Below are 111,475 nucleotides of genomic sequence, written 5' to 3'. Positions count from 1 at the left end.
GAAGAGTGGGAAGACGTCGAGGAGCAGGAAGCCGGCGGCAACCGCTTCACCCGCGGCTTGCTGCTGTCCGACGAAACCGACTCGGGCATCCTGTTCCTCGACCCCGGCGACGTGGACGGCTCCGGTGAGTGGGCCGCGTACAGCCTGTTCTGCTGGCGCGCCGAACCACCCACCCGGTTCGCCTCCTTCACCGCGTTGATGGAGCACCTCTACGCCGAGTTCCACCAGATGCGCAAGCCGGCCGGCGAGACGCGCGACGCGTGGGACGCGGAGGTCGAACGAGCGCGGGTCGCCGCCCTCGCCGGTGACGTCGATGCCGCCGACGAGGTGCTGGAGCGAGCCGAAGACTTCGGCCGTGAGCGGGCCACCGTGCTGCGCGCGCAGATCCTGCTGTTGTCGCGCAACTGGTACGAAGCCGGCACGCTGCTCGGCCGGCTGCTGCACCCGTCCTTCCTGCCGACGGGTTTCCTCACGGACCCGCTCTTCACCGAGGAACTGCTGCCGTACCTCTTCGACGACCACCTCCGCGGCGCGCGGCAGGCCGGATGTCCGTGCTCCAAGGCGCGATGATCGGCGAACGGCCGGAGATCATGGCCCTGGTCGCCGAAAACGAACCCCGGTTCTCGAGACCCGGGGAAGGCTTCTCCTACGGCAACGCGGAGTTCGACCGGCCGGTGCGCGACGCCCGGGCCGCGTACCCGGACGACCCCGGCGCGCTGTGGACCGCGGTCCGGGCCGCGCTGCCGCACTGGCGGCCGCGCACGCCGGACCACATCGCCCCGGTCGCCCTGCTCGCCGATCCCGTCCTGGCCGCCGCGATCACCCCGGAGCGCGGCCGCGAACTCCTCACGACGCCTCGGCTCCCGTGAACATGGCCACCATGCTGTGCGGTGCGTCCGCGCCCAGCATGACGTCGTAGATGTCGTCCTCCCCCGCTTCGGCCGCCGCGCGGGGGGAACATCGCCGTTTCGTGCTCCGCAAGCGCCTTCTCCGCGTCCTCCGGGTGCGCGGCGATCGCCTGCGCGAGTGACGCACCGTCCAGCATGGCCAGGTTGGCGCCTTCGCCGTTCGGCGGCATCAGGTGGGCCGCGTCGCCGATCAGGGTCACACCCGGTACCCGGTCCCAGCGGTGCTCGGCCGGCAGGGTGAACAGGCGGCGCAAGACCGGCGGCACGTGGCTGTCGGTGAGCAACGCCGTCAGCTCCGGGGCCCAGCCGTCGAACTCCCCGGCGACGTCGACGGCGCGCCAGTCCTGCGGCTTGCGCAGCTGCGCGTAAGTGTGCAGCGTGCCACCGCTTTCCCGGTGCGCCAGGATTCCCTTGCCCGGCGCCAGCGCGAACATCGATCCCGCGCCGACGGCCTTCGCGGCGGCGGGATGGCGGGTGTCGGCGTCGAACAGGAACGTCTCGACCACCGAAACGCCGACGTAAGAGGGAATCGCGTCCGACACCAGCGGACGCACGCGCGACCACGCGCCGTCCGCACCGACGAGCAGCTCCGAAACGACGGAAGTGCCGTCCGCGAAGGTCACCTCGTGGCGGCCTTCGCCGAGGGCCCGGACGCCGGTGACCTTCCGTCCCCAGTGGACGGTCCCGGGCGGCAGCGAATCGAGCAGCAGCTGCCGCAGTTCGCCGCGCTGGACTTCGGGACGCTCGCCGGTGCCGTCGTCGGGCCGGTCGAGCAGGACCGTCCCCGCCCGGTCGAGGACGCGGTAGGACTCGCGGCCGGCCAGGACGAGCCGGCGAAATCCCGCCGTCAGGCCGGCCGCTTCGAGCGCCGGCTGGCCGTTCCACGGGTGGATGTCGAGCATTCCGCCCTGCCGGCGGGCCTCCGGTGAGGCTTCCGCTTCGTAGACCGTCGCCGGGATGCCGTGGACGTGCAGGACGCGGGCCAGCACCAGGCCGCCGAGTCCGGCTCCGATGATCGTGATGGTTCGTTGGATCGTCACTCCAATGACGCTACCACGACTTTGGATCGCCGATCCAACCATGCGATAATGCCGTCATGACGAAGCGACGCACCGACGGGCTGTCGAAGGAGCTGATCGTCAAGGCCGCGAAGAAGCTCCTCGACGACGGCGGCGAGGCCGCGCTCACCTTCCGGGCGCTCACCACCCACCTGGCCACCGGCTACGGCGCGATCTACCACCACGTCGCGAACAAGAGCGACCTGCTCGCCGCGGCCACCGACGACGTCATCGCGGACGTCATGACCGGCGCGGTCGTCGACGCGGAGCCGCGGGAAGCGCTGCGCACCGTCGCGCTGGGCCTGTTCGACGCGATCGACGCCCACCCCTGGGTCGGCGCGCAGCTCTCGCGGGAGCCGTGGCGCCCCGCGCTCCTGGAGGTCTACGAGCGCATCGGCGGGCTCCTCGACGCACTCGGCGTCCCCGGGCAAGCGCTCTTCGACGCCGCGGGCGCGCTGGTGAACTACGTCCTGGGCGTCGCCGGGCAGAACGCCGCGAACGCCCGGCTCCTCACCTCCGGCGAGGAGGACCGCACGGCTTTCCTGGGCAAGGTCGCCGCGCAGTGGGCGGACCTCGATCCGGAGAAGTACCCGTTCGTGCACAAGGCGTCGGCGCAGCTGCGCGAGCACGACGACCGCGAACAGTTCCTCGCCGGCGTCGACATCTTCCTGGCCGGGATCGCCACCCTCCGGTAGCGGCGGCCCGGGGGCCGGGCCACCGCTACCGGGGAGGTCACCAGCCGACCGCGACCACCAGCCACTGCGGGTCCCCGTGGGAGACGAACGACGACTGGGCCGCCACGTCGTCGTACGGGAAGCCGTACGCCAGGTGGTTGATGCCGTGGTCGTGCCAGAACTTCGCGTAGTAGTTCGCCGGCGCGGCCTGGTAGTAGTTCGCCGGGTCCTGCTGCTGCGACGCCGGGAGCTGCGCCGTGTGCCGGTTCAGCGCCGCGCACATGTTCGGGTTGCCGGCCAGCGAGCCGGCGCACCCGGTGATGTTCGACGTCGGCTCGTTGACGCCCACCGACTGCGCGTACGCGGTGAAGTAGTTCGCGTACCGGCCGCCCGCGCGGAAGTCCGGGGCGCTGCCCGGGGCCGGGATCCGGTACGGCGCGTTCACCGTCGCCAGCCCCTTGAACTCCGTGGGCACCTCGGCCTGGAACTTGGCGAAGGTGGCCGACCGGTCCTCCTGGAAGGTCCCGTAGTCGTCACCCACCTGGACGTCGTAGCCGTCGTGCGCGTGCAGCCGCATGGCCAGCTTCAGCGCGAACGCGTCCACCCGGGTGGTGTTGCCGTTGAAGACGTCCGGCCCGACGGTGAACTCGATGAAGTCGGCGTACTGGCCGTTCGGGGTGCCGAGGTAAAAGTACATCCGCCCGGCGGAGTTGGCCGGCATGTCGATGTAGGGCTGCTCGGCGATCGAGTGGGTCTGGCCGCCGAAGTTCCAGTACACCTGACTGTCCGGGTACTTGCCGTTGGTCCGGTTGAGCACCTTCACGGTGAGCACGTTGCGCGCGGCCGGGATACTCGCGGTGTCGCCCCAGAACGAGTCGGGCGGGGTGCCCGCGCCGGGTTGCGTCGTCCCGCCGCCGGTGCCGAACACCTGGAACTCCCACAGGGAGACGCCGTACGGGGTGGCTCGCGCGGTCGTCGACAGGCGCACGTACCGCCCGGACCCGGTCACGTTCAGCGTCTGCGTCCCGCCCGTGCCGGTGGTCGTCTGGTACACAGTGGACCACGTGGAACCGTTGGCGGACAACTGAATCTGGTACGCCGTCGCATAGGCGGCCTCCCAGCGCAGCACGACCTGGCTGACGGTCGCCGCGCCGCCGAGGTCGATCTGGATCCACTGTGGATCGCTGAACTGCGACGACCAGCGGGTGGCGGTGTTGCCGTCCACCGCGGCGGACGCGGGGGTGCCGGCGTTCTCCACCGACGACGCCGTGGCGGGTTTGCCTTGGGAGATCAAGGGGTCCGCAGCGGACGCCGACGGGGCGGCGAGACCGAGGACGGCGACGGCGAGGGCCGCCGCCAGCGTCGCCAAGCGGATACCGGGGCCGCGGCGACGGCGCCGCGGCAGGACGTTCGAGGGCATGGTTCCTCCCTGGCCGGGGAAGTGGGCGGACCCGCCGCCGGTCAGGGGACGGCGTCGTCCGGTTCGCCCCCTGATCGCCGGGCGGATGCCCTCGAGGGCCGGCGGGGGACGACTGGTGAAAAGGTTCATACCACCACGCCCGGCCTGTCAACCCTTGACAGTTCCGCGCCGCGGAGCGATCCTCGGAACCGGTTCCACCTCGAACCTCTGCGTGGCGCCGCCACCCGCCCAGGGGCCTCATCCCCCGGAGTCGGTCATGCCTTCGAACACCCGCCGCGGCGCCGTCGCCGCGACCCCGGACGCCGTCAGGCCGCGCGCTCGTCCGGGAATCCACTGTGGACTCCCGGGGCCCTCACGCCACGAGGTCGGCCAGCACCGCCGAGGCCGCCCGCTGACCGGACACCAGCGCGCCCTGCACCGACGGCGTGTCCCGGTGGTCACCGCAGACGTACCGGCCGGGCCTGACCCGGACCGGACGCCGCAGCGGGGCGCCGGGGCCGAACACCGGCAGCGCCTTCGGGACCGCGTACGTCTTCAGCAGTTCCCAGCCCCGGGTGTCCGTGTCGTACATGCGCGCCAGCCGCTGCCGCACGCGCGGCTCGAGACCGGGGTCGGCGCGGTCGGGCACCGAAGCGGTGATCAGCGCCGACCCGGGCGGGGCGTACCCGGGCGCCACCTCGCTGAGCACCGCCGTGTTCACCAGCAGGTCGTCGAGGCCGTCGACGAGCAGGGTCGGGGACCGCAGCGGCGACGCCCCGGCGCGGTAGTAGAAGGTCGTCACCGCGTGCCAGCCCGGCGCCTCGACCCCGGGCAGCAGGCGGGCGGCGGTGTCGCCGTCGGTCGCGACGACCACGGCGCGCGCGGAGATGTCTTCGCCGTCGCGGGTCCGGACGCCGTCCTCGGTGATCGAGCCGACCTCGACGCCCGTGCGGACCGGCAGCCCGGCGGCCAGCTGACGCGGCAGAGCCTGCATGCCCTCGGCCGGCAGCACGCCCCCGCCGCGCAGGAAACTGCGCCAGATCAGGTGGAACAGCCGGCTCGAGGTCGCCAGCTCCCGGTCGAGGAACACCCCGGCCAGGAACGGCCGCAGCACCTCCTCGACCGTCGACCGCGTCAGCCCCCAGCGGCGCAGTTCCTCGGCGGTGCTGCGCCCGGTGTCGGCGCGGTCGGCCTTCAGCACGTCCCGGGCCGCGAGCGCCGCCATCCGCGCGCCGTCGGCGGGACGGCCCGCGACGAACCCGGCGGCGCCGCGAACCGCGGGCAGGCCGTGCCACGGACCGGCGAGCCAGCGGCGCCCGGAACCGGTCATCGCGATCGTGCCGCGCGTGAACGGGCGCGGCCGCAACGCGCCGACGTCGGCCAGCCGCCGCAGCGCCGGGTACGCCGGCAGCAGCACCTGGAACCCGCGGTCGAGGCGGAAGCCGTCGACGACGTCGGTGCGCACCCGGCCGCCGACGTCGTCGCCCGCCTCCAGCACCACGACCTCCGCCCCGGCCCGGCGCAGCCGCCGCGCCGCGCTCAACCCCGCCAGCCCGCCACCCACCACGACGACGTCCATGCCGCACTCCCTCCGTCCCCGGCAGAATGCCCGGATCGCCCGTGGTCAACCACCGGGGCGCCGGATCTGGCACGATCGGGCCGTGGTCGGGACGCGGCGGGGACGAGCGCTCGCGATGGCGGCCGCCCTGCTCCTGGTGCTCGCCTCCTGCAGCGCCGGCTTCGGTGAGCTCAGGCTGCGGATCGCCGCGGGCAACCCCGGCGGGGTCTACGACAAGCTCGCCCAGACCCTCGCCACCGCGTGGGCCGCCGGCCTGGACATCGACCGGCCCACGGTGCTGCAGACCCAGGGCTCGCCCGACAACCTCGACCGGGTGCTCGCGGGCAAGGCCGACGTCGCGTTCGTCGCCGCCGACGTCGCCGCCGACCGGTACAAGCACGACCCGCGGCTGGCCACCCTGGCCCGGATCCACGACGACTACCTGCACATCATCGTGCGCACCGACTCCGACATCCGCACCGTCGAGCAGCTGCGGGGGCGGAAGATCGCGACCGGCTCGCCGTCCTCGGGCGTGGAGTACATCGCCAGCAGGCTGCTGGAGGCGACCGGGCTCGCCGGGTCGGTCACCACCAGCGCGCGCGGGCTCGACGACTCGGTCAAGGCGCTGCTCAACGGCGACATCGACGCGTTCTTCTGGTCCGGCGGCCTCCCGACGCCGGTGCTGGCCGGCTACAACGACAAGCAGTCCCTGCGCCTGCTCGACATCGCCGACGTGATGCCGAAGATGCAGGAGGTCAACCAGGTCTACGGCACCGCGTCCATCCCGGCCACCACCTACAACCAGCCGGGCCCGGTGACCACGCTGCTGGTGCCGAACTTCCTCGTCGTCCCGAAGTCGATGAGCGACGACGTCGCCGAAGCGCTGGTCCGCGGCCTGTTCGACGCCCGTCAGCAGCTGGCGGTGGCCAACCCGGCGGCGCTGTCGATCGACGTGCACCCGGGCATCGAGACGCAGCCGATCCCGCTGCACCCCGGTGCACTGCGTTATTACCGCGCCAAGAAGATCTAAGCCGCCGGGAACGTCATCGCGATCCGCAGGCCGCCACCCTCGGGCAGGTCCAGCGTCAGCTCGCCGTCAGAGTGCGCGGTCAGCTCGCTGACGATCGCCAGGCCCAGCCCCGAGCCCGGCACGTTCTGGTGCGCGGGGCTGCGCCAGAACCGGTCCAGCGCGCGGTCCAGCTCTTCCGGCGGCAGCCCCGGCCCGTGGTCGCGCACCGACAGGCGCACCCGGTCGCCGTCGCGCTCGACGGCGACCCGGATCTCGGTGCCCGACGCGGTGAACTTCAGCGCGTTGTCGAGCAGCGCGTCCAGGATGGTCTCGGCGCCGCGCGGCGGCACGCGGACCCGCGCGCCGTCGCCCGCGGCGTCGACGACCAGCCGCACGTCCCGCGCCTCGCCGACCACCGACCAGTCGGCGACCCGCTCGGCGACGACCTCGTCCAGCACCACCGGGTCCAGCTCGCCGCCGGAGGCCTCGGCGCGGGCCATCGAGAGGAGGCCGTCCAGGATCTGGTGCAGCCGCCCGGCGTCGACGCGCGCGGCTTCCAGGTCGGCGGCGGACTGGTCGTCGACGACGTGGCCGTCGAGGTTGCCGAGCCGGATCTTCAACGCGGTCAGCGGGTTGCGCAGCTGGTGCGAAGCGTCCGCGACGAAGGCGCGCTGCGCGGCCAGCGCCCCCGACACGCTCTCGGCCATCCGGTCGAAGGAGCGGCCGAGCTGCCGCAGCTCCGGCGGGCCGCCGCCCTCCCCCACCGGCTCGGCCTCCCGCCCGCTGACCACCGAAGCCACCAGCGCGCCGGTCGCGTCGTCGAGCCGCTTCACCGGTTTAAGGATCCACCGGACCACCGGGATCGCCACGCCCAGCGCGACCACGAAGGCGAGGATCCCGCCCGCGGCGAGCAGCAGCCACCACCACAGCACGGCGGCGCGTTCGGAATCGGTGGCGGACACGGTGAGCACCGCCCCGCGCACCTCCCCGTCGGCGAGCACCGGCTCGGCGAGCACCAGCGGCGTCGAGTCCCACGGCATCAGCACGCCGGCCGGCTGCGACCGGCGCCCGGCCAGCGCCTCGTGGACGGGGTCGCTGATCCGCTCGTTCTGGAGGTCGATCCGCGCGGCGGCCGGGCCGAGCGAGGTGACGACCGGCTTGCCGTCCTGGTCGACGACCACCACCTGGACGCCGTACACCTCGGTGTAGCGGCGCACGTCCGGCTCGATCAGGTACGGCTTGTTGTCCAGCAGCGGCCGCTGGGCCAGCGACGCGAACCGGGCGGTGTCGGTGAGCCGGTCGAGGAACAGGTCCTGCTGCGCGCCGGCGGCGATCGAGATGGCCAGCGGGATGCCGAGGCCGAACACCAGCAGCGCGACCAGCGTCAGCACGATGCCCTGCAGCCGGACGCGCACGTCGTCAGCTCCGGGCGGTCTGGCCGCCGAGCCGGTAGCCGACCCCGCGCACCGTCTCGATCAGCGCCGGGCGGCCCAGCTTCGTCCGCAGTGTCGCGACGTGGACGTCGAGCGAGCGGCTCTCCGCGGGACCCCGGTGCCCCCACACCTCGGTGAGCACGTGCTCACGCGAGCAGACCGCGCCGCGCGCGCCCGCCACGAGGGCGAGCACCTGGAACTCCTTGCGGGACAACGCGATCGCGTGCCCGTCGACCAGCACCTCGTGCCGGGCCAGGTCGACGCTGACGTCCCCCACCTTGATGACGACCGGCTCGGCGACGGCGTGCTCCGGGCGCCGCCGGCGCACTGCCTCGACCCGGGCGAGCAGCTCCTCGACGTCGTAGGGCTTGACCAGGTAGTCGTCGGCGCCGGCGCGCAGGCCCCGGATCCGGTCGTCGACCTCGCCGCGGGCCGACACCACGATGATCGCGACGTCGCTGACCGCGCGGATCTGGGTGCAGAGGGTGACGCCGTCGATGTCCGGCAGGCCGAGGTCGAGCAGGATGACGTCGACCTCGTGGACGCGTTCGAGGACACCGGCGCCGGTGGCCAGCCGGGCGATCGCCAGGCCGCGGCGGGCCAGCGCCGGGATGAGCGCACCCGCGACCCGGTCGTCGTCCTCCACCAGCAGCACCCGCACCCGTCCGCCTCCCATGGTGACCTGCTCCACCGGCCGGTAGCGCCGAACTCTAGGACCTCGCGGAATCCACCGCACGAGCCACCCGAGCGGTCACTCTTGGTGACCAGGGGGCTACGGTACCCCCGATACCCCCAAAATGGACATCGATACGCAGTTGAAACCCTAAGTATTGCTCAAGCGGCCTTGCCAGCCGGTAAAGCAACGGTAGGTTCTCGCCATCGCGGGTGACCGACGCCGCATTCGAACGACCCTGGAGGCCAGATGACCGCGGAGGTGGCGGCGCCGATGATCAAGGCGTCCGCCGTGAACAAGTACTTCGGCGACCTGCACGTGCTCAGGGAGATCACGCTCGAGGTACCTCGCGGCCAGGTCGTGGTGGTGCTGGGTCCGTCGGGGTCGGGCAAGTCGACCCTGTGCCGGGCGATCAACCGGCTCGAGCCGATCAACTCCGGCGAGATCGGCGTCGACGGCGTCCCGCTGCCCGCGGAAGGCAAGGCCCTCGCGGCCCTGCGCGCCGACGTCGGCATGGTGTTCCAGTCCTTCAACCTGTTCGCGCACAAGACGATCGTCGAGAACGTCATGCTGGCCCCGATGAAGGTCCGCAAGGCGTCCAAGGACGAGGCGCGCAAGACGGCGATGGAGCTGCTGGAGCGCGTCGGCATCGCCAACCAGGCCGACAAGTACCCGGCGCAGCTTTCGGGCGGCCAGCAGCAGCGCGTCGCGATCGCGCGGGCGCTGGCGATGCGGCCCAAGGTCATGCTGTTCGACGAGCCGACCTCGGCGCTGGACCCGGAGATGGTCCAGGAGGTCCTCGACGTCATGACCGGCCTGGCCAAGGACGGCATGACGATGCTGGTCGTCACCCACGAGATGGGCTTCGCCCGCCGGGCAGCCGATCGGGTGATCTTCATGGCCGACGGCGAGATCGTCGAGGACACGACGCCCGAAGAGTTCTTCACCGCGCCGAAGAGCGAGCGCGCGAAGGACTTCCTCGGCAAGATCCTGACCCACTGAGCACTTTTTTCCCGGCCCCCGCGGCCGGGCGAGATTCGGAAGGAACCTGAGAGACGATGCGGTTGAACCGAGTTCTGCAGGTCGGCGCGGTCGTGATGGCCGCCGGGCTGGCCCTGACGGCCTGCGGCGGCGGCTCCGGCAGCGGCGCGAGCGGCGACAAGAACCTGGTCCAGCGGGCCAAGGACAACAAGAAGCTGACCATCGGCATCAAGTTCGACCAGCCGGGCCTCGGCCTGAAGAAGCCGGACGGCACCTACGCCGGCTTCGACGTCGACGTCGCGAAGTACATCGCGAAGCAGCTCGGCGTCGAAGAGTCGGGGATCACCTGGAAGGAAGCGCAGTCGGCGCAGCGCGAGGACCTGATCAAGAAGGGTGAGGTCGACTTCATCGTCGCCACCTACTCGATCACCGACAAGCGCAAGAACGACGTCTCCTTCGGCGGCCCCTACTTCGTCGCGCACCAGGACTTGCTGGTGCGGTCGGACAACACCGACATCACCGGCCCAGAGTCGCTGACCGGCAACAAGAAGCTCTGCTCGGTCAAGGGCTCGACCCCGGCGCAGAACGTCAAGACGAAGTACGCGAAGGACGTGCAGCTGCAGGAGGTCGGCAAGTACACCGACTGCGTGACCGCGCTCCTCAACGGCACCGTCGACGCGATGACCACGGACGACGTCATCCTCGCCGGCTACGCCGCGCAGCAGCCCGGCAAGCTGAAGCTGGTCGGCAAGGGCTTCTCCGACGAGAACTACGGCGTCGGCCTGAAGAAGGACGACGCCGACGGCAAGGCCGCCGTCAACAAGGCGATCCAGGCGATGGAGCAGGACGGCTCCTGGGAGAAGGCGCTGCAGACCAATGTCGGCCCGTCGGGCTACAAGATCCCGGCCGCGCCGGCGATCGCTCCCTGATATCCGGTTCTGAAGTCGAACGGTGCGCCGTGCAAGCGGCGCACCGTTCCCGTACCGAGGCCAGGTTGGACAACCCGTGTTCGATTTCCTCAACAACCCCGACTACGACCTCGTCGGGGCCTTCTGGACGACGATCCAGCTGACGTTCTTCTCGGCGATCGGGGCGCTCGTCTGGGGCACCGTCCTCGTCGCGATGCGGGTCAGTCCCGTGCCGATCATGCGCGGCTTCGCGACGGTCTACGTCAACATCTTCCGGAACACCCCGCTGACGGTGATCATCATCTTCACGTCGCTGGGTCTTTCGTCCACGCTCGGCATCAACCTGGCCGCGACGGACTCGCCCACCTCGTTGGCGGACAACGCGTTCCGGCTCGCGGTGCTGGGCTTCGTCGTCTACACGGCGACGTTCGTGTGCGAGTCGCTGCGGTCGGGCATCAACACCGTCCCGGTCGGGCAGGCGGAGGCGGCACGGGCCCTGGGCCTCAACTTCCTGCAGGTGCTCGGCCTGATCATCCTGCCGCAGGCGTTCCGCGCGGTGATCGCGCCGCTGGCGAACGTCCTGATCGCGCTGCTGAAGAACACCACCGTGGCCTCGGTCATCGGTGTCGCCGAGGCCTCGCTGCTGATGTCGTCGATGGTGGAGAACGAGTCCGACTCGTTGTTCCTGGTCTTCCTCCTCTTCGCCGCGGTGTTCGTCGCCCTGGTGCTGCCGCTCGGCCTGCTGCTCGGCTGGGTCGCCAAGAAAGCCGAGGTCAAGCGATGAGCACGCAGACCGTCCTCTACGACGCACCCGGCCCGAAGGCCCGCGCCCGCAACTGGATCTACACCGTGCTGTTCGGGCTGGTGCTGCTCCTGGTGGCGTGGTTCGTCTACAACGGCTTCGACGAGAAGGGCCAGTGGGCCGGCGCGCTCTGGAAGCCCTTCATCGAGGGGTCGACCTGGACGCAGTTCCTGCTGCCGGGCCTGCTGAACACGCTGAAGGCCGCGGCGCTGTCCATCGTGATCGCGCTGCCGATCGGCGCGTTGCTGGGCATCGGCCGGCTGTCCCAGCACAAGTGGGTCCGGATCCCGGTCGGCGCCGTGGTCGAGTTCTTCCGCGCCATCCCGGTGCTGCTGCTGATGGTGTTCGGCGCGGCGCTGTACGCGTACTACACCCCGATCGAGGCGGACACCCGCCCGCTGTTCGCCGCCGTCACGGGCCTCGTGCTCTACAACGGCTCGGTGATGGCGGAGGTGTTCCGGGCGGGCATCCTGTCCCTCCCGAAGGGACAGACCGAAGCCGCGTCGGCGCTCGGCCTGCGCAAGACCCAGACGATGGTCAGCATCCTGCTGCCCCAGGCGGTCACGCTGATGCTGCCCGCGCTGGTCAGCCAGCTGGTGGTCATCCTGAAGGACACCGCGCTCGCGGGTCAGCTGACCATCGGCTACGACGAGCTGATCCGCGGTTCCGGGCCGATCACCGGCAACTTCAACAACACGATCCCGACGCTGATCGTCATCGCGATCATCTTCATCACGCTCAACCTGATCCTGTCGTGGTTCGCCTCGTACCTGGAGCGCAAGCTGTCGCGGCGGAAGAAGGCCCCTCGGGGCGCGAAGCCGCTGGAAGGGCCGCCGGCGGCGGTGACGGCGGCGACCGACTTCAACACCGGGAACAGCTCGGCCTGATCCCCCGGTCATCGGAAGCGGGTGAGTGCGCATATCGCACTCACCCGCTTTTCTTTTGCCCGATCGGGGGTCGCCGGGGTTGTCGTACCCGGGGGTCTCCCCTAGCGTCGGACGCATGGGTGTCGCACTGGTGACCGGCAGTTCCCGCGGCCTCGGCCGGGCGGTCGCGCGCAGACTGGCGCGCGACGGGTTCGCCGTCGCGGTCAACGGCCACCACGACGACGCCGACCTCAAGACGTCCGCCGAGGGCATCCTCGCCGAAGGCGGCCGGGCGGCGGCGTTCGCCGCGGACGTCACCGACCGGCGCCAGGTCGGCGAGCTGGTCGACGCGGTCACGGCGTTGCTGGGCCCGATCACGGTGCTGGTGTTCAACGCGACCGGACCGCAGCCCGAGGCACCGGTGTCCCAAGTGGATTGGCCGGACCACCTGGCCCAGCTCGACTTCTTCGTGCGCTCGCCGGTCCTGCTCGGCCACGCGGTGCTGCCGGGGATGCGGGCCCGCCGCTACGGCCGCATCGTCCACCTCGACTCGGAGGTGGCGGACCGCCCGCCACCCGGCCGTTCGGCGTACGCGACGGCCAAGAGCGCCCAGATCGGCCTGGCCCGGGCGTGGGCCCGCGAGCTGGCCCCGGACGGCATCACGGTGAACACGGTGGCACCGGGGTTCATCCCGGTCGAGCGCCACGCGGAGGTCCCGGCAGCGGAGCGCGAGGAGTACCGGGCCTCGGTCCCGGCGGCCCGCTTGGGCACGCCCGACGACGTCGCGGCGGCGGTGAGCTTCTTCGCATCGGAGGAGGCGGGCTTCCTGACGGGCCAGCGCCTCCTCGTCGACGGCGGCCGTTCCCTCGGCTGACCTGTACCTACGCCGCCGGGGTCGCCACACTCTGGCTCTGGCGGTACTCGAACGCCTCGGGTTCGTCCCGGTAGTCGAGGAGGTTCCCGGCGAGGTCGTGCAGGAGCGCCTTGACCTCCGCCGGAGTGCACCGGAAGTACTCGCGCCGGCGGTTGACCCGGTTGAGCCGCCGCGCCTCCAGCTTCGTGTGGAGCTGGTGTTCGATCCCGACCGCGTCCTGCGAGAAGAACAGGGCGTGCACGTCGAACCGGAAGGGCACCGACGCGTCGCCGAGCTCGCGCACCCGGTCCATCGGCTCGAGCCGCCGGGTCATCCCGATCTTGACGACCTCCGGCCCGAAGGAGCCGATGTTGCTGATCACGTAGACGTAGCCGGCCCGGATGTTGGCCTGCCGTTCCTCGAGCCCGTTCAGCGCGGCTTCGATCTCGGCCAGCTTCCGCTCGAGGTCGGTCGCGCCTTCCCAGTCGCCCTTGGCCCGCAGGGCCGCGATGGCGTTCCGGTAGTGGCCTTGTTCCTTGAGCAGGCGTTCCTGCTCCCGCCGGTACTCCTGCAGTGCCTTCTGCTCCTCGCGGAGGACCGCGCGCCGCTCCCGTTCGTCCTCTTTCTCCTGCTGCTTCTTCGCCAGGTAGTCGGCGGTGAGCTCGAGTTCGCGGATGCGCATCGCGTGGTAGGCCGGGCTGATCCGGATCGACGCCATGGTTCCCAGCTTTTCGATCGTCCGGACCGCGGTCTCCAGCCGTTTGACCGCCGACGCGAGATTGCCCGCCTTGAGCACGCGGACGCAGTTCTCGGCCTCCGCGTTGTAAGCCCGGAGCATCAGCTTCGACAGTTCGCCGACGAACTTGCGCCCCTGGGCGAGGGAGTTGTTGTAGTGGAAGCTGCTGGACGCTTCGACGGCCGACTTCGCCCGGGTCATGTCCTTCATGGTGGCCTTGAGCCGTTCGAGCTCGGCCTTGTAGGCCTCGGCGTCGGCCAGCACGTGCCGGTACTGGTAGACCCCGACCTCCTGCATCAGCCTGGCGTCGTCGGTCTCCACCACCTCCGCCCGCAAGGTGGCCAGCTGCGCCCGCAGCCGGGTGGACTCGGCGTTCATGGCCGAAGTCTCCTGCTGATAGCGAGCCTGGTCCGCGTGGAACCGCTGCGTCAGAGCGGCGATCTCCTGCTGCACCCCGACCGAGCCGAGCGCGCCCAGTCGCTGCAGTTCCCCGCGCAGGAACAGGTTTTCCCGTTGCGCGGCTTCGAGCTCTTCCTGCCGTTTCCGCCCACCGAACATCGACGCCTCCCCGAGATCACCTGACGTCAGGCGGAGTCGCTTCCGGTCGCCGGCTTGTTACGGCCCCGGCCGACCTGCAGCACGGCCAGCACCCCGAGGACGAGCGCCAGGGCCAGCGCGAGCGCGGTCCACATGGCGACGTGCAGCTGCAGCAGCCCGCCCGCGAAGGCGCCCACCAGCATCGCGCCCACCGCGGCGACCTTCCGGACCGGGTGCGACCCCGCGCCGCCGGCCGCCTTCGAATCGGCCGCGAAGCCTGTCAGCGTCATGGTCAAGACCGTCGTCGTCAGGTCGGGCGCGCCGATCCGGCGGACCGCCGCGTTCTGCAGGCCCATCGCCACGCCCAGGACGACGATCAGCAGCTCGCTGCCCAGCCGGGTGCCGTTGCCGAGGGTCGCCGACAGCCCGACCGCCACGGCGATCAGCGCCGCCTGGACCGCGGTCGCCTGGCGGAGGGCGTCGTAGTCGTCCTCGCGCCGGGCCAGCCGCCCGCCGGCGAGCGCGCCCGCCAGGAACGCGAGCACCGCGGTCAGCGACGCGAGCACCGACAGCGTCGACTCCCCCGCCGCCGCGAACCCGAGGAAGACGACGTTCCCGGTCATGTTGGCCACGAACACCCGGCCCAGCCCGAGGAAGCTGACGGCGTCGACGACCCCGGTCACGACGGTCAGCGTCAGCAGCAGGGCGGCGAGGTCCCGCGGTTTCGGTTCAGTCATGCGCGCAGTCAACCACCGCGCGGGTGAGGTCGCGGTGCCCGACGGCCGATCCGCTGCCGCCGGCAGGAAGACGGCACCCTCGTTGAACTTGGCGTCCAGTCCGCGAGCGGCGAGACGGCACCGCCGGCTCAGTTCGATTCCGGGAATGAACGTCGTGAACGCCAGCGTGGCTTACTATTGGTGCGAAGCGCGCTTCATTTTGCGAAGCTGCTTCGCAGCGCTTCGCGAGCGGAATCCGTTGTCGCACAGGCAGAACAGCAACATCCGTTCCGGTGAACCCCTGCGCGGCAGAGGACATTTTGTCGGTGGTTGCCTTTAGCGTGCGGGCATGACCGAAAAGAGCACGGTGCGCACCCGGGAGATGGGCGTCGAACTGAAGTCCCAGCGCGAGGCGAAGCAGATGTCGCTGCGTGAGGTCGCCCGGCGAGCCCACTGGTCGGCGTCGAAGGTGTCCGGCTGGGAGAACGGCCGCCGGATCTCGCCGATCGACGCGGCGATCTACCTCGCGCACTGCGGAACCGAGGCCGCGGAACGCGAGCGGCTGCTGCACCTGACCCGGCCGCCGAGCGAGCTGTACTGGGTGCGGCCGTACTTCGACCCGCTCGTCGACCCGGCGAAGTCCCTCATCATCCAGGAAAACCTGGCGACCGCAGTGATCTCCAACAGCCCGCTGGCCCTGCCCGGCATGCTCCAGACCGAAGACTACGTCCGCACCGTCTACGAAATGTCCGGGCGGTACACCACGGACCGGCTGAAGCTGCTCATGCAGGCCAGGATCGATCGGCAACAGCTGCTGCAGCGCCGGAACCCACCGCAGTGCCTCTACTTCGTCTACGAGCACACCTTGCGATCGATCCTGCGCGACCCCGCGCTGATGCACGAACAGCTGCAGTACCTGGTGCTGGCCACCAACCTTCCGCACTGCACGATCCGGGTCGTCCCCGCGTCCGCGCCGCCGTACCACCTGGTCGGCAGCCGGTTCACGATCCTCGAGTTCGCCGAACACCCGCCGGTGGCCTACGAAGAGACCTTCGCCGCCGGGTTGTTCATCGACGAACGCATGGCTGTCGAAGCGTTCTACGTCCTGCGCACGCGTCTGGAACAAGTCGCCCTGCCCGAACGAGAGTCGCGGGAGTTCCTGGTCCGGCTGGCCGAGGAGTTCGATCTCATGGCGAAGTGAGCGCACCGGCCCGTTCGCCATCGTGCCAGACGGCCCGGACCCGGCCGGGCAGATCCGTCACGTCCAGGTCTGTGCCGTCGAGCAGCACGAGGTCCGCGCGCAGGCCCGACTCGATGCGACCCCGGTCGCCGTCGAGCCGGAGCAGGCGGGCGGCCTCGGACGTGGCTGCCTTCAGGGCCGCCGCGTCACCGAGGACCGCGGCCAGCAGGCGCAGCTCGGTCGTCAAGTCGACATGGGGACGCGGGGCGAGGTCGGACCCGGCGGCGATCCGGACGCCCGCCTCCACCGCGAGGCGCAGCGAACGCCGGTGCGTGCCGGCGAACTCGGTGTCGCTCATCGGCGAGAGCGTCGGCACGTACCAGGCGTTCGCGAGGGCCGCGACGGCGTCGTCCTCGAGGAACGTGCCGTGCTCGATGCTGCGCGCGCCGGCGCGGGCCGCCGACACCACCGCCGCCGACGTGTGCGCGTGGGCCAGGACATCGCGGCCGCAGCGGCCGGCCTCGTCGACCACGGCGGCAAGCTCGGCATCGGTCGGGCGGACGTCCACGCCCGCGCGGACCGCCCGCATCGAGCCACTCGCGCCGACCTTGATCCAGTCGGCGCCCGCGCGCACCATCCGGCGGACGGCCGCGCGGGCGGCGTCCGGCCCGTCGAACAGCGGGTCCGGCAGCGACGGGTCGCCGTAGTTGTCGACGGCGCCCGCGGCCGGGTCCCACGTGTCGCCGAGCCCACCGGTCGGCCCCAGCTGGCGCAGGCTGACCAGCAGGTCCGGCCCGGAAATCCACCCCTGGGCCAGCGCGTGCTTGAACCCGGCGTCGGCGCCCCACGCGTCCCGCACGGTCGTGATCCCCCGCGCCAGCAACCCCCGCAACACCGGCACGGCCTCGAGAATCCGGGCGCTGCGCGGCAACGGCTCGGGCCGCCGGAACGCGACGTGCACGTGGCAGTCGATGAGCCCGGGGATCAGCAGGCCGCCGGAACAGTCGACACGCTGGTCGCCGTCGAGACCGGGCCCGACTTCGGCGATCCGTTCGCCGTCGAGCCGGACGTCGGCACGAGTCGTCTCACCGGTTTCGGGATCGAACACGCGCGCCCCGGCGAGCAGCGTCACGCGAGTTCCTTGCAGTAGCTGAGGAAAGACGCTCGCGAACCGCCTCTAGCGCGGTTCGCGAGCGTCTGAAGAAAACCCGTCACTTGTCCCGGCGGAAGAGCTTGTTGCCCAGCCACACGATCGGGTCGTACTTGCGGTCGGCGACGCGCTCCTTCATCGGGATGAGCGCGTTGTCGGTGATGTGGATGCCTTCCGGGCACACCTCGCTGCAGCACTTGGTGATGTTGCAGTAGCCGAGGCCGTGCTCCTCCTGCGCCGCGTCACGCCGGTCCGCGACGTCGAGCGGGTGCATCTCCAGCTCGGCGATGCGCATCAGGTACCGCGGCCCCGCGAAGGCTTCCTTGTTCTCCTCGTGGTCGCGGACCACGTGGCAGGTGTTCTGGCACAGGAAGCACTCGATGCACTTCCGGAACTCCTGCGACCGCTCGACGTCCACCTGCTGCATCCGGTACTCACCGGGCTTCAAGTCCGCGGGCGGGGTGAACGACGGGATCTCCCGCGCCTTCGTGTAGTTGAAGGACACGTCGGTCACCAGGTCGCGGATCACCGGGAACGTCCGCATCGGCGTCACCGTGATCACCTCTTCCTCGGTGAACGTCGACATCCGCGTCATGCACAGCAGCCGCGGCTTGCCGTTGATCTCCGCCGAGCACGAGCCGCACTTGCCCGCCTTGCAGTTCCAGCGCACCGCGAGGTCCGACGCCTGGGTGGCCTGCAGCCGGTGGATGATGTCGAGGACGACCTCGCCCTCGTTCACCTCCACCGTGAAGTCCTGCAGCTCGCCGCCCGTGTCGTCGCCGCGCCAGACGCGGAAACTCGCCTTGTAACTCATGCGCACACCTCGCCAGCGCTCGGTGCCGCCTGAGCCGGAAACGCTGTGTTGAATGATTCACTCGCAAGCTCGCTCATGCCTTGCTCCCGGGGTGCGCCTCGAGCTCGTGGTCGGTGTAGTACTTCCCGAGCTCGCCGAACTCGAACAGCTCCAGCAGGTCCTGCCGCAGCGGCACCTGCTCCTTCACCACGACGTCGACGTTCGGGACGACGGGGTTGTCCCCCTCCGACGCCGAGCACACCAGCAGCTTGTGCCGCCACTCGGCGTCCATGCCCGGGAAGTCGTCGCGCGTGTGGCCGCCGCGGCTCTCGGTGCGCGTCAACGCGGCCTTCGCGACGCACTCGCTGACCATCAGCATGTTGCGCAGGTCGATCGCGAGGTGCCAGCCGGGGTTGAACTGCCGGTGCCCCTCCACGGTGACGCGCAGGATCCGCTCCCGCAGCTCGGACAGCTTGACCAGCGCCTGCTCGATTTCGCCGGCCTTGCGGATGATGCCGACGAGGTCGTTCATCGACTGCTGCAGCTCGGTGTGGAGGGTGTACGGGTTCTCGGCCGTGGTGCCCTCGGGCGGGTCGAACGGCGCGAGCGCCATCTTCGCCGCCGCGTCCACATCGGACTGCGCGACCGCGGGCCGGTCGGCCAGGCCACTGACGTACTCGGCGGCGCCGAGCCCCGCGCGGCGGCCGAACACCAGCAGGTCGGACAGCGAGTTGCCGCCGAGCCGGTTGGACCCGTGCATGCCGCCCGAGCACTCGCCGGCCGCGAACAGGCCGGGCACGCTCGCCGCCGCCGTGTCCGGGTCGACCTCGATGCCGCCCATGACGTAGTGGCAGGTCGGGCCGACCTCCATCGGCTCCGCCGTGATGTCGACGTCCGCCAGCTCCTTGAACTGGTGGTACATCGACGGCAGCCGCTTCTTGATCTCCTCGGTCGGCAGCCGGCTGGCGATGTCGAGGAAGACGCCGCCGTGCGGGGAGCCGCGCCCCTCCTTGACCTCGGAGTTGATCGCGCGGGCCACCTCGTCGCGCGGCAGCAGGTCCGGCGTGCGCCGGTTGTTGTCCGCGTCGGCGTACCAGCGGTCGGCTTCCTCTTCGCTTTCGGCGTACTGGCCCTTGAAGACCTCGGGCACGTACTCGAACATGAACCGCTTGCCCTCGGAGTTCTTGAGCACGCCGCCGTCGCCGCGCACACCCTCGGTGACGAGGATGCCCTTGACGCTCGGCGGCCAGACCATCCCGGTCGGGTGGAACTGGACGAACTCCATGTTGATCAGGTTCGCGCCGGCCCGCATGGCCAGCGCGTGGCCGTCCCCGGTGTACTCCCACGAGTTCGACGTCACCTTGAACGACTTGCCGATGCCCCCGGTCGCGAGCACGACCGCGGGCGCGTCGAACAGGATGAACCGGCCGCTCTCGCGCCAGTAGCCGAACGCGCCGGCGATGGCGCCGTCGGTGGTGAGCAGCTCGGTGATCGTGCACTCGGCGAAGACCTTGATCTTGGCTTCGTAGTCCCCGGTCTCGGCGAAGTCCTCCTGCTGCAGCGAAACGATCTTCTGCTGCATCGTGCGGATCAGCTCGAGGCCGGTGCGGTCACCGACGTGGGCCAGCCGCGGGTAGGTGTGCCCGCCGAAGTTGCGCTGGCTGATCCGGCCGTCGGCGGTGCGGTCGAACAGCGCGCCGTAGGTCTCCAGCTCCCAGACGCGGTCGGGCGCCTCCTTGGCGTGCAGCTCGGCCATCCGCCAGTTGTTGAGGAACTTGCCGCCGCGCATGGTGTCGCGGAAGTGGACCTGCCAGTTGTCGTTCGAGTTGGCGTTGCCCATCGACGCCGCGCAGCCGCCCTCGGCCATCACGGTGTGCGCCTTGCCGAACAGGGACTTGCACACGACCGCTACGCGGAAGCCACGTTCCCTGGCCTCGATCACCGCGCGCAGACCGGCGCCACCGGCACCGATCACCACCACGTCGTAGCTGTGCCGTTCGACCTCGGTCATGTAGGAATTCCACCTCGGAAATGGGGACGTCGTTGTCGGGAAGGGCGGAGGCTAGTTCACGAATCTCAGGTCCGAGATCGCCCCGCTGGCCACGAGCATGACGTAGAAGTCGGTCAGCACCAGCGTGCCGAGCGTCGTCCAGGCCAGCGCCATGTGGCGGGTGTTGAGCTTCGTCACCTGGGTCCAGATCCAGTACCGCACCGGGTGCTTGGAGAAGTGCTTCAGCCTGCCCCCGGTGACGTGCCGGCACGAGTGGCAGGAAAGCGTGTAGGCCCAGAGCAGGATGACGTTGGCGAGCAGGACGATGTTGCCCAGCCCGAAGCCGAAGCCGCCGGTCTTCCCGTGGAACGCGGTGATCGCGTCGTAGGTGTTGATCAGCGAAACGACCAGCGCGACGTAGAAGAAGTAGCGGTGGACGTTCTGGATGATCAGCGGCAGGCGCGTCTCGCCGGTGTACTTCGCCTTCGGTTCCGCGACGGCGCACGCGGGCGGGGAGAACCACACCGCCCGGTAGTAGGCCTTGCGGTAGTAGTAACAGGTCAGGCGGAACCCGAGCAGGAACGGCAGCACGACGAAGCCGAGCGGGATGAACCCCGGCAGGTCGCCGAACCAGTGGCCGAAGTGGCTCGAGCCCTCGACGCACGACGTGGACAGGCAGGGAGAGTAGAACGGCGTCAGGTAGTGGTAGTCGGGCACCCAGTACGCGGTGCGCACGAACGACCGGACCGTCGCGTAGATGATGAACGCCGACAGTCCGAGCACGGTCAGCAGCGGCTGGAGCCACCACCGGTCCGTGCGGAGGGTGCGCTCGGCGATCCGGGCCCGCTTCGGGGACCGGACGCCGGTGCCGACGCCGTTGTCAGCCGGAGCGCTCACCGCTGGTCGCGCTTGTAGCCGCCGACGCCTTCGTCATCGGCGCCGTGCCAGAGCGCCGGGTCGTAGGGGGTGTCGGGCACCGGGACGCGCTCGGCGGCCTTCGCCTGCGCCGGCACCGCCAGCGGCGTGCCGTCGAGGTCCGCGGTGTCGATGTCGAGGCGCTCCACGTCGTTGGCGAGCCGGCGGACCGCCGAAGCGTCGCCGTAACGAGAGCGCAGTGCGCCGACGCACTGCCGGAGCTGGCCGATGGTTCGCCGCAGCTCGGCGATCTCGGAGGTGGACATCATGCCTCCCGTGTGGTGGGGCTGGCAGGGAACCGGCTACGGCTGTGCCACGCGTCGTGCAGTGTGACAACTAGCACACTAACGGTTCCGAGGGTGATCGGGGTCACGCGGGTCGATCTTCTGAATCGATTTTGATTCGGCGTTTTCCCGAGGTAGTGTGGCCAGTGTCACGACCCTGAGGCGTCAGCGCTGCCGTCCCGCGGACCACCACACACCAGTGATCCGGAGCCGGACATGAGCCCCACTCCCACCCCGCTGCACCCGACCGTCGCCGAAGTCACCGCCCGCATCACCGCGCGCAGTGCCGCGACGCGCACCGCGTACCTCGACCGCATGGCCGCCGCGCACGCCGAAGGCCCGGTCCGCCGCGGCCTCGCGTGCAGCAACCTCGCCCACGGCTTCGCGGCCATGGACGGCGTCGACAAGGAGGCGCTGCGAGCCGCGCGCGCTCCCGGCGTCGCGATCGTCTCGTCCTACAACGACCTGCTCTCGGCTCACCAGCCGATGCAGGAGTACCCGGCCTGGCTGAAGAAGTCCGTGCGCTCCGCCGGGGGTGTCGCCCAGTTCGCCGGCGGCGTCCCGGCCATGTGCGACGGCATCACCCAGGGCCGCGCGGGCATGGAGCTGTCCCTGTTCAGCCGCGAGGTCATCGCGATGTCGACGGCGATCGCGCTCTCGCACGACATGTTCGACGCGGCCCTGCTGCTGGGCGTCTGCGACAAGATCGTGCCCGGCCTGCTGATCGGTGCTCTGTCGTTCGGGCACCTGCCGGCCGTGCTGGTCCCGGCCGGGCCGATGAACTCCGGGCTGCCGAACAAGGAGAAGGCGCGCGTCCGGCAGCTGTACGCCGAGGGCCTCGCGACGCGCGAAGACCTGCTCGACGCCGAAGCGGCGTCGTACCACTCGGCCGGCACCTGCACCTTCTACGGCACGGCCAACTCCAACCAGATGGTCGTCGAGGTGATGGGCCTGCACCTGCCGGGCGCCAGCTTCGTCCAGCCCGGTTCGGCGTTGCGTCAGGCGCTGACCGAGGAAGCCGGGCGCCGGGTCGTCGCGATCTCGCGCGGCGAGGAGTACACGCCGGTCTCGCGGATCCTCGACGAGAAGGCGTTCGTCAACGGCGTCATCGCGCTGCTCGCCACGGGCGGGTCGACCAACCACACGATGCACCTGGTCGCGATCGCCGCGGCCGCGGGCATTCAGCTGACGTGGGACGACTTCTCCGACCTCTCGGCCGTCGTGCCGCTGCTGGCGCGGGTCTACCCGAACGGCAGCGCCGACATCAACCACTTCCACGCCGCCGGCGGCCTCCAGTTCCTGGTCGGCACGCTGCTCGACGCCGGATTCCTGCACGAAGACGTCCACACGGTGGCCGGGTTCGGGCTGCACCGCTACCGGGCCGAGCCGATCCTGTCCGACGGCGAGCTCGTCTGGCGCGACGTGCCCACCCGCAGCCTCGACGAAGAGGTGCTGCGCCCGGCGTGGCGCCCCTTCGCCGCGGACGGCGGGCTGCGGATGGTCGAGGGCAACCTCGGCCGCGCGGTGGTCAAGGTGTCCGCGGTGGCGCCCGAGCACCGGGTCGTCCAGGCGCCGGCGCGGGTGTTCACCACCCAGGAGGCGTTCACGGCCGCGTTCCAGGCCGGCGAGCTCGACCGCGACGTCGTCGTGGTGATCCGGCAGCAGGGCCCGCAGGCCAACGGCATGCCGGAGCTGCACGGCCTCACCCCGGCGCTGGGCGTGCTGATGGACCGCGGGCACGCGGTGGCGTTGCTCACCGACGGCCGGATGTCGGGCGCGTCGGGCAAGATCCCGGCCGCCATCCAGGTGACGCCGGAAGCCGCGGTGGGCGGCCCGATCGCCCGCGTCGCGGACGGCGACGTCATCCGGCTCGACGCGTCTTCGGGCTCGCTCGACGTGCTGGTCGGTGACGAAGAACTCGCCCGCCGTGAGCTTGTGGACGGACCGCCGTCCGAAGCATCCTGGACCGGCACCGGCCGAGAGCTGTTCGCCGCGTTGCGCCGTGCCGTCGGCCCCGCTGACCAGGGCGCTTCCGTGTTCGGCGGCTTGACGCCGGAGCACTTCGGAACGCCCGCTTTCACAATCCAGGAGGTCGGTCAGTGACCACCGGTCAGGACCTGCTCGAGCTGTCCCCCGTGATGCCCGTCGTGGTGATCGACGACGCCGAAGACGCGGTGCCGGTCGCCCGGGCCCTGCTCGCCGGCGGGATCGGGGTCATCGAGCTGACCCTGCGCACTGCGGCCGCGTTGTCGGCGATCGAACGCGTCGCCAGCGAGGTGCCGGACATCGTCGTCGGCGCCGGCACCGTCACCGCGGCGGACCACGCGAAGCAGGCGGCGGACGCGGGGGCGAAGTTCCTCGTGACGCCGGGCTGCACCGACGCGGTCGTCGACGCGTGCTTCGAGACCGGGCTGCCGTTCCTGCCCGGCGCGAGCACCGTGTCGGAGGCGATGCGGCTGGCCGAACGCGGGCTGACGGCGCTGAAGTTCTTCCCGGCGGAGGCGTCCGGCGGGGTCGCGTTCCTGAAGTCGATCGCGGGCCCGTTGCCGTCCCTGAAATTCTGCCCGACGGGCGGCATCACGGTGCCGTCGGCGCCTTCTTACCTGGCGCTGGCGAACGTCGGCTGCATCGGCGGCTCGTGGCTGACGTCCTCGCTCGATTTCGCGACGATCGAGAAACTGGCCGCCGAAGCCGCGAAGCTGTAGCCGAGATCACCCCACGGAATTACGGACCCGAACGGCGGAATCGGCGTCCGGATTCCGGGAGCACCGTTCCCAAGCGCTGGAACGGTGCTCCTAACGGGTGTGGCGGCGGTCATGCGTTGGCCCATTTGTGCCAGTGAGCGGGGCATTTGCGCCACGGTCGGTGATTCACCCCCTGTTATCGTTCCTCCTCGCTGTTTCGAGCGAGGAGATCCGTTGTCCCTGACCGATGTGGTCGCGCCCAGTCCTGCCCCCGAGAACGTCGCCGCCCTCATCGGCGAACGGCTTTCCCTGTCCGCCCTCCACCAGCTGGGCGGCACCCTCGGCGGCTATTCCTTCGTCAAGGTCGTGGTGGACCGCGAAAACGAGGTCATCCACTTCCTGAACGACGCGCGCCATTCCTTTCACGCGATCTATATCGGGGAAGAGATCCTCGGCGTCCCCGAAGAACGGGTGCGCGCGGACATCGACTCCTACAACCAGGACTTCTACCACGCGCCGGACCGCCGGTTCCTGCTCGGCATCCTCGCCCGGCACCCGCAGATGCTTTCGCTGGAGACGGTCGAGGTCGACACGATGCCGGCCGAGCTGATCCGCGAGTTCCACGCCTTCGTCGCCCGGTACGTCGACCCCGCGCTGCCGCTGGTGTTCAAGCCGGCCAACCAGCTGCAGGAACGGATCGTCCGGGAGATCCCGCCGAGCGAACTGCCCCGGGTGTTCGCGCACGAGCTGTTCTCGACGGCGCCGTTCGTCGCGCTGAACCCCGGCACGGCCACCGGGCGGCTGCGCGCGTTCCGCACCGAGGCCGAGTACCGGGCCGCGACGCTGGACTGGTCGGACATCATCGTGATGGACCGCGTGCCCGAAGACATCCCGCGGCTGTCCGGCATCGTCAACGCCCGGCACACGACGCCGTTGTCGCACACCAACGTCCTGGCCACCGGCTGGCAGATCCCGAACGCCGTCCAGGTCGGCGCGCTGGCCGACGTCGAGCGCCGCGAGCTCGACGGCAAGTGGGTCGAGTACACAGTGGACGCTCAAGCGCTCTCGCTGCGGGAGATCGCCGAGCCGGCCACGGCGGCGCCGCCGAGCTGGTACGCCCAGCGCGTCACGCTGGAGGAGCCGGAGTCCGAGCGCAGCCCGATCGTGAACCTCGCCCGGCTGCGCGCGGCCGACCGCTACCGCTACGGCACCAAGGCGGCGAACCTCGGCGAGCTGCACCACGTGCTGGCGCACGGTTCGCAGCGCCTGCTCGGCTTCTACCAGGTGCCGCGGCCGCCGCGGGAGAACCTGCTGCCGTACCTGGCCCGGCTGCTGGACGTCCCCGCCGGGGCCTCGGTTCCCGACCTGGCCGCCGCGGCCCGCCGGCTGCTCGACGACCACGTCCGCGTGCCGCGCGGCATCGCACTGCCGTTCTCGCTGCAGCGGCGGTTCCTGGAGTCGTCACCGCGGATCCAGCAGGCCATCGGCAAGCTGAAGATGGCCTTGGAGTTGGACGCGCGGGAGATCGAGCCGCTGTGCGTCGAGCTGCAGGGCCTGATCCGGTCGGCCCGGATGCCGGGTGCGCTGGCCGGGGAGATCGACTCCGCGCTGGTGTCGCAGCTGGCCGGCGTGCGGACGTTCGTCGTGCGCAGCTCGTCGAACGCCGAAGACCTGGCCGGGTTCTCGGCCGCCGGGATCTACGAGTCGCTCAACCACGTCACCACGGCCGAGCGGATCTTCGCCAGCGTCAAGGAAGTCTGGGCTTCGCTGGTGTCGGTGCGCAGCGTCCGGCTGCGGCGGCAGGCGGGGATCTCCCTCGACGAGTGCTACATGGGCGTGGTGATCCAGGAGCAGGTCACGGCCGACTTCGGCGGCGTGCTGGTGACGACGAACCCGATGAACCGCGCGGACTTCCGCACGGTGTACGTCAACGTGTCGCCGCGCGTGACCGACGTCGTCGACGGTTCGGCCCTGCCCATGCAGTACCTGTACTCGACGGTCGAGGGCGGCGGCCGCACGGTGTCGCTCGGCGACGCGACGGCGGACCTCGACTCGCGGGCCCACGACCAGCTGCAGCGGCTCGCGATCGCCGGCCGCCTGCTGCAGGGCCACTTCTCGCCCGACTACACGTTCGGCTCGCCGGTGGACGTCGAGTGGCTCGCCGACGGCGACCACCTCCACCTCGTGCAGCTGCGTCCTTATTCTGTTTGACCTTCCGGGAGACACGACCATGCTGGGCCTTCGCCTGCCCGCGAACCCCGCCGTCCGCCGCACCGTCCGGCTGACCTACGGGTTCCAGTTCTTCTTCGGCCTGCTGCTGTGGGTGCCGATCTTCTACCAGTACCAGAAGCTCGCCGGCTTGTCCGACGGCGAGATCTTCGGCATCCAGAGCATCTACTACATCGTGTTCTGCCTGCTGGAGATCCCGACCGGGATGATCGCCGACCGGTTCGACTACCGCACGTCGCTGGCGGCCGGCGCCGGCGTGCTCGTGGCGGCGAATCTGGTGCCGGTGTTCCTGGGCTCGTACACCGGGTTCCTGCTGCACTTCGTCCTGATCGCACTGGCGCGGTCGCTGGTGTCCGGCGCGCAGAGCGCGTACCTGTACGAGTACCTGCACGCTTCCGGTGCCGGGGAGCACTACCTGCGCGTCGAAGGGGTCGGCCGCGCGTACAGCCTGATCGGCAAGATCGTGTACTGGCCGGTGATCGGCCTGCTGATGACGTGGAACCTCCCTTCCCCGTACTGGCTGACGGCGATCAACGCGGGTATCGCGCTCGTGTTCGCGCTGAAGCTTCCCGCGATCCCGGGCGGCCGCGTCGTCAGGGACAAGACGGCGTCTCTGCTCGCCGGAGTGGGCGGCGCGCTGTCGGCGCTGCGCTCGTCACGCTGGCTGATGGTGTTGATGGTCCAAGGCATCGCGATGTTCACGCTGGTCCGCATCTGCCAGGTCAACCTGTTCCAGCCGATCCTGGAGTCGAAGTCCCTGTCGGTGAACTGGTACGGCGCGGTGCTGGCCGCGATGACGGTCTTCGAGGCACTGGGCGCGGCCCGCCCGCACCGCCTCCGCCGCGCGATCGGCCCGGTGGGATCGGTGTTCACGCTGACGATCGTGATGGCCCTCTGCCTCGGCGCGGTCGTGTTCGTGGGTTCCTTCCCGACGGTGCTGGTGTTGTGCGTCTTCGCGGTGGCGACGGGGATTTCGTTCCCGGTCCAGAAGCAGCTGCTGAACGACTCGATCCCGGACTCCCGCTACCGCGCGACGCTCCTGTCGATGGAATCCATTGTGGACCGAGCGGTGTGCGCCGTGGTGGCGGTGGCACTGGGCGCGTACCTGGCGGCCGGGCAGCTGAACGAGTTCCTGGTGCTGTCGGCGGTGGTCACGTGCGTGGTGATGGGGCTGCTCGCGGTGCTGTTGCTGGTGGTCCGCAAGCACCGCTCGGACCGCCGGGTGCCGGCCGGCCGGGAGCCGGTCTCGGCGTGACGTGCGCACCGGGCCCGCCGCCCGCGCGCCGTCACCGGCGCCGTGGCTCCCGGTGGTAGTACACCGTCATCCGCAGCGCGTCTTCGCCCGCGGTGACCTCACTGGCGAAGGTGATGTCTTGCACTTGGACGTCACCGAGTTCGTCGAGCGTGTCGGCGACCCGGCGCAGCAACGCCGCCACGTCACCCTGCCCGGAGCCCTCCGCGTTGCTCTGGGAGAAGTGCGCGACGGTCCACTCCGCGCCGGGACCAGCCGCCGTCACTCGATGTAGGCGTCGTCGAGAAGGGTGGACTCCGCGCCGTACTCGCGGAGTTCCTCCTTGATGACCGTGTACGCCAGCCCCTGCGGGTAGCCCTTGCGGGCCAGGAAGCCGAGCAGCCGCCGCAGCGCCGTCTGCTCGTCGACGTTGCCCAGCGACCCGAGGCGCTTGCGGACCAGTTCCCTGGCCATCTGCTCTTCGGACTCGCGGTCGACCTCGCCCGCCGCCTGCGCGGCGACCTCGTCGTCGACGCCCTTGCGTCGCAGCTCGGCCAGCAGCGCGGTGCGGGACAAGCCCTGGGTCTCGTGCCGGGACTTCACCCACAGCTCCGCGAACTCCGCGTCGTTCACCAACCCTGCCCGGTCGAGCTTGCCGAGCAGGGTTTCGCTGGTTTCCTCGTCGAACCCCTTGCGGCGCAAGGCCTGCCGGAGCTCCTCCTGAGTCCGCGCGCGCACGGCCAGGAGGTCGTAACAGATCTCCTTGGCCTTCTTGTAGCGCTCCTCGGGAGGAAGCTCGGCCGGCGGGATCTTCGGCGCCCTCGCCACCTGGATCACTCCTCGATCTTCACAAGCCCAAGCCACGTGTCACCACGCAACGCGACCACGCGGGGGTCCAGGGGGCTTGCCCCCTGGCGGGGGTCCGGGGGTTCGACCCCCGGAGAACACGGCGGAGGGATCAGGGCGAGCGAACTCCGCGAGCACACCCCACCCAATCCCGCAGCCCCCTCCCCCGATCAGAAGTCGACCGGCGCCGGCACGGCTTCGACGGCCTCGGCGTCGACCTGCGCGCCGATGCCCAGCTTCTCCTTGATCCGCTTCTCGATCTCGTTGGCGATGTCCGGGTTGTCGCGCAGGAACTTCCGCGCGTTCTCCTTGCCCTGGCCGAGCTGGTCGCCTTCGTAGGTGTACCAGGCTCCGGACTTGCGCAGGATCGCCTGGTCGACACCCATGTCGATGAGCGAACCCTCGCGGGAGACGCCGTGGCCGTACAGGATGTCGAACTCGGCCTGCTTGAAGGGCGGGGCCATCTTGTTCTTCACGACCTTGACGCGGGTGCGGTTGCCGACCGGCTCGCCGCCGTCCTTGAGCGTCTCGATGCGGCGCACGTCCAGGCGGATCGACGCGTAGAACTTCAGCGCCTTGCCACCGGTCGTCGTCTCCGGGGAGCCGAACATGACGCCGATCTTCTCGCGCAGCTGGTTGATGAAGATCGCGGTGGTGCCGGAGTTGTTCATCGCACCGGTCATCTTGCGCAGCGCCTGGCTCATCAGGCGGGCCTGGAGGCCGACGTGCGAGTCACCCATCTCGCCCTCGATCTCGGCGCGCGGCACGAGCGCGGCCACGGAGTCGATGACCAGGATGTCGAGCGCGCCGGAGCGGATCAGCATGTCCGCGATCTCGAGCGCCTGCTCACCGGTGTCCGGCTGGGACACGAGCAGCGCGTCGGTGTCCACGCCCAGCTTCTTGGCGTACTCGGGGTCCAGCGCGTGCTCGGCGTCGATGAACGCCGCGATGCCGCCGTTCTTCTGCGCGTTCGCCACCGCGTGCAGGGCGACCGTGGTCTTACCGGAGGACTCCGGGCCGTAGATCTCGATGACCCGGCCCCGGGGCAGCCCGCCGATGCCGAGCGCGACGTCGAGGGCGATCGCGCCGGTCGGGATCACGGAGACGGGCGCGCGGCCGTCCTGGCCGAGCCGCATGACCGAGCCCTTGCCGTACTGCTTGTCGATCTGCGCGAGCGCGAGCTCGAGCGCCTTGTCCTTGTCGGGTGCTGCAGGCATGGAAGTCCACCTCGCTGGTCGAAGCCCCCGTCTCGAGGGCGCTGTGTCGGTTCTTCAGCTGTCCGGTCCGACGCTAGCGGCGGGGACCGACAATTCCAGGCGCGGCGCCCGATCTGTGGATCGCTGGACCCGATGTGGACAACACCTTAGACGAACACCTGTTCGAGGTCCGCAGCGACACACCCTTGCGCTAGGGTTTTCGCCCGCCCGGGTCAGGGCAGCGTGCATCCGCCCAGGTCAGCGCCGTTCACGCGGAACGTCGAAGGCGTCACAGACCTCGCGCCAGACGTCCTTGGCCGGGATTCCGGCGGTCAGCGCCTGGTCGACCGTGCGGCCGCCGAGCGCGCTGAGCACGTGGTCCCTGGCCAGCACCTGGGCCCGCCCGGGCCCGAACTCGTCGGCCATCAGCCGCCGGAAAACCGTGATCCGCATCGGGACCACTCTAACCGGAGGGCGCGAACGGTCCGTTCGCTACCCGCCCGGCTGGACGCTCGCTTCGAAGTAGTTGGCTAGCGTGTCCGGCGTGGTCGCCTCGGCCTGGTCGCTCGAGTTCAGCTGGTAGATGAACCCCACCAGCGGCCGGTCCGACACCGTGAACACGAGCACCGCCGCCGTCCGGCCCGCGGCCGACGAGTAGTGGCCCTTCAGCCCGTTGCCGCCCCAGTCGGCCTCGGTGCGGTCGCCGCCCGCCGAGGAGAGCAAGCCGTCGGTGTACTGCTTGAGCGTGTCGGCACTGTCGCCTTGGACGTAGGTGACCTGCGTGCCCGCCCGGCCCGGCGCCGAGCAGGTCGAGGCCACCCCGAGGTTCTCCGCCGGCGCCGCCGGGCCGTTGCCCATGCCCGGCTTGCAGTCGCCGGTGTCGGCGATCTTCCCGGCGAGCTGGCGGAGGCAGCCGGTGAGGCCCTTGTCGTCGGCCTGGCCGGGTGTCTTGCACTGGTCGGCGGTGTAGGTGGCCGTCGAGGACGACGACGTCAGGACGAACGTCAGCCCGGCCGCGAGCACCACGACGACCGCGACCGCGATGCCGATGAGCAGCTTCTTCTTCCCGCGCGGCTTCGCCTCGGCTCGCTCCGGCGCGGGCGAGTAGCTGGGGAAGTTCGACGGCGCCGGGTTCTGCACCTGCTGCGGGCCGCTGGGCGGGAAGTTCGCCGGAGCGTAGCCCGGGTACCGCGGCGGCGGCGCGTACTGCGGGCGGTGCGGGGCGCCCGCCGCCACGGCTCCTTCGACGTTCTGGGTGCGCATGCCCAGCCCGTCCCGGGCGACGTGCTGGGCCCCGAGCGCGACGGCGGTCTCCGGCTGGTCGAGGCTGCCCGGCACGACACCGAGCTTCTCCGCGATCATCGTGCCGACCAGCGGCAGCCGGCTCGACCCGCCGACGAGGTAGATGCCGGCCAGCCGGTCCGGGGTCAGCCCGGACGAGCGCAGCGTCCGCGAAAGCAGTTCGACGCTGCGCAGCATCGCCGGCCGCACCAGGCCTTCGAGCTCACCGCGCGTGACGAGGACGTCCTTGAACGGCTCGGGCATCGGGACTTCGGTCTGCGGGTGCCGCGACAGTGCCTCTTTGGCCGCTTTGACGTCTTCCTGCAGCGCGCGCCGGGTGCGCCGGTCGCCGGTGGACTCGGGACGCAGGAGCCGCTGCCAGCGCTGCGGGTCCGAGTGCGAGACCTCGCGCCCGACGTGCACCATCAGCGCCTGGTCGACGTCGAGGCCGCCGAGGTCGGGCAGGCCGTCCTCGGCGAGCACGGTGAACCCGTTCTGCGTGGCGCCGACGACGGCGACGTCGAAGGTGCCCGCGCCGAGGTCGTAGACCGCGAGCGCCTGGCCGGGCGCGAGGGACTTGCCGGGGAACGACGCGAAGTGCGCGGCCGCGGCGACGGGTTCGGGCACCAGCAGGATGTTCTGCCCCATCCCGGCGAGCCGGGCGGCGGACATCAGGACGTTGCGGCGGGTCTGGCCCCACTGCGCGGGGTGGGTCAGCCGGACCTCGTCGGGCTGTTCGCCGCCGAGCTGGCGGGAGGTTTCCTCGAGCACGCGGCGCAGGACGGCGGCCAGCGCGTCGGTCACCGGGACGACGTCGGTGCCGAGCAGCAGGGTCTGCTCGTCGATGCGGCGCTTGGGGTTCGGCTCGAAGCGCGTCGGGTCGAGGCGGGCGCGGCGCTCGGCGTCGCGGCCGACCATGATCGTGCCGTCCTCGGAGGCGAACACCGCCGACGGCATGGTGGCCGAGCCGTCCACCTCGACGACCCGGGGCGGCATGCCGTGCGCCGAAAGGACGGCGACGGTGTTGGACGTCCCGAGGTCCACCGACAGGATCCGCACTGCACTCCCCTTCACGAAAACCCGCCTCGACGGCGTTCGCCGTGATGCTGCCATGCGCGCGGTCACCGTGCGTGCGGACCCGCGAAAGTCGCTGCTCCTTGACTTCGGCGGTGATCACGGTGCACGATAGTTGCGCAGTTCGATCAATCGAGTTGCACAGATCGCGCAGAAGGGAGCGTGAGGTGCCGAAGCTGCTCGTCATCGGGGACGACCTGACCGGCAGCAACGCGACCGGAGCGCTGTACGCCCGCTTCGGGCTGCGCGCGGTTTCCGTCACCGCGCCGCTCGAACCGGACGCGCCCTGCTTCCGCGCGGAGAGCGGGATCGACGCTCTGGTGGTGAACCTGAGTACCCGGCACGCTTCCCCCTCACACGCCGCGCGAGCGGTGCGTGAGGTGGTGGCGCAAGTGGGTCCCGTCGAACTGACGGTGAAGCGCGTCGACACCACGTTGCGCGGCAACGTCGGTGTGGAGACCGAGGCCGTCCTGGCCACGGCACCGGACGCGCGGGCCCTGGTCGTGCCCGCGTTCCCGGACGCCGGCCGGGTCACCCTCGGCGGCCTGCACCTGGTCGACGGCGTGCCGCTGGCCGAAAGCCCCGCGGCGCGCGACCCGCTGGCGCCGGTGAAGACGTCCCGGATCCGCACGCTGCTCCAGCCCACGCGCCGCGAGATCGCCGAACTCCCGCTGGACGTCGTCGAAGAAGGCGTGGACGCGATCGAGGCGGCGCTGCGGTGCACCGCCGGGATCGTGGTCTGCGACGCCACGACGAACCGGCACCTCACCACCGTCGCCAAGGCCGCGGCCCGGCTGGCGGCCGAAGGCACGCGGTGGATCTCGGTGGACTCCGGGCCCTTCGGTGTCCGGCTGGCGGCCGCGCTCGGGCTCGCGCCCGGCCACGGCACCGTCCCGCCGGTGCTCGCAGTGGTCGGCAGCATCACCGGGCAGACCCACGACCAGCTGCTGGAAACCGAGCTGGTGCTGGACGCGCGGTACGTCGACGTCGACGCGAGTCACCCCGACCCGTCCGCCATCGCCGCCGCGGCCGGGAAGCTGCTCGACGCCGGGCACCGCGTGGTCGGCATCCGGACCCGGGCGCCCGCGCCGGGCACCCCGGTCGACCCGGCGGTGGCGGCCCGGATCCCGCCGGCGCTCGGCGAAGCCGCCCGGCTGGTCCTCGGCACCCACCGGATCGGCGGGCTCTACGCCACCGGCGGCGACATCGCCGTCGAGGTCACGAAAGCACTCGGGGCCGAAGGCTTCGAGATCGACACCGAAGTACTGCCACTGGCGGTCGCGGGGCGGCTCTCCGGCGGCCCGCACGCGGGGCTGCCCTTCGCCACGAAAGGCGGGCTGATCGGCGGGCGCGACGCCGCCGTCGCTTGCCTGGAACACCTGAACCACGTGCTGGCCACCGGAAGGAAGAACCCGTGAGCGACCTCCCCATCCTCGCCGTCACCCTCGGCGACCCCGTGGGCATCGGCCCCGAGATCACCCTCAAGACCCTCGCCGAGCCGGAGTCGCTGCAGCTGGCGCGCGGGGTCGCGGTCGGCGACGCGATCGTGCTGGAACGCCTGGTCCGGCACCTCGGCCTGAACCTGGAGATCAACCCCATCGCCACGGTCGCCGACGCGCGGTTCACCACCGGCGTGATCGACATCCTCAACCTCGGCGTGGTCCGGGAAGACCTGCCGTGGGGCGAGGTGAACGCGACCGCGGGTGCCGCCGCCGTGGGCGCGATCGAAGTGGCCACCCGGCTCGCGCTGGCCGGCGAGGTCGACGCGGTCGTGACCGCGCCGATCAACAAGGAGGCGATCTGGGCGGCGGGCTCGCAGCACCTCGGGCACACCGAGATGCTCGGCGAGCTGACCGGCTCGACCCGGTTCAACACCATGTTCTGGGTGTCGGGGCTGAAGATCTTCTTCGCCACCCGGCACCTTTCGCTGCGCGAGGCGATCGGCCAGATCACGCGGGAAAACATCGAGCACGCCATCCGCGAGGCGTACACCGCGCTCGAAGTGTTCGGCACCGAGAAACCGAGACTCGCCGTGGCGGCGCTGAACCCGCACGGCGGGGAGAACGGCAAGTTCGGCGACGAGGAGATCATCGCGATCGCCCCCGCGGTGGCCGCCGCCCGGGTCGCGGGGCTCGACGTCGTCGGCCCGATTCCCGCGGATTCCGTTTTCCACCAAGGGATCCAAGGCCGGTTCGACGGCGTGCTCTCGCTGTACCACGACCAGGGGCACATCGCGTCGAAGACGTACGACTTCGACGGCACGGTGTCGGTGACCGTCGGCTTGCCGATCCTGCGCACCTCGGTCGACCACGGCACGGCGTTCGACATCGCCGGCACCGGCCGGGCCTCGCACGGCACGATGGTCGCCGCGTTCAAGGCCGCGGCGACGCTGGCGCCGTACGCGCGGAAGCTGCCCTCGATCTACCCACCGGGCGTCCGGTGATCCCCCGCAAGCGCTGGGCGTACGTCATCCCGGTCGCGGTGGTCATGTACATGCTGGCCTACCTCGACCGCACGAACGTCGCGGTGATCCTGCCCTACATCGGCGAAGACTTCCCGTTGTCGGCCAGCGCGAAGGGGCTGGCGAGCGGCATCTTCTTCATCGGCTACCTCGTGCTGCAGATCCCGGCGGCGGTACTGGCCGTGAAGTGGAGCGCCCGCAAGACGGTGCTGGTGCTGATGATCGCGTGGGCGTTCGCGGCCGTCCTGTGCGGCCTCGTGCGGAACGAGACCCAGCTGCACCTCGCCCGGCTGCTGCTCGGGCTGTTCGAGGGCGGTGTCTGGCCGGCGGTGCTGATCCTGCTCGCGTCCTGGTTCCCGCAGGCCGAACGGGCCCGCGCGAACGCGCTGTGGATGACGTGCCTGCCGATCTCGGCGATCGTCATGTCCCCGCTGTCCGGGCTCATGCTCGACCACATGTCCTGGCGCTGGGTGTTCGTGCTCCAGGGCCTGCCGCCGCTGCTGTGGGCGGTCGTCTGGTGGTTCGCGGTGGCGGATCGGCCGGCGAAGGCCCGCTGGATCTCCGCCGAAGAGCGGGAGTACCTCGAAACCACCCTGAAGGCCGAAGAAGAGGCGAAGCCCGCGTTCGCGAAGCAGGGCTACCGGCAAGCGCTGGCGAACCGGCAGGTGCTGCTGCTGATCGGCATCTACTTCTTCTGGATCACCGGGTTCTACGGCTTTTCGCTCTGGCTGCCGTCGGTGGTGAAGACGATGACCGGGGGTTCGGCGACCGCCGTCGGGTTCCTGTCGGCCGTGCCGTACGTCCTGGCGCTGGCCGGGATGGTCGCGTGCGCGCACTGGTCGGACCGGACCGGCAACCGGCGGCTCGCCGTCACCGTCCCGCTGGTCGTCGCGATCGCCGGGCTGCTGCTCGGCAACCTCGTGCACTGGCCGGCTGCGGTGCAGCTGGTGCTGCTCTGCGTCGTCGCGACCGGCGTCTACATGCCGTACGGGCCGTTCTGGGCCATCCCCAGCCGGATCCTCGGCATCGAGGTCGTCGCCGTGGCGATGGGCCTGATCAACGCGCTGGGCAACCTCGGCGGGTTCGCCGGGCCCTACCTGGTCGGCTGGCTCACCGACGTCACGGGCAGCGCGACCACCGGGTTCGTCGTGCTGGCCGCGTTCCTCGCCGTGGCCGCCGGGCTGGCGTTCTTCGGGCTGAAACCGGTCCCTGTGGAAGGCTTGGCGCATGTCCCAGCCGCGACCAGGAACACGTGACCGGCGCGCGATGCTGCTCGAAGCCGTCCGCGACGGCTCGGGCGCCATCGCGGAACTGGCCGAGGAGTTCGGCGTCTCGGAGTCGACCATCCGGCGCGACCTCGCCTCGCTCGCCGGGGCCGGGCACGTCGTCCGCACCTACGGCGGCGCGCTCGACACCGAACGCAGCCCGCACGAGAAGGACCGGGAGCACGCGGCGGCGAAGGACGCCATCGCCCGGGAAGCCGCCGCGCTGGTGCGTGACGGCGAGGTCGTGCTGCTCGACGCCGGCACGACGACCGGCAGGCTCGCCCGGCACCTCGCCCACCGCGAGGGGCTGACCGTCGTCACGAACGGCGTCACCGCCATCCGCGAGCTCGCCGGCTTCGCCGGGATCGACCTCATCGTCCTCGGCGGGCGGCTGCGGCACCCCAACGAAGCGATCCTGGGCGAGAGCGTGCTGGCCCAGCTGCGGCACATCTCACCCGATCGGGTGTTCCTGGGCGCGGACGGCCTGGTGGCCGAGCGGGGCCTGTGCTGCCCGTCACTGGAGCAGTCGGTGGTCAAGCACGCGATGCTGCACGCGGGCGGCGAGGCGTACGTGCTGGCCGACCGCTCCAAGCTGGGCCAGGCCCCTTTTTCGTACTGGGCGCCGCTCGACCGCGACTACCGGCTGATCACCGACGAACCCCGGGTCGACGTCACGTACCCGCAGTTCGCCCAGAGCGTGATCCTGGCGAGCGGGTCCGAAACTGTCGGTGGTGCCGCGCATGATGGACGACGTGGCAGTTGACGTGCTCGACCTCTTCTCCCCCGCGACCCGGGACTGGTTCGCGGGGGCCTTCGCGGCGCCCACCGCGGCGCAGGAAGGGGCCTGGCGGGCGGCGCACGCGGGCGAACACGCTCTCGTCGTCGCGCCGACGGGCTCCGGCAAGACGCTGTCCGCGTTCCTGTGGGCGCTGGACCGGCTGTCGGTGGAGCCGCCACCGGCGGAGGCCACGAAACGCTGCCGGATCCTCTACGTCTCGCCGCTGAAGGCGCTCGCCGTCGACGTCCAGCGGAACCTGCGCGCGCCACTCGCCGGCATCTCGCAGGCGTCGCGGCGGCTCGGGCTCCCGGTGCCGGAGATCGAGGTCGGCATGCGCACCGGCGACACCACCGCGGCCGAGCGGCGATCGTTCACCAAGACCCCGCCGGACGTGCTGGTGACCACGCCCGAGTCGCTCTTCTTGATCCTCACGTCGTCGGCCCGGGAGTCGCTGCGCGGCGTCGAGACCGTGATCGTCGACGAGGTGCACGCGGTCGCGGGCGGCAAGCGCGGCGCGCACCTCGCGCTGTCACTGGAGCGGCTGGACTCGCTGCTCCCGAAGCCGGCGCAGCGGATCGGCCTGTCGGCGACGGTCCGCCCGGTCGACGAGGTGAGCGCGTTCCTCGCCGGCGGCCGTCCGGTGCGGGTGGTCCAGCCGAAGCTCGCGAAGACCATCGAAGTCCGCGTCGAGGTCCCGGTCGAGGACATGAGCAACCTCGACGCGCCGCGCGGCGGACCGGCGCCGAGCCCGCTCGACGCGCTCGAGTCGCTGGAGTCGCTGACCGAGGCGTTCCCGCCCGGCGACATCGCGCCGGGCGGCCTGGGCACCCTGGAGGAGATCGCCGGCAATCCCGTGCAGCGGCCGTCGATCTGGCCGGCCGTCGAAGAGCGCGTGCTGAGCCTGATCCGGTCCCACCGGTCGACCATCGTGTTCGCCAACTCGCGGCGGCTCACCGAGCGGATGACAGCGAGGCTCAACGAGCTGGCCGCGGAACAGACGGAGCTGACGCCAGAGGACTCGTTCCCGGCCGAGGCCGTCGGGCAGTCCGGGGTCAGCACCGGCGCGCCGCCGGTGATCGCCCGGGCGCACCACGGGTCGATGTCGCGGGAACAGCGCACGCGCGTCGAGGAGGACCTCAAGTCCGGCCGGCTGCCGTGCGTGGTGGCGACGTCGTCGCTGGAGCTGGGCATCGACATGGGCGCGGTCGACCTGGTGGTGCAGATCGAGGCGCCGCCGACGGTCGCGTCCGGGCTGCAGCGCGTCGGCCGGGCCGGGCACCAGGTCGGCGCGGTGTCGTCCGGCGTCATGTTCCCCAAGTTCCGCGGCGATCTCGTCTCGTGCGCCGTGGTCGCCGAACGGATGGCGACCGGCGCGATCGAGGCGGTCCGCTACCCGCGCAACCCCCTGGACGTCTTGGCGCAGCACGTGGTCGCGATGGTGGCGCTGGAGCCGTGGACGGTGACGGACCTCGCTTCGCTGGTGCGGCGGGCGGCGCCGTTCGCGTCGCTGCCGGACGACGCACTGCACGCGGTGCTCGACATGCTCGCCGGCCGGTACCCGAGCGAGGAGTTCGGCGAGCTGCGGGCCCGGATCACCTGGGACCGCATCGCCGGCGAGCTGCGCGGGCGGCCCGGCTCGCAGCGGCTGGCCGTCACCTCCGGCGGCACCATCCCGGATCGCGGCCTGTTCACCGTGATGACGCCGGGCGGGGACGACAAACCCGGTTCCCGCGTCGGCGAGTTCGACGAGGAGATGGTGTACGAGTCGCGCGTCGGCGACACCATCCTGCTCGGCACGTCGTCGTGGCGGATCACCGACATCACGCACGACCGGGTCATCGTGGTGCCCGCGCCGGGCGAACCGGCACGGATGCCGTTCTGGAAGGGCGACGCGCCGGGTCGTCCGCTGGAACTCGGCCGGGCGCTGGGGAAGTTCGTCCGCGAACTGTCCACATCGGATGATGTGAAGGCGCGCGAGCGAGCCGCCGCGGCGGGGCTGGACGAGCGCGCGTGCGACAACCTCCTCGCCTACCTGACCGAACAGAAGGCCGCCACCCGGCACGTGCCGAACGACCGGACGCTCCTGCTGGAGCGCTACCGGGACGAGCTGGGCGACTGGCGGATCATCGTGCACTCGCCGTTCGGCGCGCAGGTGAACGCGCCGTGGGCCCTGGCGATCGCCGCGCGGCTGCGGGAAAACCGCGGGGTCGACGCGCAGGTCGCGCACTCCGACGACGGCATCGTGCTGCGCCTGCCGGACGCGCTCGACGCCGAGGGCGGCGACGTCACGATCGGCGCCGACGACATCCTGCTCGATCCCGAGGAGGTCGAGCAGCTGATCGTCGCGGAGGTCGGCGGCTCGGCCGTGTTCGCGGCCCGGTTCCGGGAGTGCGCGGCGAGGTCGCTGCTGCTGCCGCGCCGGGACCCGCGGCGCCGCACTCCGCTGTGGCAGCAACGGCAACGCGCGTCGCAGCTGCTGTCGGTCGCGTCGAAGTACGAACGGTTCCCGGTCGTCCTCGAAGCGATGCGGGAGGTCCTGCAGGACGTCTACGACGTGAGCGGGCTGCGCGAACTGATGGCCGACGTCCGGGCCCGGAAGGTCCGGCTGGTGGAGGTCGAGACGCCGGCCGCGTCGCCGTTCGCGCGCAGCCTGCTGTTCGGCTACGTCGGGATGTTCCTGTACGAGACCGACGCGCCGCTGGCCGAGCGGCGGGCGGCGGCCTTGTCACTGGACTCGGCGCTGCTGGCCGAGCTGCTGGGCACGGAGGCGATCCGGGAGCTGCTCGACCCGGAGGCCGTGCGCGAGGTGGAACGGTCGCTGCAGCGGCTCGACCCCGATCGGCACGCCCGCTCCGCGGAGGACGCCGCCGACCTGCTGCGGTTCCTCGGCGACCTGACCGTCGAAGAGGCGGCCGAACGCGGGATCCAGCCGGAGTGGCTCACCGAGCTGGAGGCGGCGCGGCGGGCGATCCGGGTCCGGATCGGCGGCACGGAACGGTTCCTGGCGATCGAAGACTCCGGCCGGGTCCGCGACGCACTGGGCACCGCGCTGCCGGTCGGTGTGCCCGAGGCGTTCACCGAACCGGTCGCGGATCCGCTCGGCGATCTGCTGTCGCGCTACGCGCGCAGCCGCGGGCCGTTCGCGGCGGCGACCGTGGCCGAGCGGTTCGGACTGGGCATGGCGGTCGTCACCGGCGTCCTCGACCGGATGACCGGCGAAGGCCGCTTGGTGCGTGGCGAGCTGAGCCCGATCGGGCATCCGGACACGCACGGTGTAGGTGTCGAGTACTGCGATTCCGCGGTACTCCGCCGGCTGCGGCGGGCGTCGCTGGCGAAACTGCGGGCCGAGGTGGAGCCGGTCGAACCGGCGGCGCTGGGCCGGTTCCTGCCGTCGTGGCACGGGTTCGGTGGCCGCGTCCGGGCGGCGCCGACTGCGGACGACGTGCTGTCGGTGGTCGAGCAGCTCGCCGGGGCGCCGTTGCCGGCGAGCGCGGTCGAGTCGCTGATCCTGCCCGGCCGGCTGCCGGGTTACTCGCCCGCGCTGCTGGACGAGCTGACGACCGCGGGCGAGGTCACGTGGGCGGGCTGCGGCGCGCTGTCCGGCGGGGACGGCTGGATCGCCCTCGCCCCCACGGACGTCGCCGACCTGCTGCTGCCGGAAGTCGTCGAGGACATCCCGACCGGTCCGCTGCACGACGCGCTCGTGTCCACTTTGGAGGGTGGGGCGCTGTTCTTCCGCCAGCTGGTGGACCGCGCGAGCGTGCTGGTGGACAAGGCGCCGAACGACGCCGAAGTCGTGGCGGCGCTGTGGGACCTGGTGTGGGCGGGGCTGGTGACGGGCGACACGCTGGGGCCGTTGCGGGCCCAGGTGGCCGGGCACGGCGCGCACAAGCCGCGGCGCCAGGCACCTCGCGGCCGGTACGCGCGGTTGCGGGCGGGGCGGCCGCAGATGCCGTCACGGTCGGGGCCGCCGACGGTCGCCGGCCGCTGGGCGCTGACCCCGACCCGCGAAACCGACGCGACCCGGCGCGCCCACGCGCGGACGGAGGCGTTCCTGGAGCGCCACGGCGTCCTGACCCGCGGCGCGCTCGACACCGAACGCGTCACCGGCGGGTTCTCGGGGATCTACAAGGTGCTCCGCGGCATGGAGGACACCGGCCAGGTGATCCGCGGCTACGTCGTCGAAGGCCTCGGCGCGGCCCAGTTCGCGGCGAAGGGGGCGGTGGACCGGCTGCGCGCGCTGTCGGGCCCGGGCCGCCCGGAGCCCGGCCGCGCGGTGGTGCTGGCGGCCGCGGACCCGGCCCAGCCATACGGCGCGGCGCTCCCCTGGCCGGCCGCGACGGGCGACACGAAACACCGTCCGGCGCGCAAGGCCGGGGCGCTGGCGGTGCTGGTGGACGGAGTTCCGGCGTTGTACGTCGAGCGAGGAGGCAGGTCGCTGCTGAGTTTCACGGAGGAACGGCAACCGTTGTCGGACGCGGCGCAGGCGCTGTCGGCCGCGGTCCGGGAAGGCTGGCTGGGTCAGCTGTCGGTCCAGCGAGCGGACGGCGAGCAAGCACTGACCTCGGAGCTGGCGGACGTTCTACGGGACGCCGGTTTCCGGGCCACGCCTTCCGGCCTGCGGCTGCGGGCCTAAGCTGCCAGTCCGACACGCACGAAGGATGTTCTGCTCATGGCCATGCGCGAACTGCGCTATTTCGGGGACCCGATCCTCAAGTCCGTCTGCGACCCGGTCACCGTGTTCGACGAGAAGCTCGAGGCGCTCGTGCGAGACCTGATGGACTCGGTGAAGCCGGCGGGGCGCGCCGGTCTGGCCGCACCGCAGATCGGTGTCGGGCTGCGCATCTTCAGCTACGACGTCGCCGGGCTGGCCGGGTACGTCGTCAACCCGGAGATCGTCGAGCTGTCCGAGGAGACGCACGAGATCGACGAGGGCTGCCTGTCGGTGCCGGAACTGTGGTTCCCCACGAAGCGCGCGAAACACGCGAAGGTCCGAGGCGTCGACATCCGCAACGAACCGATCGAGGTGGAGGGCGAGGACGTGCTGGCCCAGTGCCTCCAGCACGAAACCGACCACCTGGACGGCGTGCTGTACTTGGACCGCCTCACCGCCGAGCGCAAGAAGGCGGCCCTGCGCGAAGCCCGCGACAAGGACTGGTTCTGGAAGCGCTGACCAGCCGAGACGGGCGAAAGACCCGGCAACCACCGGCCGGGAAGCGCGCAAGCCGCCGCACCGAGCCGTCCTCACGGCAGCCGAACCCCTTCGGCCAGCGCCATGGCCAGCCGTTAGCTGCCAGCCGCTAGCCACCAGCCGCGGAACCCCTGCGAGCCGCCGCCGCAGTCGGCCGCAGGCCGCGGCGCAGCCGCGGGCCTTCTACGCAGCCGACCGGGCGCGCAAGTTGCCGCACCGAGCCGTCCTCACGGCAGCCGAACCCCTTCGGGCGAGCGCCATGGCCAGCCGTTAGCCGCCAGCCGCCAATAGGGGAACCGCCGCGGGCCGCCACCGCAATCGGCCGCCAGCCGCTAGCCACCAGCCGCGGAACCCCTGCGAGCCGCCGCCGCAGTCGGCCGCAGGCCGCGGCGCGGCCGCGGGCCTTCTATGCAGCCGACCGGGCGCGCAAGTTGCCGCACCGAGCCGTCCTCCTGGCAGCCGAACCGCTTCGGGCGAGCTGCCGTCGGCCGCCACTGCAGCCGGCCGCTGCTCGAGTGCGGCCGAACCGCCGCCGGCTTCCGGCGAGCCTCGACCGCCCGCCCGCCATCCCGCTCAAGCCAGCGGGAACATCCGCAGCTGGGTGCCGTCCTCGGTGGGGCGTTCCGTCCGCAAGCCCGCTCGGGCCGCCGTGCGGGCCAGCACCTCGTCGCCGGGGAGGCAATCCGCTCGCAGCTCCGTGATGCCCTCGGCCTCCGCGAGCGCCGCCACTCTGGCCAGCAGGGCCGTGCCGATGCCCTGGCGCTGCCAGTCGTCCTCCACCAGCAGGGAGATCTCGGCGCCGCCCGTCGAGGAGGGGATCAGCTGGGCCAGCCCGATCACCTCGCGGCCGAAGACCGCGAGCACGCTCGTGCCGCGCGGTGGCACCAGCAGCCGGTGCAGCCAGCGGCGCGGGACCGTGCGGACTCCCGTGTGGTAACGCCGGAAGAGCGTCGCCGTCGAGCAGCGGCGGTGCAGTTCGGATACCGCTTCGGCGTCGGCGGGGAGGCCCTTGCGCAGGACGATCGCCGCGCCGTCCGGGCGGTTCAGCACCGCCGGGCCCGCGACGTTCCGGGCCGTCGCGGCCAGCAGCGTCACCAGCGCTTCGGCGCGGGTGAGCTCCAGCTGCACGAACGGCGCCCACTGGCGCCGCGCCACCAGCGCGTCGCCGCCGCCCAGCGCGAACACCGCCCGGTGCCCGCTCTCGGTGCGGGCCGGGTTCGCCTCGGCCGTCGGGACGCGCGTGACCACGTCCGCGGCCAGCACGTCCTTCAGCACCTCCGCGAGACGAGCCGGGTCGTCGACCGCCCGGCGGGCCGCGAGCAGCGTCGACGATGCCGGGTCGACCAGCTCGTGGACGTCGGCGTCGATGATCGCCGTGCACTCGCACCCCTCGGCGCGGATGGCCTCGGCCAGGTGCCGCCGGGGCAGGCCGGTCGCCGGGCGCACGACGATCTCGTCGAGCACGCCGCCGGGCACCGGCAGCACGGTCAGGCCGAGGATGTTGCACTCGAGGTCGGCGAGCCGGATCGCGATGCGGGCCAGGGTGCCGGGGTGGTCGTGCATCCGGATCCGCACCCGCCACGCGGTCGGCGTGCTCGGCACGTCGACCGCGGCCGCCGGATCGAGCTGGGGCACCGCACGGGAAGTTTCCATGCCCCCACGGTCCCCCGCGGTTGTTGCCGCTCCGGGACGTGAGTGTTTCGCGCAGGTCAGCGTTCACCGCGGCTCGGCAACGCGGCCGCAACGGTCAGCGGGGAGTCAGCACGCAGAATTCGTTGCCTTCCGGGTCCATCAGCACGCGCCACGGCAGGTCCGGGCCGCCGAGGTCCGCGGGCGCCGCACCCGCCGCGACGACCTCCGATACCGCCGCCGCGTGGTCGGCCCCCGACGGCGGCGCGACATCGAGGTGCACGCGGTTCTTGACCCGCTTCACGTCGTCGTTGCGGAGGAACTCCAGCCACGGTCCACGCCCCGACGGCGCGCGCAGCCCCACCAGGACGTCGCCCTCGCGAGCGCCGACCGGCCGGCCGGTGAGCCGCGCCCAGAACGCCGCCAGCCGCTCCGGATCGTGGGCGTCGACCACGATGGCAGCCACCGCACCTGCCTGCGCGTACCGGTCACGAGGCTCGAGAACGCAGAACTCGTTGCCCTCCGGGTCCGCCAGCACGACCCACGGCACGGCGCCCTGCCCGAGGTCGACCCGGCTGCCACCCAGCTCCAAGGCGCGCGACACCAGCTCCTCCTGGTGCGCGAGCGTCGTGCTCGCCAGATCCAGGTGGATCCGGTTCTTCACTTCCTTGGCCTCGGGCACGGGAACGAAAACGAGGTCCAGGTCCCAGCCGTCGGCCTCCGGGGCGCGCACGTCGACCTCGTCCGCCTCCTCGAGCGCGACACGCCAGCCGAGCAGCGCGGCCCAGAAGTCCGCCAGGACCCTCGGCCGCGCCGCGTCGATCACCACGTTCACCAGGCGCGTGTTCATGCGGCGCAGGCTAGCCGCCACCACCGACAGTTCCGGTTCGGCTTCCCCACCGGCCGGATCATCGGGTCGCGAGCCGCATCAGCGCCCAGAGCTGGGCGGCCTGGTCGTGCACTCCCCGCACGGTCACCGAGGTCAGGGACGACCGGCCCCACAACCACAGGTAGATCCGCCCGGGTTCGGCGGCCGTGACAACGTCGTCCGCGGCCTCGGCCTCCTCGGCCGAACAGCGCCAGGCCTCCGTCGACTCGGGCCCGGCCCGTGCGATCCAGCTGTGCGCGCCGCTGCGCACGCCGACCGAGCCCGCTTTCGTGCCGGTCAGCCCCAGCATCGGCAGCTTCTGGCCGAACCAGAGGGTCAGCGCCTCGTCGATGCCGTCGAGCGCGAGGTCTTCGGCGATGCCGCCCTCCGGAGTGCCCGCCGCTTGTTCGACGTCGACGCGGTGGACCAGCGTCTCGTGCAGCATCCGCCGTCGCCAGAACCCGTACGTCGGGTCCGCCGGCCACCAGGTGTCGGCGTGCTCCTCCGGGTCGTGCGCGGCCAGCTCGTCGAGCAGCTCGGCCAGGCCGGTCTCCAGGTAGGCCGCCAGGCTCTGGCCCGGTTCGGGGTCGCGCTGCCAGTCTTCGGGGTTGCGGCCGTCGGCCAGCCGGTGCCGGACCATGCGGTAGAGGCTGCCGACGTGCCGGGCCACCTCGCCGAGCGACCAGCCCGGGCAGGCGGGCACCGGCGCTTCGACGGGCGCCGCGTGGACGGCTTCGGCCAGCACCCGGCCTTCGATCCCCAGCGCTGTGAGCAGCCGCCCGCGGTCGACCGGGCCGTGCTCACGCGACATGGGCTTCCCCGGTGATCGGGAGGCCGTGCACCAGGCGACGGACGAGTTCGAGGAACGACGTGGCGGCGCGCACCAGCCCCTCGGCCGATTCGGCGGTGACCTTGCCGGTGATCCCGGCCTGCGCGGCGGCGCGCGCGGCCGAGTTTCCGGCGAAGAAGGCCGACCATTCCCGCAGCTCGGGGGCGACGGAGTCGAGCAGCACCCAGGTACTGGCCGGCCGCGCACGCCCCCGGTGCGGCCGCCCCCGGGCGGCGAGCACGGCGGCGGCACCGCGCAGGGCGGCGAGGTAGGCGCCGATGAACCGTTCGGCGGGAGCGGGCTCCCGCTCGGCGGCGGCGAGCCCGCGCCGAGCTTGGGCGAGCAGCCCGGCCGCGACGGGCGGAGCGGGCGCGCGCAGGGTCATGGGCAGCTCGGACTGACCGCGATCCGCGGCGGCCGTGGGCGGGGACAGCTCGGGCTGCCCCGAGTCCGCCGCCGGCACCGACGAGTGCGGCATGGGCAGCTGGGCCCGCTCGATCTCCGCATCCGCGGTGGGCGGGCGCAGCGACATCTCGGACTGACCGGCAACAGGCGAGCGCAGAGTTTCGGAGAGCCGGGCCTGGTCGGCGTCCGCACCCTCCGCGGCCGGCGGCGACAGCGGCGTCATCGGCAGCTCGGGCTGCCCCACATCCGCCGCTGACGAGCGGGGGCGAGCCCCGTCCACCGACGGGCGGCGCCGGGGGCGGACGTGGTGGGTGCCGGCCGCTGCCGGGGTGACCGGCGGGCGCAGCGGCATGGGCAGCTGCGGCTGCCCGGACTCCGTGGGGGACACGACCTTGACGGACATGACGACCCTCCTCCTGCGCGGGGTGAGCCCCGATCGAGCACCCGGCGGCGGGACGCTTCCCCCGCCCCGCCGCCGGGCACCTGACCGGTGCGCGCTCACCGATGTCGAACGCCTGTTCGAACGAATTCCAGAGTAACCCCGACCCGGTGTCCGCTCAACCCCACGGGTGGAATCCCCGGACGTGGTGCGGGACACCAGGTCGGTGGCGTGATCTCATAGGTTCATGAGTTCGCTGGACCACCCCGCCGTCGCCAAGGTGGCGGCCGCGCTCGCCGAAGCCGGGCAGCACGCCGCCGCCGAGGGCATCCGCGTGCTGCCCGCCGAGGTCCGGACCGCCGCGCAGGCGGCCGAAGCGCTCGGCGTGCCCGTGGGGGCCATCGCCAACAGCCTCATCTTCCGCCTGGGGTCCGACAAAAAAGCGCTCCTCGCGCTGACGTCGGGCGCCCACCGGGCCGACCCGGCCACCCTCGAACGCCTGGCCGGGGCCGAAATCGGGAAGGCCGACGCGACTTTTGTGCGAGAGCACACAGGGCAGCCGATCGGCGGGGTCGCCCCCACTGGGCACCCGGGGCCGCTGCCGACGCTCGTCGACACCGCGCTGCGCGCCCACGACGTCGTGTGGGCCGCCGCCGGGCACCCCAAGACCGTCTACCCCACCACCTTCGCGGAGCTGGTCGCCTTGACCGGGGGCACCCCGGGCGCGCTCAGCGGCGCGGAGGAAGATGGACAGCCGTGACCGCGATGCCCGCCGGCTGCTCCCGTTACGTCCAGCTCTCGACGGACGAGTTCCGCGCACGCCTGCCCGAAGCGCTGGACATCTACGTCCGGGCGATGCGGTACCCGGCAGGCACCGCCGAGCAGCGCGCGCCGATGTGGCTCACCCACGCGCTGCGTGAGGGCTGGCGCTGCATGGCCGCGCTCGACGCCGACGACGTCCTGCTCGGGCTCGCCTACGGCTACCGCGGCCGGGCCGGCCAGTGGTGGCACGAGCAGGTGCGCCACGGTCTGAGCCGCCGCTTCGGGCCCGAAGAGGCCGAGCGCTGGCTGTCGGACTACTTCGAGCTGACCGAAATCCACGTCAAGCCGGAGAACCAGGGCCACCAGATCGGCGAGGACCTGCTGCGGAGCCTGCTGGAGAGCGTGCCGAGCGCGAACGTCCTGCTGTCGACGCCGGAGGGCACCAGCCGGGCGTGGAAGCTCTACCGCCGGACGGGCTTCGTCGACGTCCTGCGCGACTACCACTTCGCCGGTGACCCGCGGCCGTTCGCGATCCTCGGGCGGACGCTGCCCCTCGACCCGCGCTGAGCCGAGGGGCGGCGCCGGTCAGCGCGGCTCGGGGCGCCAGTACCCGATCGTCAGCGCCGCGACCAGGACGGCGGCGCCGCACCAGGCCGCGGCACCGAGCCGTTCCCCGAGGAACGCGGCGGACAGGACCGCGGCCGTCAGCGGCTCGAGCATCGCCGACAGCGCACCCAGGACGGGATGCGCCGTCGCCAGGCCGCGCAGGTAGGCGACGTAGGCGAGCGCGGTCGGCACGGCGCCGAGGTAGCAGGCCGCCGCGAGGACGTCCGCGTGCAGCGGGAGGGCCATGCCCGTCCAGCTCGCCACGGGGGTGAGCAGCAGACCGCCGGTCAGGCAGCCGAACGCCGTCGTGGACAGCGGTTCGAGGCCGTCGACCGGCTTCGCGGTGAGCAACGTCAGGGTCGCGAAGCCGACCGCGGCGAGGAGCGCGAAGCCGAGGCCACCGACGAGGTGGGCGGGATCGTCCGGCGACCAGCGGAGCAGGACCAGGCCGGCGACGGTGCCGGCGAGGGAGAGCACCGTCCAGCGGTGGGGTTTGCGGACCGAGGCGAGCGTGACGACGACGGGCGCCGCGCCGATGGTGGTCATCGTGGCGATGCTGACCGAGCTGAGCGCGACGGCGGCGAAGTAGCTCGCTTGGAAGAGAGCGAACAGCGCGCCGACGGCGAGAAGCCGCTTCGCTGCTTCGGCCGTGCGCGGGAGGGCGCCGCCTCTGAGCAGGACGAAGAGGGTCGCGACGCCACCGCCGACGAGCAGCCGGTAAGCGGCGACGGCGAGCGGGTGGAGGCCGGCTCGGTGGCCGAGAAAGGAGCCGGCGAGGCCACCGGTGCCCCAGAGGACACCGGCGAGAACGAGCGCGGCCGACGAACGGGCGCGCGTGGACAGGGTTGTCAAGGGAACGCTCCTGCGTCGAAGGAAAAGGGAGATCGACGACGCGGGGCGGCGCGCAAGAAGAATCAGCCGCGGGCGCTCAGGCCACGCGGCTGGGGACCACCCCGCTCAGACGCGGGGCGGCGGGGTGACGAACAGGATTCGGCGCACGGGAAGAAGTTAACGGGAGACTCGGGGCGGCGCGACGGATTTTCGGCGTCCCCGCCGCTGCGATGCCGTGGGGCCAGCGGCCGGAGCCAATCGTTTTCGGCGGTTGTCCACACGGTGGCTGCATTGTGGACAGTCGGGCCGGGCGGTGGCTTCTCGGCGGGTTTTGTCGGGCGGGGTCGATAAACTGGACGTGGGACGCCCCCCCAAGGGAGGGCGGGGGCCCGCCCACCACCTCAGTCCAGCTGGGCCAGCTGCTCCCGCAGCGTGTCCAGCCCCATCCCGCCCAGCCGCAGCGCCTCCATGTGGAACTTCTTGATGTCGAACGCTCCACCCGCGCGGCCCCGGGCCTCGGCGCGGGCCGCCAGCCACAGGCGCTCGCCGATCTTGTACGCCGGGGCCTGGCCCGGCCAGCCCAGGTACCTGTCGATCTCGTCGCGGACGTGGGCCTCGTCCGTGATCGTGCGGGTCAGCATGAACTCCAGGCCCAGCTCCGGCGTCCAGCGGGAACCCTCGTGGAAGCCCGTTCCCGCGGGGATCTCGAGCTCCAGGTGCATGCCCAGGTCGACCACCACCCGCGCCGCGCGGAAGAGCTGCTCCGACAGCATTCCCAGCAGGTCGCCGTCGTCGGACAGGTAGCCCAGCTCCTCCATCAGGCGCTCCGAGTACAGCGCCCAGCCCTCCGCGTGGCCCGACGTGAACGCCATCAGGCGCTGGTACTTGTTCAGCCCCTCGGACTGGTCCACCGCCGTCGCGATCTGGAGGTGGTGGCCCGGCGCGCCCTCGTGATACACCGTGCTCGTTTCGCGCCACGTCGTGAACTCGTCGCGGCCGGACGGCAGGGACCACCACATCCGGCCCGGGCGGCCGAAGTCCTCGCTCGGACCCGTGTAGTACGCGCCGACGCCGCCGCCCGGCGGGGCGATCTTGCACTCCAGCGCCATCACGCGGTCGGAGATGTCGAAGTGCTTGCCGCGCAACGACTTCAATGCTTCATCCGACAAGTTCTGCATCCACGCCTCGAACTCGGCGCGGCCGCGGACGCGGTAGCGGGGGTCGGCGTCCAGGATCGCCGCGGCCTCCGTCAGGGACGCGCCCGCCTTGACGCGGTTCGCGACCGCCCGCATCTCGGACTCGATCCGGGCGAACTCCGCCCAGCCCCACTCGTAAGCCTCGCGCAGGTCCAGCGTCGCCCCGACGAAGTACCGCGACCACAGGCGGTAGACGTCCTCGCCGACGGCGTCCTTGACCGGGGCCTTCGGCGCCAGCTCGGCCCGCAGGAACCCGGCGAACTCCGCGAACGCCTCCTCGGCGGCCCGCGCGCCGTGCGTCAGGTCGCCCCGCAGCGCTTCACCCTGCGAAGCCGCGCCGGCGACGAGCTGGGTGAAATACCCCTTCTCCTCCTGCAGGCCGGCCCACGTCTCGCACTGCTCCGCCACCTTCGCGACCTGACGCAGCGCCGCGACGTGGCCCGCGTCGGCCGCCGTGAGCAGGCCGCTGCGCACGTTCGCGAGTGCCTGCGGGACCTCGCCGAGCCGGGCCGAGACGACCGACCAGTCCTGCTCGGTGTCGAGGGGCATCAGGTCGAACGCCATCCGCAGCTCCTGGACGGGGCTGGAGATGACGTTGAGGTTCGCCACGTCGAGGCCGGCCTCGTGGATCTCCAGCTCCAGGCCGACGCGCTCGGTGAACACGGCCTTGGCGGCGCGCTCCGCGGTGTCCGCCGGCTCGACGGCGGTGACGGCGGCGTGCGCCCGCGAGGCCAGTGCGGCGCGCTCGGCGAACCCGTCCGCCGAGTAGTCGGTCAGCCGGTGGTCGTGACCCTTGATGCCGCAGGCGGTCGCCGTGACCGGGTCCGCGGCCGCGTATTCGTCGACGTAGCGGTCACAGATCCCGTGCACGCCATCGGAAGCAGTAGAAGCCATGCGCCGCACGCTACCGGGCCACCAGCACCCGGTGGTACGTACTTAAGCACGGGCCGGGACGAGCCCCAGCCTCGCGATGACCTCGCGCGTCGCCTTCGAGCGGTTGAACGTGTAGAAGTGCAGGTTCGGCACGCCCTCGGCGATCAGCTTCTCGCACAGTTCCGTGGTCACGTCGATGCCCGCCGCGCGGAACGCCTTGGGGTCCTCGGCCAGTGGTTCGAGCCGGTCCAGGAGCTTCCGGGGCGCCGGCGCGCCGGACAGCTTGATCGTCGACTGCAGGGTCCGCATGGTCGTCAGCGGCATGACGCCCGGCAGCACCGGGACGTCGCAGCCGGTCGCGGCGACCCGGTCGCGCAGCCGCAGGAAGTCCTCGGGGTCGTGGAACAGCTGCGCGATCGCGAAGTCCGCGCCCGCGCGCAGCTTGCGGACCAGGTACTTCGTGTCCGACTCCAGGTCGGACGAGCGCGGGTGGCCGTAGGTGTACGCCGAGACGCCGACGCAGAAGTCGCCCAGCTCACGGACCAGCTGCACCAGCTCTTCGGCGTAGGTGAGGCCCTCGGGATGCGGGATCCACTCGCCGTAGACGTCGCCGGGCGGGTCGCCGCGCAGCGCGAGGATGTTGCGGACGCCGACCGAGGCGTACCAGCCGATCACGTTCCGCAGCTCGGCGACGGAGTGGTTGACCGCGGTCAGGTGCGCCATCGGCACCAGCGTCGTCTCGGTCGCGACGCGGGCGATGCTGCGGACGGTGCCGTCGCGGCTGGAGCCGCCGGCGCCGTAGGTGATCGACATGTAGGCCGGGTCGTACGGCTCGAGCTCCCGGATCGCCTTCCAGAGGACGGCCTCGTCCGCCGCGTCCCGGGGCGGGAAGAACTCGATGGAGAACTTCGGCCCGTCTCCTCGCAACCGCTCGATCACCGACGTCATACCTCGAATGTTAAGGGCCACGGCTTTAGACTCGATACAGGAGTGAGCGATGAGGGATGACGACGCGAGCTGGGACGAGGACGTGCGCCTCGCCGTTTACCACGCTTTCGCCGACCGCGGACGCGCGCCGGCCGCGCCGGAGCTGGCCGACGCGGCGGGCGGGTCGCTGGCCGTCGCCAAGCAGGCGCTGCACCGCCTCGCCGCGGCCCACCACCTGGTGCTCGACGAGTCCGAGCACGTCGTGCTGGCCCACCCGTTCGCGGCGAAGTCGCTCGGCTTCTCGGTGATGGGCTCGCACACGCTGTGGTGGGGCGGCTGCGCGTGGGACTCCTTCGCCATCCCCCACCTGGTGGCCGGCGAACCCGAGGTGCTCGTCGCGACCCGCTGCCCGGGCTGTGACCAGCCGCACGCACTGGTCGTCGACCGCGCCGCACCGCCCGTGGGCGCGCAGGTGGCGCACTTCCTCGTGCCCGCCGCGGCGATGTGGGACGACGTGCTGCACACCTGCGGGCACCAGCGGCTGTTCTGCTGCGAGTCCTGTGTGGACGCCTGGCTGGCGGCGACCGGGCGGGACAAGGGGTACGTCATGGACCTCGTCACGCTCTGGCGGCTCGCGCGCGGCTGGTACGAGGGCCGGCTCGAGCGCGGCTACCGGCGGCGCGAGCCGGACAGCGCCGTCGCGTACTTCGCCGAAGCGGGCCTGACCGGCCCGTTCTGGGCGGCGACGGCCGGAGTCTGATTCGCCACATCCGGGTGCCCCGGCGGCCCGCGCCGCCGCCGGTTCCGCGAGGATGGCGGGATGAACGCGCCCGTTTCCGACGCCGATCTGCCCGCCAACGTCGAGCGCGCGCTGGCCGGGTTCCTCGGCCGGGCGAGCGACGGAATCGTGGCGACCGAGCCCACCGTGAAGGCCGGGATCGACGCGCTGAGCGGGTTCGTGCTGACCGGTGGCAAACGCTTGCGCCCGACGTTCGCCTGGTGGGGCTGGCGCGGCGCGGGCGGCGACCCGGCGGGCCCGGACGCCGAGGGCGTGCTGCAGGCGGTGTCCAGCCTCGAGCTGATCCAGGCGTGCGCGCTGATCCACGACGACCTCATCGACTCCTCCGACTCCCGCCGCGGTTTCCCGACCGTGCACATCGCGGGCGCGAAGCTGCACGCCGACCAGGGCTGGCTCGGCTCCCCCTCGACGTTCGGCCTGGCCACCGCGGTGCTCGTCGGCGACCTGGCCCTGGCCTGGGCGGACGACATGTTCGCCGACGCGGCCCTGCCGGCGGAGACCCTGGCCGCGGCCCGCCCCGCGTGGCGCGCGATGCGCACCGAGGTGCTCGCCGGGCAGTACCTCGACGTCCGCACGCAGGCCACCGGGGACGCCTCCGTCGAGGCCGCGCTGAAGATCGACCGGCTCAAGACCGCCGCCTACACCGTGCAGCGGCCGCTGCACCTGGGCGCCGCGCTCGGCGGTGCCTCCCCCGAGCTGATCACCACGCTGCTGGAGTTCGGCGGCGAGGTCGGCATCGCGTTCCAGCTGCGCGACGACCTGCTCGGCGTGTTCGGCGACCCGTCGGTCACCGGCAAGCCCGCCGGCGACGACCTGCGCGAGGGCAAGCGCACGCTGCTCGTCGCGCTCGGCCTGCAGCTCGCCGCGGAGAAGGACGAGACCGCCGCGGCCACGGTCATCGCGGACGCGATCGGCGACGCGGACCTCTCCGACGAAGGCGTCGAGACGGTCCGGATGGCGTTGCAGCAGGTCGGTGCGGTCGACGCGGTCGAGCGGCGGATCGACGAGCTGACCACCGCGGCGATGGCCGCGCTCGAGCGCGCGCACCTGGCCGAGCCGGCGCCCGCCGCGCTGACCGGGCTGGTCGTCAAGGCCACCCAGCGGACGTACTGACGTGCGGCGCGTGGAGGGGGCCACCGACCACGTCGTCGTGATCGGGGCGGGCCTGGCCGGGCTGTCGGCGACCTTGCACCTGCTCGGCGCGGGGCGCCGCGTCACGCTGCTGGAGCAGGCCGCCGTCCCGGGCGGACGCGCCGGGCAGCAGAACTTCGACGGCAACGCCGTGGACACCGGCGCGAGCGTGCTGACCATGCCCGAGCTGCTCGAAGAGGCGTTCGCCGCGGTCGGCGAGTCCCTGGCCAAGAACCTGCGCCTGACCCGGCTCGACCCGGCGTACCGGGCACGGTTCGCCGACGGCGGCGAGCTGGCGCTGCACACCGACGGCGACGCGATGGAGGCCGAGATCCGCGCCTTCGCTGGCGGCCGCGAGGCGGCGGGCTACCGCGCGCTGCGGCGCTGGCTGACCGAGCTGTACGCCGTGCAGAAGGACCGGTTCCTCGCGACGAACTTCGACTCGCCGCTCGACCTGGCCCGCCCCGAGCTGGCGAAGCTCGCGGCGCTGGGCGGGTTCGGCAGGCTCGGCCCGCGCGTCGGCCGCTACCTGCTCGACGAGCGGGTCCGGCGGCTGTTCACCTTCCAGGCGCTCTACGCGGGTCTCGACCCGGCGAGCGCGATCGGCGCGTACGGCGTCATCGCCTACATGGACACCGTCGGCGGCGTCTACTACCCCGAAGGCGGGATGGGCGAGATCGGCCGGGCGATGACCGGCGCCGCCGCGCGGGCGGGCGCCGACGTGCGGTTCGGCACCGAAGCCGCGTGGCTCGAGCGGGTGAATTCGCGGGTGCGCGCGGTCCGGACGCGCTCGGGCGAGCGGATCGCCTGCGACGCCGTCGTGCTGGCCACCGAGCTGAGCGCGGCCTACCGCCTCATCGGTGCGCGGCCGCGGCGGCCGGTGCCGCTGCGGTACTCGCCGTCCGCCGTGGTGGTGCACGGGCGGACCACCGAGAAGTGGGACCTCGGCCACCACACGATCTTCTTCGGCGACGCCTGGGAGCGGACGTTCGCGGAGATCATCCGCGAGGGGAAGCTGATGAGCGACCCGTCGCTGCTGGTCACGCGGCCGACGGCGACCGACCCCGGGCTGGCCGGGCGCGGTGGCGAAATCGTCTCGGTGCTCGCTCCGGCGCCGAACACCCACCGCGGGCCGGTCGACTGGGACCGCGTGCGCGGGCCGTACCGCGAAGAGCTGTTCCGCACGCTCGAAGCGCGCGGGCTGACCGGGTTCGGCGACGAGTTCACCGTCGACGAGACGATCACCCCCGCGGACTGGGCGGCGCGCGGGCTCGCCGCCGGGACGCCGTTCTCGCTGGCGCACACGTTCACGCAGACCGGCCCGTTCCGGCCGGCGAACCTGGTGCGCGCGGCGGGCAACGTGGTGCTCGCCGGCTGCGGCACCACCCCCGGCGTCGGCATCCCGCCCGTGCTCATCTCCGGACGACTGGCAGCGGAAAGGATCACCGGCCGGTGAACGACTTTGCCGATAGTTCCCGATCCGACCGGCAGTCACGGCGGAACCCCTCGCCTCACGCGGATCGGCTGCGGGCCGTGTCCGCCTGCTTTCGGCCGAATCGGGAACTCGACGCCGCGGGCATCACCGAGCCCGCTCTGCGCGCCGCGTACACGGAGTGCCGCCGCATCAACGCCCACCACGGGCGCACGTTCTTCCTGGCCACCCGGCTGCTGCCGGCGCGGGCCCGGCCGGCCGCGCACACGCTCTACGGGTTCGCGCGGATGGCCGACGAACTGGTCGACAACCCGGCGCCGGGCAGTGATCCGGCGGCCGAGCTGGATCGCGTCGCGGCGATGGTCGACGTCGTCTTCGACGGCGGCACCCCGGACGACCCGGTGCTCGCGGCGCTGGCCGACACGGTGCGCCGGTACGGCATCGAGCGCGGCCTGTTCGACGCGTTCCTGAAGTCCATGCGGCGGGATCTCGACCCGATCGAGTACCGGACGTTCGCCGAGCTGGGTGACTACATGTACGGCTCGGCCGCGGTGATCGGGCTGCAGATGCTGCCGGTGTTCGGCACGGTCGGCCCGCTGGCCGACGCCACGCCGGGGGCCATCGCGCTCGGCGAGGCGTTCCAGCTGACGAACTTCCTGCGCGACGTCGGCGAGGACCTCGATCGTGGCCGCCTCTACCTGCCTTCGGCGGAGCTGGCCGCGTTCGGCGTCTCGCGATCACTGCTGGAGGAGCGGCGACCCGATCCGCGGATCCGGGCGGCGCTGGCGTACTTCGTCGCGCGGACGCGGGCGGTGTACCGGCGGGCCGAGGCCGGGGTTCCGTTGCTGCGCCCGGAATCGCGGCCGTGCGTGCGGACGGCGTTGACGCTGTACGAAGGCATTCTCGACGAGATCGTGGCGCTCGACTACGACATCCTCACGCGGCGCGCGGTGGTGCCGAAGTCGCGCAGGCTGGTAGTGGCGCTACCACCCTTGGCCACGGTCTGGGCGCGCGAGACGCTCCGGGGCGGTCGTAGGCTGCGTTCATGACCGAACGACGCATCCGGATCGGGCTGCAGCTCCAGCCGCAGCACGCCGACTACGACACCATCCGGCGCACCGCCTCGGCGGCCGAGGACCTCGGCGCCGACATCGTCTTCAACTGGGACCACTTCTACCCGCTGTACGGCGATCCCGAGGGCAAGCACTTCGAGTGCTGGACCATGCTCGGCGCGTGGGCGGAGTCGACGTCGCGCGTGGAGATCGGCGCGCTGGTGACCTGCAACAGCTACCGCAACCCCGAGCTGCTGGCCGACATGGCCCGCACGGTCGACCACATCTCCGGCGGCCGGCTCATCCTCGGCATCGGCTCCGGCTGGTTCGAGAAGGACTACGACGAGTACGGCTACGAGTTCGGCACCGCGGGCGGGCGCCTGGACAACCTGGCGGAGTCGCTCCCCCGCATCGAGGCCCGCTTCGGCAAGCTGAACCCGCCGCCGACCCGCAAGATCCCGGTCCTCATCGGCGGCGGCGGCGAGAAGAAGACCTTGAAGCTGGTGGCCAAGCACGGCGACATCTGGCACGGCTTCGGCGACCCGGAGGTCGTCGAGCGCAAGGTGAAGATCCTCGACCAGCACTGTGCGGACGTCGGCCGCGACCCGGCGGAGATCGAGCGTTCGTGCGGCGTGCAGGGCGAGCCGGACGAGCTGGGCCCGAAGCTGCTGAGCCTGGGCGTCACGACGTTCACGGTCGGCGTGGGCGGCCCGGACTACGACCTGGGCGCGTTGAAGTCCTGGATCGCCTGGCGCGACAAGACCAACGGCTGAGCTTCACCCTCGCGCCCGGTGCGCGGCGACGCGCTCGCGGGTCGCGCACCGGGCCGAGCAGAACCTCCGGGGACTGCCGCCTCCCGTGTGTGCGAACGGCTTCCCGCACGACAGCGACGCGCACAGCCCTCCCGGGACGTCCTGGCGCTCCGCCAGCAGCGAGGCCAGCCCCAGCGCCGAAGACGTCACCAGCCACGCTCCCCACGGCCCGTCGTCCGCCGCGTCCGCGTGCAGGTGCCAGCCGTAACCCTCTTCGTGGTCCGTCAGCCTCGGGGGGCCCGCGTACTCCGCGAACAACGTGTTGAGCACCGAAGCCGCCGAAGCCACGTCGGGCGCCGCGAACACCTCGCGGAGCGAAACCGCCGCCGTGCGCAGTTCCGCCAGATCCGAAGGCGACAGCCGGACGTCCGGTTCGCCGTGCGATCGCAAGACCCGCGCCACCGCCTCCGGATCGGCGTCGGACAGCAGGACGCCCAGCAGGTCGACCGCGCGCTGCACGGAATCGCGGTGCGGAAAGGCCATCCCCCACTGTAACGTCTTGCCCATGCTGAGGCGTTACCTGGCCGGGGCGACGCTGGCGCGGACCGGGGACGAGCTGTCCGGCCCCGCCCTCCTCCTGCTCGGGCTGCACCAGGGCACGCACGCCGGTTCCGCGCTGCTCGCCGGGCTGACCGCGGCCGCCGCCGTGGGCGGGCCCGTCTTCGGGAACTTCCTCGACCGCAGTGCGACGCCCGGGCGGCTGCTGGCGATCGCCCTCGCCGGGTACGCGGGCGGGATCGCCCTCATCACCGCCGCCTTCGGGCACCTGCCGCTCGGGACCGTGGTCGCCGGAGCCGTCGCGGTCGGCCTGCTCAACCCGGCCATCGCCGGTGGCTGGACCGCTCAGCTGCCCGCCGTCGCCGGGCCGAAGCTCCCGAGGGCCAGCCGGCTCGACGCGCTCACGTTCACCGCCGCCGCCCTGGCCGGGCCCGGGCTCGCCGGGCTCCTCGGCGGCCCGCTCGGGCTCGGGGTGGCCGTCGCCCTGGTCGCCGCCGCGGTCCCGGTGGCCTGGTCCCTCCCCGCGAAACGACCCGGGACCGCGCCCCGCCTCAAGGACGGCTTCACGGTTCTCGTGCGCAACGCCCCGCTGAGGCGCGCCACGCTGGCGTCGGCGACGTCCTGCGCCGGCATCGGCATGGTCACCGTCTGTTATCCCCTGCTGGGCGCGACCCACCTGCGCGGCCCCGCGGACGGCGCGCTCCTGCTCACGGTCCTGGCGGTCGCGTCGCTGCTGGCCAACGGCGTCTTCACGAGATTTCCGCTGCCGTGGTCCCCGGACCGGACGGTCTGGCTGAGCACGCTGGTCCTGGCCGTGAGTGCCACGCTGGCGGCGGCCGCCGACGGCGTGACGCTGCTGGTCCTGGCCGCCGCGGTGGCCGGCTTCGGCGAAGGACCGCAGCTCACGGCGTTGTTCGCGATCCGCCACCGCGAGGCGCCGGAGCACGTCCGGGCGCAGGTGTTCACGACGGCGGCGAGCGTGAAGATCACCGGTCTCGCGGCCGGGGCGGCCGCCGCCGGGCCGCTCGCGACCTGGTCGCTCCCGGCGTGCCTGAGTATCGCCGCGGCCGTCCAACTGGCCGCCGCGGCGAGCTGTTTCCGCAGGTCAGAACGCCATCGCTTGGGCGCGCCGCTTCACCTCGGTGCCGTGGCTGGTGCGCAGGGCGTTGATCGGGGTGTTGCCCGGCAGGGTCTCGTCGGTCTCGAAGAGCCACCGCAGCATCTCGGTCCGGGAGAACCCGGAGTCGGCGAGCACCGTGATCGTCCCGGCCAGGCCCTTCACCACCCCGTCCTTGACGAAGAAAGCACCGGGAACGCACAGGTCACCGCCTCGCCGGACGGCGATCAGCTGACCGTCGCGCAGCATCTGGCGGACCTTGTTGGCCGACGTCCCGAGAACTTTCGCGACCTCTCCCACCGGGAGGACCGCGATGGCGGTGTCGAGGACGTCGTCGGCGACAGGAATCCCACTCACAGGTGACACTCTGCCACATTCCGCACTCACGCCCGTTAGTGCGCACGGGTGACCCGCGAGGTCTCCTCCACCAACCGTGTGCGGTTCCGTACGATCCATACTCGTGACTCGCACCCAACCCAGCCTGGTCGGCACGCTCCTCGAGCGGCGCTACCGGGTGGACCGGCTGCTCGCGCACGGGGGGATGTCCTCCGTCTACCGGGGGACGGACACCCGGCTGGACCGTCCGGTCGCGATCAAGATCATGGACCCGCGGTTCGCCGACGACCGGTCGTTCGTGGACCGGTTCGTGCGCGAGGCGCAGTCGGCGGCGCAGCTGCACCACCCGCACGTGGTGGCGGTGCACGACCAGGGGTTCGACCTGCCCCAGGGCGCCGAGTCCGGCCTCGCGTTCCTGGTGATGGAGCTGGTCGACGGCGGGACGCTGCGCGACCTGCTGGCCGACCAGGGCCCCCTGGACATCGCGCTGGCGCTGAGCGTGGCCGAGCCGGTGCTCTCGGCGCTGGCCGTCGCGCACCGGGCGGGGCTGGTGCACCGCGACGTCAAGCCGGAGAACGTGCTGATCGGCCGGACCGGGCCGCACACCGGCGGCGCGGTGAAGGTCGCCGACTTCGGCCTGGTGCGGGCCGTGGCGAGCGCGGGCACGACGAGCTCGAGCGTCATCCTGGGCACGGTCGCCTACCTGTCGCCGGAGCAGGTCGAGACCGGCTCGGCGTCCGCGCAGGGCGACGTCTACTCGGTCGGCATCCTGCTCTTCGAGATGCTCACCGGGCAGGTGCCCTACACCGGCGACACGGCGATCTCCGTGGCCTACCGCCACGTGAACGACGACGTCCCGCGCCCCAGCGAGCTGCGCCCGGACCTGCCGCCCGCGCTGGACGAGCTGATCACCCGCGCGACCCGGCGCGACGCGGCGCTGCGCCCCGCCGACGCCGGGGAGTTCCTGACCGAGCTGACGGCGGTGCGCGCGCAGCTGGGCCTGCTGCCGGTGAACGTGCCGGTCCCGGTCTCGCGCGGCCAGGGCGACCTCGCCGACACCGAGCGCACGCTGCCGCGGATCCCGCAGGTGCCGGACACCGAGAAGACCATGCCGGTCAACCGCCCGAACGCGACGCGGGCGCTGAGCCACCCGGGCACCCCTCCCCCGGGCTTCACCCAGCAGATCCCGCCCGTGCGGCCGCCGGTGGCCCGGCGCCGCGGCGGGTCCGAGCCGGAGAAGCCGACGGACAACCGGAAGCGGATCGCCGTCATCGCCGGCGCGGTGCTGCTGTTCGGTGGGCTGATCACGGCGTTCATCTTCATGATCACCGACACCGGCGGCGCCAAGACCGCGACCGTGCCGAAGCTCGTCGGGCTGAACCAGGCCGCGGCCGGCGACGCGCTGCGGGCGGTGAAGCTGAACCCGCAGTTCAGCCAGGAGTACGACAACTCCGTGCCGTCGAACACCGTGCTGCGGGCCGAGCCCGCCGAGGGCACCTCGCTGCAGCCGAACTCGAACGTGTCGGTCGTGCTGTCGAAGGGCCGCCCGACGGTGCCGGACATCCGGCCGGGCACCGCGCTGCCCGACGCCGAGCAGGCCATCAAGACCGCGCAGCTGACCCCGGCCCGCGGTGGCGACGACTTCGACGCCGACGTCCCGCAGGGCGCGGTGATCCGCACCGAGCCGTCCGCGGGCAGCCAGCTGAACATCGGCGGCCAGGTCACGATCATCGTGTCGAAGGGCCCGATCCCGCTGCCGCCGGTCCCGGACGTCACCGGCCGGAGCAAGGACGAGGCGTTCCAGCTGCTGCAGCAGGCCGGCTTCGAGCCGTTCCAGGCGGGCGAGGAGTTCAAGCAGGACGTCGCGGGCGGCGCCGTCACCCGGACCGACCCGCCGGCCAACTCGCAGGCCAAGGAGAAGCGGATCGGCGTCTTCGTCAACAACGCCGTGCAGGTGCCGGACGTGCGGTTCCGCTCGTTCGACGACGCCCAGAAGATCCTCGAGCAGGCCGGGCTGAAGGCCGACCGCGACGGTGGCCGGGGCCGCGGCAACGGCGGCGGCGGGTTCGACTTCGTCTTCCAGCAGGACCCGCAGCCGGGGACGTTCGTGCAGAAGGGCTCCAAGGTCAAGCTGAAGGGCTTCGGGGGATGATCGGCAGCCGTGGCCGCGTGACCGGCACGATCGGTCCCGGCCTCATCGGCGAGGTGCTCCTCAACGTCCGGGGCGGCACGGAGGCGTTCTACGCCTACCCGGCCGACCCGGACGCGTCCTTCTCCTCCGGCACCCAGGTGCTCGTGGTCGACTTCGAACCCCCGCGGACGGTTTATGTCGAGCGGTGGCAACCGCTGGGCCGCTGACGGCGTCGAAGGGGCACCAACACCTACAACAGAAAAGAGCGAGGGGGTCGGTGCCATGAGTCTCGTCGAAATCGTGCTGTACGCGGCGGGTGGGCTCATCGTCGTGCTGTTCGTGATCTTCGGCATCCTGCGGCTGCTGTACAAGGTCGCCGAGCCGAACGAAGCCCTGATCATCTCCGGGCTGGGCGTCCGGGTCGATCGCGCGGACACCGCGGACAGCCTGGGCTTCAAGATCATCACCGGCCGCGGGGTGAACGTCCTGCCCGGCTTCCAGACCGCGCGCCGGCTTTCGCTCGACACCCGCGGCGTCAACCTGCAGGTCTCGTGCGTGACCAAGCAGGGGCTGCCGGTCACCGTGCGGGCCGTGGTCATCTACAAGGTCGGCGACGACTTCGCGTCGATCGCCAACGCCGCCCGCCGGTTCCTGGACCAGCAGAAGGGCATGAACGACACGATCCACGAGCTGTTCTCCGGGCACCTGCGCTCGATCGTGGGCGGGCTGACCATCGAAGAGATGATCCACAACCGGGACGCGCTCACCGGCGAGGTGCGCCAGTCGTCGGCGACGGAGATGATCAAGCTGGGGCTGATCGTCGACTCGCTGCAGATCCAGGAGATCGACGACGAGTCGGGCTACATCACCAACCTCGGCAAGCCGCACGCCGCCGCGATCGCCGCGTCGGCCCGCATCGCCGAAGCACGGAGCGACCAGGAAGCCGCCGAGGTCGAGCAGATGTCGGCGGCGAAGAAGGCGGCCGCGGTCCGCGAAAGCCAGATCCAGCAGGCCGGCTACCAGGCCGAGGTCGACCAGGCCCGGGCGAAGATGTCCCAGTCGGGTCCGCTGGCCGAGGCGACCGCGCGCCAGGAGGTCGTCGTCCAGGAGACGCGGGCGGCCGAGCTGGAGGCGGCGCTGGCCGAGCAGCGGCTGCAGTCGCAGGTCCGCAAGCCGGCTGACGCGAAGGCGTACGACACGCGTACGACGGCTGACGCGGCCCGTGACGCTTCGATCGCGAAGGCGCAGGCCGAGGCGAAGGAGACCGAGCTGCGGGCCGCGGCGGACGCGACCCGGGTGAAGACGGCCGCCGAGGCGGAGGCGCAGGCCACGAAGGCGCGGGCCGAGGCGATGGCGGGCGCGACCCGGGCGACCGGTGAGGCCGAGGCCGCCGCCGCCAAGGCCCGCGGTCTGGCCGAAGCGGAGTCGGCCAAGGCGAAGGGTCTCGCCGAAGCCGAGTCGGCCCGGGCGAAGGGTCTCGCCGAGGCGGACGCCATCAAGGCGCGCGCCGCGGCACTGGCGGAGAACCAGGAGGCGGTCGTCGCGCAGCAGCTGGCCGAGCGCTGGCCGGAGATCGTCGAGGCGGGCGCCGGCGCGTTCGGCAACATCGACCACATGGTCGTGCTCAACGGCGCCGAGGGGATGTCCGACATGTTCGCCAAGGCGCTGTCGCTCGGCGGGACCGGCCTCGGCCTGGCCCGCCAGCTGATGGACGCCATGGGCAAGCCGACCGAGAAGGAGCTCGAGAAGCAGGCCCAGTCGAACGGCGAGCTGAAGCTGACCGACTAGTGCCTGCATCGAAGTCGGTCAGAGCCGTTCGGCAACCGCGGCCCGGCTCTCGAGTCCCCGACGGTCGTGAGTGAGAAACTGGGTTAGAACACTGTTTCTCACTCACGACCACGGCCCGGCCGGACATCGACGCCGACTTCGATACACACGGAAGGGCGTCCGGCTTGCGCGACCGGCGTGTCACGCTGCGTACGGCCTCTGTGTCCCGGATCACGGGAGGCAGGGGCCGTACGCCCGTTCGGGGGCGGCAATTCCCGTGCCGGTGTCCTACCGTGGGCGCATGGTGCCGGACACTGGGTCGCGGGCCGTCCGATGAGCTTCTTCACCGGCGGTCCCCGTGAGCGTCCCCTGTTCCCCGTGCCGGAGCAGGAGCTCTACGCGTTCAACGGCCGGCACTGGACCGATCCCCCGCGCGAGTACATCGTCCCGGCGGTGCTGCCGCTGGCGCAGCCGCTGGGCCGGTCGGAGCGCACGATCGTGGCGCTGCGGTCGGTCGAGGTCTGGCCGCAGGCGCTGACGCTGCGCATCACGGTGTTCTCCCGCGACAGCCTGGTCGACGACCCCGCCGAGGGGCTGATCGACCACCGGCGCAAGCCCGACTACAACGGGCTGCTCATCGGCGTGCTCTACGCCGACGGCAGCCGGGCGAGCTCCGAGACGATCTCGGTGCCGTCGGCGTCCGAGCCGCCGGACCCGGTGCTGCGGGCGCAGCCCGTCGGCGGCACGCGCTTCGCCGTCGAACACGAAGTGTTCCTGTGGCCGCTCCCGCCGGCCGGCCCGCTGAAGCTCGTCGTCCAGTGGACCGACCGCGAGATTCCCGAGACGCGCACGACGCTCGACGGCGGCGCGATCCGGGCCGCGGCGAAGGACGCCGCGGAAATCTGGCCGGGGCTGCGCAAGCGGCAGGTGAACGGCCTGCCCGTCCGCCGCGTCGGCAAGCAGGCGGCACTCACCCCCGAATGGGGGACCTCGGTGGCGCGGGCGGAAGAACCCGGGTCCACCCCCGCGGAGTAGCGCTTTTCCTGATCTGTGACCCGTAGCACCGGCGCCCGGGGTATCTCGAATGGATGAATGGGGCGGGTAGTTAGCGTCGTGGAAACACTTCGACCACCCGCCCGTCATGTCGGGCTGGTGGAGTGAAGTTCGCTCCCTTCCGACGCACGTGGCCGTGCACACCCCGCGAACCCGGAAAGGTCGCCCATGGCAGGCTCTCCGCTCAGCGCGCTCGACGTCGCTTTCCTTTGCCTGGAAAGCGAAAAGTCCCCGATGCACATGGGGGCGGTGGTCACGTTCGCCGCCCGCGGCCCGGTGGACCCCGCCGCGCTGACCGCGGTGCTGGCCGAACGGGCCGCCCGGCTGCCGAAGCTGCGCCAGCGGGCCCGCGCGGAGCTGTTCCCGCCCGGCTCGGCCAGCTGGGCCGAGGACCCGGAGTTCGTTGCGGCGGACCACATCCACCACGTGACGCTGAGCTCGCTGTACGAGCCGGACCCCCTTTCCGCGCACGCGTCGCGGTGGATCGCCGAGCCGCTCGACACGTCCCGGCCGCTGTGGGACCTCACCCTCGTCACCGGGCTGCCGGACGGGAACTTCGCGCTGCTGCTCAAACTGCACCACGCGCTCACCGACGGTGCCGGCGCGTACGCGGTCGCGGCCGGCCTGCTCGACGGCGTCGAGCTGCCGGAGCGGACCCCGCCGCGCTCGCGGCCGATCCCGGCCCCGCGGTCCCCTTTGGACACGGTGAAGGACGCACTGGGCTCGGCCTGGGGCCAGGCGAACGAAGCCGCCGGGATCGCGTCGTCGGTGGTGCGGGCGACGCGGCCGGCGCCGTCTCCGGTGTCGGCGCCGTCCTCGGCCGAGCGACGGCTCGGGTTCGTCCGGCTGCCGCTGGCGGAGCTGCGCCGGGTGCGCAAGGCCCACGGCGGCACGACCAACGACGTCGTGCTGGCGGTGCTTTCCGGCGCACTGCGCGAATGGCTGGTGAACCGCGGCCACCGCGCCGACGGCCGCACGCTGCGCGCGCTGATCCCGGTGAGCGTCCGCGGCCGGGCGGGCGACCAGCTCGGCGGCAACAAGCTGTCCGGGTACCTGTGCGACCTGCCGGTCGGCGAGGACGACCCGGTCGAGCGCCTGCGGGTGGTCCGCCGGGCGATGACCCGCAACAAGGCGGCGGGCCCGAGCCGTGGCGCCGGTGCGCTCCCGCTCCTGGCCGACCGCGTGCCCCCGTTGCTGCACCGGCTGGGCACGCGCACGGCGGGGCTGGCCGCGCCGATGCTGTTCGACCTGGTGATCACGACGGTCCCGGTACCCCCGGCCCGGCTGTCACTCGGCGGCGCCCGGCTGGCGGAGATCTACCCGTTCGTCCCGCTGGCCCCGCGCCACGCGGTCGGCATCGCGGTGGCGACGTACCGCGACTCGGTCCACATCGGACTGCAGGTCAACGGCGAGGCGGTGCCGGACGTGGGCTCCCTGCGGGACGCGGTGCTGAAGTCCGTGGACCGCCTGCTCGACGTTTCCTGACCGAACGCCCCCACTGTGGCCTCGGGGAGTCGCCAGGCCACATGGGGGCGCCGGGGCTCAGCCGCGGAGCATCTCCGCGACCAGGAACGCCAGCTCCAGCGACTGCTGCGTGTTCAGGCGCGGGTCGCAGGCCGTCTCGTAGCGGCCCGAGAGGTCGATGTCCGAGATCTCCTGGGCGCCGCCCAGGCACTCCGTGACGTCCTCGCCCGTCAGCTCCACGTGGATGCCGCCCGGGTACGTGCCCAGCTGGTTGTGGACCTCGAAGAAGCCCTGGACCTCGTCGACGATCCGGTCGAAGTGGCGGGTCTTGTAGCCGGTGGACGACTCGTGCGTGTTGCCGTGCATCGGGTCGCACTGCCAGATGACCTTGTGCCCGGACGCCTCGACCCGCTCGACGATGCCCGGCAGCACCTCGCGGACGTTGCCGTTGCCCATCCGCGCGATCAGCGTCAGCCGGCCCGGTTCGAAGCGCGGGTCGAGCCGCTCGACGTACTCCACGGCCTGCTCGGGCGTGGTCGTCGGGCCGATCTTCAACCCGATCGGGTTGGCCAGCAACTCGGCGAACGCGATGTGCGCGCCGTCCAGCTGGCGGGTGCGCTCGCCGATCCACAGGAAGTGCGACGACAGATTGTACAGCTTCGGGTTCGCCGCGTCGGCGTTGTCCAGGCGCAGCATCGAACGCTCGTAGTCGAGCAGCAGCGCTTCGTGGCTGGCGAAGATCTCGGTGGACTGCAGCGACGTGTCGGTCACGCCGCAGGCCGACATGAACCGCAGGCCGCGGTCGATCTCGTTGGCCAGCGCCTCGAAGCGCTGCGCCGCCGGGGACGCCGAGACGAAGTCCTTGTTCCAGTCGTGCACCTGGTGCAGGTCGGCCATGCCGGCGCCGGTCAGGGCGCGGACCAGGTTCATCGCCGCGCCCGCGTTCGCGTAGGCGCGGATCATCCGGCCCGGGTCCGGCACGCGCAGCTCGGGCTTCGCGACCAGCGAGTTGATGATGTCGCCGCGGTACACCGGCAGGCCCAGCGCGTCGGTCGCGGCCGAGCGCGGCTTCGCGTACTGGCCGGCGATGCGCCCGACCTTGACCACCGGCAGGCTGGCGCCGTAGGTGAGCACGACCGCCATCTGCAGCAGCGTGCGCAGGTTGGCGCGGATGTGCGGCTCGGTGTTGGACTCGAACGTCTCCGCGCAGTCACCGCCCTGCAGGAGGAAGGCCTCGCCGCGGGCGACCATCGCCAGCCGGCCCTTGAGACGGTCGATCTCGGCCGGGACCGTGATCGGCGGCACGCTCTCCAGGACACCGCGGACGCGCTTGGTCAGCTCGGGATCCGGCCACTCCGGCTGCTGCGCCGCCGGGAGGGCGAGTGCCTTGTCCAGGCGGGCCCTCAGTTCGGGCGGGAGCGGCGGCAGTTCGGGCAGCGTGTCGACGGGGACGTCCACAGTCCAGTTCACGAACACCAGGATAGGGTTCCCGCCCCGCTCGGCTTCGCCCGGTTCGCCCCCTGACTGGCAGATCCCTCGATCTGCGCGCCCGGCCGCCCCCGGTTCTCGCCGCCGAGCTGGGAACTTGCCCGGACCACCACCGGCGGCCCGTGCCCGAGTCCGCACGGCGGGAGAACCGCGGCTCAGCGGCCGGCCGGGCAGGAGCCGCCCACCTCGGGGAAGACCCCGTCCCGCAGGTAGCCCAGCACCGCGGCGTTCCCGCAAGCGTTCTCGCGCGTGAAGACGCCGTGGCCGCCCGCGTCGACGGTCACCAGCCGGGCCCGGTTCCCGAAAGCGGCTCGCGTTTCGCGTGCGCCCGGCAACGGGGTCGCCGGGTCGCGCAGGTTCTGCACCAGCAGGAGGTTCGCCGGGCCGGGGCCGCCCACGCGCACCGGCGGTTCGGTGCGCTCGACCGGCCAGAACGCGCACGGGTTCACGTTCGCCGCGGCCGGGCCGAACATCGGGTGCCGCACCCGTTCGCGCTCGACCGCGCGCCGGTAGTAGCCGAGCTGCCCGGGCCAGTCGGAGTCGTTGCAGATCACCTGGAGCTGCAGCGACGCGCGGGTGTCACCGTCGAGCGGACCCGCCGCGACGCGTGCGGTGCCCGCCCATTCCGCGGCGAGATCGGGGAAGCGCGCGTCGTCGTAGAGCCCGTTCCACGTGTCCGAGCGGAACTCAGGGCCTCTCGCGGCGGCCAGCTCGAAGAACTTCGCCGTCACCTGCGCCGGGGTCCGCCCCAGGTGGTAGGCGTCGTCGCGGGCCGCCGCCCAGGCGGCGAAGTCCGGGAACCGGTCGTCGAACCCTTCGGCGAACCGCTGGTTGGCGCGGACGTCGAGGCCCCGCGGGCCGAGGACGCTGTCGAGGACGATGCGGTCGCCGCGGGCGGGGAACATCGACGCGTAGGCGGCGCCGAGGTAGCTGCCATACGAGAGGCCGTAGTAGGAGATCTTCTTCTCCCCCAGCGCTTCCCGGATCCGGTCGAGGTCGCGCGCGGTGTTCGCGGTCGTCATGTGCGGCAGCAGGTCCGCCGTCGCCGCTTCGCCGCACTGCTTCGCGACGACACGCGCTTTCGCCGCGGTGGTCACGACGTCACGCGGGACGTCGGCGTACGGGCCGAGCACGGCGCCCCGCTGCTCGGGCGTCAGGTCGCACGTGACCGGTGTGCTGTAGCCGGTGCCGCGCGGGTCGAACCCGATGACGTCGTAGGCGTCCGGGAGGCCGGAGCCGCCCGTCCGCTGCAGCAGCTGGGCCGGCATGGCGAGGCCGGGACTGCCCGGGCCACCGGGGTTCATCAGCAGCACGCCGCGCCGCTTGCCCGGGACGCCGGCGTGCCGCGAGAGGGTCAGCTCGATGGTGCGTTCCGGGTGCGCGTAGTCGAGCGGCACGCGCAGTTTCGCGCATTCGAGCCCGGCCGTGGGCGACGGCGACATGCCGTAGTCCGGGCAGGGTGTCGTCCACTCGAGACGCGGTGCCGCGTCCGCCGGCGGGGCAGCGAGCAAAGGCAGGAAAGCCAGGAGTACCACCGTTTTTCGCATGCTCCGAGCGTGGCCCGGCGGAAGCGCGGAGACGTCAGCCCGGAGGCCGGACCCGGAAGTCCGCCCCCGGGCTGACGACGGTCACCCGGCTTGCGCGCGGTTGTAGAGGTTCTGCGCGTCGGTGCCGAAGTACGGGCCGAACATGTAACCCGGCAGGAACACGTACCCGAAGCTGTTCACCGAGGCCTGGACGCCGGTGCCGGTCGCCTCGCTGAACGACAGGAACCACGGGCCACCGCTCGAGCCGCCGGTCATGTTGCAGCGCATGCCGTGGTCCTTGGTCAGCAGGAAGTCGGTGAACGTCGTGCCGCTGCAGTAGTCCAGCTTGGTGCCGTCGTACGGCGCCTCGGCCGGGTAGCCGAAGGTGTACATGCTCTGGTTCTTCGGCTGGTTGAAGGCGATTCCCTGCGCGCCGACGACATCGGTGAGCCGCTGGCCGTTCAGCGGGTTCACCACGGCCATGCCGACGTCGTAGTTCATGTCCTCACTGGCTTCCCACTGCGGCGTGGTCAGCGTGGTCTTGGCCGCCCACTGGCCGTAGGGCGCGTTGCCGTTGTCGTAGCCGGGGACGAACGTCCACTGGGTGTGCCAGGTGCCCTGGTACTTCACGCAGTGCCCGGCGGTGACGACGACGCTGCCGTTGGTGCTCGTGACGGCGTCGCCAGAGCAGGACGCGTTCTGGCCGTTGAAGACGAAGAAGACGCGCCCCGCGGTGTGCGTGACCTGGCCGCCGCCGGTCCACACACCCCCGCCGTTGGGGATGCTCCGGATGATCGCGCTCTGCCCGCGCGCGACGTCCGCCGGAGTGAACGCGGGCGCCTGGACGAGGTGGTCCATCGGGACGGCCGCCCGCATGGCCTCGGGCGTCCAGAAGGGTTTCGGAGCTGCCTGGGCGGGCACGCCGACCAGGGCGAACGCGAGGGAGAGGACCGCGGCGACGACCGCTGCCCGGAAAGCCGTGTGCTTCAAGACGCCCACCTTCCGCCGAGGTGAATTGCCGCGAAACCGGCACAGTTACTCGAAAGTAGTTGCCCGTGTACGCAGAGCACAGCCACCGTTCGGCGTAATGGGTCGAAACGGGCGAAAGCCCCCTCACCAGCGGCGAGGGGGCTTCCGGACGCGAGAGCTCAGACGACCGCGAGCGGCAGCGCCGTCGGGTGGACCGGGGCCGGGAGGTCCGACGCGCCCGTCAGGAACGCGTCGACCGCGTGGGCCACCGAGCGGCCTTCGGCGATCGCCCAGACCACCAGCGACGCGCCGCGGTGGGCGTCGCCGCAGACGAACACCCCCGGGGTCTCCGTCTGCCAGTCCGCGCCGCACGACAGCGTGCCGCGGCGGGTCAGGGACAGGTCGAGACCGTCCAGCAGCGGCATCTCCTCGACGCCCTCGAAGCCGATCGCCAGCAGGACCAGGTCCGCGGGCAGCGTCTCGATCTCGTCGTTGACCGGGATGACCTCGCGGCGGCCGGTGGCCGGGTCCTTCTGCACCCGCACCTGCTGCAGTTCCACCGCCGTCACGCGGCCATCCGAGGAGCCGACGAACCGCTTGACCGCGACGGCGAACTTCCGCTCGCCCGCCTCCTCGTGCGCCGGGTAGGTGCGGAGGATGTACGGCCAGGTCGGCCACGGCGACCGCTCGTCGTCCCGGACGGACGGCGGCGTCGGGTACTGGTCCAGCTGCGTCACCGAAAGCGCGCCCTGGCGGGTCGCGGTGCCGTAGGAGTCGGCGCCGGTGTCACCGCCGCCGATGATCACCACGTGCTTGCCGCGCGCGTCGATCGGCGACGGGCCGTCGCCCTCGACGAACTTGTTGGCCGGCACCAGGTGCTCCATCGCCAGGTGGACGCCGGCCAGCTCGCGGCCCGGCGTCGTCGTGTCGTCGCGGCCGCGCAGCGCGCCGACGGCGAGCACGACCGCGTCGTACTGCGCGCGCAGGTCCTCCACCGACAGGTCGACGCCGACCTCGCAGCCGGTGACGAACCGGGTGCCCTCCTTGCGCAGCTGCGCGAGGCGCCGGTCGAGGACCTTCTTCTCCATCTTGAACTCGGGGATGCCGTAGCGCAGCAGCCCGCCGAGGCGGTCGTCGCGCTCGAACACCGTGACCTCGTGGCCGGCGCGGGTCAGCTGCTGGGCGGCGGCGAGCCCGGCCGGGCCGGACCCGACGACGGCGACCCGCTGCCCACTGGCCACTTCGGACACCTGCGGCTGGACGTAGCCCGCTTCCCACGACTGGTCGGCGATCGTCTGCTCGACGCGCTTGATCGCCACCGGACCGCCGGAGTCCGGCGAGATCGACAGGACGCAGCCCGCCTCGCACGGCGCCGGGCACAGCTTCCCGGTGAACTCGGGGAAGTTGTTGGTGGCGTGCAGCCGGTCGCTCGCCGCGGCCCAGTCGCCGCGGCGCACCAGGTCGTTCCACTCGGGGATCAGGTTGCCGAGCGGGCAGCCGGAACCGCCGGAGTGGCAGAACGGGATGCCGCAGTCCATGCAGCGCGACGCCTGCCGGCGCACCTTTTCGTTGCGCTCGCCCGGGTCGACGTCCGCGTAGACCTCGCCCCACGAGTGCAGGCGGTCCTCTTTGGACTTCTTCTTGGGCTCTTCGCGGTCGTACTTCAGGAAACCGGTCGGGTCAGCCACGAGCGGCCTCCATGATCGCCTCGTCGACGTCGCGGCCGGCGGCCTTGGCCGCCTTCGCCGCGTCCAGGACCCGCTGGTAGTCACGCGGCATCACCTTGGTGAACGCCACGGAGCGGCGCGGCCAGTCGCCGAGGAGCGAGGCCGCCACCGCGGAGCGGGTGAGATCGTGGTGCTGCTGCACCGTTTTCTTGAGCCAGGCCAGGTCGTCCGCGGTCGGCTTGAGCAGGTCCACCATGTCCTGGTTGACCTTCTTGCGGTCGACGTCGAGCACGAACGCCATGCCGCCGGACATGCCGGCCGCCAGGTTGCGCCCGGTCGGGCCGAGCACCACCGCGCGGCCGCCGGTCATGTACTCGAAGGCGTGGTCGCCGACGCCCTCGGCGACGACCGTGGCCCCGGAGTTGCGGACGCAGAAGCGTTCGCCGACCTGGCCGCGCAGGAAGATCTCGCCGCCGGTGGCGCCGTAGGCGATCGTGTTGCCCGCGATCGTCTGCGCCTCGGCGGCGAAGGACGCTTCCGGGTCGGGGCGGACGACGATCCGGCCGCCGGACAGACCCTTGCCGACGTAGTCGTTCGCGTCGCCGACCATGTCGAGGGTGATGCCGCGCGGCAGGAACGCGCCGAGCGACTGGCCCGCCGACCCGGTGAGCGTGACGTGGATCGTGCCCTCGGGCAGGCCGTCCCCGCCGTAGCGACGGGTGATCTCCGAGCCGAGCAGCGTGCCGACGGTCCGGTTGACGTTGCGCACCGGCAGCTCGATGTTCACGTGGTGCGCGTCTTCCAGCGCCGCCTCGGCGAGCTGGATGAGCGTGCGGTCCAGGGCGTGCTCGAGGCCGTGGTCCTGGCCTCGGGTGCGTCGCTTGGCGCCGCCGTACGGGGTCTCCGAAGGCATTTCGAAGATCGGCGACAGGTCGAGACCGGACGCCTTCCAGTGGTCGACGGCCTCGTCGGTGTTCAGCAGCTCGGCGTGGCCGATGGCCTCGTCGAGCGTGCGGAAGCCCAGCGACGCCAGGGTTTCCCGGACCTCTTCGGCGACGAACTTGAAGAAGTTGACGACGTGCTCGACCTGGCCGGTGTAGCGCTTGCGCAGCTCGGGGCTCTGCGTGGCCACGCCGACCGGGCAGGTGTCGAGGTGGCAGACGCGCATCATGATGCAGCCCGCGACGACGAGGGGGGCCGTCGCGAAGCCGTACTCCTCGGCGCCGAGCAGCGCCGCGATGACGACGTCTCGCCCGGTCTTCATGGCGCCGTCCACCTGCACGGTGATCCGGTCCCGCAACCCGTTGAGCAGCAACGTCTGCTGGGTCTCGGCGAGGCCGATCTCCCACGGCGTGCCCGCGTGCTTGAGCGAGTTCATCGGGGACGCGCCGGTGCCGCCGTCGTGGCCCGAGATGAGCACGACGTCCGCGTGCGCCTTGGACACGCCCGCCGCGACCGTGCCGACGCCGAGCGAGGACACCAGCTTCACGTGGATGCGGGCGTGCTCGTTGGCGTTCTTGAGGTCGTGGATCAGCTGGGCCAGGTCCTCGATGGAGTAGATGTCGTGGTGCGGCGGCGGCGAAATCAGGCCGACGCCCGGCGTCGAATGCCGGGTGCGCGCGATCCACGGGTACACCTTGTTGGGCGGCAGCTGGCCGCCCTCGCCGGGCTTCGCGCCCTGCGCCATCTTGATCTGGATGTCGTCGGCGTTGACGAGGTACTCGCTCGTGACGCCGAAGCGGCCCGACGCGACCTGCTTGATCGCGCTCCGGCGCTCGGGGTCGTAGAGCCGCTCGGGGTCCTCGCCGCCCTCGCCGGTGTTGGACCGGCCGCCGATCCGGTTCATCGCGATGGCGAGGGTTTCGTGGGCCTCGGCCGAAATCGAGCCGTACGACATCGCGCCCGTGTTGAAGCGCTTGAAGATCGCTTCGGCGGACTCGACCTCGTCGAGCGGGATCGGCTCGCGCACGCCGCTGTGGAAGGAGAACAGCCCGCGCAGCGTGCCGCCTTCGCGGTAGAGGCGGTGCACCTCGTCGGTGTACTTGCGATACACCTCTTCGCGGCCGGTCTTGGACGCGTGCTGCAGCAGGAACACCGTCTCCGGCGTGAACAGGTGCAGCTCGCCCTCGCGGCGGTAGGCGTACTCGCCGCCGGTGTCGAGTCCACGGTGGACGCGCTCGGTCGGGTTGTCCGGGTACGCCCGGCGGTGCCGGACGGCGACCTCTTCGGCGAGCACGGCCAGGCCGACGCCGCCGAGCTTCGACGACGTCCCGGTGAAGTACTCGTCGAGCAGGTCCTGGGCCAGGCCGAGGGATTCGAAGACCTGGGCGGCGGTGTACGCGCCGACCGTCGAGATGCCCATCTTGGACATGATCTTCAGGACACCCTTGACCAGCGCCTGCACGTAGTTGCGGATCGCCTTGCGCGGCTCGATGCCGGTGACCGCGCCCTGCCCGATCATGTCCTCGATGGTCTCGAAGGCCAGGTACGGGTTGACCGCGGCGGCGCCGTAGCCGAGCAGCAACGCGATGTGGTGCACCTCGCGCGCGTCGCCGGATTCGACGACCAGCGCGACGCGCAGGCGTTCCTTGGTGCGGACCAGGTGGTGGTGCACCGCGGACACCAGCAGCAGCGACGGGATCGGCGCCATCCGGTGGTCGGAGTCGCGGTCGGACAGCACGAGCGTGCGCGCGCCGGCGGCGATCGCCTCGGACGCCTCGCGGCGCACCCGCTCGATCGCACCGGCCAGCGCCTCGGCGCCGCCGTCCACTTCGTACAGTCCGGAAAGGACACTGCAGGCGAACCCGGGGAGGTCGCCGTCGTCGTTGATGTGGATGAGCTTCGCGAGCTCGTCGTTGTCGATGACGGGGTACGGCAGCTTGAGGTGGCGGCAGGACGCCGGGCCGGGGGCCAGGAGGTTGCGCTCCGGGCCCATGATCCGCGCCATGCAGGTGACGAGCTCCTCGCGGATCGCGTCCAGCGGCGGGTTGGTCACCTGCGCGAAGTTCTGCTTGAAGTAGTCGTAGAGCAGCCGGGATCGCTGGGACAGCACCGCGGGCGGGGTGTCCGTGCCCATCGAGCCGATCGGCTCGGCACCCTTCTCGGCCATCGGCGCGAGCAGGATCTTCAGCTCTTCTTCGGTGTAGCCGAAGGAAAGCTGGCGCCGCAGCACCGAGTCGTGGCTCTGCACGACGTGGTCGCGGTCGGGCAGCTCGGCGAGCTGCAGCAGGCCCGCGTGCAGCCAGCCCTCGTACGGCAGGTCCTTGCCCAGCGCGGACTTGACCTCTTCGTCGTCCACGATCCGGCCGGCCTCGGTGTCCACGAGGAACATCCGGCCCGGCTTGAGGCGTCCCTTGGCCACGACGTCCTTGGGGGCGACGTCGAGGACGCCGGCCTCGCTGGCGAGCACGACGCGGTCGTCGGCCGTGCGCCACCAGCGCGCCGGGCGCAGGCCGTTGCGGTCCAGGACCGCGCCGACGAGCGTGCCGTCGGTGAAGGTGACGCACGCCGGGCCGTCCCACGGCTCCATGAGACTCGCGTGGAACTGGTAGAAAGCGCGGCGTTCCGGCTTCATGGTGGCGTGGTTCTCCCACGCCTCCGGGATCATCATGAGCACGGCGTGCGGCAGTGAACGCCCACCCAGGTGCAGCAGCTCCAGGACCTCGTCGAAGGACGCCGAGTCGGACGCGTCCGGCGAGCAGATCGGGAACAGCCGGGACAGGTCGCCGTCGAGGAGGTCGGACTCCAGCAGCGCCTCGCGGGCCCGCATGCGGTTGCGGTTGCCGCGGATGGTGTTGATCTCGCCGTTGTGGGCCACGAACCGAAAGGGGTGGGCCAGCGGCCACGACGGGAAGGTGTTGGTGGAGAAGCGGGAGTGCACCAGCGCGATGGCGCTTTCCAGCCGCTCGTCGCGCAGGTCGGCGAAGAACGCGGGCAGCTGCTCCGGCGTGACCATGCCTTTGTAGACGATCGTCCGCGAGGACAGCGACGGGAAGTACGTGCCACAGCCGGAATTCGCGCTTTCGTGCTCGACGCGCTTGCGCAGGCAGAAGGCCAGGCGGTCGAGCTCGATGCCCGCTTTACCTTCCGACGCCACGAAAAGCATGGCGAAGTGCGGCATCACCGAGCGGGCGGTCGGACCGATGTCGGCTCGGTCGGCGTCGACCGGGACCTCGCGCCAGCCGAGGACTTCGAGTCCTTCTTCGACGGCGATGCGTTCGGCCAGCTCGACGGCTTTGCGGCGCTGCTCGGCGTCTTCGGGCAGGAACGCGATGCCGGCGGCGTAGGCGTGGTCGCCGCGCTCGCCGGGTTCGGGAAGCGCGAAGCCGGCTTCGGCGCGCAGGAGCGTGTCGGGCAGTTGCAAGAGGATTCCGGCACCGTCGCCGCTGGTGGGTTCGGCGCCGGCGGCGCCGCGGTGGTCGAGGTTGGTCAACGCGGCGAGGCCGTCGGTGACGATTCCGTGGGAGCGCCGCCCGCGGATGTCGGCCACCATGGCCACACCGCAGGAGTCCTGTTCGGTCTCGGGGTCGTAGAGACCCTGCTTGCCGGGGATGGCGGAGAAGATCATGAAGGGACCTCCTTCGTCGTCTTGTCGTGCGGGGCCGGGCTACCGGCCGGGGAGCGCACGGGACGACGATGGCCCGCTTGTTAGCGCGACTTTAACACCTGGGAAACATGCCAGCACCCGTTCAGAGCGCCCCGAGCGACGTCGGACGGTAACGATCTGGCTGCGCGGAACGACGTAGTTCCTGATGCGTTCCCGGTAGTTCGTTGTGCTAAGTATACGGCCCGGAAACTCCCGTCAAGCCTAACGTGACGGGCCCGACGTGGCACGTCGGGATTGTGTCCCCCATCACTAGAACGTGTTACATTTCGCCACATGATCCTCGACCGGTTCAAGCTCACCGACCAGGTCGCGGTGATCACCGGCGCCGGCCGCGGCATCGGCGCGGCCACCGCCGTGGCCCTCGCCGAAGCGGGCGCCGACGTGGTCATCGCCTCGCGCACCTCCGCCCAGCTCGACGAGGTCGCCGCCCGCGTCGCGGCCGCGGGCCGGCGGGCCCACGCGGTGCCGGCCGACCTCTCCGCACCGGAGGCCGCGGCGGAGCTGGCGTCGACGGCGGTGACCGAGTTCGGCCGCCTCGACCTGGTGGTCAACAACGTCGGCGGCACGTACCCGCGGCCCCTGCTGGAGTCTTCGGTGGACTTCATGGAGGAGGCGTTCCGCTTCAACGTGGCGACGGCGCACGCTTTGACGGTCGCCGCGGCACCCGCGTTGGTGAAGACGGGCGGCTCGATCGTCAACATCTCGTCGGTGATGGGCCGGCTGTCCGGCCGCGGCTTCGCGGCCTACGGAACGGCGAAGGCGGCGCTGGCCCACTACACGCGCCTGGCGGCGGCGGATCTGGCGCCGCGGGTGCGGGTGAACGCGATCTCGGTGGGCTCGGTGTCGACGTCGGCCCTGGAGATCGTGGTCGGCAACCCGGAGCTGAAGGAGAAGATGGAGTCGGCAACGCCGCTGGGTCGCATCGGCGAGGCGGAGGACATCGCGGCGACGGTGGTGTTCCTGGCGTCGCGGGCCGGCGGGTACATCACGGGCAAGATCCTCGAGGTCGACGGCGGACTGCAGGCACCGAACCTGGAGCTGGGCCTGCCCGACCTCGGCTGACCCCACCTCTCGGGACCTCGTTTCTTGACTTGCAATCAAGAGGCTTCTAGCCTTCGCCTCTACTTGCTCTTGATCGCAAGTCAAGAGCGGCAAGTGAGCTGAGCGGGGCAGGCGATGGAAACTTCGGCGGAGAAGGACAGGTACACGGCGCCGGTGCGGCGGGACGTGTGGTTCGAGTCCGGGGGCGTGCGGTGCGCGGCGTGGCTGTACGCGCCGGCGGCGGAGGGCGGGCCTCGGCCGTTGGTGGTCATGGCGCACGGGTTGGGCGCGGTGCGGGAGTGGCGGCTGGACGCGTTCGCGCAGCGGTTCGCCGCGCAGGGGTGGGTGGTGCTGGTGTTCGACTACCGGTACCTGGGGGCCAGTGAGGGATCTCCTCGGCAGTTGCTCGACATCGGCGACCAGCTCGACGACTGGCGGGCGGCACTGGCCTACGGCCGGTCCCTCCCGGAGGTCGACCCGGACCGGATCGCGGTGTGGGGGACCTCGTTCGGCGGCGGGCACGTGCTGCGGGTCGCGAGCGAGGACCACGATCTGGCCGCGGTGGTGGCCCAGTGTCCGTTCACCGACGGTCCGGCGTCGTTGCTCTCCCGGTTCCGGGCCGGTCCGGTGAGCATGGTCGGGCTCATCATCGCCGCGCTGCTCGATGTCGTCGGGTCGGTGTTCGGGGCGAAGCCGGTGCTGGCTCCGGTGGTCGGGGTGTGGTGGATGCCCGCCTTCCTGGTGTCGCCGACCGCGATCGCCGCGGCGTCCCGGCTGATCCCGGCGGGGTCTCGGCTCTCGCCTCGCACCGCCGGGGTCCTCGCCCGGGTCCCGGCCGTGGGCAAGGGGTTGTCCGCGACCGTCGAGACGGGCGGGCAGCCGTTCCGGCCGGGCGACACCGCTGTCGGTCGCGACACGATCTGGGGTGTCATGAGTGGCCCGGACGGTGGCGGCGACAGCGCCAACGCGGTCGCGGCCCGGCTCGCGTTGCGGTTGCCGCTGTACCGGCCCGGCAAAGACTTGCGCAAGATCGCCGCGGCGACCCTGTTGTGCGTGTGCGACGACGACCGCGCCGCCCCCGCGCGCACCACGGCCCGCCTTGCGGCCGGGCAGGACCACGTCCAGGTCAACCACTACGACGGTGACCACTTCGACATCTACGTCGGTGACCTGTTCGAGCGGGCCGTCGCCGACCAGATCCGGTTCCTCGCGGCCCGGTTCACGGCCGCGGCGATCCGGTAGCCGGCACGGCGGCGATGCCGCGGGCGCTGCGCACCAGCGTCTCGACGACGGCGCGATCGCCCGCGGCGTCGCCTACGTGGGTCAGCATCCCTTCGACGACGAACACCCCGATCCGGGTCATCGCGTCCTGCTCGGTCTCCGGCACGCCCAACGCGGCCAGGTGCCACCGCAGGATCGCCTCCACCTGCGCGTGGAAACCGTCGTGCCAGACCCGCAGTGCCTCCGATGCCGCGACCCTGGCGTGCACCGTCGTGATCAGCCGGTCGACCCGCCGCAGCTCGGTGATCGCCCACAACAACTGCTCGACCGGCGGTTCGGCCGAGCGTTCCGCCACGCCGGCCAGGAACTGCGCGAACAGCGCGTCCAGAACAGCGACCAGTACCTCGTCCTTGTCCTTGAAGTACCAGTAGACGGTGTTGGAGGTGACCCCCGCCTCGCGCCCGATCCGCGTCACCGTCGTGGGGTCGTAGCCGTCTTCCACGAACAACCGCGTGGCCGCGGCGACGATCTCACCGCGTTTCTCTTCCCGGTCTTGCGGGCGTCGGTTACGCGGCATCCCTCACCTGGCCAGATCGGTCACGCCGGAATCCCACTGCAAAGGGACGCGGTGCGGTCAGCTCTCGTCGGTCTTCTTCGGTTCCTCCGGCGGGGCGGCCTCCGAAGCGGGCTTTTCCGCCGCCGGAGCCTCGGCCGCCACCTTCGCGTGCTCGAGCTCTTCTTCCGAAGCCTCCTCGGACGGAGACTCCGCGACCGGCGTCTCTTCCGGACCCGGCGCATCCTTGCTCCGCAGCGTCTCCGGCAGCTCCCGCGGCCCCCGCTTCCCGGCGAGCACGAAGTACACCACCGCCGCGACGAACAGCAGGATCGACGTCCACACGTTCACCCGCAGCCCGAGGATGTGGTTCGCGGTGTCCGTGCGCATCATCTCGATCCAGCCGCGCCCGACCGTGTAGCCCGCCACGTACAGCGCGAACACGCGACCGTGGCCCAGTTTGAACTTGCGGTCCGCCCACACCACCAGCAGCGCGACCAGCAGGTTCCAGAGCAGCTCGTACAGGAACGTCGGGTGGACCGGGCTCTCCGGCAGCGGGATGTGCCCCGTCGCGACGCCGTTCAGGAGGTTGTCCGGGTCCTCCGGGTTGAAGCGCTGGTAGACCTCCAGGCCCCACGGCAGGTCCGTGTGCGCGCCGTAGAGCTCCTGGTTGAAGTAGTTGCCGATGCGGCCGATGGCCTGCGCGACGACGATGCCCGGGGCGATCGCGTCCGCCATCGCCGGCAGCGGGACGCCCTTGCGGCGGCACGCGATGAGCGCGCCCACCGCGCCGAGGGCGATGGCGCCCCAGATGCCGAGGCCGCCGTCCCAGATCGCGAACGCGTTCCAGGGGTTCTTGCCCTCGGTGAAGTACAGCTCGGGGTCGGTGATCACGTGGTACAACCGGCCGCCGACCAGGCCGAACGGCACGGCGTAGACGGCCATGTCGATCACGGTGCCCTTGGTGCCGCCGCGGGCGGCCCAGCGCCGCTCCCCCCACCAGATCGCCACGATGATGCCGGCGATGATGCACAGGGCGTACGCACGGACCGGGATCGGCCCCAGGTGCCAGACGCCCTGGTCGGGGCTCGGGATCGTAGCGAGGTAGGCGCTCATCACGCGGCCACCGTAGCGCTAAGGCACTCAAGCCTCCAAGGCGGCCAGGTACCCCGCCACCAGCGCGTGCGCCACCTGGACCACGGCCTGGTCGCGCGGGAGGAACCGCTCGTCGTGGAGGCTGGGGACGCCCGCGGTGTCGCCGAGGCCGACGAACAGCATCAGGCCCCGCGTCGCCCCGCCGCAGTAGTGGGCGAAGTCGTCCGCGCCGAACGAGCGGAACTGGTCGTCCACGGCGAAGCCCGCGTGGCCCAGCCAGCGCCGCGCGCCCGCCGCCAGCCCCGGGTCGTTGGCCAGCACGGGCTCGCACGGGCTGATCTCCAGCTCGGCGGTGCAGCCGTGCGCCTTGGCGGTGCCGTGCACGATCTCCGCGAGGGCTTCCAGCGCGCTCTCACGGTCCTTCTCCCGCATCAGGCGCAGCGAGCCGAACGCGCTCGCGCTGGCCGGGACGACGTTGGCCGCGGCGCCGCCCTGGATCCGGCCGATCGAGCAGACCGCGCCGAACACCGGGTCGATCCGCCGCGACGCCAGCTGCTGCAGGCTGACGACCAGCTGCGACAGCGCCAGGATCGGGTCGCGCAGCAGCTGCGGGTAGCCGGCGTGGCCGCCCTGGCCGTGCATGGTCACCTCGAACTCGTCGGTCGAGGCGTTCACCGGCCCCGGCACCGCCGCGACGACGCCGTGCGCGATCCGCGGCTGGACGTGCGCGCCGATCACCGCGTCCACCCCGGCCTCGGCCAGCACACCGGACTCGACGACGTCGAGCGCGCCGGGCGGCGACGTCTCCTCGCGCGGCTGCAGCAGCGCGAGGATCGGCCGCGGGACGCCGACGCGCAGCGCCGCGCGGCATACCGCGACCAGCGCGGCGAGGTGGACGTCGTGGCCGCACGCGTGCATCAGACCGTTCTCCGACGCCCACGGCACGCCGGTGCCTTCCAGCACCGGGAGGGCGTCGAGCTCCGCGCGCAGTGCGACGACCGGGCCGTCCCCGCCGGGCAGCGGGATCGCGCGGCCGGTCTTGGCGACGCGGGTGCCCTCGCCGGCGCCGAGGGCTTCGGCCACCAGCCGGGCGGTGTCCTCCTCGTCGCCGGAGCCGCGCGGGTCGGCGTGCACCGCGTGCCGGAGTTCGATCGCGGCGGGCAGTTCCTCGTCGATCGCCCGCGTCCAGCGGTCCCAAAGGTCGTTCACCCGTTCTCCAAGCGGTAGATCCTCTTCGCGTTCTCGTGTCCCACCAAAGCACACAGCCGGACGGCGTCCACTTCGGACATCGCACCGGCGGCGAGCCCGGCGCGCACGAAGTCCGAGAGTCCCTGGCGGAACAGGCCCGTGCCCAGGTGGTACAGCTCGGCCAGGCCGAAAGCGTCGGTGGAGAAGAGGACCTTCCCGAACGGCGCGATCTCCAGCAGCTCGGCCAGGATCGCCGGCGCGCGGAAGCCCGCATTGTGCGTGGCGAGGCCGACGTCGACGAAGACGTGCTCGAAGACCTGCGCGAGGTAGGCGGCGTTGCGGTGGAACGGGTAGTTGTGCAGCAGCAGGATCGGCACGCCGCGGTCGCGCGTGGCCCGCAGCAGCGCGGTGAGCCGCAGCGGGTCGCAGCGGTGCAGGTCGACGTCGGAATCGCCGTACCCGACGTGGAACTGCACCGGCAGGCCGAGGTCGAGGCCGGTGAACACCAGGAACCGGTGCAGGACCTCGTCGGCGAGGCGGGTGCCGCCCCCGGCGAGCCACCGGCCGGCGGCGGCCTCGACCTCCGCCCGCGACGGCCGCTCCCCCGCCAGCTCCAGGCCGACGCGGTAGGCCGCGATCGACTTGAACCCGGCCGCGGTGGCCGCGCGTTTCCCCAGCTCATCGGTGAAAGCGGCGGCGAACCCGGACGCCGTGGTCCCCCGGATCACGTCCTCCGCGACCTGTTCCAGCCGGACGACATCGTGCGCGCGGGTGCCGGCCAGCTCCGCGAACTCCCCGGTCGTGGTCAGCGAGTCCGGCCGGAACCCGCCGTCCAGCAGGAAGTCCGTCGTGCCGGTGGCGCGCAGGAACCGCCGCGCCACCTCGGCCGCGCCCAGCTCGGCACGGCGTTCGAGGTAGACGTCGGCGGGAGCGTGCTTCGGCAGGTCGAGCACGGGCGCGCAGCGTTCGCGCACGGCCAGCCCGATCAGCGAGTCGAACAGGCTCGTGCCCAGCGGCGACGTCGTGTCCGCCTCGGTCAGCATCGCCTCGAAGTCCGCGCGGGCCACGTCCTTCGTCACGATGCCGTGGCAGTGGTGGTCCACCAGCGGCAGGTCCGCGACGAACGGGAGCAGGTCGGTCATGCGCCTCCGTCCACGGTGCCGAGCCTCTCCCCCACCCTACGAGCGAAGCGCGGCGCCGACAGGACCAAGACCACCGCGAGCACGAGCACAGCGCCCGCGACCACCGGGAACCAGCGCGCGGGACCTTCGGCCGGGTACGGCACCACGTTGACGTACACCGTGTACCCGAGCACGGCGAGCGCGCCGATCGGGAAGACGATGTGCCACGCCGGCACGCGCATCCGCCGCTTCACGAACAGCAGCAGGATCGCACCTGCCGTCGTGAGCAGGTAGATCACCAGCAGGATCAGCGTCCCGATCGAGCCGGACCACGCGAAGGTGTCCGACGCCGTCGCGCCGAACAAGAGCGCGCACACCAGGATGATCAGCGCCGCCGCGCCGGTGACCACGCTGACCGCGGCCATCGGGGTGCCGCGGGTGGACGTCCGGCCGATGCCGCGGCCGCCGTACGCGTCGCGGCCCAGGGCGTAGAGCAGCCGCGAGCCGCCGACGACGCAGGCCAGGCAGCAGCCGAACGCGCTGATCGCCGCGCCGACGCTGATCACGTCGCCGACCCACGCGCCCGCGTAGCGGCTGCCGAGGTCGCCGAGCAGGGACGGCGAGTCGTGGAACGCCGTCGCGTCCGTGCCGAACGCCATCATTTCGACCGCGGTGACGACGACGAAGTAGCCGCCTCCGAAGATCGCCGTGCCGAGGATCGCGCGCGGGATGTTGCGCTTCGGGTCGTGGGTCTCTTCGCCGAGCGTCGCGGCGGCCTCGAACCCGGCGAAGGACAGGAAGCCGAACACCGCGCCGAGGAACACCCCGGACAAACCGGTTTCCGGGACGAAGACGTCCATCGTGAACCGCGCGCCGCCCGGCGCGCTCCCGGCGAGCAGCCGGACCAGGATCACGACCGTGACCAGCAGGATCACCGCGATCGTGGCGCCTTCTACGGCGAGCAGCGTGCTCGTGCCGCGGCGCGCGGGCACCACGGACAGCAGCCAGGCGCCGACCAGCGCGACCGCCGTCAGCACGAACGGGCCCCACGACGGCGGGTTCGGCCAGATCCCGACCTGGGTGAGAAACGCGGTCCCGAGCGTGCCCGCCGCCGAGCTCGTGACGACGGCGTAGAACGTGTACGTGCCGAGGAGGCCGATGCCGGAGACGACTCCGGCGCGCGGTCCGAGCGTCGCGCCGACGAACGCGTACACCGAGCCGGCGTGCTGGTAGTACTGGCACAGTTTGACGAAGCCGTACGCGACCAGCAGGACGCCGACCGCCGAGAGCAGGAAGGCGAGCGGGACGGCGCGGCCGGCGGCGGACGCGGTCTGCTGGGGGTTGATGTTGGCGGCCATGCTGGGGGCCATCAACGCGACGGACAGGCCGACCGCCTGCCAGACGGAGAGGGAACGGCGCAGCCCTGGACGGGTTTCGACGGTGTCTGACACGATCTCCACCTCTTTCTCAAGAGTATTCAGTGAACATCGACGGGGGCAGGATGAGCCAGCTCGACCGGGCGGAACTCGCACAGCAGGGCGCGTTGCGGGCGGACGGCCTGCGCGCGGCCGGCGTCGAGCTGGTCGCGCTGACCTTCGTGGACAACAGCGGCATCGCCCGGGTCAAGGCCGTCCCGGTGGACCGGCTGTGGTCGGCGGCGGCGTGGGGCGTCGGTGCGTCGAACTCGTTCGACTTCTTCCTGGCCACCGACGAGATCACCGACGGCGCGTACTCCCGGGGTCCCGTCGGCGACCTGCGGCTGCACCCCGACCTGGACGCGCTCGTGCCGCGGGCCGCGCAGCCGGGCTGGGCGTGGGCCCCGGTCCGGAAGTACGACCAGGAGGGCGAGCCGCACCCGCAGGACGCGCGGGCGCTGGCCGCGACCGCGACGGCCCGGCTCGCGTCGCTCGGTTACAACGTGCGGACGGCCTTCGAGATCGAGTGGGTGATCACGGCGGCGGACGCGCCGGACGACCCGCGGTCGGCGACGGCGGGCCCGGCCTACGGCTTCGCGCGGCTTTCCGCGCAGGCGGGCTACCTGCGCGCACTCGTGTCCACGTTGTCCGCTCAGGGGGTGACGGTCGAGCAGATCCACCCCGAGTACGCGGCCGGGCAGTTCGAGCTGTCGGTCGCCCCGGACGACCCGGTGCGCGCGGCGGACATCGCGGTGCTGACGCGCGAGACGATCCGGATGGTGAGCGAGCAGCACGGGCTGCGGGCGTCGTTCACGCCGAAGTTCTCGCCGGACGGGGTCGGCAACGGCGGCCACGTCCACCTGAGCCTCTGGGACGGCGACCGCAACCTGTGCTCCGGCGGCGACGGGCGGTTCGGCCTGACACCGACGGCGGAGGCGTTCGGCGCCGGGATCTTCTCGCGGCTGCCGGCGCTGCTGGCGATCGGCGCGCCGTCGGTGGTCAGCTACCTGCGCCTGGAGCCGCACCACTGGGCCGGGGTGTTTTCGGTGTGGGGCCTGGAAAACCGCGAGGCGCCGCTGCGGCTGGTGCAGGGCCCGGCCGGGCAGCGCGACCGGGCGGCCAACTTCGAGGTCAAGTGCTTCGATCTCACGGCGAACCCGTACCTGGTGGTGGCGGCGCTGCTGTTCGCGGGCCTGGCCGGGGTTTCGGCGTCGGCTTCGCTGCCGGAGCCGGTGGACGTCGACCCGGGGACGCTCCCGTCGGCGGTCCGCCTGCCGACCTCCTTGGCGGACGCGGTGAAGGCGTTCGAAGCGGACTCCGAGCTGACATCGGCGTTCGGCGCGGAGCTGGCGACGACGTTGATGGACGTGCGCCGCGGGGAGATCGCGCGGCTGGGTTCCCTGCCGCCGGACGAGCTGTGCTCGCTCATGCGCTACCTACATTGACGCGGCCACTTCGTCGCGCAGCTGCGGGAGCTTGGCGTAGAGGCGATCGCCGGGGCATTCGGTGTTGTAGTAGTCGCGGTGGCCCTTGATCTCCTCGACGGGAATGCCGTACTGGCGGCAGATGTAGGCGCAGAAGGTGACGAGTGACGCCCACTGCGCCTCGGGCGGCTCGACGCTGGTGTAGGTGCCTTCGTTTTCGATGCCGATGGCGTTGGTGTTCTGGCCCGGGCAGTGCGCGCCCTGGATCATGGTGGTGCGGCCGCGCAGGGCGTCGAGGCTGCCGTGCCGCCCTTCGAGCCGGTACCCGCCGCGGCTGACGGTGAAGTGCTGGCCGGTGTCGGACCAGCCGTTGTTGTCCATGTGGTCGTGCTGGTCGTCGCGCGCGATCTGGAAGGCGTGCGCGAGGGAGTAGTCGGTGCTGTTGGGGCAGGCGATGTGGTGGATGAGGACGCGGTTCGCGGGGTGGTCGAGGGTGGTGAGGGCGTCGGCGGGCGGCCGGGCACCCCACTCGGCACAGCTGTAGATCCGGGGTTCGGTAGCGGCTCCGGCGGCCCGCGGGAGGAGGAGCCCGGCGGCTCCTGCGGCGGCGAGGCCGGCGGCGCCGCGGAGGAAGGTGCGCCGCGGGAGGTGTGCGAGGTCCATGCCGGGGACTCTCCCGCGCCGCTGTACAGCTTTCGTACAAACGCCGTCAGAGCTTGAGGGTGGCCTCGAAGGGGCGGTTGAGGCGGAGTTCGCCGTTCTCGCTCTTGGCTATGGGCGCGTACTCGCCGCCTTCGAGCGCGAAGAGCGTGGCGCTGACCGGCTCCGGCGGCTCGACCAGGAGGTAGTACGGGACCAGGGCCTCGGCGTAGATCGCCCGTTTGAGGATCCGGTCCTGCATCTTCGTCGAAGGCGACACGATCTCTGCCGCCAGCAGGACATCGCTCGCCGCGTAGACCAAGGTGTCAACCTCGGCGCAGGTCAAGATCACCAGGTCCGGGATCAGCAGCCGGCGTCCGCCGAAACGTACGTTCACGCCCGGCAGCAGCTCGGTGCCGTCCGGCAGTGCGGGCGCGAAGGCGAACTGCAACTTCTGCAGAAGCCGCTGGTGCACCGAGGTCGGGGCGGGGCTCACGAGAAGCACCCCGTCCACGAGTTCGATTCGCTGAAGGGAGGTCTGGTCCTCGGGCAGGGCGAGAACATCCTCGGCAGTCCAGCCTTCGGGCCGTAGTGGGATGCCGGGCTGGGGCTCAGTCGGTGCTGCCATCGCGCTTCACCTCCGCTCCAGCCGATCGCCGCAGGTCTGTTCCAGTGTGGCATGTCCGCTCGGTCCCCTCGTTGTGGATCATCACACGAGGAGTATGCGGACCGCCACCGACAGTTCTGGTTCAGGTGATGGCGTCAGGCGGGTGTGACAGCCAGCTGGCCCGAGCCGCTGTACAGCTGGATCTTGAACTGGATGTGCTCCTGGTGCTCCCGCAGCCGCGAGATCTGCGACGCCACCCGGGCCTCGTGCTCCCTCAGCACGTCCACCCGCTCCTCGCGCGTCGCTTCACCGGACCGCAGCAGCTCCACGAACCGCAGCATCTCCGCCACCGGCATCCCCGTGTAGCGCAAGCACCGCAGCAGCTGCAGGAACTCGACGTCCTGCTCGGTGAACACCCGCCTCCCGCCGGCCGTGCGGCCGACGTGGTGGAGCAAGCCGATGCGCTCGTAGTAGCGCAGGGTGTCGATCGTGAAACCGGTCTTTTCGGTCACCTGGGCCGGGGTGTAGGACGTCACCGACCCAGAGTGGCACCTGGAGTGCACTCCAGGTCAAGCGGTCGCGACCGCCCGGCGCACGCCCTCGGCCAGCTCGGCGGACAGCGCCCGGACGCCGGAAGGGCCCTCGGCCGCCGCCGTGACCAGGGCTGATCCCACGATCACCGCGTCCGCGAACGACGCCACCTGGGCCGCCTGCTCGCCCGAGCGCACGCCCAGCCCCACGCCGATCGGCAGGGACGTGTGCGTCCGCGTGCGGCGGACCAGCTCCTCCGCGCCCGCGCCGACCTGGTCGCGCGCGCCGGTCACGCCCATCACCGCGGTCGCGTAGATGAACCCCGACGACGACGACGCCGTCAACGCCAGCCGCTCCTCCGACGATGAGGGCGCCACCAGGAACGTCCGGTCCAGGCCGTGCGCCTTGGATGCGTCCATCCACGCTCCGGCCTCGTCCGGGATCAGGTCCGGGGTGATCAACCCGAGCCCGCCCGCCGAGGCGAGGTCACGCGCGAAGCGGTCCACGCCGTAGCGGTTCACCGGGTTCCAGTACGTCATGACGACCGCGCGGCCGCCGCGCGCCGACACCGACTCGACGACCTCGAACACGTGCTTGAGGCGGAAGCCGTTGTCCAGCGCGGTCACGGACGCGGCCTGGATGGTCGGGCCGTCCATCACCGGGTCCGAATACGGGACGCCGACCTCGATCAGGTCCGCGCCGCCGTCGACGCATGCCGCGATCAGCTCCTTCGACCCCTCCACCGTCGGGAAGCCCGCCGGGAGGTAGCCGACCAGCGCGCCACGGCCCTCCGCGCGCGTTGTCGCGAAGAGGTCGTCCAGCCCGCTCATCCGTTCACCAGCCCGAACCACTTCGCCGCCGTGTCCATGTCCTTGTCGCCGCGGCCCGACAGGTTGACGACGATCAGGCCGTCGGGGCCCAGTTCGCGGCCGAGCACCAGCGCGCCGGCCAGCGCGTGCGCCGACTCGATCGCCGGGATGATGCCCTCGGTGCGCGACAGCAGCTTGAACGCGTCCATCGCCTCGGCGTCGGTGACCGGCCGGTACTCGGCCCGGCCGGTGTCCTTGAGCCACGCGTGCTCCGGGCCGACGCCCGGGTAGTCGAGCCCGGCCGAGATCGAGTGCGACTCGACCGTCTGGCCGTCCTCGTCCTGCAGCAGGTACGTCATCGCGCCGTGCAGGTTGCCCGGGGTGCCCTTCGTGAGCGTCGCCCCGTGGCGGTTGCCCTCGATGCCCTCGCCGCCCGGCTCCAGGCCGACCAGCCGCACCGACGGGTCGTCGTAGAAGCCGGAGAAGATGCCGATCGCGTTCGACCCGCCGCCGACGCACGCCGCGACGACGTCGGGCAGGCGGCCGGCCTGCTCGAGGATCTGCTCGCGGGCCTCGGTGCCGATGACGTGGTGGAAGTTGCGGACCATCGTCGGGAACGGCGCCGGACCGGCCGCCGTGCCGAACAGGTAGTGCGTGGTGTCGGCGTTGGTGACCCAGTCGCGCAGCGCCTCGTTGATCGCGTCCTTCAGCGTCCGCGAACCGGTCTTGACCGGGATGACCTCGGCGCCGAGCAGCCGCATGCGAGCCACGTTCAGCGCCTGGCGCTCGGTGTCGACCTCGCCCATGTAGACGACGCAGTCGAGGTCGAGCAGCGCGCACGCGGTGGCCGTCGCGACGCCGTGCTGGCCCGCGCCGGTCTCGGCGATGACGCGCTTCTTGCCCATGCGCTTGGTGAGCAGCGCCTGGCCCAGCACGTTGTTGATCTTGTGGGAGCCGGTGTGGTTCAGGTCTTCGCGCTTGAGGAAGACGCGCGCGCCCCCGGCGTGCTCGCCGAAGCGCTTGGCCTCGGTGAGCAGCGACGGGCGGCCCGCGTAGTCCTTCAGCAGGCGGTTGAACTCGTTCAGGAACTCCGGGTCGTGCCGGGCCTTCTCGTACTCGGCGGCGACCTCGTCGACGACGCCGATCAGCGCCTCCGGCATGAACCGGCCGCCGTACGGGCCGTAGTAGCCGCGCTCGTCCGGGTCGTGCGTGCCGTGCTCTGCGGTCACCGCGAGGGCCTCGGGCAGGCAGGGTGGGAACCGGCGGTGACCAGCTTGACCAGGGAGCCCTTCGGGTCGCCGGAGGCGACCAGCCCCTCGCCGACCAGCACCGCGTCGGCGCCGTGACCGGCGTACGACATCAGGTCACCCGGCCCGCGGACACCCGACTCGGCGACCTTGTAGACGTCCATCGGCAGGCCGGGGGCCAGCCGCGAGAAGACGTCGCGGTCCACCTCGAGGGTGTGCAGGTTGCGCGCGTTGACGCCGATGACCTTGGCGCCCGCCTCGAGGGCCTTGTCGGCCTCCTCGGCGTTGTGGATCTCCACCAGCGCGGTCATCCCGAGCGACTCGACGCGGTCGAGCAGCGCGGCGAGCGCGTTCTTCTCCAGCGCGGCGACGATCAGCAGCACCATGTCGGCGCCGTGCAGGCGGGCCTCGTGCACCTGGTAGGGGCTGACGATGAAGTCCTTGCGCAGGATCGGGATGTCGACCGCCGCGCGCACCGCGTCCAGGTCGGCCAGCGAACCGCCGAAACGGCGCTCCTCGGTCAGCACGCTGATCACGCGTGCGCCGCCGTCTTCGTAGTCCTTCGCCAGCGCGGCGGGGTCGGGGATGTCGGCCAGCTCGCCCTTGGAGGGGCTGCGCCGCTTCACCTCGGCGATCACGCCGATGCCGGACTCGCGCAGCGCCGACATCACGTCGCGGGGCGCCGGGGCGGCCGCCGCGCGGATCTTCAGCTCGTCGAACGGCAGCACGGACTCGCGTGCCGCGAGGTCCTCGCGGACGCCGGCGACGATGTCTTCGAGCACGGTCACCGGGCGCCCCCGCCCTGGTATGCGCTCACGGTTTCCTTCGCAAGGTCGCTCACAAAAACCTTCCCCTTCCCGCCGAAACGATGCTAACCCCCGCATCTGGAGTGCCCGGTTCCGGGTGCGCGCGTTACTCCGAATGCCTCCCCCGGACGTCGGTCGGATCCTCTCCTTCCGAGAGTGCTTCCCACAGCTCGGCGTCCGGATCACGCGCCTTCTTGCGCGTGGCCGGAGCCGCGTACCGGGCCCCGAGCCGCGCGGCACCGGCACCCTTGACGGCTGCCAACCCGCCGGCCGCGACGAGAATTCCCCCGAGCACGGCCAGGCCGCGCCCGAGCAGCATCTGCGTCACGGGCAGCCCGTCGGCCCAGCCGGAGAACTTCACCCCGGACACGCCGGACCACACCGCGGCGACGCCGGCCAGCGCGAGGACGACGCCCAGCACGCGCCGGGCCCAGCCGCCGGTCGCGATCACCCCGGCCACGCCGGCCAGTGCGAGCAGGGCCAGCGGCACGAGCGCCGTCGCGCGCTGCTCGCCGGTCTCGCGGTAGAGGACCGTGCCGCGCACGCCGCCGTCGCGGAACTCGGCGAACCACGTCAGCCGTGACGCGCCCCACAGCGCGAGCGCGGCGAGCAGGAGCGCGACCACGATCATCCACAGTGGACGGCGCGACGGCTTGGCGGTCTCCGGCGCCTCGGCCGGCGCCTCAGACATGCGCGGCGTCCGCGGCCGGGTCGAGCACGCCCGCCGCGACCATCGTCTGCGCGGCGGCCACGGCCGACAGCACCGTGCGGGCCTTGTTCAGCGACTCGGTGTCCTCGTAGTCCGGCACCGAGTCGGCGACGACGCCGCCGCCGGCCTGGACGTGCGCGATCCCGTCCTTGACCAGCGCCGTGCGGATCGCGATCGCGGTGTCCGCGTCGCCGGCGAAGTCGAGGTAGCCGACGACGCCGCCGTACAGCGCGCGACGGACCGGCTCCAGCTCCTCGATCAGCTGCATCGCGCGGACCTTCGGCGCGCCGGACAGCGTCCCGGCCGGGAAGCACGCCGTGACCGCGTCGAACGCCGTCTTGCCCTCGGCCAGCTCGCCGGTGACGGTCGACACGATGTGCATGACGTGGCTGTAGCGCTCGATCTGGAAGAAGTCGACGACGCGCACGGTGCCCGGCTTGCAGACCTTGCCGAGGTCGTTGCGGCCGAGGTCGACGAGCATCAGGTGCTCGGACCGCTCCTTCTCGTCGGCGAGGAGGTCCTTCGCGAGCTGGGCGTCCTCCTCCGGGTCGGCGCCGCGCCAGCGCGTGCCCGCGATCGGGTGCGTGGTCGCGCGGCCGTCCCGCACGGTGACGAGCGACTCGGGGCTGGAGCCGACGATGTCGAAACCCTCCAGCCGCAGCAGGTACATGTACGGGCTCGGGTTGGACGTCCGCAGCACGCGGTAGATGTCGAGCGCGTCGGCCGCGGTCGGGATCTCGAAGCGTTGCGACGGCACGATCTGGAACGCTTCGCCGGCCTTGATCGCCTCGACGGCCTTCTCGACCGCGGCGTGGAAGTCCGCCTTGGAGCGCTTGCGCGTGAACTCGGGCTCGGGCCGGTCGAACGCGGCGACCGTGGCCGGCGCGGGCACCTGCAGCTGCTCCGTCATCGCGCTCAGCCGGGCGACCGCGTCGTCGTAGGCCGCGTCCACGCGCTCGGGCGAGTCGTCCCAGTTGACGGCGTTCGCGATGAGCGTGACCGTGCCCTCGTGGTGGTCGAACGCCGCGAGGTCGGTGGCCAGGAGCATGGTCAGCTCGGGGATGTCGAGGTCGCGCTCGGCCAGCTCCGGCAGCTTTTCGAGCCAGCGCACGGAGTCGTAGCCGATGTAGCCGACCATGCCGCCGGTCAGCGGCGGCAATCCGGGCAACGGCTCGGTGTGCAACGCTTCGATCGTTTCACGCAGCACGGTGAGCGGGTTGCCCTCGGACGGCAGGCCGACCGGCGGGGTGCCGGTCCAGACCGCTTCGCCGTCGCGGACGGTGAGTGCGGCCGGGCTGCGGACGCCGATGAACGACCAGCGCGTCCAGGAGGCGCCGTTCTCCGCGGACTCGAACAGGAACGTGCCCGGGCGGTCGGCGGCGAGCTTGCGGTAGACCCCGATCGGCGTCTCGCCGTCGGCGAGGACCCGGCGCACGACCGGGATGACGCGGCGGCTCTCGGCGAGGGCGCGGAAGTCCTCACGGGACGGGCTGACCGAACCGGGACCGGACTTGCTGCTCGAGGTGCTGACCATGCCCCTCATTGTGCTGCACCCCCCGGAAGGGGTTTTCCCAGACCCTGAATTCAATGAATGTTGAATTCAGGGTGGACGTACGTCATGATGAAAGGGTGAGCACCGCTGAGCCTACTTCGCGACGCCGCGGGCGGCGCCCCGCCGGCCAGGACACCCGCACGGCGCTGATCGAAGCCGCGCGGGCCGTGTTCGCCGAGAACGGCTACGACGGGGCCACCGTGCGCGCGATCGCCACCCGCGCGGGCGTCGACGCCGCCATGGTCAACCACTGGTTCGGCGGCAAGGAGGGCTTGTTCGCGCGGGCCGTGCTCGAGCTGCCGTTCGACCCGCTGGAGCTGCTGAAGATCCTGCGGAACGGCCCGGACGAGGAGCTCGGCGAGCGGATCGTCCGCACCTTCATCACCCGCTGGGACGGCGCGGGCGGCGGGGTGTTCGTCGCGCTCATCCGCAGCGTCAGCGGGAACGAGCAGGCCGGGCAGGTGCTGCGCGAGTTCTTCCAGAAGTTCTTCACCGCGCTGATCTCCTCGATCGGCTCGGACGACATCTCGCTGCGCATGACGCTCTGCGCGTCCCAGATGGTCGGCATGGGCATGATCCGGTACGTGGCGAAGTTCGAGCCGCTCGCCTCCGAAGACGTCGAGGTCGTGGTGCGGGCGGTCGCGCCGACCCTGCAGCGCTACCTCACGGGCGAGATCGGCTGACCGGCCCCCGGATCGCGTGGACGGCCAGGACGTACGGGCGGTCCACGGTTCCCACGACCATCGCCTTGCCCCGGCCGCCGACCCAGGCCTGCTTGTTCTTCCAGCCGGCCGACGGCGACAGCCGGAGGAGCGCCCAGGAGCGGCGGAGGACGACCGCCGTCCCGTCGCGGAACTCCGCGTCCAGGTACCGCCCTTGGCTCCCTCCCAGCTGGTCGTCGGTCACGCCGGCCCGCCGCCACCCGGTGCGCTCGACGGCCCGGATCCGGCGCCGCCAGCCGGCCGCCGCCCCGATCGAGAACGGCAGGCCGAACAGGGCGGCCAGCACCGGGACCATGCCGACGGTGAGCTGAGCCTGGTCTTCGTTCTGTTCGTCCGCGGTGCGCACGCGCGCCGGGTCGGCCGGGTCGTGGATGACGACCACCCGCTCGCCGACGTGGTAGTCGCGGTTCGAGTCCCAGACGAGGTCGTCGGTCCGGTCGCCGTGGCTCACCCGGATGTGCGACGTGCCCTTGCGGTTGTGGAACACGCCGACCACCACACCGGGCTCGTGGAAGCCGGTGGCGAGCAGGTCGTCGGCGGCCGTGCCCACCAGGGCGACCTGGGTGAACCCGGCCGCGAACACCGCCGCCCAGCCCACGGCGAAGGCCGTCGCGCGGCGGGAAGCCCGGCGCAGGCGGGCGTCCAGTTCCGGGTGGGCACCGTCTTTCGGATGGGCACCGGCGGCCAGCGCGTCGCGGTCGAAGACCCGCAGCACGTACCAGCCGAAGGCGGCGAACGCGAGGGAACCGGTCAGGAGGATCAGGTTGGCCGGCAGATCGTCGTCGCCGGAGAAGAGCGAGTACACCGTGGCCGTGGCGCCGATCCCGGAGAGGACCGAAAAGACGACGGCGATGACCACCCAGAATGCTCGCATGGAGTGATGGTAGGCGCGTTGACCAGCGTGGAAGCTGGGAGAAACGGCACAGGGCGAGGAGACAACCGGAAGGCCTTGTCGAGCGTGTAAGCGAGCAGGCGTCACCTTTCGCTGACACCGTTCGCGCATTCGGGGAATCGACGGGATTCGTATGCTTCGTCCGTGAAGCCAACGTCTTCAAGCCCGGCGGCGAGAACGCTCGCCGCTTCTCTGCGCGAAGAACGCGAAGCGCGCAGAGTCGGCCTTCGCCGGCTCGCGGAGCAATTGGGAATCCTGCCGCAAGTGCTGTCGCTGTGGGAGAAGGGACAGCGGTTGCCGAGCGTCGAGGACGTGTCGGCGATCCTCGCGCTGCTCGGGGTGACCGGGGAGAAACGGGACCGCATCCGGACGCTGGCCCGGCACGCGCGGGAACCCAACTGGCTGGCGTCGAGCAACGCCGACATTTCGCACGCACTCACGGCATTGCTGACCTTCGAGGGCACCGCGACCACGATCACCGCCTGGTCGCCGCTGCTCGTTCCCGGGCTGCTGCAGACGCCCGACTACATCCGGGCGATCATGGAAGCCTCCGCGGTCCCGGTCGAGGAGGCGGACAAGCGCCTGCGCATCCGGCTCAAGCGGCAGGAGGTGCTCGCACGCCCGGAACCGGTCCGGCTGAGCGCGCTGATCGGCGAACGAGCGCTCCAGGAAACCATCGGCGGGCCGGACATCATGTCCGACCAGGTGGATCACCTGCTCGCGATGGCGCAACGGAAGAACATTTCGGTGCGAATCGTACCGGCCGGAATCGGCTACCACGTGGGCCTCACCGGCCCGTTCGAGATCTACGAGTTCCCCGATACGCCGCCGATCACCTTTGTCGAACACATCAAGTCGAGTGCTTTTCTCCACGAGAGCGAGCAAACCCTTGCATATCGGCAGGTTGCTAAGATGCTCGGTGAGCGGGCACTGAGCGAAGCCGCCTCCCGGGACCTGCTCGAGGAGGCTGCGCCCTAGCGGAGGCGACCACATGGCCGAATGGCGGAAGTCATCCCACAGCAACGAAAACTACAGCTGTGTGGAGGTGACGCTGGGGCCGGTCGTGGGGGTGCGGGACACCAAGGCCCGGCGGGCCGGTCAGCTCACCGTCTCCGCGCAGGCTTGGCGGTCCGCGCTCGATCACGCCTTCTCGCGCCCGGCCGGCGCGAACGCCGGCACCGCGTAGGCCCTTTCCGCTTCCGGTCTAGCGGGCGATCAGCAGCGCGATCAGGGCCAGCGCGGCCGGCAGCACCTGCACGAACAGGATCCGCTTGCTGGCCGTCACCGCGCCGTAGAGGCCGGCGATGATCACGCACACCAGGCCGTACAGCTTGAGCTGGAACCCGGTCGGGTCGCTCGCGATGAGGCCCCACACCAGCGCGAGCGCCAGGAAGCCGTTGTACAGCCCCTGGTTCGCGGCCAGCGTCTTGGACTCCTCGGCGAACTCCGGCGTCGTGCCGAAGGCCGCGCGGGCCCGGGGCGTCGTCCAGAGGAACATCTCCAGGACGACGATGTAGACGTGGATCAGGGCGACCAGCCCGACCAGGACGTCGGCGACGATTGTCACGCGTGCTCTTTCTCATCGGCCAGGAGCAGGCGCTCCTCGGTGTCGAAACAGGTGTGCGTGCCGGTGTGACAGGCCGGGCCGGTCTGGTCGACGCGCAGCAGGACAGTATCGCCGTCGCAGTCGATCCGCACCTCGCGGACGTGCTGGTAGTGGCCGGACGTCTCGCCCTTGACCCACAGCTTCCCCCGGCTGCGCGACCAGTACGTGCCGCGGCGGGTGGCGAGGGTCGCGGCGAGAGCGTCGTCGTTCATCCAGGCCATCATCAGCACGTCCGAAGTGGCGTGCTCGACGACGACCGCGGAGATCAGGCCGTCGGCGTTGCGCTTGAGGCGCGCCGAGACGGCCGCGTCCAGGGTCATGCGCGTACTCCCAGGATGTGCCGCTTCAGCGGCATCGAGTTGAACAGGACGAACGCGTAGCCGTACCCGGCGAAGGACAGGCCGGAGAACAGCTTGTTCCACCACAGCGCCGCGCCGAGCAGCAGGAACGCGTGCAGCAGCGCGAACACCACGGTGACGACGAGCCCGCCGATCCGGGCGCTGCCCAGCTTGAGCACGAGCCCGGTCGTCACGACGCCGCCGAGGATGAGCGCGAGCGCGGGGATCCGGAAGATCTCCAGGCCCGAGCCGGCGCCGAGCACCGGGACCAGGTCGAGCAGCGCCCACGCCAGCGGCAGCCCGACCAGCAGGGCGGCGGTGACCTTGACCTCGACGGGTGCTTGCCAGGACTTCATCGGACCTCGACCCCGCCTTCCCGCAGCGCGTCCTTGACGTCGCCGATCTTGAGCTGTCCGAAGTGGAACACACTGGCCGCGAGGACCGCGTCGGCGCCCGTTCGCACGGCCGGCAGGAAGTGCTCGACCGCGCCCGCTCCCCCGCTGGCGATCACCGGGACCCGGACGGCCTTGCGGACCAGCTCGATGAGCTCGAGGTCGAAGCCGTTCTTGGTGCCGTCGGCGTCCATGGAGTTCAGCAGGATCTCGCCGACGCCGAGCTCTTCGCCGCGCGCGGCCCACTCGACGGCGTCGATGCCGGTGCCGCGGCGGCCGCCGTGGGTGGTGACCTCGAAGCCGGACGCGGTGGGCTCGCCGCCCTCGGGCACGCGGCGGGCGTCGACCGACAGGACGATGCACTGGGCGCCGAACCGGCGCGAGGCCTCGTGGAGGAACTCCGGCCGGGCGATCGCGGCGGTGTTGATGCTGACCTTGTCCGCGCCGGTGCGCAGCAGCCGGTTGACGTCGTCGTTGCTGCGGACGCCGCCGCCGACGGTGAGCGGGATGAACACCTGCTCGGCGGTGCGGCGGACCACGTCGTAGGTGGTTTCGCGGTCGCCGGAGGACGCCGTGACGTCGAGGAACGTCAGCTCGTCGGCTCCCTCGGCGTCATAGCGCCGGGCCAGCTCGACGGGGTCGCCGGCGTCGCGGAGGCCGGCGAAGTTGACGCCCTTGACGACCCGGCCCGCGTCGACGTCGAGACAGGGGATCACCCGCACCGCGACAGACATGCGCACCAGCGTAGTCAAGAGCGTTCTAAGCTCGACCGATGGCACGGGCGGGGCGGCGGCCGGGGCAGACCGAGACGCGGGAGAAGATCCTCGACGCGGCCCGGCACCGGTTCGCCGAGCTGGGGTACGACGGCGCGACGGTCCGCGGGATCGCCGCCGACGCGGGCGTGAACGCGGCCCTGCTGCACCACTTCTTCGGCAGCAAGCAGCAGCTCTTCGCGGCGGCGATGAACCTGCCGGTGAACCCGGCCGAGCTGGTCCCGGCGATCCTGGCGGGTCCGCGCGCCTCCCTGGGTGAACGGCTGGTGCGCGCGTTCCTGGCGGTCTGGGCGGCGCCGGAGGGGCGCACGCCGTTCATCGCGATGCTGCGCGCGGCGGCGACGAACGAGCAGGTCGCGCTGATGATGCGCCAGTTCATCGAGCGCACGGTGCTGGCCGAGGTAGCGAAGGCACTGGACGTGCCGCGGATCCGGGTGACGGGGATCGCGGCGCAGATGATGGGCGTCGCGCTGCTGCGGTACGTGATCAAGCTGCCCCCGCTGGCCGAGGCGGACGACGAGGAGATCGTGGCCCTGCTCGCGCCGGTGGCGCAGTACTACCTCGACGGCCGGAAACTCGACAGTGGACAACTCGACAGTGGACAACTCGACGGCGGGCAGCTCGACAGCGGGAAAACTGTCGGTCCCCCGCCGTAAAGTGGAGACCGGGGGCTGCGCCACACCGCTCGTTCACGTCCCGGCCACCCGATTCGTCTACTTTGCGCCGGTGCGCAGACTCCTTCCGGTGGCCGTCGCCGCCGTCTCCTTGCTGACCGCCGTCCCCGCCTCCGCCGCGCCCCGCGATCCCTCCCCGGTCCTCCAAACCCAGGCCTTCGCCGAGCCCGCCGACGCCGACGACCCCGCCATCTGGGTCCACCCCCACGACCCGTCGCGCAGCATCGTGCTCGGGACGCTGAAGCAGGGCGGCCTGGCGGCGTTCGACCTGGACGCGCGGACGCTGCAGCGGGTCCCGGCCGGGCCGGGCGGCCGGTTCAACAACGTCGACGTCGTCGGCGACCTGGCCGTGGTGAGCGACCGCGGCCAGGACCGCATCCGGGTCTACCGGATCGACCCGCGCGGCGCGGCGGCGGGCGCGGGGGTGCTGCGCGACGTCACCGACCCGGCCACCGCCCGGGTGTTCCCGGAGTCCGGAGTGGGCGAACAGCGCACGGCGTACGGCCTGGCGGCGGGCCGCGACCCGGTCACCGGCATCCGCTGGGTGGCGGTGACCCGCCGCCACGAGACGCGGGTGGCGCTGCTGCGGCTGGTCGACAAGCCGGGCGGCGTCGGGACGGCCCCGCTCGGGGTCGTGGACCTGCCGTCGTCGTTCGGGCTGCCGGACGGCGTGACCTGGTCGCCGTGCGAGGAGCCGGGCGAGGGCCCGCAGCTGGAGGGCTCGGTGCTCGACGGCCGGACGCTCTACACCGCGCAGGAGGACGTCGGGATCTGGCGGATCACGGTCGGGCCGTCGGGCTTCGGCCGGCCCGAGCTGGTCGACCGGGTGCGCTCGTACGGCGTCCCGCAGCGCTGGGACGACGTCGCCGAGGAGTGCGTGCCGGACGGGCCCGACCCGGGCTTCGGCGGCAAGTGGCTCACCGCGGACGCCGAAGGCCTGGCGGTGGCGCACGGCACGCTGTTCGCCTCCAGCCAGGGCGACTCCCGGTTCGTCGTGTACGGCCCCGGCCGCACACGTGACCTGCGGATCGTCGCGGGCCGCGGCACGGACTCGGTGGAGCATTCGGACGGTTCGGCGATCAGCACGGCGTACCTGGGCCGCCGGTTCCCGCACGGCCTGCTGGTGGTCCACGACGGCGAGCGGCGCCCGGCGGTGGGCGATTCGGCGACCACGGGCTTCGCTTTCCTCCGACTGGAGGACGCCATCCCACGGTAAGGGGAGAATTTCATTGTCCAGCATTTGTCCAGTGGCCGGTCACGTGATTCTTTAACCGTGACCGGCCACCCGCCGAACGACCGGAGTGTTCCACTGATGGCGGTATTCCCCCCATCGATTTCGCGTAGGTTCACGGCATGCCGCGCCCCCATTCCGCGCTCGTCGTCCTGCTCACGGCCGCCTTCGTCATTCCCGTTTTCCCGGCCGCCGCGCCCGCCGCCGTCGCCGCTGCCGGACTCACGGGGGCCGTCTGCGACCACCAGCCCGCCCTGAACCCGCAGGCCCCGGCCGGCGCCGTGGTCGTCGACGCGGGCGTCGAGGGCGACCTGTCGGTCAAGACGCGGTCCGCGGCACCCGGGACCACCTTCTGGCTGCCACCGGGCACCCACCGCCTGGCCGCGGACCAGTTCGGCCAGGTCATCCCCAAGGACGGCGACGTCTACCTCGGCGCACCCGGCGCCGTGCTCGACGGCGGCGGGATCAACCAGGCCGCGTTCACCCAGCAGGCGAAGGACGTCGTCATCCGCGGCCTCACCATCCAGAACTTCGTCGCCCCGCAGGACCAGGGCGTGGTCAACCACGACTCCGGCGAGCACTGGGTGATCGAGAACAGCACCATTCAGAACAACCGCGGCGCCGCGCTGATGGCGGGGATCCGCCAGGTTGTGCGGGCGAACTGCCTGCGCGGCAACGGGCAGTACGGGATGAACGCCTACCGCCCCGACAATGCGATCACCGGGCTCGTCGTCGAGGGCAACGAAATCTCGGACAACAACGTCGACGACTGGGAAACGCGCAACCCCGGCTGCGGGTGCAGCGGTGGAATCAAGTTCTGGGCCGTGAACGGCGCCGACGTCCGTGGCAATTGGATCCACCACAACCACGGCGCCGGCCTGTGGGCCGACACCAACGACAACGATTTCCTGATCGAAGACAACCTCATCGAGGACAACGACGCCGAAGCGATCTTCTACGAGATCAGCTACAACGTCGTCATCCGGCACAACGTCATCCGCCGCAACAACGTGGTGGCCGGCAGCCGGCGCGCGTCCCGCGGCGACAACTTCCCGTCCGCGGCGGTGTACCTGTCCGAGTCCGGCGGCGAACCGCGCGTCCCGGCCCGCACCGACGTCCTCGACGTCTACGGCAACACCTTCGAGGACAACTGGTCCGCGATCACGCTGTGGGAGAACGCCGACCGCTTCTGCAACAGCCCGGCGAACACGTCCAGCGCGAGCTGCACCAAGCTGGTCACCGACCGGACCCGGTGCTCGGCGCCGGGCATCGACGACGAGCCGTTGTTCGACGACTGCCGGTGGAAGACCCAGCGGGTCGAAATCCACTCGAACACCTTCCGCTTCGACCCCGCCCGGCCGGGCTGCGCCGGCCTGTGCGGCCGGATGGCGGTGCTGTCGAACTACGGCACCTACCCGGCCTGGTCGCCGTACCGGGCGACCGTCGTGCAGGAGGCGATCACCCACGACCAGGACAACTACTGGTACAGCAACGACTACGTCGGCCCGTGGACGTTCGTCGCCGGCGACAGCTCCCGCACCCTCACCCCGGAGCAGTGGCAGAACGACCCGTGGAACCAGGACGACTGCGCGTCCTTCGACGGCGTGACGCCGAACTGCTGAAGAAATCGCCGCCCGCGTGCAGCACCCAGGCGCCCTCGTGCGTCCATAGGGGGTGGGATTCGAAGAGTTCGTGGCGGAGCGGCTGGAGGGGCTGCTGCGCTACGCGACCGTCCTGACGAACGACCCGCACCTCGCGCAGGACATCGTCCAGGACGTGCTGCTGCGCGCCCAGCAGCGCTGGGACGGCATCGACGCGCCGCCTGCCTACGTCCGGCGGATGATCACCAACGAGTACCTGTCGTGGCGCCGGCGGGCGGTGCGGCGGATGGTGCCGAGCAGTCACGACGTCCTCGACGCGCTCGGCCCGCCGCAAGCCGACCCGTCGGCCGCCTACGACGAGCGGGACGCCATGCTCGGCCTCCTGGCGACGCTGCCCCGCAAGCAGCGCGCGGCGATCGTCCTGCGCTACTACGAGAACTACTCCGACTCCGAGATCGCCGCCGTCCTGCGCTGCGGCACCTCCACCGTGCGCAGCCAGATCTCCCGCGCCCTCGCGGCCCTGCGCCAGGCCCCGCACCCCACGATCCTCACCGGAGCCCCCGAATGACCCGCAGCGAGCACGACACCGAGACGCTGATCCGGGACAGCCTCGACCGCCTCGCCGCCCGCGCCCCGGACGGCGACGCGGTCCGGGACGCGCTGGCCCGGGCCGGGCGGCAGCGGCGTCCGGCGACGAAGCTGGCCCTGGTCGCCGCGGCGGTGGTCGTGCTGGTCGCCGGGGTCTTCGTGGGTACGCGGGCGATCACCACCCCGGACCTCGACCCGGCCGCGAGCCGCCCGGTGCTCGGCTACAGCCCCGGCTGGCTGCCGGACGGCTTCACCGAGCAGTACCGCGAAGGCGGACCCGGCACCGCGCCGCAGGTCCGGCGGTGGTTCGCCGGCCCCGCGGAGGTCACGCTGTCGGTCTACTCGACCGCCGACCCCGAGTGGTCGCAGACCGAGCTGCGGATCGCGTCGATCCGCGACCAGGTCCTGGTGCGCGGCCGCGTCGCGATGGTCACCGGCGACACCGGGACGGCCGCGCTGATCACCTGGCTCGCCGACGACGACCACGTCTTGACCGCGCGGGTCACCGGGGTCCCGGAAGCCCGCTTGGTGGCCCTGTGGATCGCTCAAGGGGTCACCGCCGCGCCGGTCGGCGTCCGCGGGGAGCTGCGGTTCGGCGCGCTCCCGGCGGGGCTGACCGAACGGTCAGCCGCCGTGAAGGGCACCGGCCCGGGCGACGCGAGCACCGAGCTGACCGCGGCCGACCCCGCGCGGCCGTCGGTGCCGGCGGTCCGCGTCACGGCGAGCGCGGGCTCCCCCGGCGTGACCGGTGCCGCCCCCGTCACCGTCCGCGGCGGCCAGGGGTTCTTCGTGGCCGGCCGCGAAGCGACCGTCGCCGTCCGCCTGCCGTCCGGGCGCTGGCTGACGGTGTCGGGCGCGCGGCCGGAGGCCGAGCTGGTCGCCGTCGCGGACGGCGTCCGGCTCGACCCCTCGCCTGATTACCGGTGGCTCGGGCGGGCTACCAGCTGACCATGGGGAACCAGATGATCCCGAGCCGGCCGAGCACGCGAACGTCCCAGTAGAGCAGCGTGAACGTGCCGCCGACGAGCAGCGCCGCGCCGGTCACCGTCGCGATCCGGGCGGGTTTCGCGGCGAGCCAGCGCTGCACGCGGCCGCCGGTGGCGTGCGTGAGGAGCAGGAACAGCACCGCCATGACGACGATGTTGCCGACCGACTGCAGCGCGAACGCGGCCGCGCCGTACAGGACGTTGTGCTCCTCGGCGGCGCTGCGGAACATGATCCGGAACAGCGGGTACGGACGGCCGATGAGGAACCCGCCGATGAGCGCGCCCATCAGGACGAGCGGGGCCGCGGGGTGGCGGGCGACGAACCCGGCGAACGGGTTCGGGAGGATGCCGAGCGCGATCAGGCCCATGACCAGGAACACCAGCCCGACGACACCGAACGCGACCATCGACTGGACGCTGCGCGGGCTCAGCCCGGACGTCTGCGCGGTGGAGAACTGCGGCATCCGCGTGCCGACCAGTGCGACGATGACGCCGTAGACGATCGACACCGCGAGCATGCCCGCGGCGATCCAGCCCAGCGGCTTGAGCGTGGTGGCGAAGCGCCGTTTCTCCCCGGCCTGGCCGCCGACGAGCGGGGCGACCGCGCCGAACGCGGCGATGTTGCAGGCGGTGAAGGACCCCGCGAGGCCGGAGACGAACGCGAAGAGCGTCCCGGCGAGGACGCCGCTGATCGGCGTGGCTTTCGCGTCGTAACCGAGCAGCCCGTTCGCGACGCTGTCGCCGATGACGGAGTCGACGAACGGCGCGGACCACAGGGCGGTCAGCGCGAAGCCGGCGAGGACCGCGACGACGGCGATCGCCGCGCGGCGCGTGGGATAGGGCCCCGCGCCGAAGAACTGTGCTTGCGGATGAACCGGTACCTGCTGTGTGACGGCCATCGACATGCCCTCCAGATCAGGAAACCCCCCAGTCCATAAAGCGTTTCAGACGCAGGTGTTGAAACGCTTCCGCCGGTCGTGTGGGGTTCTCCCGGCGAACGGACTAGGCGTTTTTCACGCCGCCCGGCGGGCTCTTGACTCCGGGAACTCACCGAGCGCAGAATTAAACACATGACTAATTCTGCGCTCGAGGTCACCGGCCTGCGGGTCCGGCGCGGAGGCCGGATGGTGGTGCGGGACGTGAGCTTCGCGGTGCCGCGCGGTGCCGTCACCGGGCTGCTCGGCCCGAGCGGCTGCGGCAAGACCACGCTGATGCGGGCGATCGTCGGCGTGCAGATCGTCGAAGGCGGCACCGTCACCGTGCTGGGCCTGCCCGCCGGCAGCCCGCCGCTGCGGCGCCGGATCGGGTACGCCACCCAGAATCCGGCGATCTACGCCGACCTGACCGTGCGCGAAGCGTTGCGGTACTTCGCCGCGGTGCTGCGAGCGCCGGCGTCCGATGTGGACCGGGTGATCGACGAAGTCGGCCTGACGGACCACGCCGGCAAGCTCGTCGGGTCACTGTCGGGCGGGCAGCACAACCGCGCGAACCTCGCCGTCGCGCTGCTCGGCGAGCCGGAACTGCTCGTGCTCGACGAGCCCACCGTCGGGCTCGACCCCGTGCTGCGCGACGAGCTCTGGGCGCTCTTCCGCCGGCTCGCCGACGGCGGCGCCACGCTGCTCGTGTCCAGCCACGTCATGGACGAGGCGGCGCGCTGCGACCGGCTCCTGCTGATGCGCGAAGGCGTCCTGCTGGCCGACGACGCACCGCTCGCCCTGCGCGAACGCACCGGCGCCGCCGACCTCGAAGGCGCCTTCCTGCACCTCGTGCGGGCCGCGTCGTGAACCCGGCGCTGACGCTCGCCACCACCCGGCGCATCCTCACGCAGCTGCGGCACGACCCGCGCACCGTCGTGATGCTGATCGTGGTGCCCACGCTCCTGATGGTGCTGCTGCGCTACGTCTTCAACTCGACGCTGGTGTTCAGCCGCATCGCGCCCGCGCTGCTCGGGGTGTTCCCGTTCCTGATCATGTTCCTCATCGCGTCGATCACGACGCTGCGGGAGCGGACCACCGCCACCCTCGAACGCCTGATGACGCTCCCCATCGGCCGGCTCGACCTGCTCTTCGGCTACGCGCTGGCGTTCGGCTCGATCGCCGTCGTCCAGGTGGCGCTCGCGGCGGGCGTCTCGCTGGGGTGGCTCGGTCTCGACCTCGCCGGTTCGGTCGTGATGCTGCTGGTGATCGCCGTCCTCGACGCGCTGCTGGGCATGGCGCTCGGGCTGTTCGTCAGCGCGTTCGCGCGCACCGAGTTCCAGGCCATCCAGTTCATGCCGGTGTTCGTGCTGCCGCAGATCCTGCTGTGCGGGCTGTTCGTGCCCCGTGCCGACATGGGCTGGCTGCTGCGGTGGCTGTCGGACGTCATGCCGCTGTCGTACGCGGTCGAAGCGCTGACCCGCGTCACGGCGTCCAGCACGATCGACGCGGTGATCCTGCGCAACCTCGTGGTGGTGGCCTGCTGCGCGCTGCTGGCGCTGGTGTTCGGCGCGGCGACCTTGCGGCGCCGGACGCCGTGACTACCGTGGTGCCATGGCATCCGAAACGGACCGGCTCGCGGCCGAGCGCTACGTCGTCCTGACCACGTTCCGCCGCGACGGGCGCGCGGTGCCGACCCCGATCTGGGTGGCGGGCGACGGCGGCGAGCTCGTCTTCAACTCCGTGCGCGACGTCGGCAAGGTCAAGCGCATCCGCAACAGCGGCCGGGTGGAGGTGCAGGCCTGCGACCTCCGCGGCCGCAAGACCCACGGCGCGAAGGTCAGCGGGCAGGCCCGGCTGCTGGACCTCGACGACACCCGGCGGGTCCAGGGCGTGATCGGGCGCAAGTACGGCGTCTTCGGGCGCCTGTCGATGTTCTTCTCGAAGCTGCGCGGCCCGGCCGACCGGACGGTCGGGATCGCCGTCAAGCTGGACGACTGAACCCGCGGAAGCCGCGGCGCAGGTAGTTCGGCAGGGCGTTCGGGTGATCGAGCGTCGAGGTGTGCAGCCAGACCCTTTTCGTGCCGGGGAGTGCCCACGCGTCGGCCACGACGAGGGTGAGCGCGTAGCCGCCGAGCCCCTTGCCGACGAACTCCGGCAGCAGGCCGAAGGTGGTGATCTCGACGTCGCCGCCGGGCTGCGACTCGACGTCGGCGGCGCCCGCGACGTCGCCGCGGTATTCGATGAGCCGGTACCGCCGGTTCGGTTCGGCCAGCCAGCTTTCCCAGTCCTCGTCGGTCCTGGACGCACTCGGCCACCGGTACGGCGTCCCGATCCGGACGTGCAGATCGCGGATCACCGGCCCCGGTCCGGTGGGTTGGAGCGCGACGCCGTCGACGGCCGGCGCCGGGTTGAGCTGGTCGGCGGCGGTCATTTCGAGCTGGGTGACGATCTCCTCCACCCGCGGCAACCTACGGCCCCCGGCCGCCGCTGTCAGCCCCTTATCGGGGCACGCTCGCCGCGCGCATCGCCGCGGCCATGGCGGCCGAGTCGTGGTCCGGGCCGCAGCCTTCGACGAGCACCAGGTCACCGGGGATGTGGTCGGCGCGCAGGCGCAGGATCTCGCGGTAGGCGGGTGAGTCGTACCACTCGCGCGCGGCGTCGAGGCCCGGGAACTCGATGACGACGAGCGCACCGGGCCATTCGCCTTCCACGACGTGCACCGGCGAACCGTGCACGACGAACTTCCCGCCGTACGGATCGAGCGTCGCCTGGATGCGTTCCAAGTACTCGAAGACGTCCTCAGGCAGCACGGCGGGCGGGCGCAGGTGGGCGAGTCCGTAGGCGGTCATGGCGTCCCTTTCGTTGGCGTGAAAGGAATCCTGACGCTTCTCGCGACCACCGTCGATTACGCCGGAGGTAATGCCGGCGCCGCACGGGCCGCGTCGTCGACCAGGCCCGCGCAGCCGCAGCTCCGAGTGCCCCGCCGCACGAACCGTGACCCGCCCGGCTAGACCTTCGCGACCGCGGCCAGCGCCTCGGGCAGCGTGAAGGCCCCCGCGTACAGAGCCTTCCCGACGATCGAGCCCTCGACCCCGTCCGAAGCCAGCCCGGCCAGCGCGACCAGGTCGTCCACACTGGACACGCCGCCGGAGGCGATCACCGGTGCGTCGGTGCGGGCGACGACGTCGCGCAGCAGCTCGAGGTTCGGGCCGCGCAGGGTGCCGTCCTTGCTCACGTCCGTCACGACGTAGCGGGACGCGCCGTCGCGGTCCAGGCGGTCGAGGACCTCCCACAGGTCGCCGCCGTCGGAGGTCCAGCCGCGGGCCGACAGGCGGTGGCCCGCCTCGGTGATCCGCACGTCGAGGCCGATCGCGACGCGGTCGCCGTACTCGCCGATCACGCGGGCGGTCCACTCCGGGTCCTCGAGCGCGGCGGTGCCGAGGTTGACGCGGCGGGCACCGGTGGCCAGCGCGGCCTTCAGCGACGCGTCGTCGCGGATGCCGCCGGAGAGCTCGACCTGGACGTCGAGCCGGCCGACGACGTCGGCGAGCAGCTCGCGGTTGCTGCCCTTGCCGAAGGCGGCGTCGAGGTCGACCAGGTGGATCCACTCGGCGCCGTCGCGCTCCCAGGCGAGCGCCGCTTCCAGCGGGCTGCCATAGGAGGTCTCGGTGCCGGCCTCGCCCTGGACGAGTCGCACGGCCTGGCCATCGGCCACATCAACGGCGGGAAGCAGCGTGAAAGTCACGCCGGTAACTCTAAAGCGGAGACCCCCGTCACCCGGTCAGAGGGTCGCGAGCCAGTTCTTCAGCAGCTGCGCGCCCGCGTCGCCGGACTTCTCCGGGTGGAACTGGGTGGCCCAGAGCGGCCCGTTTTCGACCGCCGCGACGAAGTCCTCGCCGTGATTGGCCCAGGTGACCTTGGGTGCCTGGCCGATCCCGGATTCCAGCTCCCACTTGCGCGCCGCGTAGGAGTGCACGAAGTAGAAGCGCTCCGCGGGGTCGAGCCCGGCGAAGAGCTGCGAATCGGCCGGCGCGCGCACCGTGTTCCAGCCCATGTGCGGCAGGACGTCGGCGTTCAGCCGGTCGACGACGCCCGGCCACTCCCCCGTGCCCTCGGTCTCCTCGCCGTGCTCGACGCCGCGGGAGAAGAGGATCTGCATGCCGACGCAGATGCCGAGCACGGGACGGCCGCCGGCGAGGCGCTTGCCGATGATCCGGTGGCCCTTGACGTCCAGCAGTCCCGCCATGCACGCCGAGTACGCGCCGACCCCGGGCACGACCAGGCCGTCGGCCTCGATCGCGGCATGAGGGTCGGCGGTGACCTCGACTTCGGCCCCGGCGCGCGCCACGGCGCGTTCGGCGGAGCGGAGGTTGCCGGAGCCGTAGTCGAGAATCACCACACGAGACACGCCACCCAGCGTAGCCGTCGCCCTCAGCGGCGCTCGAACGAATAGACGTCCGTCACGGTGTTGCACGGTGCGGGCGGCACGACCTCGACGCGCAGCACTCCGGCGTCGTAGTCGACGCCCTCCGGCGTGAACGTGCCGGTGCAGGTGCTGACCAGCGGGACCTGGCCGATTTCGCGCACCTTCGCCGTGACGTCGTGGCCGGTGAGGGGCCGCGGGAGGTCGATCTGCAGGAGCTGCAGGTTCGTCGGGAACAGGTCGTTGTAGGGGTCGCTGGTCGCGCAGATCAGGCGGGTGGGGCTGACGAAGTCGCAGCCCTGGGCGCTGCGGATGTGGTGGTCGAGGTGGATGCGGGCGGCGACGGGCAGGTCGCCGGCCGTCTTCGGGCCGCGCGGGTTGAGGAACGGCGTCGGGGAGACGTAGAGGCGGTCGATCTCGCCGAGTGGGCCGGAGACGAGCCACTGGCCGTCGGGGGTGGCCGCGACCTGGGCGTTGGCGTTCGGGGCGGGCTCGTCGGCCTGCAGCGGGTGGACGAACTCCGTCGTGGTGCCGTCGGGCTGGGTGACCAGGTACATCTTCCTGGTGGGCGTCGGGGCGACGGTGTCCTGGTAGACGTCGAAGACGTAGCCGCGCAGCGAGTCCGGGTCGCCGACGTGTCCCCAGCCCTCGTCCTTGAGCGGCTGCGGGATGGTGGCGCCGTTGCGGTAGACGATTTCGGGGGCGTGGCCGGGCAGGCGCAGCGTGGTGAGGCCCTCGCCGCTGACCCGGTTCTCGGCGGTGGTGTGCCCGGTCTGGCGCCAGGAGCTTTCGTGGGCCGTGGCGACCCCGGTGACGCCGAACAGGATGGCGGTGGTGAGAGCGAGCAGACTGGCCGCACGCATGTGCGCTCCTCGGGAGTAGAGGCCTTGGCGGCGGCGACGCGATTCTGCCATGGCGGGGTCACGGGCCGGAAGAATCTTGGCGAAGGACGTTTGGGCGTCCCGCTCGCTGGGTATTCAGCCATCCGATCGTGTGGGTGACCCTCGCGCGACCGGACGCCAGGAGGCGAAGATGGCCGAGGACGACTTGCTGTCCCAGATGCTGCACGCCTGGCGCGACGACATCGAGAGCGTGCCGTTTCCGCAGTTCACCGAGCTGCTGATCCCTCGTCAGCAGATCCGGCCGCGGTGTTCGCCGTCCGCGTCTGCTGCCCGCGTGACGAACGCCACGCGGAGGACAGACGCCTGACTGTGGTTTCCTGCGAGGGCCGCATCGCCGCGTCCCCCGGGAGCCCTCATGAGTGAGCCTGCGAACGAATCATTCAACACTGCGCCCAGGGCTCAGGCCGCACTGAGCGTCAGCGAGGTGCGCGCATGAGCCGCACCCCTGATCCGCACGACTTCCTCGACCTCGACGCCGGGCTCGCCGAGGAAGAGCGCGGCATCCGCGACGCCGTCCGCGCGTACGCGAAGGACAACCTGCTCGACCACGTCGCCGATTGGTACGAATCGGGCGCGCTCCCGGCCGCCGAGCTGGCCAAGGGCTTCGGTTCGCTGGGGCTGCTGGGCATGCACCTGGAAGGCTACGGCTGTGCCGGCACCAGCGCGGTCGCGTACGGCATCGCGTGCCGCGAGCTGGAAGCCGTCGACTCGGGGCTGCGCAGCTTCGTGTCGGTGCAGGGTTCGCTGGCGATGTACGCGATCCACAAGTGGGGCAGCGAGGAGCAGCGCCAGGAGTGGCTGCCGCGGATGGCCACCGGCGACGCGCTGGGTTGCTTCGGGCTGACCGAGCCGGACGCGGGCAGCGACCCGGGCGCGATGCGGACACGGGCGGTGCGCGACGGGTCGGACTGGGTGCTTTCGGGCACGAAGATGTGGATCACCAACGGAACGGTCGCCGGCGTGGCGGTCGTCTGGGCCCAGACCGACGACGGCATCCGCGGCTTCGTCGTCCCGACGTCGACACCGGGGTTCACGGCCAACGAGGTCAAGCACAAGCTGTCGCTGCGGGCGTCGCTGACGGCGGAACTGGTCCTCGACGGCGTGCGGCTCCCCTCTTCTGCCGCGTTCCCCGAGGTCCGGGGCTTGCGCGGCCCGCTGTCGTGCCTGAACGAAGCCCGCTACGGGATCTTGTTCGGCGTGGTCGGGGCGGCTCGCGCGTGCTACGAGTCGGCGCTGGAGTACACGCTGTCGCGGTCGCAGTTCGGCAAGCCGCTGGCCGGGTTCCAGCTGACCCAGCGCAAGCTGGCCGACCTGCTGGTCGAGGTCAACCGGGCCGGCCTGGTGGCGCTGCAGATCGGGCGGCTCAAGGACGCGGGGACGTTGCACCACAACCACGTGAGCTTCGGCAAGATGGCGAACGTGCGGTCGGCCCTGGACGCGGCCCGCACGGCGCGCTCGATGCTCGGCGCGAACGGGATTTCGCTGGAGTACCCGGTGATGCGGCACATGGCGAACCTGGAGACGGTCCTGACGTACGAGGGCACGGAGGAGATGCACGCGCTGTCCCTGGGCCAGGCGGTGACGGGGCTGGCGGCGTTCCGCTGATCAGTTTTTGTCGGTGGTGGTCTCTAGTGTGCGGGCCGTGGACTTTTCTTCGTTCGAGACGGTGCTGGAACTGCGCCGCTACACCCTGCACCCCGGCCGGCGCGACGAGCTGATCGCGCTGTTCGAGCGCGAGTTCGTCGAGCCCCAGGAGGCTTCGGGGGCGCATCTGTTCGGGTTGTTCCGCACTGCGGCGTCTCCGGACGAGTTCGTGTGGTTGCGGGGATTCTCTTCCTTCGCCGCGCGCGCTGACGCGCTTTCCGCGTTCTACACGGGACCGGTGTGGCGCCGTTTCCGCGACGAGGCGAACGCGACGATGGTGGACTCGGACAACGTGCTGCTGCTGCGTCCGGTCCGTCGTGGGCTGACTTCCCCACCCCCGGGTTCGGGGGTGTACGTCTCCTTCGAGGCGTCGCCGTCGGCGTTCGCGGTGTTCGAGACGGAGCCCGCGCCGAACAACTTCCCGCGGCTGCCGGTGCGGACGGACGGGCCGTTCACGGTGTCGTTCAGCCGGGCCGCTTCTCCTGGCGCCGAGTCGCTGGAGCCGACTTCGCGGTCGTTACTCCGTTGAGAGCAGTTCGGTGAGCCCGGCGGGGTAGAGGATCTTGCTGCCGTTCTTGAAGTCCTCGACGTCGACCCACCGCGCGGTGGCGGGGTCGTCGAGGATCTTCATTTCGTCTTTGGCGTACATGCCGCGGTCGACGAACTCGGCCTTGTAGATGAAGGCGATCTCGTGCCCAGGCCGGTTTTCCGAGGTGAAGACGTTCTCGAGGACACCGAGCCGCTTGCCGACCTTGATCTCGGCGTCGAGTTCTTCGCGGAACTCGCGTTCGAGGGCGTCCCTGCTGCTCTCCCCGAACTCGACCCCGCCGCCGAGGGGCCGGTAGTAGGTCTCGTCCTTGAAGTCATCACGCCCTTCGAAGACGAGCAGCGAATCCCCACGCCAGACGACAGCGAGCGCGAGCGGCCTGATGGTGAGCCCCATGGGGGTGACGCTATCGGGCTTCCGCTCGCAAAGCACGACCCAGCCGGCCCATCCCGCACCGACGGTCAAGAGCACCCCGAGGGCAAGCCACGCCCAGCGACTGCCGAACACCCCGGCCAGAGCCACCACCACGATGCCCACGGCAGGCACCGCCCAGGGCGAAAAGCCCATCACCACCTCGTCCCGGCTTGTCGACTAGGTCTGAATGCTGACCTAACATGGTCGAATCCTGGAGGGCGGGGTGAGGGCCATGCGCGGATTCCGGCTCGCTGTCACGTCGTTCGCCCTGTTCGGCTACGGCAAAGGTCCGCTCCAGCCACCCGGCGAGAGCGAGGACAAGTCCGGCAACCGCCGGTGCCCGCATTGCGGTGGCGTACTCCGGGCACGCGGCGACAAGTCGTACTGCCGCAGGTGTGCCCGGGTCACTTCCAAGAATCCCGGGGACGGCTGACGGTGGGAGGACCTTCTTTGCCGGACGCCGCGGTAGGACTGGGCAGCCGGATCGGCCGCTACTTCAGCGTGGTCAGCGTGCTTCCCGCGCTCTTCTTGGTCGTGTGGACCGCCGCTCTGGTCACCAGCGGTGCCTGGCACAGTCGGCCCGACCTCTCCCTGATGGTGAGCCGGCTCGGCGGTTTGAACCTGAGCGGGGCCGCGTGGCTCATCCTGATCACGATTCTGGTTGCGCTGTTCCTGCATCCGCTGCAGTTGGGCATGACCCGCCTGCTCGAAGGGTATTGGGGAAGCTCACGCGCAGCCACCTTCCTTCGTCGCCGCATCACCCATCACCGGAAACGCCTTGCGCGACTTGAAGATCGCGAAATGGCCTTGATCGGACAGCTCGAAAACGCACTCGACGACATGTTGACCAAGCATCGAGGCATCGCCCGGTCGTCCGAGTTGACAGCCGGCGATCTCACCTCGGCGAGGGAGGCGATGTTCGAGAGCGACTTCGGTCACCGGCTGAGCGGTTTGCAAGCGGCGATCGCTACCATTCCCCATTCGCTGGCCCGGTACCCGCGTCCCGATCGCATCATGCCCACCAGGCTGGGAAATGTTCTCCGCTCCGCGGAAGACGCCGCGGGAAAGCGGTACGAACTCGACACGATCCGAACAGCATCGCACATCGCGCTCGTCGCACCGGAAAATCACCTCACCTACCTCGACGATGCGCGCCAGCAGCTGGACACCTCGGCAAGGCTTTGCGTGGTCGCGCTCCTGGTCACCCTCGAGACAGCGGTCTTCTTACTGCCGACCGGGTGGTGGCTTCTGCTCGCGATCGCCCCATACTCGTTGGCCTACATCGCCTATCGGGCCTCCATCGCCGCTGCGGGACAGTACATGGGCATCGTCAGCACCGTGATGGATCTCAACCGGTTCAAGTTCTACGAAGCCTTGCACATCGAACTCCCCCGAAACCCGCGGGAGGAGCGAGCGAACAACCGCGAACTCATGCGACTTCTCAAAGGGGCCGAGAAAGTGAGGGTGTTCTACAAGCACCCTACCGGCACTCCCGGCACCGGTGCGCCTCCCCCTACTCCCCCAGGAAATCCCTGATCGACAACCTCAACGACCCCGCATCCAGCCCATGGGCCAGATCATGGTCACCGATCTCTCCATAAGTCCGCACCTCGGCATCCCGCCGAACCCCCAAAGACCGCAACCGATGCGGCAGATCCGACAAAGCCTCCGAAACCCAGTAAGCCGAAGTCCCCGCCGAATAAGGCTCCACGAGAACAACCGAACCAGAAGCCGAAAGCACCGCCGACCGCAAACCGGCCGAATCAAAAGGCCGAATGGTCGACGCATACAACACCGTCACATCCAGGCCCGCACACGCCCGCAGCACCCGATCCAGCACCGGCCCCACAGCAACGACAACACCGGCCGAACCAAACCGCAGCCGAGTGAACCCCACCCCGAGATGCGGCGAAGCATTGGCCTGAGCCGAAAGCCGAAGATAAACCCGCCCATCCCCCGGAACAGACTCCAGCAACAACCGCCGAGCCTCGGCAGCGTGACCCGGCACATGCACCGTCCACCCCGGCAAGGAGTCGATCAAAGCAACATCACCCG

108 protein-coding genes and 1 pseudogene (2 of these 109 cut by a window edge) are annotated in these 111,475 nt (G+C 71.5%); 50 read left to right on the top strand and 59 right to left on the bottom strand.

What is annotated here, in order from left to right:
- Nucleotides 1-570: the 3' portion of a hypothetical protein gene (locus tag AA23TX_RS08785; RefSeq protein WP_196425239.1), read on the top strand. 159 nt of this gene lie to the left of the window's left edge; only the last 570 of its 729 coding nucleotides appear in the window; its start codon lies beyond the left edge, outside the window; the stop codon is at nucleotides 568-570.
- Nucleotides 546-869, top strand: coding sequence for a hypothetical protein (locus tag AA23TX_RS08780; RefSeq protein WP_155542061.1), 324 nt, complete (start codon nucleotides 546-548; stop codon nucleotides 867-869). The genes AA23TX_RS08785 and AA23TX_RS08780 overlap by 25 nt, the downstream gene beginning before the upstream one ends.
- Here AA23TX_RS08780 and AA23TX_RS08775 read toward each other — a convergent pair.
- Nucleotides 847-1,990, bottom strand: a pseudogene (locus AA23TX_RS08775) (FAD-dependent oxidoreductase). The gene AA23TX_RS08780 and the pseudogene AA23TX_RS08775 sit on opposite strands and share 23 nt — an antisense overlap.
- Nucleotides 1,991-2,004: 14 nt before the next feature.
- Here AA23TX_RS08775 and AA23TX_RS08770 point away from each other — a divergent pair.
- Nucleotides 2,005-2,661 (top strand): TetR/AcrR family transcriptional regulator, encoded by a 657-nt coding sequence (locus AA23TX_RS08770; protein WP_155542060.1) that lies wholly within the window; start codon nucleotides 2,005-2,007, stop codon nucleotides 2,659-2,661.
- 37 nt (nucleotides 2,662-2,698) lie between these two features.
- Here the strand turns inward: AA23TX_RS08770 and AA23TX_RS51210 are convergent, their stop codons facing one another.
- A complete protein-coding gene (locus tag AA23TX_RS51210) occupies nucleotides 2,699-4,060 on the bottom strand; it encodes a beta-1,3-glucanase family protein (RefSeq protein ID WP_155542059.1) in 1,362 nt (453 codons plus the stop codon).
- 352 nt (nucleotides 4,061-4,412) lie between these two features.
- Entirely contained in the window at nucleotides 4,413-5,618 is a 1,206-nt protein-coding gene (locus AA23TX_RS08760; protein WP_155542058.1) for an FAD-dependent oxidoreductase, read from the bottom strand.
- Between the two features lie 82 nt (nucleotides 5,619-5,700).
- On the opposite strand from AA23TX_RS08760, the gene AA23TX_RS08755 reads away from it, so the two are divergent.
- Nucleotides 5,701-6,627 carry a TAXI family TRAP transporter solute-binding subunit gene (locus AA23TX_RS08755; protein WP_155542057.1) on the top strand — a complete coding sequence of 309 codons (927 nt, stop codon included), beginning with the start codon at nucleotides 5,701-5,703 and terminating at the stop codon, nucleotides 6,625-6,627.
- Here AA23TX_RS08755 and AA23TX_RS08750 read toward each other — a convergent pair.
- Entirely contained in the window at nucleotides 6,624-8,021 is a 1,398-nt protein-coding gene (locus tag AA23TX_RS08750; protein WP_155542056.1) for a sensor histidine kinase, read from the bottom strand. The genes AA23TX_RS08755 and AA23TX_RS08750 overlap by 4 nt on opposite strands.
- 4 nt (nucleotides 8,022-8,025) lie before the next feature.
- On the bottom strand, nucleotides 8,026-8,700 hold the full coding sequence (locus tag AA23TX_RS08745; protein ID WP_196425423.1) for a response regulator transcription factor: 675 nt from the start codon (nucleotides 8,698-8,700) through the stop codon (nucleotides 8,026-8,028).
- A 285-nt stretch (nucleotides 8,701-8,985) separates the two neighbouring features.
- Between AA23TX_RS08745 and AA23TX_RS08740 the strand changes: the two genes are divergently transcribed.
- From AA23TX_RS08740 to AA23TX_RS08720, 5 genes are all read left to right on the top strand, one after another.
- The gene (locus AA23TX_RS08740) at nucleotides 8,986-9,714 is read left to right on the top strand and encodes an amino acid ABC transporter ATP-binding protein (protein WP_196425422.1); all 729 of its coding nucleotides are present in this window, start codon (nucleotides 8,986-8,988) and stop codon (nucleotides 9,712-9,714) included.
- Between the two features lie 56 nt (nucleotides 9,715-9,770).
- Entirely contained in the window at nucleotides 9,771-10,622 is an 852-nt protein-coding gene (locus AA23TX_RS08735; RefSeq protein WP_155542053.1) for a glutamate ABC transporter substrate-binding protein, read from the top strand.
- Nucleotides 10,623-10,698: 76 nt separating this feature from the next.
- Nucleotides 10,699-11,385 (top strand): amino acid ABC transporter permease, encoded by a 687-nt coding sequence (locus AA23TX_RS08730; RefSeq protein ID WP_155542052.1) that lies wholly within the window; start codon nucleotides 10,699-10,701, stop codon nucleotides 11,383-11,385.
- On the top strand, nucleotides 11,382-12,290 hold the full coding sequence (locus tag AA23TX_RS08725) for an amino acid ABC transporter permease (RefSeq protein ID WP_155542051.1): 909 nt from the start codon (nucleotides 11,382-11,384) through the stop codon (nucleotides 12,288-12,290). The genes AA23TX_RS08730 and AA23TX_RS08725 overlap by 4 nt, the downstream gene beginning before the upstream one ends.
- A 115-nt stretch (nucleotides 12,291-12,405) precedes the next feature.
- Nucleotides 12,406-13,143: an SDR family NAD(P)-dependent oxidoreductase gene (locus tag AA23TX_RS08720; protein WP_155542050.1), complete on the top strand. Its 738-nt coding sequence runs from the start codon at nucleotides 12,406-12,408 to the stop codon at nucleotides 13,141-13,143.
- Between the two features lie 7 nt (nucleotides 13,144-13,150).
- Here AA23TX_RS08720 and AA23TX_RS08715 read toward each other — a convergent pair whose 3' ends face one another.
- A complete protein-coding gene (locus tag AA23TX_RS08715; RefSeq protein WP_155542049.1) occupies nucleotides 13,151-14,416 on the bottom strand; it encodes an SNIPE associated domain-containing protein in 1,266 nt (421 codons plus the stop codon).
- Nucleotides 14,417-14,442: 26 nt separating this feature from the next.
- Nucleotides 14,443-15,132 carry a YoaK family protein gene (locus AA23TX_RS08710; RefSeq protein WP_155542048.1) on the bottom strand — a complete coding sequence of 230 codons (690 nt, stop codon included), beginning with the start codon at nucleotides 15,130-15,132 and terminating at the stop codon, nucleotides 14,443-14,445.
- Between the two features lie 328 nt (nucleotides 15,133-15,460).
- Here AA23TX_RS08710 and AA23TX_RS08705 point away from each other — a divergent pair, with 328 nt between their 5' ends.
- Nucleotides 15,461-16,312, top strand: coding sequence for a helix-turn-helix domain-containing protein (locus tag AA23TX_RS08705; protein ID WP_155542047.1), 852 nt, complete (start codon nucleotides 15,461-15,463; stop codon nucleotides 16,310-16,312).
- On the opposite strand, the gene AA23TX_RS08700 is transcribed toward AA23TX_RS08705, so the two are convergent.
- The 5 genes from AA23TX_RS08700 to AA23TX_RS08680 form a co-directional block, all read right to left on the bottom strand.
- Entirely contained in the window at nucleotides 16,299-17,423 is a 1,125-nt protein-coding gene (locus AA23TX_RS08700; RefSeq protein ID WP_196425238.1) for an amidohydrolase family protein, read from the bottom strand. The two genes, AA23TX_RS08705 and AA23TX_RS08700, sit on opposite strands and share 14 nt — an antisense overlap.
- Before the next feature lie 79 nt (nucleotides 17,424-17,502).
- Complete coding sequence (locus tag AA23TX_RS08695; protein ID WP_155542045.1) at nucleotides 17,503-18,255, bottom strand: succinate dehydrogenase/fumarate reductase iron-sulfur subunit; 753 nt, start codon at nucleotides 18,253-18,255, stop codon at nucleotides 17,503-17,505.
- Between the two features lie 73 nt (nucleotides 18,256-18,328).
- Nucleotides 18,329-20,245 carry a fumarate reductase/succinate dehydrogenase flavoprotein subunit gene (locus AA23TX_RS08690; RefSeq protein ID WP_155542044.1) on the bottom strand — a complete coding sequence of 639 codons (1,917 nt, stop codon included), beginning with the start codon at nucleotides 20,243-20,245 and terminating at the stop codon, nucleotides 18,329-18,331.
- A gap of 51 nt (nucleotides 20,246-20,296) precedes the next feature.
- The gene (gene sdhC / locus AA23TX_RS08685) at nucleotides 20,297-21,121 is read right to left on the bottom strand and encodes a succinate dehydrogenase subunit SdhC (protein ID WP_155542043.1); all 825 of its coding nucleotides are present in this window, start codon (nucleotides 21,119-21,121) and stop codon (nucleotides 20,297-20,299) included.
- Nucleotides 21,118-21,405 carry an Rv0250c family protein gene (locus AA23TX_RS08680; protein ID WP_196425237.1) on the bottom strand — a complete coding sequence of 96 codons (288 nt, stop codon included), beginning with the start codon at nucleotides 21,403-21,405 and terminating at the stop codon, nucleotides 21,118-21,120. Before AA23TX_RS08680 ends, sdhC begins: the two co-directional genes overlap by 4 nt.
- Before the next feature lie 234 nt (nucleotides 21,406-21,639).
- Between AA23TX_RS08680 and edd the strand changes: the two genes are divergently transcribed.
- The 4 genes from edd (at nucleotide 21,640) to AA23TX_RS08660 (ending at nucleotide 27,591) form a co-directional block, all read left to right on the top strand.
- Nucleotides 21,640-23,526 carry a phosphogluconate dehydratase gene (gene edd, locus AA23TX_RS08675; RefSeq protein WP_196425236.1) on the top strand — a complete coding sequence of 629 codons (1,887 nt, stop codon included), beginning with the start codon at nucleotides 21,640-21,642 and terminating at the stop codon, nucleotides 23,524-23,526.
- Nucleotides 23,523-24,128, top strand: coding sequence for a bifunctional 4-hydroxy-2-oxoglutarate aldolase/2-dehydro-3-deoxy-phosphogluconate aldolase (gene eda / locus AA23TX_RS08670; RefSeq protein ID WP_155542041.1), 606 nt, complete (start codon nucleotides 23,523-23,525; stop codon nucleotides 24,126-24,128). The genes edd and eda overlap by 4 nt, the downstream gene beginning before the upstream one ends.
- A gap of 213 nt (nucleotides 24,129-24,341) precedes the next feature.
- Nucleotides 24,342-26,318: a PEP/pyruvate-binding domain-containing protein gene (locus AA23TX_RS08665; RefSeq protein WP_155542040.1), complete on the top strand. Its 1,977-nt coding sequence runs from the start codon at nucleotides 24,342-24,344 to the stop codon at nucleotides 26,316-26,318.
- Between the two features lie 19 nt (nucleotides 26,319-26,337).
- Nucleotides 26,338-27,591, top strand: coding sequence for an MFS transporter (locus tag AA23TX_RS08660; RefSeq protein ID WP_155542039.1), 1,254 nt, complete (start codon nucleotides 26,338-26,340; stop codon nucleotides 27,589-27,591).
- 31 nt (nucleotides 27,592-27,622) lie between these two features.
- Here AA23TX_RS08660 and AA23TX_RS08655 read toward each other — a convergent pair whose 3' ends face one another.
- From AA23TX_RS08655 to AA23TX_RS08635, 5 genes are all read right to left on the bottom strand, one after another.
- Nucleotides 27,623-27,853, bottom strand: a complete 231-nt coding sequence (locus AA23TX_RS08655) for a hypothetical protein (RefSeq protein WP_155542038.1) — start codon at nucleotides 27,851-27,853, stop codon at nucleotides 27,623-27,625.
- The gene (locus AA23TX_RS08650) at nucleotides 27,850-28,377 is read right to left on the bottom strand and encodes a regulatory protein RecX (RefSeq protein ID WP_155544329.1); all 528 of its coding nucleotides are present in this window, start codon (nucleotides 28,375-28,377) and stop codon (nucleotides 27,850-27,852) included. The genes AA23TX_RS08655 and AA23TX_RS08650 overlap by 4 nt, the downstream gene beginning before the upstream one ends.
- Nucleotides 28,378-28,583: 206 nt before the next feature.
- Nucleotides 28,584-29,630 carry a recombinase RecA gene (recA, locus tag AA23TX_RS08645; protein ID WP_155542037.1) on the bottom strand — a complete coding sequence of 349 codons (1,047 nt, stop codon included), beginning with the start codon at nucleotides 29,628-29,630 and terminating at the stop codon, nucleotides 28,584-28,586.
- A gap of 237 nt (nucleotides 29,631-29,867) precedes the next feature.
- Nucleotides 29,868-30,062 (bottom strand): DUF3046 domain-containing protein, encoded by a 195-nt coding sequence (locus AA23TX_RS08640; RefSeq protein WP_155542036.1) that lies wholly within the window; start codon nucleotides 30,060-30,062, stop codon nucleotides 29,868-29,870.
- A 39-nt stretch (nucleotides 30,063-30,101) separates the two neighbouring features.
- On the bottom strand, nucleotides 30,102-31,949 hold the full coding sequence (locus tag AA23TX_RS08635) for an Hsp70 family protein (RefSeq protein ID WP_155542035.1): 1,848 nt from the start codon (nucleotides 31,947-31,949) through the stop codon (nucleotides 30,102-30,104).
- 182 nt (nucleotides 31,950-32,131) lie between these two features.
- Here AA23TX_RS08635 and AA23TX_RS08630 point away from each other — a divergent pair, with 182 nt between their 5' ends.
- The 6 genes from AA23TX_RS08630 to def are packed head-to-tail and all read left to right on the top strand — an operon-like array spanning nucleotide 32,132 to nucleotide 41,641.
- Nucleotides 32,132-33,382, top strand: a complete 1,251-nt coding sequence (locus AA23TX_RS08630) for a four-carbon acid sugar kinase family protein (protein WP_155542034.1) — start codon at nucleotides 32,132-32,134, stop codon at nucleotides 33,380-33,382.
- Nucleotides 33,379-34,407 carry a 4-hydroxythreonine-4-phosphate dehydrogenase PdxA gene (gene pdxA / locus AA23TX_RS08625; protein ID WP_155542033.1) on the top strand — a complete coding sequence of 343 codons (1,029 nt, stop codon included), beginning with the start codon at nucleotides 33,379-33,381 and terminating at the stop codon, nucleotides 34,405-34,407. The genes AA23TX_RS08630 and pdxA overlap by 4 nt, the downstream gene beginning before the upstream one ends.
- A complete protein-coding gene (locus tag AA23TX_RS08620) occupies nucleotides 34,404-35,681 on the top strand; it encodes an MFS transporter (protein ID WP_155542032.1) in 1,278 nt (425 codons plus the stop codon). The genes pdxA and AA23TX_RS08620 overlap by 4 nt, the downstream gene beginning before the upstream one ends.
- Nucleotides 35,653-36,453, top strand: a complete 801-nt coding sequence (locus AA23TX_RS08615) for a DeoR/GlpR family DNA-binding transcription regulator (protein WP_155542031.1) — start codon at nucleotides 35,653-35,655, stop codon at nucleotides 36,451-36,453. The genes AA23TX_RS08620 and AA23TX_RS08615 overlap by 29 nt, the downstream gene beginning before the upstream one ends.
- Nucleotides 36,431-41,104: a DEAD/DEAH box helicase gene (locus AA23TX_RS08610; protein ID WP_196425235.1), complete on the top strand. Its 4,674-nt coding sequence runs from the start codon at nucleotides 36,431-36,433 to the stop codon at nucleotides 41,102-41,104. Before AA23TX_RS08615 ends, AA23TX_RS08610 begins: the two co-directional genes overlap by 23 nt.
- A 36-nt stretch (nucleotides 41,105-41,140) precedes the next feature.
- The gene (def, locus tag AA23TX_RS08605) at nucleotides 41,141-41,641 is read left to right on the top strand and encodes a peptide deformylase (protein ID WP_155542029.1); all 501 of its coding nucleotides are present in this window, start codon (nucleotides 41,141-41,143) and stop codon (nucleotides 41,639-41,641) included.
- Between the two features lie 591 nt (nucleotides 41,642-42,232).
- Here def and AA23TX_RS08600 read toward each other — a convergent pair.
- The 4 genes from AA23TX_RS08600 to AA23TX_RS50015 form a co-directional block, all read right to left on the bottom strand.
- Complete coding sequence (locus tag AA23TX_RS08600) at nucleotides 42,233-43,312, bottom strand: GNAT family N-acetyltransferase (RefSeq protein WP_155542028.1); 1,080 nt, start codon at nucleotides 43,310-43,312, stop codon at nucleotides 42,233-42,235.
- Between the two features lie 94 nt (nucleotides 43,313-43,406).
- Nucleotides 43,407-44,138, bottom strand: a complete 732-nt coding sequence (locus tag AA23TX_RS08595) for a VOC family protein (RefSeq protein WP_155542027.1) — start codon at nucleotides 44,136-44,138, stop codon at nucleotides 43,407-43,409.
- Nucleotides 44,139-44,196: 58 nt separating this feature from the next.
- Nucleotides 44,197-44,967 carry a maleylpyruvate isomerase family mycothiol-dependent enzyme gene (locus tag AA23TX_RS08590; protein WP_155542026.1) on the bottom strand — a complete coding sequence of 257 codons (771 nt, stop codon included), beginning with the start codon at nucleotides 44,965-44,967 and terminating at the stop codon, nucleotides 44,197-44,199.
- Complete coding sequence (locus AA23TX_RS50015) at nucleotides 44,957-45,793, bottom strand: SAV_6107 family HEPN domain-containing protein (protein WP_155542025.1); 837 nt, start codon at nucleotides 45,791-45,793, stop codon at nucleotides 44,957-44,959. The genes AA23TX_RS08590 and AA23TX_RS50015 overlap by 11 nt, the downstream gene beginning before the upstream one ends.
- A 223-nt stretch (nucleotides 45,794-46,016) precedes the next feature.
- Here AA23TX_RS50015 and AA23TX_RS08580 point away from each other — a divergent pair, with 223 nt between their 5' ends.
- A complete protein-coding gene (locus AA23TX_RS08580; RefSeq protein WP_155542024.1) occupies nucleotides 46,017-46,529 on the top strand; it encodes a YbaK/EbsC family protein in 513 nt (170 codons plus the stop codon).
- On the top strand, nucleotides 46,526-47,098 hold the full coding sequence (locus tag AA23TX_RS08575; RefSeq protein WP_155542023.1) for a GNAT family N-acetyltransferase: 573 nt from the start codon (nucleotides 46,526-46,528) through the stop codon (nucleotides 47,096-47,098). Before AA23TX_RS08580 ends, AA23TX_RS08575 begins: the two co-directional genes overlap by 4 nt.
- An 18-nt stretch (nucleotides 47,099-47,116) precedes the next feature.
- Here AA23TX_RS08575 and AA23TX_RS08570 read toward each other — a convergent pair whose 3' ends face one another.
- The 3 genes from AA23TX_RS08570 to metF all read right to left on the bottom strand — a co-directional run bounded on the left by AA23TX_RS08570 (nucleotide 47,117) and on the right by metF (nucleotide 50,985).
- On the bottom strand, nucleotides 47,117-47,989 hold the full coding sequence (locus tag AA23TX_RS08570; RefSeq protein WP_155542022.1) for a DMT family transporter: 873 nt from the start codon (nucleotides 47,987-47,989) through the stop codon (nucleotides 47,117-47,119).
- Between the two features lie 380 nt (nucleotides 47,990-48,369).
- Complete coding sequence (locus AA23TX_RS08565; protein WP_196425234.1) at nucleotides 48,370-50,058, bottom strand: DUF885 domain-containing protein; 1,689 nt, start codon at nucleotides 50,056-50,058, stop codon at nucleotides 48,370-48,372.
- 42 nt (nucleotides 50,059-50,100) lie between these two features.
- Nucleotides 50,101-50,985 (bottom strand): methylenetetrahydrofolate reductase [NAD(P)H], encoded by an 885-nt coding sequence (gene metF, locus AA23TX_RS08560; RefSeq protein WP_155542020.1) that lies wholly within the window; start codon nucleotides 50,983-50,985, stop codon nucleotides 50,101-50,103.
- Nucleotides 50,986-51,034: 49 nt separating this feature from the next.
- On the opposite strand from metF, the gene merB reads away from it, so the two are divergent.
- From merB to AA23TX_RS08535, 5 genes are all read left to right on the top strand, one after another.
- Nucleotides 51,035-51,724 carry an organomercurial lyase gene (merB, locus tag AA23TX_RS08555; protein ID WP_155542019.1) on the top strand — a complete coding sequence of 230 codons (690 nt, stop codon included), beginning with the start codon at nucleotides 51,035-51,037 and terminating at the stop codon, nucleotides 51,722-51,724.
- 60 nt (nucleotides 51,725-51,784) lie between these two features.
- The gene (locus tag AA23TX_RS08550; RefSeq protein WP_155542018.1) at nucleotides 51,785-52,876 is read left to right on the top strand and encodes a polyprenyl synthetase family protein; all 1,092 of its coding nucleotides are present in this window, start codon (nucleotides 51,785-51,787) and stop codon (nucleotides 52,874-52,876) included.
- A gap of 1 nt (nucleotide 52,877) precedes the next feature.
- Complete coding sequence (gene crtI, locus AA23TX_RS08545; protein ID WP_155542017.1) at nucleotides 52,878-54,350, top strand: phytoene desaturase family protein; 1,473 nt, start codon at nucleotides 52,878-52,880, stop codon at nucleotides 54,348-54,350.
- A gap of 77 nt (nucleotides 54,351-54,427) precedes the next feature.
- Complete coding sequence (locus AA23TX_RS08540) at nucleotides 54,428-55,375, top strand: phytoene/squalene synthase family protein (RefSeq protein WP_155542016.1); 948 nt, start codon at nucleotides 54,428-54,430, stop codon at nucleotides 55,373-55,375.
- The gene (locus tag AA23TX_RS08535) at nucleotides 55,372-56,151 is read left to right on the top strand and encodes an LLM class F420-dependent oxidoreductase (RefSeq protein ID WP_155542015.1); all 780 of its coding nucleotides are present in this window, start codon (nucleotides 55,372-55,374) and stop codon (nucleotides 56,149-56,151) included. Before AA23TX_RS08540 ends, AA23TX_RS08535 begins: the two co-directional genes overlap by 4 nt.
- A gap of 3 nt (nucleotides 56,152-56,154) precedes the next feature.
- On the opposite strand, the gene AA23TX_RS08530 is transcribed toward AA23TX_RS08535, so the two are convergent.
- The 4 genes from AA23TX_RS08530 to AA23TX_RS08520 all read right to left on the bottom strand — a co-directional run bounded on the left by AA23TX_RS08530 (nucleotide 56,155) and on the right by AA23TX_RS08520 (nucleotide 58,162).
- A complete protein-coding gene (locus tag AA23TX_RS08530; protein WP_155544328.1) occupies nucleotides 56,155-56,673 on the bottom strand; it encodes a CGNR zinc finger domain-containing protein in 519 nt (172 codons plus the stop codon).
- A gap of 360 nt (nucleotides 56,674-57,033) precedes the next feature.
- Nucleotides 57,034-57,333, bottom strand: coding sequence for a hypothetical protein (locus AA23TX_RS50010; protein ID WP_230862399.1), 300 nt, complete (start codon nucleotides 57,331-57,333; stop codon nucleotides 57,034-57,036).
- A 6-nt stretch (nucleotides 57,334-57,339) separates the two neighbouring features.
- Nucleotides 57,340-57,678, bottom strand: coding sequence for a hypothetical protein (locus AA23TX_RS50005; protein WP_230862398.1), 339 nt, complete (start codon nucleotides 57,676-57,678; stop codon nucleotides 57,340-57,342).
- Between the two features lie 115 nt (nucleotides 57,679-57,793).
- The gene (locus tag AA23TX_RS08520) at nucleotides 57,794-58,162 is read right to left on the bottom strand and encodes an Rv2175c family DNA-binding protein (RefSeq protein ID WP_155544327.1); all 369 of its coding nucleotides are present in this window, start codon (nucleotides 58,160-58,162) and stop codon (nucleotides 57,794-57,796) included.
- Between the two features lie 103 nt (nucleotides 58,163-58,265).
- Here AA23TX_RS08520 and pknB point away from each other — a divergent pair, with 103 nt between their 5' ends.
- From pknB to AA23TX_RS08495, 5 genes are all read left to right on the top strand, one after another.
- Nucleotides 58,266-60,293, top strand: coding sequence for a Stk1 family PASTA domain-containing Ser/Thr kinase (pknB, locus tag AA23TX_RS08515; protein WP_155542014.1), 2,028 nt, complete (start codon nucleotides 58,266-58,268; stop codon nucleotides 60,291-60,293).
- 17 nt (nucleotides 60,294-60,310) lie between these two features.
- Nucleotides 60,311-60,499: an NfeD C-terminal domain-containing protein gene (locus AA23TX_RS08510; RefSeq protein ID WP_230862397.1), complete on the top strand. Its 189-nt coding sequence runs from the start codon at nucleotides 60,311-60,313 to the stop codon at nucleotides 60,497-60,499.
- Nucleotides 60,500-60,554: 55 nt separating this feature from the next.
- Nucleotides 60,555-62,060: an SPFH domain-containing protein gene (locus AA23TX_RS08505; RefSeq protein ID WP_155542012.1), complete on the top strand. Its 1,506-nt coding sequence runs from the start codon at nucleotides 60,555-60,557 to the stop codon at nucleotides 62,058-62,060.
- A gap of 312 nt (nucleotides 62,061-62,372) precedes the next feature.
- Nucleotides 62,373-63,074 (top strand): hypothetical protein, encoded by a 702-nt coding sequence (locus tag AA23TX_RS08500; RefSeq protein WP_155542011.1) that lies wholly within the window; start codon nucleotides 62,373-62,375, stop codon nucleotides 63,072-63,074.
- A 186-nt stretch (nucleotides 63,075-63,260) separates the two neighbouring features.
- Nucleotides 63,261-64,577, top strand: a complete 1,317-nt coding sequence (locus AA23TX_RS08495) for a wax ester/triacylglycerol synthase family O-acyltransferase (protein ID WP_155542010.1) — start codon at nucleotides 63,261-63,263, stop codon at nucleotides 64,575-64,577.
- Between the two features lie 57 nt (nucleotides 64,578-64,634).
- Here AA23TX_RS08495 and AA23TX_RS08490 read toward each other — a convergent pair whose 3' ends face one another.
- The 5 genes from AA23TX_RS08490 to gltB form a co-directional block, all read right to left on the bottom strand.
- A complete protein-coding gene (locus tag AA23TX_RS08490; protein WP_196425233.1) occupies nucleotides 64,635-66,026 on the bottom strand; it encodes a class II 3-deoxy-7-phosphoheptulonate synthase in 1,392 nt (463 codons plus the stop codon).
- 173 nt (nucleotides 66,027-66,199) lie between these two features.
- Nucleotides 66,200-67,591 (bottom strand): alpha/beta hydrolase, encoded by a 1,392-nt coding sequence (locus AA23TX_RS08485; RefSeq protein WP_155542009.1) that lies wholly within the window; start codon nucleotides 67,589-67,591, stop codon nucleotides 66,200-66,202.
- A gap of 81 nt (nucleotides 67,592-67,672) precedes the next feature.
- On the bottom strand, nucleotides 67,673-68,560 hold the full coding sequence (locus AA23TX_RS08480) for a trypsin-like serine peptidase (protein WP_155542008.1): 888 nt from the start codon (nucleotides 68,558-68,560) through the stop codon (nucleotides 67,673-67,675).
- A gap of 158 nt (nucleotides 68,561-68,718) precedes the next feature.
- A complete protein-coding gene (locus AA23TX_RS08475; RefSeq protein WP_155542007.1) occupies nucleotides 68,719-70,227 on the bottom strand; it encodes a glutamate synthase subunit beta in 1,509 nt (502 codons plus the stop codon).
- Nucleotides 70,220-74,773: a glutamate synthase large subunit gene (gene gltB / locus AA23TX_RS08470; RefSeq protein WP_155542006.1), complete on the bottom strand. Its 4,554-nt coding sequence runs from the start codon at nucleotides 74,771-74,773 to the stop codon at nucleotides 70,220-70,222. Before gltB ends, AA23TX_RS08475 begins: the two co-directional genes overlap by 8 nt.
- A gap of 312 nt (nucleotides 74,774-75,085) precedes the next feature.
- Between gltB and AA23TX_RS08465 the strand changes: the two genes are divergently transcribed.
- Together AA23TX_RS08465 and AA23TX_RS08460 are read left to right on the top strand one after the other, a co-directional pair.
- A complete protein-coding gene (locus AA23TX_RS08465; protein ID WP_155542005.1) occupies nucleotides 75,086-75,874 on the top strand; it encodes an SDR family oxidoreductase in 789 nt (262 codons plus the stop codon).
- Between the two features lie 114 nt (nucleotides 75,875-75,988).
- On the top strand, nucleotides 75,989-77,095 hold the full coding sequence (locus AA23TX_RS08460) for an alpha/beta hydrolase (protein ID WP_155542004.1): 1,107 nt from the start codon (nucleotides 75,989-75,991) through the stop codon (nucleotides 77,093-77,095).
- Here the strand turns inward: AA23TX_RS08460 and AA23TX_RS08455 are convergent.
- The 5 genes from AA23TX_RS08455 to AA23TX_RS08435 are packed head-to-tail and all read right to left on the bottom strand — an operon-like array spanning nucleotide 77,073 to nucleotide 82,482.
- The gene (locus AA23TX_RS08455; RefSeq protein ID WP_155542003.1) at nucleotides 77,073-77,651 is read right to left on the bottom strand and encodes a TetR/AcrR family transcriptional regulator; all 579 of its coding nucleotides are present in this window, start codon (nucleotides 77,649-77,651) and stop codon (nucleotides 77,073-77,075) included. The two genes, AA23TX_RS08460 and AA23TX_RS08455, sit on opposite strands and share 23 nt — an antisense overlap.
- Nucleotides 77,652-77,708: 57 nt before the next feature.
- Nucleotides 77,709-78,743 carry a prolipoprotein diacylglyceryl transferase gene (gene lgt / locus AA23TX_RS08450; protein ID WP_196425232.1) on the bottom strand — a complete coding sequence of 345 codons (1,035 nt, stop codon included), beginning with the start codon at nucleotides 78,741-78,743 and terminating at the stop codon, nucleotides 77,709-77,711.
- Nucleotides 78,744-78,770: 27 nt separating this feature from the next.
- The gene (locus tag AA23TX_RS08445; RefSeq protein ID WP_155542001.1) at nucleotides 78,771-79,931 is read right to left on the bottom strand and encodes a M20 metallopeptidase family protein; all 1,161 of its coding nucleotides are present in this window, start codon (nucleotides 79,929-79,931) and stop codon (nucleotides 78,771-78,773) included.
- Nucleotides 79,928-81,052 (bottom strand): amidohydrolase family protein, encoded by a 1,125-nt coding sequence (locus AA23TX_RS08440; protein ID WP_155542000.1) that lies wholly within the window; start codon nucleotides 81,050-81,052, stop codon nucleotides 79,928-79,930. The genes AA23TX_RS08445 and AA23TX_RS08440 overlap by 4 nt, the downstream gene beginning before the upstream one ends.
- The gene (locus AA23TX_RS08435) at nucleotides 81,049-82,482 is read right to left on the bottom strand and encodes an APC family permease (RefSeq protein ID WP_230862396.1); all 1,434 of its coding nucleotides are present in this window, start codon (nucleotides 82,480-82,482) and stop codon (nucleotides 81,049-81,051) included. The genes AA23TX_RS08440 and AA23TX_RS08435 overlap by 4 nt, the downstream gene beginning before the upstream one ends.
- 50 nt (nucleotides 82,483-82,532) lie before the next feature.
- On the opposite strand from AA23TX_RS08435, the gene AA23TX_RS08430 reads away from it, so the two are divergent.
- Complete coding sequence (locus tag AA23TX_RS08430; RefSeq protein WP_196425231.1) at nucleotides 82,533-83,891, top strand: type I glutamate--ammonia ligase; 1,359 nt, start codon at nucleotides 82,533-82,535, stop codon at nucleotides 83,889-83,891.
- Here the strand turns inward: AA23TX_RS08430 and AA23TX_RS08425 are convergent.
- The 8 genes from AA23TX_RS08425 to AA23TX_RS08390 form a co-directional block, all read right to left on the bottom strand.
- Nucleotides 83,883-84,533: a peptidoglycan recognition protein family protein gene (locus tag AA23TX_RS08425; RefSeq protein WP_155541997.1), complete on the bottom strand. Its 651-nt coding sequence runs from the start codon at nucleotides 84,531-84,533 to the stop codon at nucleotides 83,883-83,885. The genes AA23TX_RS08430 and AA23TX_RS08425 overlap by 9 nt on opposite strands.
- A gap of 46 nt (nucleotides 84,534-84,579) precedes the next feature.
- Complete coding sequence (locus tag AA23TX_RS08420) at nucleotides 84,580-85,137, bottom strand: Uma2 family endonuclease (RefSeq protein ID WP_155541996.1); 558 nt, start codon at nucleotides 85,135-85,137, stop codon at nucleotides 84,580-84,582.
- Nucleotides 85,138-85,271: 134 nt separating this feature from the next.
- Nucleotides 85,272-85,652: a MerR family transcriptional regulator gene (locus AA23TX_RS08415; RefSeq protein WP_155541995.1), complete on the bottom strand. Its 381-nt coding sequence runs from the start codon at nucleotides 85,650-85,652 to the stop codon at nucleotides 85,272-85,274.
- Nucleotides 85,653-85,685: 33 nt separating this feature from the next.
- Nucleotides 85,686-86,477: a tryptophan synthase subunit alpha gene (gene trpA, locus AA23TX_RS08410; protein ID WP_155541994.1), complete on the bottom strand. Its 792-nt coding sequence runs from the start codon at nucleotides 86,475-86,477 to the stop codon at nucleotides 85,686-85,688.
- On the bottom strand, nucleotides 86,474-87,685 hold the full coding sequence (gene trpB, locus AA23TX_RS08405) for a tryptophan synthase subunit beta (RefSeq protein WP_155541993.1): 1,212 nt from the start codon (nucleotides 87,683-87,685) through the stop codon (nucleotides 86,474-86,476). The genes trpA and trpB overlap by 4 nt, the downstream gene beginning before the upstream one ends.
- Entirely contained in the window at nucleotides 87,682-88,491 is an 810-nt protein-coding gene (trpC, locus tag AA23TX_RS08400; protein ID WP_155541992.1) for an indole-3-glycerol phosphate synthase TrpC, read from the bottom strand. Before trpC ends, trpB begins: the two co-directional genes overlap by 4 nt.
- A gap of 124 nt (nucleotides 88,492-88,615) precedes the next feature.
- Nucleotides 88,616-89,200, bottom strand: coding sequence for a Trp biosynthesis-associated membrane protein (locus AA23TX_RS08395; protein ID WP_230862395.1), 585 nt, complete (start codon nucleotides 89,198-89,200; stop codon nucleotides 88,616-88,618).
- Nucleotides 89,193-90,752 carry an anthranilate synthase component I gene (locus AA23TX_RS08390; protein ID WP_155541991.1) on the bottom strand — a complete coding sequence of 520 codons (1,560 nt, stop codon included), beginning with the start codon at nucleotides 90,750-90,752 and terminating at the stop codon, nucleotides 89,193-89,195. The genes AA23TX_RS08395 and AA23TX_RS08390 overlap by 8 nt, the downstream gene beginning before the upstream one ends.
- 53 nt (nucleotides 90,753-90,805) lie before the next feature.
- Between AA23TX_RS08390 and AA23TX_RS08385 the strand changes: the two genes are divergently transcribed.
- Entirely contained in the window at nucleotides 90,806-91,453 is a 648-nt protein-coding gene (locus tag AA23TX_RS08385) for a TetR/AcrR family transcriptional regulator (RefSeq protein WP_155541990.1), read from the top strand.
- On the opposite strand, the gene AA23TX_RS08380 is transcribed toward AA23TX_RS08385, so the two are convergent.
- The gene (locus tag AA23TX_RS08380) at nucleotides 91,434-92,366 is read right to left on the bottom strand and encodes a hypothetical protein (RefSeq protein ID WP_155541989.1); all 933 of its coding nucleotides are present in this window, start codon (nucleotides 92,364-92,366) and stop codon (nucleotides 91,434-91,436) included. The two genes, AA23TX_RS08385 and AA23TX_RS08380, sit on opposite strands and share 20 nt — an antisense overlap.
- A gap of 162 nt (nucleotides 92,367-92,528) precedes the next feature.
- Here AA23TX_RS08380 and AA23TX_RS08375 point away from each other — a divergent pair, with 162 nt between their 5' ends.
- Nucleotides 92,529-93,362 (top strand): helix-turn-helix domain-containing protein, encoded by an 834-nt coding sequence (locus AA23TX_RS08375; protein WP_155541988.1) that lies wholly within the window; start codon nucleotides 92,529-92,531, stop codon nucleotides 93,360-93,362.
- Between the two features lie 13 nt (nucleotides 93,363-93,375).
- A complete protein-coding gene (locus tag AA23TX_RS08370) occupies nucleotides 93,376-93,570 on the top strand; it encodes a DUF397 domain-containing protein (protein ID WP_155541987.1) in 195 nt (64 codons plus the stop codon).
- A gap of 18 nt (nucleotides 93,571-93,588) precedes the next feature.
- Here the strand turns inward: AA23TX_RS08370 and AA23TX_RS08365 are convergent, their stop codons facing one another.
- Genes AA23TX_RS08365 through hisF form a run of 4 tightly spaced genes read right to left on the bottom strand, consistent with a single transcriptional unit; the run spans nucleotide 93,589 to nucleotide 95,454 of the window.
- Entirely contained in the window at nucleotides 93,589-93,951 is a 363-nt protein-coding gene (locus tag AA23TX_RS08365; RefSeq protein WP_155541986.1) for a DUF1304 domain-containing protein, read from the bottom strand.
- Nucleotides 93,948-94,310, bottom strand: a complete 363-nt coding sequence (gene hisI / locus AA23TX_RS08360) for a phosphoribosyl-AMP cyclohydrolase (protein ID WP_155541985.1) — start codon at nucleotides 94,308-94,310, stop codon at nucleotides 93,948-93,950. The genes AA23TX_RS08365 and hisI overlap by 4 nt, the downstream gene beginning before the upstream one ends.
- Nucleotides 94,307-94,684, bottom strand: a complete 378-nt coding sequence (locus tag AA23TX_RS08355) for a hypothetical protein (protein ID WP_155541984.1) — start codon at nucleotides 94,682-94,684, stop codon at nucleotides 94,307-94,309. Before AA23TX_RS08355 ends, hisI begins: the two co-directional genes overlap by 4 nt.
- The gene (hisF, locus tag AA23TX_RS08350) at nucleotides 94,681-95,454 is read right to left on the bottom strand and encodes an imidazole glycerol phosphate synthase subunit HisF (protein WP_086674706.1); all 774 of its coding nucleotides are present in this window, start codon (nucleotides 95,452-95,454) and stop codon (nucleotides 94,681-94,683) included. The genes AA23TX_RS08355 and hisF overlap by 4 nt, the downstream gene beginning before the upstream one ends.
- Before the next feature lie 38 nt (nucleotides 95,455-95,492).
- Here hisF and AA23TX_RS08345 point away from each other — a divergent pair, with 38 nt between their 5' ends.
- The 5 genes from AA23TX_RS08345 (at nucleotide 95,493) to AA23TX_RS08325 (ending at nucleotide 100,535) form a co-directional block, all read left to right on the top strand.
- Nucleotides 95,493-96,149, top strand: a complete 657-nt coding sequence (locus tag AA23TX_RS08345) for a TetR/AcrR family transcriptional regulator (RefSeq protein WP_230862394.1) — start codon at nucleotides 95,493-95,495, stop codon at nucleotides 96,147-96,149.
- A gap of 88 nt (nucleotides 96,150-96,237) precedes the next feature.
- Nucleotides 96,238-97,383 (top strand): phytase, encoded by a 1,146-nt coding sequence (locus tag AA23TX_RS08340; RefSeq protein ID WP_155544324.1) that lies wholly within the window; start codon nucleotides 96,238-96,240, stop codon nucleotides 97,381-97,383.
- Between the two features lie 137 nt (nucleotides 97,384-97,520).
- Nucleotides 97,521-99,020, top strand: a complete 1,500-nt coding sequence (locus tag AA23TX_RS08335) for a right-handed parallel beta-helix repeat-containing protein (RefSeq protein ID WP_155541983.1) — start codon at nucleotides 97,521-97,523, stop codon at nucleotides 99,018-99,020.
- A 52-nt stretch (nucleotides 99,021-99,072) separates the two neighbouring features.
- Nucleotides 99,073-99,567, top strand: coding sequence for a SigE family RNA polymerase sigma factor (locus AA23TX_RS08330; protein WP_155541982.1), 495 nt, complete (start codon nucleotides 99,073-99,075; stop codon nucleotides 99,565-99,567).
- Entirely contained in the window at nucleotides 99,564-100,535 is a 972-nt protein-coding gene (locus AA23TX_RS08325; RefSeq protein ID WP_155541981.1) for a hypothetical protein, read from the top strand. Before AA23TX_RS08330 ends, AA23TX_RS08325 begins: the two co-directional genes overlap by 4 nt.
- Here the strand turns inward: AA23TX_RS08325 and AA23TX_RS08320 are convergent.
- Nucleotides 100,525-101,472, bottom strand: a complete 948-nt coding sequence (locus tag AA23TX_RS08320; RefSeq protein ID WP_155541980.1) for a hypothetical protein — start codon at nucleotides 101,470-101,472, stop codon at nucleotides 100,525-100,527. The two genes, AA23TX_RS08325 and AA23TX_RS08320, sit on opposite strands and share 11 nt — an antisense overlap.
- Nucleotides 101,473-101,643: 171 nt before the next feature.
- On the opposite strand from AA23TX_RS08320, the gene AA23TX_RS08315 reads away from it, so the two are divergent.
- The 3 genes from AA23TX_RS08315 to AA23TX_RS08305 are packed head-to-tail and all read left to right on the top strand — an operon-like array spanning nucleotide 101,644 to nucleotide 103,488.
- Nucleotides 101,644-102,357: an ABC transporter ATP-binding protein gene (locus AA23TX_RS08315; RefSeq protein WP_155541979.1), complete on the top strand. Its 714-nt coding sequence runs from the start codon at nucleotides 101,644-101,646 to the stop codon at nucleotides 102,355-102,357.
- On the top strand, nucleotides 102,354-103,088 hold the full coding sequence (locus tag AA23TX_RS08310; RefSeq protein ID WP_155541978.1) for an ABC transporter permease: 735 nt from the start codon (nucleotides 102,354-102,356) through the stop codon (nucleotides 103,086-103,088). Before AA23TX_RS08315 ends, AA23TX_RS08310 begins: the two co-directional genes overlap by 4 nt.
- 13 nt (nucleotides 103,089-103,101) lie before the next feature.
- Nucleotides 103,102-103,488 carry a PPOX class F420-dependent oxidoreductase gene (locus tag AA23TX_RS08305; RefSeq protein WP_155541977.1) on the top strand — a complete coding sequence of 129 codons (387 nt, stop codon included), beginning with the start codon at nucleotides 103,102-103,104 and terminating at the stop codon, nucleotides 103,486-103,488.
- On the opposite strand, the gene AA23TX_RS08300 is transcribed toward AA23TX_RS08305, so the two are convergent.
- The 5 genes from AA23TX_RS08300 to AA23TX_RS08280 form a co-directional block, all read right to left on the bottom strand.
- Nucleotides 103,472-103,948 (bottom strand): GNAT family N-acetyltransferase, encoded by a 477-nt coding sequence (locus AA23TX_RS08300; protein WP_155541976.1) that lies wholly within the window; start codon nucleotides 103,946-103,948, stop codon nucleotides 103,472-103,474. The two genes, AA23TX_RS08305 and AA23TX_RS08300, sit on opposite strands and share 17 nt — an antisense overlap.
- Nucleotides 103,949-103,988: 40 nt before the next feature.
- Nucleotides 103,989-104,339, bottom strand: coding sequence for a DUF1330 domain-containing protein (locus tag AA23TX_RS08295; RefSeq protein WP_155541975.1), 351 nt, complete (start codon nucleotides 104,337-104,339; stop codon nucleotides 103,989-103,991).
- Between the two features lie 158 nt (nucleotides 104,340-104,497).
- Entirely contained in the window at nucleotides 104,498-105,235 is a 738-nt protein-coding gene (gene priA, locus AA23TX_RS08290; RefSeq protein WP_155541974.1) for a bifunctional 1-(5-phosphoribosyl)-5-((5-phosphoribosylamino)methylideneamino)imidazole-4-carboxamide isomerase/phosphoribosylanthranilate isomerase PriA, read from the bottom strand.
- A gap of 36 nt (nucleotides 105,236-105,271) precedes the next feature.
- Nucleotides 105,272-105,889 (bottom strand): imidazole glycerol phosphate synthase subunit HisH, encoded by a 618-nt coding sequence (gene hisH / locus AA23TX_RS08285; protein WP_155544323.1) that lies wholly within the window; start codon nucleotides 105,887-105,889, stop codon nucleotides 105,272-105,274.
- Nucleotides 105,890-105,921: 32 nt separating this feature from the next.
- Nucleotides 105,922-106,776, bottom strand: coding sequence for a hypothetical protein (locus AA23TX_RS08280; protein WP_155541973.1), 855 nt, complete (start codon nucleotides 106,774-106,776; stop codon nucleotides 105,922-105,924).
- A gap of 169 nt (nucleotides 106,777-106,945) precedes the next feature.
- Between AA23TX_RS08280 and AA23TX_RS49550 the strand changes: the two genes are divergently transcribed.
- From AA23TX_RS49550 to AA23TX_RS08270, 3 genes are all read left to right on the top strand, one after another.
- Nucleotides 106,946-107,122: a hypothetical protein gene (locus tag AA23TX_RS49550; protein WP_196425229.1), complete on the top strand. Its 177-nt coding sequence runs from the start codon at nucleotides 106,946-106,948 to the stop codon at nucleotides 107,120-107,122.
- A 125-nt stretch (nucleotides 107,123-107,247) separates the two neighbouring features.
- Nucleotides 107,248-108,420, top strand: a complete 1,173-nt coding sequence (locus tag AA23TX_RS08275; protein ID WP_155541972.1) for an acyl-CoA dehydrogenase family protein — start codon at nucleotides 107,248-107,250, stop codon at nucleotides 108,418-108,420.
- A 37-nt stretch (nucleotides 108,421-108,457) separates the two neighbouring features.
- The gene (locus AA23TX_RS08270) at nucleotides 108,458-108,988 is read left to right on the top strand and encodes an NIPSNAP family protein (RefSeq protein WP_155541971.1); all 531 of its coding nucleotides are present in this window, start codon (nucleotides 108,458-108,460) and stop codon (nucleotides 108,986-108,988) included.
- On the opposite strand, the gene AA23TX_RS08265 is transcribed toward AA23TX_RS08270, so the two are convergent.
- Nucleotides 108,977-109,402, bottom strand: a complete 426-nt coding sequence (locus AA23TX_RS08265; RefSeq protein WP_155541970.1) for an NUDIX hydrolase — start codon at nucleotides 109,400-109,402, stop codon at nucleotides 108,977-108,979. The two genes, AA23TX_RS08270 and AA23TX_RS08265, sit on opposite strands and share 12 nt — an antisense overlap.
- Nucleotides 109,403-109,870: 468 nt before the next feature.
- Here AA23TX_RS08265 and AA23TX_RS08260 point away from each other — a divergent pair, with 468 nt between their 5' ends.
- Nucleotides 109,871-110,956: a hypothetical protein gene (locus tag AA23TX_RS08260; RefSeq protein WP_155541969.1), complete on the top strand. Its 1,086-nt coding sequence runs from the start codon at nucleotides 109,871-109,873 to the stop codon at nucleotides 110,954-110,956.
- Here AA23TX_RS08260 and AA23TX_RS08255 read toward each other — a convergent pair.
- Nucleotides 110,934-111,475, bottom strand: the 3' portion of a protein-coding gene (locus AA23TX_RS08255) for a transketolase family protein (protein WP_155541968.1). 343 nt of this gene lie beyond the right edge of the window; the window shows 542 of its 885 coding nt (coding positions 344-885); its start codon lies beyond the right edge, outside the window — the gene reads right to left on this strand; it ends in the stop codon at nucleotides 110,934-110,936. The two genes, AA23TX_RS08260 and AA23TX_RS08255, sit on opposite strands and share 23 nt — an antisense overlap.

The sequence above is a fragment of the Amycolatopsis camponoti genome (assembly GCF_902497555.1).
GTDB lineage: Bacteria > Actinomycetota > Actinomycetes > Mycobacteriales > Pseudonocardiaceae > Amycolatopsis > Amycolatopsis camponoti.
Note: the sequence above shows the minus strand (reverse complement) of the source record. Positions and strands in the feature narration are given on the sequence as shown.

Coding starts and splice junctions, on each gene's coding strand:
- AA23TX_RS08705 (WP_155542047.1), top strand. CDS start 15,461: ATGACCGAAAAGAGCACGGTGCGCACCCGGGAGATGGGCGTCGAACTG.
- lgt (WP_196425232.1), bottom strand. CDS start 78,743: ATGAGCGCCTACCTCGCTACGATCCCGAGCCCCGACCAGGGCGTCTGG.
- AA23TX_RS08695 (WP_155542045.1), bottom strand. CDS start 18,255: ATGAGTTACAAGGCGAGTTTCCGCGTCTGGCGCGGCGACGACACGGGC.
- AA23TX_RS08580 (WP_155542024.1), top strand. CDS start 46,017: ATGAGTTCGCTGGACCACCCCGCCGTCGCCAAGGTGGCGGCCGCGCTC.
- AA23TX_RS08640 (WP_155542036.1), bottom strand. CDS start 30,062: ATGCGGATCACGGTTTTCCGGCGGCTGATGGCCGACGAGTTCGGGCCC.
- AA23TX_RS08315 (WP_155541979.1), top strand. CDS start 101,644: ATGACTAATTCTGCGCTCGAGGTCACCGGCCTGCGGGTCCGGCGCGGA.
- AA23TX_RS08325 (WP_155541981.1), top strand. CDS start 99,564: ATGACCCGCAGCGAGCACGACACCGAGACGCTGATCCGGGACAGCCTC.
- AA23TX_RS08740 (WP_196425422.1), top strand. CDS start 8,986: ATGATCAAGGCGTCCGCCGTGAACAAGTACTTCGGCGACCTGCACGTG.
- AA23TX_RS08390 (WP_155541991.1), bottom strand. CDS start 90,752: ATGGTCAGCACCTCGAGCAGCAAGTCCGGTCCCGGTTCGGTCAGCCCG.
- AA23TX_RS08355 (WP_155541984.1), bottom strand. CDS start 94,684: ATGAAGTCCTGGCAAGCACCCGTCGAGGTCAAGGTCACCGCCGCCCTG.
- AA23TX_RS08500 (WP_155542011.1), top strand. CDS start 62,373: ATGAGCTTCTTCACCGGCGGTCCCCGTGAGCGTCCCCTGTTCCCCGTG.
- AA23TX_RS08550 (WP_155542018.1), top strand. CDS start 51,785: ATGAACGCGCCCGTTTCCGACGCCGATCTGCCCGCCAACGTCGAGCGC.
- AA23TX_RS08385 (WP_155541990.1), top strand. CDS start 90,806: ATGAATGTTGAATTCAGGGTGGACGTACGTCATGATGAAAGGGTGAGC.
- AA23TX_RS08565 (WP_196425234.1), bottom strand. CDS start 50,058: ATGGCTTCTACTGCTTCCGATGGCGTGCACGGGATCTGTGACCGCTAC.
- AA23TX_RS08425 (WP_155541997.1), bottom strand. CDS start 84,533: ATGGACCTCGCACACCTCCCGCGGCGCACCTTCCTCCGCGGCGCCGCC.
- AA23TX_RS08395 (WP_230862395.1), bottom strand. CDS start 89,200: ATGTCTGAGGCGCCGGCCGAGGCGCCGGAGACCGCCAAGCCGTCGCGC.
- AA23TX_RS08280 (WP_155541973.1), bottom strand. CDS start 106,776: ATGCGTGCGGCCAGTCTGCTCGCTCTCACCACCGCCATCCTGTTCGGC.
- AA23TX_RS08460 (WP_155542004.1), top strand. CDS start 75,989: ATGGAAACTTCGGCGGAGAAGGACAGGTACACGGCGCCGGTGCGGCGG.
- AA23TX_RS08335 (WP_155541983.1), top strand. CDS start 97,521: ATGCCGCGCCCCCATTCCGCGCTCGTCGTCCTGCTCACGGCCGCCTTC.
- AA23TX_RS08295 (WP_155541975.1), bottom strand. CDS start 104,339: ATGACCGCCTACGGACTCGCCCACCTGCGCCCGCCCGCCGTGCTGCCT.
- AA23TX_RS08610 (WP_196425235.1), top strand. CDS start 36,431: ATGATGGACGACGTGGCAGTTGACGTGCTCGACCTCTTCTCCCCCGCG.
- AA23TX_RS08615 (WP_155542031.1), top strand. CDS start 35,653: ATGTCCCAGCCGCGACCAGGAACACGTGACCGGCGCGCGATGCTGCTC.
- AA23TX_RS08715 (WP_155542049.1), bottom strand. CDS start 14,416: ATGTTCGGTGGGCGGAAACGGCAGGAAGAGCTCGAAGCCGCGCAACGG.
- AA23TX_RS08465 (WP_155542005.1), top strand. CDS start 75,086: ATGATCCTCGACCGGTTCAAGCTCACCGACCAGGTCGCGGTGATCACC.
- def (WP_155542029.1), top strand. CDS start 41,141: ATGGCCATGCGCGAACTGCGCTATTTCGGGGACCCGATCCTCAAGTCC.
- AA23TX_RS08600 (WP_155542028.1), bottom strand. CDS start 43,312: ATGGAAACTTCCCGTGCGGTGCCCCAGCTCGATCCGGCGGCCGCGGTC.
- AA23TX_RS08770 (WP_155542060.1), top strand. CDS start 2,005: ATGACGAAGCGACGCACCGACGGGCTGTCGAAGGAGCTGATCGTCAAG.
- AA23TX_RS08275 (WP_155541972.1), top strand. CDS start 107,248: ATGAGCCGCACCCCTGATCCGCACGACTTCCTCGACCTCGACGCCGGG.
- hisI (WP_155541985.1), bottom strand. CDS start 94,310: ATGACCCTGGACGCGGCCGTCTCGGCGCGCCTCAAGCGCAACGCCGAC.
- AA23TX_RS08320 (WP_155541980.1), bottom strand. CDS start 101,472: ATGGCCGTCACACAGCAGGTACCGGTTCATCCGCAAGCACAGTTCTTC.
- trpA (WP_155541994.1), bottom strand. CDS start 86,477: ATGAGCGGGCTGGACGACCTCTTCGCGACAACGCGCGCGGAGGGCCGT.
- AA23TX_RS08380 (WP_155541989.1), bottom strand. CDS start 92,366: ATGCGAGCATTCTGGGTGGTCATCGCCGTCGTCTTTTCGGTCCTCTCC.
- AA23TX_RS49550 (WP_196425229.1), top strand. CDS start 106,946: ATGGCCGAGGACGACTTGCTGTCCCAGATGCTGCACGCCTGGCGCGAC.
- AA23TX_RS08265 (WP_155541970.1), bottom strand. CDS start 109,402: ATGGGGCTCACCATCAGGCCGCTCGCGCTCGCTGTCGTCTGGCGTGGG.
- AA23TX_RS08495 (WP_155542010.1), top strand. CDS start 63,261: ATGGCAGGCTCTCCGCTCAGCGCGCTCGACGTCGCTTTCCTTTGCCTG.
- AA23TX_RS08660 (WP_155542039.1), top strand. CDS start 26,338: ATGCTGGGCCTTCGCCTGCCCGCGAACCCCGCCGTCCGCCGCACCGTC.
- hisF (WP_086674706.1), bottom strand. CDS start 95,454: ATGTCTGTCGCGGTGCGGGTGATCCCCTGTCTCGACGTCGACGCGGGC.
- AA23TX_RS08680 (WP_196425237.1), bottom strand. CDS start 21,405: ATGTCCACCTCCGAGATCGCCGAGCTGCGGCGAACCATCGGCCAGCTC.
- AA23TX_RS08305 (WP_155541977.1), top strand. CDS start 103,102: ATGGCATCCGAAACGGACCGGCTCGCGGCCGAGCGCTACGTCGTCCTG.
- AA23TX_RS50015 (WP_155542025.1), bottom strand. CDS start 45,793: ATGTCCGTCAAGGTCGTGTCCCCCACGGAGTCCGGGCAGCCGCAGCTG.
- metF (WP_155542020.1), bottom strand. CDS start 50,985: ATGACGTCGGTGATCGAGCGGTTGCGAGGAGACGGGCCGAAGTTCTCC.
- AA23TX_RS08370 (WP_155541987.1), top strand. CDS start 93,376: ATGGCCGAATGGCGGAAGTCATCCCACAGCAACGAAAACTACAGCTGT.
- AA23TX_RS08590 (WP_155542026.1), bottom strand. CDS start 44,967: ATGTCGCGTGAGCACGGCCCGGTCGACCGCGGGCGGCTGCTCACAGCG.
- AA23TX_RS08735 (WP_155542053.1), top strand. CDS start 9,771: ATGCGGTTGAACCGAGTTCTGCAGGTCGGCGCGGTCGTGATGGCCGCC.
- AA23TX_RS08780 (WP_155542061.1), top strand. CDS start 546: ATGTCCGTGCTCCAAGGCGCGATGATCGGCGAACGGCCGGAGATCATG.
- merB (WP_155542019.1), top strand. CDS start 51,035: ATGAGGGATGACGACGCGAGCTGGGACGAGGACGTGCGCCTCGCCGTT.
- AA23TX_RS08595 (WP_155542027.1), bottom strand. CDS start 44,138: ATGAACACGCGCCTGGTGAACGTGGTGATCGACGCGGCGCGGCCGAGG.
- gltB (WP_155542006.1), bottom strand. CDS start 74,773: ATGATCTTCTCCGCCATCCCCGGCAAGCAGGGTCTCTACGACCCCGAG.
- AA23TX_RS08345 (WP_230862394.1), top strand. CDS start 95,493: ATGGCACGGGCGGGGCGGCGGCCGGGGCAGACCGAGACGCGGGAGAAG.
- AA23TX_RS08430 (WP_196425231.1), top strand. CDS start 82,533: ATGAGCCAGCTCGACCGGGCGGAACTCGCACAGCAGGGCGCGTTGCGG.
- AA23TX_RS08485 (WP_155542009.1), bottom strand. CDS start 67,591: ATGCGAAAAACGGTGGTACTCCTGGCTTTCCTGCCTTTGCTCGCTGCC.
- AA23TX_RS08420 (WP_155541996.1), bottom strand. CDS start 85,137: ATGGCAGCACCGACTGAGCCCCAGCCCGGCATCCCACTACGGCCCGAA.
- recA (WP_155542037.1), bottom strand. CDS start 29,630: ATGCCTGCAGCACCCGACAAGGACAAGGCGCTCGAGCTCGCGCTCGCG.
- AA23TX_RS08710 (WP_155542048.1), bottom strand. CDS start 15,132: ATGACTGAACCGAAACCGCGGGACCTCGCCGCCCTGCTGCTGACGCTG.
- AA23TX_RS51210 (WP_155542059.1), bottom strand. CDS start 4,060: ATGCCCTCGAACGTCCTGCCGCGGCGCCGTCGCCGCGGCCCCGGTATC.
- AA23TX_RS08690 (WP_155542044.1), bottom strand. CDS start 20,245: ATGACCGAGGTCGAACGGCACAGCTACGACGTGGTGGTGATCGGTGCC.
- AA23TX_RS08760 (WP_155542058.1), bottom strand. CDS start 5,618: ATGGACGTCGTCGTGGTGGGTGGCGGGCTGGCGGGGTTGAGCGCGGCG.
- AA23TX_RS08455 (WP_155542003.1), bottom strand. CDS start 77,651: ATGCCGCGTAACCGACGCCCGCAAGACCGGGAAGAGAAACGCGGTGAG.
- AA23TX_RS08720 (WP_155542050.1), top strand. CDS start 12,406: ATGGGTGTCGCACTGGTGACCGGCAGTTCCCGCGGCCTCGGCCGGGCG.
- AA23TX_RS08440 (WP_155542000.1), bottom strand. CDS start 81,052: ATGACCGACCTGCTCCCGTTCGTCGCGGACCTGCCGCTGGTGGACCAC.
- AA23TX_RS08505 (WP_155542012.1), top strand. CDS start 60,555: ATGAGTCTCGTCGAAATCGTGCTGTACGCGGCGGGTGGGCTCATCGTC.
- AA23TX_RS08535 (WP_155542015.1), top strand. CDS start 55,372: ATGACCGAACGACGCATCCGGATCGGGCTGCAGCTCCAGCCGCAGCAC.
- edd (WP_196425236.1), top strand. CDS start 21,640: ATGAGCCCCACTCCCACCCCGCTGCACCCGACCGTCGCCGAAGTCACC.
- AA23TX_RS08725 (WP_155542051.1), top strand. CDS start 11,382: ATGAGCACGCAGACCGTCCTCTACGACGCACCCGGCCCGAAGGCCCGC.
- AA23TX_RS08530 (WP_155544328.1), bottom strand. CDS start 56,673: ATGGCCTTTCCGCACCGCGATTCCGTGCAGCGCGCGGTCGACCTGCTG.